This is a genomic window from Hahella sp. HN01 (assembly GCF_018986435.1).
Taxonomy (GTDB): domain Bacteria; phylum Pseudomonadota; class Gammaproteobacteria; order Pseudomonadales; family Oleiphilaceae; genus Hahella.
On the sequence record NZ_JAHMIN010000001.1, the window covers coordinates 115,343 to 230,685 of the forward strand.

Annotated in this window: 109 protein-coding genes and 3 tRNA genes (1 of these 112 cut by a window edge); 35 read left to right on the forward strand and 77 right to left on the reverse strand. The window is 54.0% G+C overall.

What is annotated here, in order from left to right; all coding sequences use genetic code 11:
• Positions 1-266: 266 nt before the first annotated feature.
• Both KP814_RS00525 and KP814_RS00530 read left to right on the forward strand, forming a co-directional pair.
• Positions 267-2,720, forward strand: a complete 2,454-nt coding sequence (locus KP814_RS00525; protein ID WP_216734918.1) for an AAA family ATPase — start codon at positions 267-269, stop codon at positions 2,718-2,720.
• A gap of 171 nt (positions 2,721-2,891) precedes the next feature.
• The gene (locus KP814_RS00530; RefSeq protein ID WP_216734919.1) at positions 2,892-3,308 is read left to right on the forward strand and encodes a hypothetical protein; all 417 of its coding nucleotides are present in this window, start codon (positions 2,892-2,894) and stop codon (positions 3,306-3,308) included.
• 10 nt (positions 3,309-3,318) lie between these two features.
• Here KP814_RS00530 and fabR read toward each other — a convergent pair whose 3' ends face one another.
• The gene (gene fabR / locus KP814_RS00535) at positions 3,319-4,035 is read right to left on the reverse strand and encodes an HTH-type transcriptional repressor FabR (protein ID WP_216734920.1); all 717 of its coding nucleotides are present in this window, start codon (positions 4,033-4,035) and stop codon (positions 3,319-3,321) included.
• A gap of 177 nt (positions 4,036-4,212) precedes the next feature.
• On the opposite strand from fabR, the gene KP814_RS00540 reads away from it, so the two are divergent.
• Complete coding sequence (locus KP814_RS00540; protein WP_216734921.1) at positions 4,213-5,577, forward strand: 3-oxoacyl-ACP reductase; 1,365 nt, start codon at positions 4,213-4,215, stop codon at positions 5,575-5,577.
• A gap of 6 nt (positions 5,578-5,583) precedes the next feature.
• Here KP814_RS00540 and KP814_RS00545 read toward each other — a convergent pair whose 3' ends face one another.
• The 3 genes from KP814_RS00545 to KP814_RS00555 all read right to left on the reverse strand — a co-directional run bounded on the left by KP814_RS00545 (position 5,584) and on the right by KP814_RS00555 (position 8,133).
• Positions 5,584-7,020, reverse strand: coding sequence for a DHA2 family efflux MFS transporter permease subunit (locus tag KP814_RS00545; RefSeq protein ID WP_216734922.1), 1,437 nt, complete (start codon positions 7,018-7,020; stop codon positions 5,584-5,586).
• Between the two features lie 76 nt (positions 7,021-7,096).
• On the reverse strand, positions 7,097-7,522 hold the full coding sequence (slyA, locus tag KP814_RS00550) for a transcriptional regulator SlyA (RefSeq protein WP_216734923.1): 426 nt from the start codon (positions 7,520-7,522) through the stop codon (positions 7,097-7,099).
• 125 nt (positions 7,523-7,647) lie between these two features.
• Positions 7,648-8,133 (reverse strand): Lrp/AsnC family transcriptional regulator, encoded by a 486-nt coding sequence (locus KP814_RS00555; protein WP_216734924.1) that lies wholly within the window; start codon positions 8,131-8,133, stop codon positions 7,648-7,650.
• A 303-nt stretch (positions 8,134-8,436) separates the two neighbouring features.
• Here KP814_RS00555 and leuA point away from each other — a divergent pair, with 303 nt between their 5' ends.
• Together leuA and codA are read left to right on the forward strand one after the other, a co-directional pair.
• On the forward strand, positions 8,437-10,119 hold the full coding sequence (gene leuA, locus KP814_RS00560; RefSeq protein WP_216734925.1) for a 2-isopropylmalate synthase: 1,683 nt from the start codon (positions 8,437-8,439) through the stop codon (positions 10,117-10,119).
• A gap of 185 nt (positions 10,120-10,304) precedes the next feature.
• Positions 10,305-11,555, forward strand: a complete 1,251-nt coding sequence (gene codA, locus KP814_RS00565) for a cytosine deaminase (protein WP_216734926.1) — start codon at positions 10,305-10,307, stop codon at positions 11,553-11,555.
• A 40-nt stretch (positions 11,556-11,595) separates the two neighbouring features.
• On the opposite strand, the gene KP814_RS00570 is transcribed toward codA, so the two are convergent.
• Entirely contained in the window at positions 11,596-11,934 is a 339-nt protein-coding gene (locus KP814_RS00570) for a YebG family protein (RefSeq protein WP_216734927.1), read from the reverse strand.
• A gap of 304 nt (positions 11,935-12,238) precedes the next feature.
• On the opposite strand from KP814_RS00570, the gene KP814_RS00575 reads away from it, so the two are divergent.
• The gene (locus tag KP814_RS00575) at positions 12,239-13,417 is read left to right on the forward strand and encodes a sensor histidine kinase (protein WP_216734928.1); all 1,179 of its coding nucleotides are present in this window, start codon (positions 12,239-12,241) and stop codon (positions 13,415-13,417) included.
• Between the two features lie 71 nt (positions 13,418-13,488).
• Entirely contained in the window at positions 13,489-14,103 is a 615-nt protein-coding gene (locus KP814_RS00580; RefSeq protein ID WP_216734929.1) for a response regulator transcription factor, read from the forward strand.
• A 35-nt stretch (positions 14,104-14,138) separates the two neighbouring features.
• Here KP814_RS00580 and KP814_RS00585 read toward each other — a convergent pair whose 3' ends face one another.
• A complete protein-coding gene (locus KP814_RS00585) occupies positions 14,139-14,855 on the reverse strand; it encodes a DUF6683 family protein (RefSeq protein WP_216734930.1) in 717 nt (238 codons plus the stop codon).
• Positions 14,856-15,283: 428 nt separating this feature from the next.
• On the opposite strand from KP814_RS00585, the gene KP814_RS00590 reads away from it, so the two are divergent.
• On the forward strand, positions 15,284-16,288 hold the full coding sequence (locus tag KP814_RS00590) for a hypothetical protein (protein WP_216734931.1): 1,005 nt from the start codon (positions 15,284-15,286) through the stop codon (positions 16,286-16,288).
• 236 nt (positions 16,289-16,524) lie between these two features.
• On the opposite strand, the gene KP814_RS00595 is transcribed toward KP814_RS00590, so the two are convergent.
• Positions 16,525-16,839 (reverse strand): hypothetical protein, encoded by a 315-nt coding sequence (locus tag KP814_RS00595; protein ID WP_127969123.1) that lies wholly within the window; start codon positions 16,837-16,839, stop codon positions 16,525-16,527.
• 109 nt (positions 16,840-16,948) lie between these two features.
• On the opposite strand from KP814_RS00595, the gene KP814_RS00600 reads away from it, so the two are divergent.
• The 4 genes from KP814_RS00600 to KP814_RS00615 all read left to right on the forward strand — a co-directional run bounded on the left by KP814_RS00600 (position 16,949) and on the right by KP814_RS00615 (position 22,544).
• The gene (locus KP814_RS00600) at positions 16,949-19,702 is read left to right on the forward strand and encodes a cation-translocating P-type ATPase (RefSeq protein ID WP_371824017.1); all 2,754 of its coding nucleotides are present in this window, start codon (positions 16,949-16,951) and stop codon (positions 19,700-19,702) included.
• Between the two features lie 181 nt (positions 19,703-19,883).
• Positions 19,884-20,564, forward strand: coding sequence for a hypothetical protein (locus KP814_RS00605; RefSeq protein ID WP_216734932.1), 681 nt, complete (start codon positions 19,884-19,886; stop codon positions 20,562-20,564).
• A 331-nt stretch (positions 20,565-20,895) separates the two neighbouring features.
• Entirely contained in the window at positions 20,896-21,819 is a 924-nt protein-coding gene (locus KP814_RS00610; protein ID WP_216734933.1) for a leukocidin family pore-forming toxin, read from the forward strand.
• Positions 21,820-21,893: 74 nt separating this feature from the next.
• Positions 21,894-22,544 carry a hypothetical protein gene (locus KP814_RS00615; RefSeq protein WP_216734934.1) on the forward strand — a complete coding sequence of 217 codons (651 nt, stop codon included), beginning with the start codon at positions 21,894-21,896 and terminating at the stop codon, positions 22,542-22,544.
• A gap of 97 nt (positions 22,545-22,641) precedes the next feature.
• Here KP814_RS00615 and KP814_RS00620 read toward each other — a convergent pair whose 3' ends face one another.
• The 46 genes from KP814_RS00620 to KP814_RS00845 form a co-directional block, all read right to left on the reverse strand.
• Positions 22,642-23,052 carry a DUF2802 domain-containing protein gene (locus KP814_RS00620; protein WP_216734935.1) on the reverse strand — a complete coding sequence of 137 codons (411 nt, stop codon included), beginning with the start codon at positions 23,050-23,052 and terminating at the stop codon, positions 22,642-22,644.
• A 38-nt stretch (positions 23,053-23,090) separates the two neighbouring features.
• Positions 23,091-23,576 (reverse strand): chemotaxis protein CheW, encoded by a 486-nt coding sequence (locus tag KP814_RS00625; RefSeq protein WP_011398905.1) that lies wholly within the window; start codon positions 23,574-23,576, stop codon positions 23,091-23,093.
• Between the two features lie 129 nt (positions 23,577-23,705).
• Entirely contained in the window at positions 23,706-24,986 is a 1,281-nt protein-coding gene (locus KP814_RS00630; RefSeq protein WP_216734936.1) for a chemotaxis protein CheW, read from the reverse strand.
• A gap of 50 nt (positions 24,987-25,036) precedes the next feature.
• A complete protein-coding gene (locus tag KP814_RS00635) occupies positions 25,037-25,852 on the reverse strand; it encodes a ParA family protein (protein WP_216734937.1) in 816 nt (271 codons plus the stop codon).
• Positions 25,853-26,147: 295 nt separating this feature from the next.
• Complete coding sequence (motD, locus tag KP814_RS00640) at positions 26,148-26,930, reverse strand: flagellar motor protein MotD (RefSeq protein ID WP_216734938.1); 783 nt, start codon at positions 26,928-26,930, stop codon at positions 26,148-26,150.
• A gap of 45 nt (positions 26,931-26,975) precedes the next feature.
• Positions 26,976-27,716 carry a flagellar motor protein gene (locus KP814_RS00645; protein WP_216734939.1) on the reverse strand — a complete coding sequence of 247 codons (741 nt, stop codon included), beginning with the start codon at positions 27,714-27,716 and terminating at the stop codon, positions 26,976-26,978.
• Positions 27,716-28,888 (reverse strand): chemotaxis response regulator protein-glutamate methylesterase, encoded by a 1,173-nt coding sequence (locus KP814_RS00650; RefSeq protein WP_216734940.1) that lies wholly within the window; start codon positions 28,886-28,888, stop codon positions 27,716-27,718. The genes KP814_RS00645 and KP814_RS00650 overlap by 1 nt, the downstream gene beginning before the upstream one ends.
• 55 nt (positions 28,889-28,943) lie before the next feature.
• The gene (locus tag KP814_RS00655) at positions 28,944-31,424 is read right to left on the reverse strand and encodes a chemotaxis protein CheA (protein ID WP_216734941.1); all 2,481 of its coding nucleotides are present in this window, start codon (positions 31,422-31,424) and stop codon (positions 28,944-28,946) included.
• Between the two features lie 11 nt (positions 31,425-31,435).
• Positions 31,436-32,227, reverse strand: a complete 792-nt coding sequence (locus KP814_RS00660; protein ID WP_216734942.1) for a protein phosphatase CheZ — start codon at positions 32,225-32,227, stop codon at positions 31,436-31,438.
• A gap of 19 nt (positions 32,228-32,246) precedes the next feature.
• Entirely contained in the window at positions 32,247-32,633 is a 387-nt protein-coding gene (gene cheY / locus KP814_RS00665; RefSeq protein ID WP_127969112.1) for a chemotaxis response regulator CheY, read from the reverse strand.
• Positions 32,634-32,804: 171 nt separating this feature from the next.
• Positions 32,805-33,542 carry an RNA polymerase sigma factor FliA gene (locus tag KP814_RS00670; protein ID WP_253938081.1) on the reverse strand — a complete coding sequence of 246 codons (738 nt, stop codon included), beginning with the start codon at positions 33,540-33,542 and terminating at the stop codon, positions 32,805-32,807.
• 154 nt (positions 33,543-33,696) lie between these two features.
• The gene (locus KP814_RS00675; RefSeq protein ID WP_127969110.1) at positions 33,697-34,509 is read right to left on the reverse strand and encodes a MinD/ParA family protein; all 813 of its coding nucleotides are present in this window, start codon (positions 34,507-34,509) and stop codon (positions 33,697-33,699) included.
• 56 nt (positions 34,510-34,565) lie between these two features.
• On the reverse strand, positions 34,566-35,864 hold the full coding sequence (gene flhF / locus KP814_RS00680) for a flagellar biosynthesis protein FlhF (RefSeq protein WP_216734944.1): 1,299 nt from the start codon (positions 35,862-35,864) through the stop codon (positions 34,566-34,568).
• A 36-nt stretch (positions 35,865-35,900) separates the two neighbouring features.
• On the reverse strand, positions 35,901-38,069 hold the full coding sequence (flhA, locus tag KP814_RS00685) for a flagellar biosynthesis protein FlhA (protein ID WP_216734945.1): 2,169 nt from the start codon (positions 38,067-38,069) through the stop codon (positions 35,901-35,903).
• 107 nt (positions 38,070-38,176) lie between these two features.
• Entirely contained in the window at positions 38,177-39,313 is a 1,137-nt protein-coding gene (gene flhB / locus KP814_RS00690; protein WP_216734946.1) for a flagellar biosynthesis protein FlhB, read from the reverse strand.
• 76 nt (positions 39,314-39,389) lie between these two features.
• Complete coding sequence (gene fliR / locus KP814_RS00695) at positions 39,390-40,175, reverse strand: flagellar biosynthetic protein FliR (protein ID WP_216734947.1); 786 nt, start codon at positions 40,173-40,175, stop codon at positions 39,390-39,392.
• An 11-nt stretch (positions 40,176-40,186) separates the two neighbouring features.
• The gene (gene fliQ, locus KP814_RS00700) at positions 40,187-40,456 is read right to left on the reverse strand and encodes a flagellar biosynthesis protein FliQ (protein WP_216734948.1); all 270 of its coding nucleotides are present in this window, start codon (positions 40,454-40,456) and stop codon (positions 40,187-40,189) included.
• 24 nt (positions 40,457-40,480) lie between these two features.
• The gene (gene fliP, locus KP814_RS00705; RefSeq protein WP_216734949.1) at positions 40,481-41,242 is read right to left on the reverse strand and encodes a flagellar type III secretion system pore protein FliP; all 762 of its coding nucleotides are present in this window, start codon (positions 41,240-41,242) and stop codon (positions 40,481-40,483) included.
• Positions 41,229-41,702, reverse strand: coding sequence for a flagellar biosynthetic protein FliO (fliO, locus tag KP814_RS00710; RefSeq protein ID WP_216734950.1), 474 nt, complete (start codon positions 41,700-41,702; stop codon positions 41,229-41,231). The genes fliP and fliO overlap by 14 nt, the downstream gene beginning before the upstream one ends.
• Positions 41,703-41,704: 2 nt before the next feature.
• Positions 41,705-42,223 (reverse strand): flagellar motor switch protein FliN, encoded by a 519-nt coding sequence (gene fliN / locus KP814_RS00715; protein ID WP_216734951.1) that lies wholly within the window; start codon positions 42,221-42,223, stop codon positions 41,705-41,707.
• Entirely contained in the window at positions 42,187-43,209 is a 1,023-nt protein-coding gene (fliM, locus tag KP814_RS00720) for a flagellar motor switch protein FliM (protein WP_216734952.1), read from the reverse strand. The genes fliN and fliM overlap by 37 nt, the downstream gene beginning before the upstream one ends.
• Positions 43,210-43,345: 136 nt before the next feature.
• A complete protein-coding gene (gene fliL / locus KP814_RS00725) occupies positions 43,346-43,873 on the reverse strand; it encodes a flagellar basal body-associated protein FliL (RefSeq protein WP_216734953.1) in 528 nt (175 codons plus the stop codon).
• Between the two features lie 102 nt (positions 43,874-43,975).
• The gene (locus KP814_RS00730) at positions 43,976-45,025 is read right to left on the reverse strand and encodes a flagellar hook-length control protein FliK (protein ID WP_216734954.1); all 1,050 of its coding nucleotides are present in this window, start codon (positions 45,023-45,025) and stop codon (positions 43,976-43,978) included.
• Positions 45,026-45,366: 341 nt separating this feature from the next.
• Complete coding sequence (locus KP814_RS00735) at positions 45,367-45,714, reverse strand: Hpt domain-containing protein (protein ID WP_216734955.1); 348 nt, start codon at positions 45,712-45,714, stop codon at positions 45,367-45,369.
• Between the two features lie 2 nt (positions 45,715-45,716).
• Entirely contained in the window at positions 45,717-47,453 is a 1,737-nt protein-coding gene (locus KP814_RS00740) for a SpoIIE family protein phosphatase (RefSeq protein ID WP_216734956.1), read from the reverse strand.
• A gap of 66 nt (positions 47,454-47,519) precedes the next feature.
• Positions 47,520-47,825, reverse strand: a complete 306-nt coding sequence (locus KP814_RS00745) for an STAS domain-containing protein (RefSeq protein ID WP_011398930.1) — start codon at positions 47,823-47,825, stop codon at positions 47,520-47,522.
• Between the two features lie 276 nt (positions 47,826-48,101).
• Positions 48,102-48,554: a flagellar export protein FliJ gene (gene fliJ, locus KP814_RS00750; protein ID WP_216734957.1), complete on the reverse strand. Its 453-nt coding sequence runs from the start codon at positions 48,552-48,554 to the stop codon at positions 48,102-48,104.
• Between the two features lie 31 nt (positions 48,555-48,585).
• Positions 48,586-49,950 (reverse strand): flagellar protein export ATPase FliI, encoded by a 1,365-nt coding sequence (fliI, locus tag KP814_RS00755; protein ID WP_127969096.1) that lies wholly within the window; start codon positions 49,948-49,950, stop codon positions 48,586-48,588.
• Positions 49,937-50,857 carry a flagellar assembly protein FliH gene (locus tag KP814_RS00760; protein WP_216734958.1) on the reverse strand — a complete coding sequence of 307 codons (921 nt, stop codon included), beginning with the start codon at positions 50,855-50,857 and terminating at the stop codon, positions 49,937-49,939. Before KP814_RS00760 ends, fliI begins: the two co-directional genes overlap by 14 nt.
• A 40-nt stretch (positions 50,858-50,897) precedes the next feature.
• On the reverse strand, positions 50,898-51,923 hold the full coding sequence (gene fliG / locus KP814_RS00765) for a flagellar motor switch protein FliG (protein ID WP_216734959.1): 1,026 nt from the start codon (positions 51,921-51,923) through the stop codon (positions 50,898-50,900).
• Positions 51,916-53,634, reverse strand: a complete 1,719-nt coding sequence (gene fliF / locus KP814_RS00770) for a flagellar basal-body MS-ring/collar protein FliF (protein ID WP_216734960.1) — start codon at positions 53,632-53,634, stop codon at positions 51,916-51,918. Before fliF ends, fliG begins: the two co-directional genes overlap by 8 nt.
• Positions 53,635-53,682: 48 nt before the next feature.
• Positions 53,683-54,039 carry a flagellar hook-basal body complex protein FliE gene (fliE, locus tag KP814_RS00775; protein WP_127969092.1) on the reverse strand — a complete coding sequence of 119 codons (357 nt, stop codon included), beginning with the start codon at positions 54,037-54,039 and terminating at the stop codon, positions 53,683-53,685.
• Positions 54,040-54,163: 124 nt separating this feature from the next.
• Positions 54,164-55,567, reverse strand: a complete 1,404-nt coding sequence (locus tag KP814_RS00780; protein ID WP_216734961.1) for a sigma-54 dependent transcriptional regulator — start codon at positions 55,565-55,567, stop codon at positions 54,164-54,166.
• A 27-nt stretch (positions 55,568-55,594) separates the two neighbouring features.
• Entirely contained in the window at positions 55,595-56,854 is a 1,260-nt protein-coding gene (locus tag KP814_RS00785; protein ID WP_216734962.1) for a PAS domain-containing sensor histidine kinase, read from the reverse strand.
• Between the two features lie 313 nt (positions 56,855-57,167).
• Positions 57,168-58,607, reverse strand: coding sequence for a sigma-54 dependent transcriptional regulator (locus KP814_RS00790; protein ID WP_216734963.1), 1,440 nt, complete (start codon positions 58,605-58,607; stop codon positions 57,168-57,170).
• Positions 58,608-58,828: 221 nt separating this feature from the next.
• Entirely contained in the window at positions 58,829-59,122 is a 294-nt protein-coding gene (locus KP814_RS00795; protein ID WP_216734964.1) for a flagellar protein FliT, read from the reverse strand.
• A 122-nt stretch (positions 59,123-59,244) separates the two neighbouring features.
• A complete protein-coding gene (locus KP814_RS00800) occupies positions 59,245-60,567 on the reverse strand; it encodes a sodium ion-translocating decarboxylase subunit beta (RefSeq protein ID WP_216734965.1) in 1,323 nt (440 codons plus the stop codon).
• Between the two features lie 13 nt (positions 60,568-60,580).
• Positions 60,581-62,386: a sodium-extruding oxaloacetate decarboxylase subunit alpha gene (gene oadA / locus KP814_RS00805; RefSeq protein ID WP_216734966.1), complete on the reverse strand. Its 1,806-nt coding sequence runs from the start codon at positions 62,384-62,386 to the stop codon at positions 60,581-60,583.
• 42 nt (positions 62,387-62,428) lie between these two features.
• Entirely contained in the window at positions 62,429-62,677 is a 249-nt protein-coding gene (locus KP814_RS00810) for an OadG family protein (protein ID WP_127969085.1), read from the reverse strand.
• 364 nt (positions 62,678-63,041) lie between these two features.
• A tRNA-Arg gene (locus tag KP814_RS00815) sits at positions 63,042-63,118 on the reverse strand.
• A gap of 30 nt (positions 63,119-63,148) precedes the next feature.
• Positions 63,149-63,225: transfer RNA gene (locus tag KP814_RS00820), tRNA-Arg, on the reverse strand.
• Positions 63,226-63,242: 17 nt separating this feature from the next.
• A tRNA-Ser gene (locus KP814_RS00825) sits at positions 63,243-63,332 on the reverse strand.
• A 77-nt stretch (positions 63,333-63,409) separates the two neighbouring features.
• The gene (csrA, locus tag KP814_RS00830) at positions 63,410-63,613 is read right to left on the reverse strand and encodes a carbon storage regulator CsrA (RefSeq protein ID WP_011398946.1); all 204 of its coding nucleotides are present in this window, start codon (positions 63,611-63,613) and stop codon (positions 63,410-63,412) included.
• A gap of 264 nt (positions 63,614-63,877) precedes the next feature.
• Positions 63,878-65,104: an aspartate kinase gene (locus KP814_RS00835; protein WP_216734967.1), complete on the reverse strand. Its 1,227-nt coding sequence runs from the start codon at positions 65,102-65,104 to the stop codon at positions 63,878-63,880.
• Between the two features lie 120 nt (positions 65,105-65,224).
• Positions 65,225-67,855: an alanine--tRNA ligase gene (gene alaS / locus KP814_RS00840; RefSeq protein WP_216734968.1), complete on the reverse strand. Its 2,631-nt coding sequence runs from the start codon at positions 67,853-67,855 to the stop codon at positions 65,225-65,227.
• 221 nt (positions 67,856-68,076) lie between these two features.
• On the reverse strand, positions 68,077-69,456 hold the full coding sequence (locus KP814_RS00845) for a DUF5610 domain-containing protein (protein WP_216734969.1): 1,380 nt from the start codon (positions 69,454-69,456) through the stop codon (positions 68,077-68,079).
• A 173-nt stretch (positions 69,457-69,629) separates the two neighbouring features.
• Here KP814_RS00845 and KP814_RS00850 point away from each other — a divergent pair, with 173 nt between their 5' ends.
• From KP814_RS00850 to astE, 7 genes are all read left to right on the forward strand, one after another.
• The gene (locus KP814_RS00850) at positions 69,630-70,496 is read left to right on the forward strand and encodes a prenyltransferase (RefSeq protein ID WP_216734970.1); all 867 of its coding nucleotides are present in this window, start codon (positions 69,630-69,632) and stop codon (positions 70,494-70,496) included.
• A 76-nt stretch (positions 70,497-70,572) separates the two neighbouring features.
• A complete protein-coding gene (locus KP814_RS00855; protein ID WP_216734971.1) occupies positions 70,573-71,082 on the forward strand; it encodes an RDD family protein in 510 nt (169 codons plus the stop codon).
• A 672-nt stretch (positions 71,083-71,754) separates the two neighbouring features.
• Positions 71,755-72,525, forward strand: a complete 771-nt coding sequence (locus KP814_RS00860; protein WP_216734972.1) for an ABC transporter ATP-binding protein — start codon at positions 71,755-71,757, stop codon at positions 72,523-72,525.
• A 125-nt stretch (positions 72,526-72,650) separates the two neighbouring features.
• Positions 72,651-73,427, forward strand: a complete 777-nt coding sequence (locus KP814_RS00865; protein WP_216734973.1) for an ABC transporter substrate-binding protein — start codon at positions 72,651-72,653, stop codon at positions 73,425-73,427.
• 54 nt (positions 73,428-73,481) lie between these two features.
• Positions 73,482-74,189 (forward strand): ABC transporter permease, encoded by a 708-nt coding sequence (locus KP814_RS00870; RefSeq protein WP_216734974.1) that lies wholly within the window; start codon positions 73,482-73,484, stop codon positions 74,187-74,189.
• A complete protein-coding gene (locus tag KP814_RS00875; protein WP_371824021.1) occupies positions 74,189-74,908 on the forward strand; it encodes an ABC transporter permease in 720 nt (239 codons plus the stop codon). The genes KP814_RS00870 and KP814_RS00875 overlap by 1 nt, the downstream gene beginning before the upstream one ends.
• Before the next feature lie 7 nt (positions 74,909-74,915).
• A complete protein-coding gene (astE, locus tag KP814_RS00880) occupies positions 74,916-75,941 on the forward strand; it encodes a succinylglutamate desuccinylase (RefSeq protein WP_216734976.1) in 1,026 nt (341 codons plus the stop codon).
• Here astE and KP814_RS00885 read toward each other — a convergent pair.
• The 3 genes from KP814_RS00885 to KP814_RS00895 all read right to left on the reverse strand — a co-directional run bounded on the left by KP814_RS00885 (position 75,930) and on the right by KP814_RS00895 (position 79,136).
• The gene (locus KP814_RS00885; RefSeq protein ID WP_216734977.1) at positions 75,930-77,552 is read right to left on the reverse strand and encodes a response regulator; all 1,623 of its coding nucleotides are present in this window, start codon (positions 77,550-77,552) and stop codon (positions 75,930-75,932) included. The two genes, astE and KP814_RS00885, sit on opposite strands and share 12 nt — an antisense overlap.
• Positions 77,553-77,680: 128 nt before the next feature.
• Positions 77,681-78,283: a response regulator transcription factor gene (locus KP814_RS00890; protein ID WP_241567000.1), complete on the reverse strand. Its 603-nt coding sequence runs from the start codon at positions 78,281-78,283 to the stop codon at positions 77,681-77,683.
• 22 nt (positions 78,284-78,305) lie between these two features.
• On the reverse strand, positions 78,306-79,136 hold the full coding sequence (locus KP814_RS00895) for a M23 family metallopeptidase (protein WP_253938082.1): 831 nt from the start codon (positions 79,134-79,136) through the stop codon (positions 78,306-78,308).
• Positions 79,137-79,327: 191 nt separating this feature from the next.
• Between KP814_RS00895 and amrS the strand changes: the two genes are divergently transcribed.
• From amrS to KP814_RS00910, 3 genes are all read left to right on the forward strand, one after another.
• The gene (gene amrS, locus KP814_RS00900) at positions 79,328-80,413 is read left to right on the forward strand and encodes an AmmeMemoRadiSam system radical SAM enzyme (RefSeq protein ID WP_371824018.1); all 1,086 of its coding nucleotides are present in this window, start codon (positions 79,328-79,330) and stop codon (positions 80,411-80,413) included.
• Between the two features lie 5 nt (positions 80,414-80,418).
• Positions 80,419-81,030 carry an alpha-ketoglutarate-dependent dioxygenase AlkB gene (locus KP814_RS00905; RefSeq protein ID WP_216734980.1) on the forward strand — a complete coding sequence of 204 codons (612 nt, stop codon included), beginning with the start codon at positions 80,419-80,421 and terminating at the stop codon, positions 81,028-81,030.
• Positions 81,031-81,143: 113 nt separating this feature from the next.
• The gene (locus KP814_RS00910; protein WP_216734981.1) at positions 81,144-81,992 is read left to right on the forward strand and encodes an ion transporter; all 849 of its coding nucleotides are present in this window, start codon (positions 81,144-81,146) and stop codon (positions 81,990-81,992) included.
• A 72-nt stretch (positions 81,993-82,064) separates the two neighbouring features.
• On the opposite strand, the gene KP814_RS00915 is transcribed toward KP814_RS00910, so the two are convergent.
• On the reverse strand, positions 82,065-84,443 hold the full coding sequence (locus KP814_RS00915; protein WP_216734982.1) for a Lon protease family protein: 2,379 nt from the start codon (positions 84,441-84,443) through the stop codon (positions 82,065-82,067).
• Positions 84,444-84,813: 370 nt separating this feature from the next.
• On the opposite strand from KP814_RS00915, the gene KP814_RS00920 reads away from it, so the two are divergent.
• The 3 genes from KP814_RS00920 (at position 84,814) to mobA (ending at position 86,259) form a co-directional block, all read left to right on the forward strand.
• Complete coding sequence (locus KP814_RS00920) at positions 84,814-85,098, forward strand: hypothetical protein (RefSeq protein ID WP_216734983.1); 285 nt, start codon at positions 84,814-84,816, stop codon at positions 85,096-85,098.
• A 154-nt stretch (positions 85,099-85,252) separates the two neighbouring features.
• On the forward strand, positions 85,253-85,663 hold the full coding sequence (locus KP814_RS00925; RefSeq protein ID WP_216734984.1) for a PilZ domain-containing protein: 411 nt from the start codon (positions 85,253-85,255) through the stop codon (positions 85,661-85,663).
• Complete coding sequence (gene mobA, locus KP814_RS00930) at positions 85,660-86,259, forward strand: molybdenum cofactor guanylyltransferase MobA (protein ID WP_216734985.1); 600 nt, start codon at positions 85,660-85,662, stop codon at positions 86,257-86,259. The genes KP814_RS00925 and mobA overlap by 4 nt, the downstream gene beginning before the upstream one ends.
• Positions 86,260-86,289: 30 nt before the next feature.
• On the opposite strand, the gene moaE is transcribed toward mobA, so the two are convergent.
• Positions 86,290-86,763: a molybdopterin synthase catalytic subunit MoaE gene (moaE, locus tag KP814_RS00935; protein WP_216734986.1), complete on the reverse strand. Its 474-nt coding sequence runs from the start codon at positions 86,761-86,763 to the stop codon at positions 86,290-86,292.
• A 152-nt stretch (positions 86,764-86,915) separates the two neighbouring features.
• On the opposite strand from moaE, the gene KP814_RS00940 reads away from it, so the two are divergent.
• Entirely contained in the window at positions 86,916-87,299 is a 384-nt protein-coding gene (locus tag KP814_RS00940) for a SirB2 family protein (RefSeq protein ID WP_216734987.1), read from the forward strand.
• A gap of 14 nt (positions 87,300-87,313) precedes the next feature.
• On the opposite strand, the gene KP814_RS00945 is transcribed toward KP814_RS00940, so the two are convergent.
• A complete protein-coding gene (locus KP814_RS00945) occupies positions 87,314-87,493 on the reverse strand; it encodes a hypothetical protein (protein WP_216734988.1) in 180 nt (59 codons plus the stop codon).
• Between the two features lie 311 nt (positions 87,494-87,804).
• Between KP814_RS00945 and KP814_RS00950 the strand changes: the two genes are divergently transcribed.
• Positions 87,805-88,287 carry a fibronectin type III domain-containing protein gene (locus tag KP814_RS00950; RefSeq protein WP_216734989.1) on the forward strand — a complete coding sequence of 161 codons (483 nt, stop codon included), beginning with the start codon at positions 87,805-87,807 and terminating at the stop codon, positions 88,285-88,287.
• Between the two features lie 147 nt (positions 88,288-88,434).
• Here the strand turns inward: KP814_RS00950 and recA are convergent, their stop codons facing one another.
• Positions 88,435-89,472, reverse strand: a complete 1,038-nt coding sequence (gene recA, locus KP814_RS00955) for a recombinase RecA (RefSeq protein ID WP_216734990.1) — start codon at positions 89,470-89,472, stop codon at positions 88,435-88,437.
• Between the two features lie 116 nt (positions 89,473-89,588).
• Positions 89,589-90,080: a CinA family protein gene (locus tag KP814_RS00960; protein ID WP_216734991.1), complete on the reverse strand. Its 492-nt coding sequence runs from the start codon at positions 90,078-90,080 to the stop codon at positions 89,589-89,591.
• 143 nt (positions 90,081-90,223) lie between these two features.
• Here KP814_RS00960 and mutS point away from each other — a divergent pair, with 143 nt between their 5' ends.
• Together mutS and fdxA are read left to right on the forward strand one after the other, a co-directional pair.
• On the forward strand, positions 90,224-92,806 hold the full coding sequence (mutS, locus tag KP814_RS00965; RefSeq protein WP_216734992.1) for a DNA mismatch repair protein MutS: 2,583 nt from the start codon (positions 90,224-90,226) through the stop codon (positions 92,804-92,806).
• Positions 92,807-92,938: 132 nt separating this feature from the next.
• A complete protein-coding gene (gene fdxA, locus KP814_RS00970) occupies positions 92,939-93,262 on the forward strand; it encodes a ferredoxin FdxA (RefSeq protein ID WP_011398974.1) in 324 nt (107 codons plus the stop codon).
• Between the two features lie 75 nt (positions 93,263-93,337).
• Here the strand turns inward: fdxA and KP814_RS00975 are convergent, their stop codons facing one another.
• The 16 genes from KP814_RS00975 to rpsB form a co-directional block, all read right to left on the reverse strand.
• Positions 93,338-93,781 carry a DUF4124 domain-containing protein gene (locus KP814_RS00975; RefSeq protein ID WP_216734993.1) on the reverse strand — a complete coding sequence of 148 codons (444 nt, stop codon included), beginning with the start codon at positions 93,779-93,781 and terminating at the stop codon, positions 93,338-93,340.
• A gap of 31 nt (positions 93,782-93,812) precedes the next feature.
• Complete coding sequence (rnhB, locus tag KP814_RS00980; RefSeq protein WP_216734994.1) at positions 93,813-94,421, reverse strand: ribonuclease HII; 609 nt, start codon at positions 94,419-94,421, stop codon at positions 93,813-93,815.
• Position 94,422: 1 nt separating this feature from the next.
• On the reverse strand, positions 94,423-95,613 hold the full coding sequence (lpxB, locus tag KP814_RS00985) for a lipid-A-disaccharide synthase (protein ID WP_216734995.1): 1,191 nt from the start codon (positions 95,611-95,613) through the stop codon (positions 94,423-94,425).
• 9 nt (positions 95,614-95,622) lie between these two features.
• Positions 95,623-96,396: an acyl-ACP--UDP-N-acetylglucosamine O-acyltransferase gene (gene lpxA / locus KP814_RS00990; protein WP_216734996.1), complete on the reverse strand. Its 774-nt coding sequence runs from the start codon at positions 96,394-96,396 to the stop codon at positions 95,623-95,625.
• Positions 96,396-96,830, reverse strand: a complete 435-nt coding sequence (fabZ, locus tag KP814_RS00995) for a 3-hydroxyacyl-ACP dehydratase FabZ (RefSeq protein ID WP_011398979.1) — start codon at positions 96,828-96,830, stop codon at positions 96,396-96,398. Before fabZ ends, lpxA begins: the two co-directional genes overlap by 1 nt.
• Before the next feature lie 104 nt (positions 96,831-96,934).
• Positions 96,935-97,981: a UDP-3-O-(3-hydroxymyristoyl)glucosamine N-acyltransferase gene (lpxD, locus tag KP814_RS01000; protein WP_216734997.1), complete on the reverse strand. Its 1,047-nt coding sequence runs from the start codon at positions 97,979-97,981 to the stop codon at positions 96,935-96,937.
• A gap of 19 nt (positions 97,982-98,000) precedes the next feature.
• Positions 98,001-98,513: an OmpH family outer membrane protein gene (locus KP814_RS01005; RefSeq protein WP_127969051.1), complete on the reverse strand. Its 513-nt coding sequence runs from the start codon at positions 98,511-98,513 to the stop codon at positions 98,001-98,003.
• Between the two features lie 193 nt (positions 98,514-98,706).
• Positions 98,707-101,025, reverse strand: coding sequence for an outer membrane protein assembly factor BamA (gene bamA, locus KP814_RS01010; protein WP_216734998.1), 2,319 nt, complete (start codon positions 101,023-101,025; stop codon positions 98,707-98,709).
• 44 nt (positions 101,026-101,069) lie between these two features.
• Complete coding sequence (gene rseP, locus KP814_RS01015) at positions 101,070-102,422, reverse strand: RIP metalloprotease RseP (RefSeq protein WP_216734999.1); 1,353 nt, start codon at positions 102,420-102,422, stop codon at positions 101,070-101,072.
• A gap of 42 nt (positions 102,423-102,464) precedes the next feature.
• Positions 102,465-103,676, reverse strand: coding sequence for a 1-deoxy-D-xylulose-5-phosphate reductoisomerase (gene ispC / locus KP814_RS01020; protein ID WP_216735000.1), 1,212 nt, complete (start codon positions 103,674-103,676; stop codon positions 102,465-102,467).
• Between the two features lie 4 nt (positions 103,677-103,680).
• Positions 103,681-104,511, reverse strand: coding sequence for a phosphatidate cytidylyltransferase (locus KP814_RS01025; protein WP_216735001.1), 831 nt, complete (start codon positions 104,509-104,511; stop codon positions 103,681-103,683).
• A 2-nt stretch (positions 104,512-104,513) separates the two neighbouring features.
• Positions 104,514-105,338, reverse strand: a complete 825-nt coding sequence (gene uppS / locus KP814_RS01030; protein ID WP_216735002.1) for a polyprenyl diphosphate synthase — start codon at positions 105,336-105,338, stop codon at positions 104,514-104,516.
• Between the two features lie 33 nt (positions 105,339-105,371).
• A complete protein-coding gene (frr, locus tag KP814_RS01035) occupies positions 105,372-105,929 on the reverse strand; it encodes a ribosome recycling factor (RefSeq protein WP_216735003.1) in 558 nt (185 codons plus the stop codon).
• A 4-nt stretch (positions 105,930-105,933) separates the two neighbouring features.
• The gene (gene pyrH / locus KP814_RS01040; RefSeq protein WP_011398989.1) at positions 105,934-106,668 is read right to left on the reverse strand and encodes a UMP kinase; all 735 of its coding nucleotides are present in this window, start codon (positions 106,666-106,668) and stop codon (positions 105,934-105,936) included.
• A gap of 135 nt (positions 106,669-106,803) precedes the next feature.
• The gene (tsf, locus tag KP814_RS01045; RefSeq protein WP_216735004.1) at positions 106,804-107,664 is read right to left on the reverse strand and encodes a translation elongation factor Ts; all 861 of its coding nucleotides are present in this window, start codon (positions 107,662-107,664) and stop codon (positions 106,804-106,806) included.
• An 84-nt stretch (positions 107,665-107,748) separates the two neighbouring features.
• Positions 107,749-108,510 carry a 30S ribosomal protein S2 gene (rpsB, locus tag KP814_RS01050; RefSeq protein WP_216735005.1) on the reverse strand — a complete coding sequence of 254 codons (762 nt, stop codon included), beginning with the start codon at positions 108,508-108,510 and terminating at the stop codon, positions 107,749-107,751.
• A 364-nt stretch (positions 108,511-108,874) separates the two neighbouring features.
• Between rpsB and map the strand changes: the two genes are divergently transcribed.
• The 6 genes from map to dapE form a co-directional block, all read left to right on the forward strand.
• A complete protein-coding gene (gene map, locus KP814_RS01055) occupies positions 108,875-109,645 on the forward strand; it encodes a type I methionyl aminopeptidase (RefSeq protein ID WP_216735006.1) in 771 nt (256 codons plus the stop codon).
• 16 nt (positions 109,646-109,661) lie between these two features.
• On the forward strand, positions 109,662-112,382 hold the full coding sequence (locus KP814_RS01060; RefSeq protein WP_216735007.1) for a [protein-PII] uridylyltransferase: 2,721 nt from the start codon (positions 109,662-109,664) through the stop codon (positions 112,380-112,382).
• A 44-nt stretch (positions 112,383-112,426) separates the two neighbouring features.
• The gene (gene dapC / locus KP814_RS01065) at positions 112,427-113,620 is read left to right on the forward strand and encodes a succinyldiaminopimelate transaminase (RefSeq protein WP_216735008.1); all 1,194 of its coding nucleotides are present in this window, start codon (positions 112,427-112,429) and stop codon (positions 113,618-113,620) included.
• A gap of 65 nt (positions 113,621-113,685) precedes the next feature.
• On the forward strand, positions 113,686-114,036 hold the full coding sequence (locus tag KP814_RS01070; RefSeq protein WP_253938083.1) for an ArsC family reductase: 351 nt from the start codon (positions 113,686-113,688) through the stop codon (positions 114,034-114,036).
• A 74-nt stretch (positions 114,037-114,110) separates the two neighbouring features.
• Positions 114,111-115,136 (forward strand): 2,3,4,5-tetrahydropyridine-2,6-dicarboxylate N-succinyltransferase, encoded by a 1,026-nt coding sequence (gene dapD, locus KP814_RS01075; protein WP_216735009.1) that lies wholly within the window; start codon positions 114,111-114,113, stop codon positions 115,134-115,136.
• A 116-nt stretch (positions 115,137-115,252) separates the two neighbouring features.
• Positions 115,253-115,343, forward strand: the beginning of a protein-coding gene (gene dapE, locus KP814_RS01080) for a succinyl-diaminopimelate desuccinylase (protein ID WP_216735010.1). The gene runs 1,061 nt beyond the window's last position; only the first 91 of its 1,152 coding nucleotides appear in the window; the start codon lies at positions 115,253-115,255; its stop codon lies beyond the right edge, outside the window.

The following is a 115,343-nucleotide window of genomic DNA, read 5'->3' on the forward strand; positions in this document are numbered from 1 at the left end:
CGGCAGGGTCCGTTTGCATTGAAACCGCTTGTTGGAGCTTAGACAAGGCCTGGGACTGTGTAATGACGTTTTTATTGTTCTCGTGTCGCTTACCCTGAAACCCAGAATGAAAACGTATTCATAAAAAGCTCGGGAAAAAGGTTTGAAAAACTTATAAAGCAATGAGTTATCAAAATTTCAAGCTCACAAAAAAGGAAGCGCTTGAGGCGAATCGGATAAAAACCGATCAGCATTCGTCAACGCTCAACGTAGTAAAGGATAACAATATGCGCCAGAGTTGCAGACCCGGCAGGGTCCGTTTGCATCGAAACCGCTTGTTGGAGCTTAGACAAGGCCTGGGACTGAGTCAGGAACAGGTCGCTGACGAATGCCAACAGCAGAGACTTTACGTATCCGTTTCTTCCCTGAAACGGGCGGAATTGCAGCGCTATGTATTGCTGCGCACGGCTCATAACCTGTCACGCTTCTACAACGTGCCAGTGGAAGAGCTGATCGTGATGGAAGACGCCTCTGAGCCAGAGACGCCCGCCTCCCCTACAGAAGCGCCAGCGGTGGTTCAGCGTGAGAGTAATGATCCCGTAGCCACTCCCATTCACAGGAAAGTGCTTGGGTTATGTCTGGCGGGCGAGTTGGACCTCAGAAGTCTCGCTCCCATGATGGATGAGCTGGACGTCGCCGTGCACTACTCTTCACCGTCATTCCATGTGCTACTGCTGGGCGCCGCAAACGCCCACCAGAAACCAACCGCTTATGCGATGCGGGTCATCCGCGCCATCGCCCGACGCCATCCCGATATCGTCGCGTTGGTGAAGCCCATCCAGGCCGAGTTCAGCCATCACGGCGCCCTGCACTGTCAGGCGCGCCTGCCGATGAGCGAACGCCTTGGCATTGAGCGCTTCGCCAAGCAGCAATTGTCCGGCGTGGTCCTGGTGCACAGCGAGTTGTTTCATTGCAGTCGCCTGGAATACAGCTTTGTCTATAAATCCAATCCGGCCTACGCGCCCGGACCATGGTATGCGCTGACCGAATCCGCGCCGCCAGTGTTGCATACCATCGGTCGCGATCAGGAACGAGCGTATTTCCAGTCCCTGCTGACCCAGCTAAAAGCAGAGGGCGAAGGCGCCTGGTGTAATATCAGCGGCGTGGCGGGCATCGGCAAAACCCACTTGGCGTTGGCCTTCGTGGAAGACGCCGCCAAACAGAATCTCAGCCGCGTCATTCTGCGCAACCCTTGTGATGACAAGTCCAAGCTGCATCCAGGCGCAGAGTTGATCCGCCGACTGGCGAACTTGCAGGAGGTGGACGAAAACAAGCTGCTGAACCTGTTGGTCAACTTCTGTATCGATAGCCATTGGTATCCGTTCATCTATCATCTGTTCGGAGTCAAACGTAACGACCCGCATCCCAACGACTGGATGGTGGCGAGCATGTCGCCCTACCTGTTCCAGAAGAGTTGCCAACAGGCCCTTGAGACCCTGTTGATTGCGCTGCTGGGGCAACGGGAGCTGGTCGTGGTGATAGAAGAGATACATCAGCTTGACGAGGACATGCGCCTCACTCTTGAGGCCTTGGCGAACCTGACGCCTTACTGTCCGCTCTTGCTGATCACCAGCAGTTACACAGATTTCATCGCCGGCTTCGACCAGCATGACGTCAAAACCATCCGGCTGTTCCCTCTCACGCAACCTCAGGCGAGAGAGCTGGCGCACGGCCATGGCGCAGCCAGCGAGGAGTGGCGGGAGCACTGTGTTTTAAAGGCGCAGGGGCATCCGTCATTCTTAATCGATTTACTCAATCACGAGCATTTGGGCGACGAATTGCCCTTTAGCATCACCAATATTATCGCCGCCAAAACCGAGCGCTTGTCCGCCCGACTCAAGTGCGCGCTGGAGCTGATTTCCGTCAGCCAGGATGGGTTTACGCAACCGCAACTGGAAGAGCTGATGAACGGTCCCCTGGAGCGCTTCGCGACGCTACTTAGCCTGGGTGTACTACATCTTCATGGCGAACGCTGGTTCTTCACTCACAATCTGTTGCGGGAGGCCGTCTACCAGTCCATGCCGGAACAGGTTCGCCGCGAACGTCACGCCATGGCGGCGGAGTGGATTCGTGATCGCGACCCAGTGCAATACGCTATCCACCTCGCCAAATCCGGCAGCGATCAGGCATTGCCGGAATTGTTAGCGGCGGCGGAGCGGCTGATTCAGGACCAGCACTTCAAACAGGCCAAACAGCTGCTTCTGCTCGCAGAGCCGTTTCTACAGGACGCCAAGTGCAAATGTAAAACCTATCGCATGCTGGCGTTGGCGCTGAAGTCACTGGGAGAGACGGATAAAGGCGTTAAGGCCATTCTGTCCGCCATCGATCACTGCTCGGATGAGCGCGACGCCAGCCATGATTGGCGCATACTGGCGGAGATGTATTATCAGCTCGGTCGCACTGAAGATGCTCTTCACGCCCTGAACTGTGCGGAGATTTTGACAGAGCGCTATCACCAGCATGAGCTGGGCGCCCGGCTGTACGAGCTGCACAGCGAAATACTGCTCAGCAAAGGCCATGTGGTGGCGAGCCAGGAATACCGMAAAATCGCGATGAAAACCGCCATGAAAAGCGACCATTGCCCACCCAAATGCGATATCAGACAGGAGGGATTCAGTCCCTACGGTGGATTAGGGCCCAATATGCCCAACTTCGCCCCACAGACGTGCATGAATAAGTAGATAGATAAGTAAGTAAATAAATTTAATAAGTTAATAAATATAAAAATCGCCCCTGACTGCGTCTCAGCACCACGTATCAGTGAGACGTCTAATTAATCGCCGCAACCTTCGTAGCGCAACGGTTACCCAACAACAATAACAGGGTTAACCTGAACCGCCGAAGGTGACGATATGTATCCGCTCTCGAATATACTGGCCCGCGAGGGCATCCCTACACGCCCATATTCCCTCTTGCCCGGAACCCGCCCCATTGGCGAAACCGCTTGTTTTCAACATGCCGAAATCACCTATCGCCAGGAAGAAGACGTGCTGACGATCATTCTGTATCGGCGCCTGCAACGACCCAAGGGTCTTGGCAACGCATTTGCGGAAATGAGATGGCTATTGGAGGTTATTCGCAGACAAGCGCCGGACATCAGAAAACTGGTCACCACCGCGATGCGCATAGAACATGAAGACGGCGGCCCCGTTCCCTCCCCGGACAAACTACTGACGTTCTACAAACGCTATTTCAACGCTATCGACGACGGACGCCGGGACGGGCAGGATTGGTTAAAGCTGGAACTGAGGACAGCGGAAGCGCATTAAGCGCCCCCACTCAGAGTTCAGGACGCTCCAGAGACGCCCTCACGCTGGCCAATTCCGTGGCGACGACGGCGGGATTTGGTTCGATTTCCGCCAGGACTTGCGAGCCAACGATAATCATACGGATCATACGCTCCAGTTGATCGCTGATCTCGGCATGCTTTTCGATTGGGAGATCCAGTGCGGTGGCGGCCACCGCGAACACCAGCCGGGTGACCGCCTTGGACACCAGCTCCGGTTGCATGATGCCCGTGCCTTTGGATTTAGCGAGGCGCACTAAATCTACGCAAAGCTCTTCTTCAAAGAAGCACAGTTGGCGTTCTACCGCGTATTTAAATGCGTCGGAACCGACGTTGCCTTCCCTAAGCAAGATATGCAGAAACTTTTCATCGGCGCTCAGCTGCTCGACAAAGGCTTCGACGGAAGAGCGCACCACACTGGTGTCCGAACGCGCACGATTGCGGGCTTCACCAATGATTTTCCTGAGAGAGGTTCCGGCGCGTTCTATCAGCGCCACCGCCAATTCATCAATATCTCTGAAATGCCGGTAAAAACTGTTGGGCGCAATGCCCGCTTCCCGGGCGACTTCACGCAGACTTAACGTGGACACGCTGCGATGCGGCCCGGCCAGCTTCAATGCAGCTGAAATTACATCTTCCCGCGAGATAACCGCCTTGCGTCCCTGTGGCGTTCTGGTCGCGACAGACTCAAGTTTCTGCTCCTGATTCAATGCACTGCCCTTACTGACATGAAAAGGAGTTATATCCTAGCCTTGTTGCGGCGAAGAATATAGGCTTTAGCCGCCGTACGCCGATTTTCTGTGAAGAAAAGAGCGTTTTCGCCGCCACTTTTAAATCTACGCAGAATAAGAGTCGCCCACTCCGTCATTACGAAAAAGGAAATCGTCATGTCCGATCTACTGCTCACGCTCGCCACTCATCCAGGCGCCTACAAACTGCTGAAAAAACTGGGACTCCCCGCACCAGTTGCTCTTCAGCGCTCGACGCAGGCGATCCCCGGCAGCCCCCTTCAGGGAGCTACTGCGCTGATCGGCGGCGTCACCGAAAGTGGAGCCCTGGATATCGTACGCGCCCGACTACAGGCACTTGGCGCGCAGGTACACGAGGACATGCAGTCAAGCGAAGCGACTCCGATCATCGCCCTATTCGACGCCACCGGCTGCCGCAGCAGTGAGGATCTGGATGCGCTATACCGTTTCTTCCATCCCCTGATGGCGCAATTTCCCCGCCACGGTCGCGCACTTTTGTTGGCGTCAACGCCCGAGCAAATGGACGACCCAGTGGCGGCGGCATGCGCCAAAGCGGTAGAAGGATTCACACGCTCTCTCGGCAAAGAGCTGGGTAAGCGCGGAGCCACCGCCAATTTGCTTTATCTGGAGCCTGGTCAGGAAGATCGCCTGACAGGGCCGCTCGCGTTTTTCTGCTCCCCAACTAGCGCTTACGTGGACGGTCAGGCGATCAGGCTTAGCGCCGCGGTGAAAGCGCCGTCTTCTCAGGCGCTGTCAACGCCCTACCGACCACTGCAGAACAAGGTCGCCCTGGTGACAGGCGCGTCCCGAGGCATCGGCGCGGCGACCGCACGCCGGCTCGCAGAGGAAGGCGCAACGGTGGTGTGTCTGGACCTCCCTTCCGCCAGCAGGGTCCTGACAAGCTTCGCCGCTGATATTAACGGCGTTCCACTGCCCATGGACATTACCGTCCCGGATGCTCCGCAAACCTTGGCGCAATACTTTCTGGAGCAATATGGCGGTATCGACATTATCGTGCACAACGCCGGAATCACTCGCGACAAAACCCTGGCGAAGATGTCGGAAGAGACTTGGTGTAGCGTGCTGGATGTTAATTTTCGGGCTGTCGTCGCCATCAACGACGCTCTGCTGAACGCAAAAGCGTTACGGGGTATGGGGCGCATTATCTGCCTGTCATCTATCAGCGGCGTCGCAGGCAATTTTGGGCAGACCAACTATGCGACCAGTAAAGCGGCGCTGATTGGCTACGTGGCGGCGCTGGCGCCTCGGCTGGCCTCCAAAGGGGTAACAGTAAACGCCGTCGCGCCCGCTTTTATTGAAACCGATATGACGGCGCAAATGCCCCTCATGATGCGGGAAGCCAGTCGCCGCCTGAACTCGTTGTCACAAGGAGGTCAACCCGAGGACGTCGCGGCGCTGATCGCATTTCTCGCTACGCCTGGGGCCTATGGAATCACTGGCGCGACCATAAGAGTGTGCGGGCAGGCCTTGATCGGCGCCTAGGCCTGTTCAGGCGCTTTCCGGCGCGGCTTGCACCGAGGCGTCTGTCTTTCCGATGCGCGCCGCCGGCCACAAAGCCGCGATGGCGATAACGCCCAGCAGAACAAAGGCTTCGGTGTAGCTCAGCATGGATGCGACGTGACCTCCATCGCCCGCTTCACTTCCCCACTCCAGCATGACCGCGAGAATATTGATGCCCATCGCGCCGCCAAATTGTCTGGCGAAGTTAATCATCCCCGACGCCTGCCCCAGCTGCGCATCGCTGACTTCCACCAAACCGCCGGTGCTGAGCGCCGGCATCATCAACGCCAGTCCAACGCGTCCCACCAACACCAGCGCAGCCAGATAGAAAAACGACGGCGTAAGGCCGATAAACACCCACAGCAGACTGGCCCCGGCAAACAAAGCCAGCCCCGCGATCACCAGGCGATGAGGCGCGCCTTTATCCGCCGCCCGTCCGCTGAAGGGAAACAGTATGCCCAGCGCAATGCCGGCCGGCGCCATCATCATGCCCGCCTCTGTCGCGCTATAGTTCAACGCAGTCTGAACAAAAAGAGGAATGATGTAGGTAGATCCGAACAGGGCCATGCCCAGCCCTAACGCCACCAGAAATGCACTGCGAAAGCTGGGGACGCGCAACAACGCAAGCTCCAGCAGAGGGCTTCGACTATGTCGCTGCCGTCGTACGAACAAGATGAGCGAAGACATCGCCAACAGGGCTCCCATAGACTGCCAGAGGGGTTGCACGAGGCCGTGTTGCAACCGGGTCAATCCATCCAGCGCGCACCCGATAAACAGGCAGAGATAAAAGAAGCTGGTCCAATCAAAGCCGTGCTGCTCAACCTCCGGCTCCCTGTGAGGCATATAGCGTAGCGCCATCAGGAAGCCAGCCATGGTAATAGGCAACGGCGCAAAGAAGATATAACGCCAGTCAAGCTGATCCACGATGACGCCGCCCAACACCGGCCCCAAGGCTGGAGCCAGAATCACGCCCATGCCATATATGCCAATAGCGCGTCCACGCTCATTGCGGGGAAATACCCTGAACAACACATGCATCGCAATCGGCTGCAACATACCCGCGGCGGCTCCCTGTAGAACCCGCGCCAGGATCACAGACTCCGCATTCGGCCCCAAGCCGCCCAGCACAGAAGCGCCCGCGAACAGCAACATGGCGAATCCCAACGCGTGACGCAGTCCAAAGCGTTGCGTCAGCCAGGCGGTAGTCAGCATGGTTGTAGTCATGGCGGCGAGAAAGCCGGTGGAAAGCCAGTGGGCGACGCCCTGGCCTATGGAAAAGTGGTTCATGATGTCCGGCAAGGCCACATTGACGATAGTCGACGTCAATACCGCGGAGACCGTCCCCATCATGACAGTGAGCATGGCCAGCCAGCGATAGGCGGGTCCATGACGATCAAAGAGAGCCTGCAACAACGTATCAGACATGTAAATGCTCCGTAATCAGTCTTCGGAATCCCCTTGCAAACGTGAGTGATGCGTAATTCAATCGGCGAGGCGTCAGTCAGTTTATTTCCGATGCATTCTTTTCTATCCGCGCAAAAACCTGCAGGCACAGTTCGAGATCCTGCGGCGAGACGCCGGCAAGCATCTCGCTCCGCAATGCGGCGGCGCGTTCATTCACCGTTTCAAGATAGCCTTCCGCCGCAGGAGTCAGGCGAATGCGCTTGGCCCGTCCATCCTGCCCACACCCGGTGCGGGTCACCAAACCGGACTCTTCCAGGCCGTGCAGCAGCCGCACCAGTGTCGGCGATTCAATGGACAGAGCGTTCGCCAACTCTTTCTGAGTCAGGTCGCCGCCCAGCCTTTGCAGATAAAGCAGCGTCACCCAGCGGGATTGAGTCAGCCCCAAATCACTGAGCCGATCATCCAGCAATTTGCGCCAGCGTCGGTTCAGACGCGCCAATGTGAAGGAAAATAACTCGCTCATGATATTCCGCTTGTTAGAGGATTCAAATTAATTAGCTAGCTAACTATTAGTGTAAAACAGAATGATTAATAAGCCATGCGTATTAGCCGAGAAACTTTTTCGTGAGCGAATCGTAAACTGAGGTTCTATAAATAGCCCAGCGGCAATTCCGTGTTGTCCACCACCCTGCGCAGCACAAAGCTGGAGTGCACTCCGCTTACCCCGGGAATACGGGTGATCTTGTTCAAAAGGAACACTTGGTATGCATCCATGTCCGGCACCACCACCTTCAGCATGTAGTCGGCCTCCTGCCCGGTTATCAAATAGCATTCCTGAACTTCCGGGGACTCTTTAACCTGATTTTCAAACTCTTCAAAGCGTTCCGGCGTATGGCGATCCATGCTGATCTGGATAATCACCGTCAAAGACAGCCCCAGCTTCTTGCGCTCCAATAAAGTCMCCCGACGCAGAATAATGCCCGCCTCTTCAAGAGCACGCACGCGACGCAGACAGGGCGACGGCGATAATCCCACTTTTTCCGCTAATTCCTGGTTGGATAACCCGCCATCCTTTTGCAGACATTCCAATATTTTGCGATCAATTCGATCGATTTTGACAAGCTTCTCTTTCATTTGGATATTAAATTTCACAAAGATGTTTATTTTTAAAATTATCTATCAATTTTTATTAAAATCAAATCAACTACGCAAACTCATTGCGCGTCATTCTCGGTATTATTGCTTTCCTGACTGCACATCTCTTTAAGGCGCACCCACCTTATTACGAGACGTCAGCCGGCCTGGCTCACAAGGCGAGGCGGCATAACGGGCCACAAGCTCAAGCGAACCAGAGCCATTGCGCTCAAAACCTAAATGGATGCGGGAAACACTAACGCCCGCTCAATTCGAACAGGAAGACTTACGAGGCTGATTTCCATGGCTTTCGACCACCGCAAATATCGTCCATTCACTCCTATCCGTAAGGCGGACCGCCGCTGGCCGGATCAGGTTATCGAACAAGCGCCCATCTGGTGCGCAGTTGACCTGCGCGACGGCAACCAGGCTTTGATCAAGCCAATGAACGTTAGTCAAAAGCAGCGACTGTTCGACCTCCTGGTGAAATGTGGGTTTAAGGAAATCGAAATCGGCTTCCCCGCAGCCAGCCAGCCTGACTTTGATTTCTGCCGCAAGCTGATTGAAGAAAATCGCATTCCGGACGACGTCACTATTCAGGTGCTGACGCAGGCGCGTCCCGAGCTGATCGCACGTACTTATGAAGCGCTGCAGGGCGTCAAACAAGCGATCGTTCATGTTTATAACTCCACCTCCACCGTACAGCGCGAACAGGTATTCGGGCTGGATCGCGAAGGCATTAAAGCCATTGCGGTAAGCGGAGCCCAGGAAGTGCTGGCGCACGCTGAAAAGCATCCGGAAACCCAGTGGAGTTTTGAGTACTCACCGGAGAGCTTTACTGGCACAGAGCTGGATTTCGCCGTCGAAGTCGTCAACGCCGTGAACGCTGTATGGCGCCCGGAAAACGGCCGCAAAGTCATCATCAACCTTCCTGCGACGGTTGAGATGGCGACGCCTAACGTATTCGCCGACCAGATCGAATGGATGTGCGACAACATCCATCAACGGGAACACGTTATTGTTAGCGTGCACACTCACAACGACCGTGGCTGCGGCGTAGCGGCGGCGGAACTGGCAGTAATGGCGGGCGCTGACAGAGTCGAGGGAACCCTGCTGGGCAACGGTGAGCGCACCGGCAACATGGATCTGGTCACCATGGCCATGAACCTGTATTCCCAGGGCATTGATCCCATGCTGGATCTGTCCGATATGTCCGAGATTATCGATACTGTCGAGGCTTGCACTGAGATCAGCACGCACCCGCGCCATCCTTACGCTGGCGACCTGGTCTTCACCGCGTTCTCAGGCAGCCACCAGGATGCGATTCGCAAGTGTCTGCATAAACGTAAAGAGGACGACGTATGGAACGTGGCGTACCTGCCTATCGATCCTTTCGACCTGGGCAGACGCTACGAAGAAGTGGTTCGCATCAACAGCCAGTCCGGCAAAGGCGGCGTCGCTCATGTGCTGGAGCGCGATTACAACATCAGTCTGCCGCGCTGGTTGCAGATCGAATTCGCCAAAGTCGTGCAGCATGAAGCGGAGTCCGAAGGCGGTGAAATTGACTCCCGCACCATTCACCGCTTGTTTGAGGAACGCTATCTGAGCACGCCCAAAGGATGGCGGTTGCGCACCTACGATATGCATAGAACTGACGAAGCCGTGCAGGTGCAAATTGAATTCGGCGACGACGCCATTATCTCCGGCATCCGCGGCCAAGGTCACGGCGGCGTGGAGGCGGTGGCCGCCGCGTTGGAGAGTCGCTACCGCATCAGCATCGCCGTAGAGGCTTACGATGAATTCGCGCTTGGCGAAGGCACCGACGCCAACGCCCTCGCCTGCATCAAAGTCATGATCAACGGCGCGCCATTCAGCGCCGCCGCTTTGGCGGAAGACACCACCACCGCCACCCTGCAGGCGCTGTTGTCGACGGTGGGCAGACACGCCCAAATCGCCGCCGACAGCAATCAAAAGGAAGCCGTCTAACTCTATACCCCATTGGGCCCTGCATCAGGGCCCTTTTTTTGTCCCTCTCAGACGTCCCATCATTACAACCTCTCACGCCTGTCATTTGATATTGCTAACACCTGATATTGCTGGAAGCTGTCGACAGTTGCAGGTCATTTACGGAAAATGTCCGCTTCAGAATAAATAATCAGGTGAGCCCTTCAATGAAATACGTCACCAACGTCCGTTTACGCGGCCAGGACGGTTTATACGCCATTCAGATTAACCAGGGCCAGATCAGCGCCATATTGCCCATGGCGGAGCTTCCGCAGTCGGACGTGGAAATTTTGCTGGACGCTGGCGAGCGTCTTGTCAGCGCCCCCTTTGTAGAGCCCCATATCCATCTAGACGCGACAGGCACCGCGGGCGAGCCTAGTTGGAACATGAGCGGCACATTATTTGAGGGCATAGAGCGCTGGTCTGAGCGCAAAGCCATGGTGACCCATGAAGACGTTAAGCAACGCACTCGTCGCACTCTGAAAATGCTGACTCAATACGGCGTGCAGGCGGTACGTTCTCATGTGGATGTCACCGATCCAACGTTGACGGCGCTGGAAGCCCTGCTTGAGATTAAACAGGAAGTAGCGCCCTGGATTGAGCTGCAACTGGTGGCGTTTCCACAGGAGGGTATTCTCTCCTACCCTAATGGCGTTCAATTGATGGAAAAAGCCGTCGAGATGGGCGTCGATGTGGTTGGCGGCATTCCTCATTTCGAGTTCACCCGCGACTATGGCGTGGAGTCAGTCAAAATCCTTATGGATCTGGCGGAAAAATACGACCGCCTTGTCGACGTGCACTGCGATGAAATAGACGATCCCGGCTCCAGGTTCCTGGAAGTACTGGCGGCGGAAGCATTGAAGCGCGATATGGGCCACCGGGTAACCGCCAGCCACACCACGGCGATGCACTCATACGATAACGCCTATTGCAGTCGTCTATTCCGCCTGCTGAAAATGTCACAGATAAACTTTGTATCTTGCCCAACAGAAAGCATTCATTTGCAAGGCAGGTTCGACAACTTCCCCAAACGTCGCGGCGTCACTCGGGTGAAAGAGCTGTTAGAAGCGGGCCTCAATGTCGGTCTCGGGCAAGACTCCATTCAGGACCCATGGTATTCCCTCGGCAATGGCAACCTGCTGCGCACCTTGGATTTCGCGCTGCACATATGCCACATGATGGGCTATGACGACTATCGTAATGCGCTGGACCTGATCAGTCATAACAGCGCCAAAGTGCTGAACATTCAGGACCGTTACGGGGTAGAAGTCGGCAAACCCGCCAACTTCATCCTGCTGGACGGACCTGACGACTATGAAGTCTTGCGCCGCCAAAGCGTGGTGACAGCCTCCATTCGCGCAGGCGACATCATCATGCAACAAACACCGGCGGTGGTGACGCAAAACATTCAGCTTTAGACTGTTTACATCCAAGGGACGCTGACAACGTCCCTTCTCATCAGCCCTTGCCGGCTATCGCCCGCACTTTGCCGCTGTCTTTAGCCTTGGCGCTCTCTTTAGTCTCTTCTTCTGCGCTGGGAGCAGACTCTGGCGACTCTTCAAACAAGACGTCAACCTTGCCTTTGAACGCGGTTGCGAACGCTTCCTTGTGATTAGCGACCAGCATGCCAATTTCTTCCGCCAAACCTTCATTCAAAGAAGTCAGGCGTTGCGCCAGGAAATGAGACACGCCTTCGGCGAGCTCAAGCTTTTTGTCATGATCGTCAGCTTCTTTCTTGGATTTAAACATCTGTTGTGATGGGTCTCTGTCACTCATATACAGGGTCACTACGGCCATTTTGTCGCCTCCTAAAATTAGCCTCTGTATATTCATACAGTTTTAAGATCAGGTCAATAGCGTCACACAAGATTCATCCAAACACAGTAACCATATGAAAATAAAGGCTCAATGAGTAGATTTTTATTGCAAACACAAGAGATAACCAAATGGTAATAGTCCGAATATATGATTGCGCCTCGTCGCGCAAGGCATTTAGGATAACCGCCAGTTTGACGTTCGGATTAAGCGGCATTCTCGCTCATCAGAATTAGGGAATGCGAGGTTTAATCCAGGTATCTGACAGTGCAGGGAGGACAGAAAGATGCTTATGTTAAAAAACAGGCTTGCAGCCAATGCGTATCAGCCTGACATCATTGCGTACAAGGAATCCAAAGCCGCCAACGCCTCCCATGGCGGTGCAAAATATCCACTCTTGAACGCTCTCCCCTATCCTGCCGCCGTGCATTCTCGCCAAGGTGAATTCATCGCCTGTAACACTTTATTTCTACGTGAGTTTAGTGGCGACCAAAAAACGCAATCTCGCCTGACGTCGCATCGCGACTCATTTCTGCAGCTATTTCAACCTGTTGAAAGCAAAGAGGCGCACTTAAAAGGCGACGCGTTTTCGCTGCAAGCGCATCACCCGGAAACCGGCGCTTTTTATACGCTAAATAGCGCGCCGTTTCATGATGCCGAAGGCGTGAAATTATTGTTATCGGCGCAGAAAGTGGAAGAGCCTTCGCTACTGCTGCTAAGACCTGAAGACATGCACGCCCAGTTGCAGCAAGCCTCCAAAAGTATGTCGATTGGCGAGATGGCGACAGCCTTGACTCATGAACTGAATCAGCCCATCGGCGCAATTCTCAATTACCTTAACGCCGCCAAGCTACTGCTTAAAAAGCATACTGGCGTCGATAAGCCGGAAGAAGCCGTGCAGCTTGCTATTCGGCAGGCTCATCAGGCGGCGGCCGTGGTTGCCCGCATCCGTAAATTCGTAACGTCGAGAGAGCCGCGCGCAGATGAAATTTCTTTGCGCCAGTTGGCCAGCGGCGTGCTGGAGCTTCTTCAACTCGAAACTCATCGACGCCAAGTCAAGACCCGCCTGCTGATAGCGACGGACCTACCTAATGTCTGCGTGGATAGAATCATGATCGAGCAAACCCTGGGAAATTTGATTCGCAACGCGCTGGACGCCATGCGCGACACGCCAATCCAAGAACGTGAACTCATTGTGGACGCCCAAGTCATTTCCCAGGACCGGGTTAAAGTCAGCGTGACAGATAAAGGCTGCGGCATTCCCCAACATTTCCGCAATCGCCTGTTCACTCCCTTCTTCACGACCAAACCTGATGGCATGGGTGCAGGCCTCGCTATCAGCAAGTCCTTTATCGAACTTCATCACGGAACGCTGGAGTTTAAGGATAACCTCGATGGCGGCTCTGTCTTCTCTTTCACTTTGCCTCTAGCCGCAACTGCGACGCCTGTACGCCCTCCTGACTAAGTGACGGCAAGCCGTTAGAAACGCGGCCCTGCAGATTATTTTTGTGGATACATCTTTTCGAAGAGACAAGCATGAACGCAGCACAAATTTTATTAGTAGACGATAACGAAGACTTTCGCCGCTCCACCGTCTGGATGCTGGAGGCGGCCGGCTTGCAGGTAGAAGACTTCAACCGGGCCACAGGCCTTTTGGCGAGACTTCAGCAACTGGAAGACGCAGGCATTCCATTGAGCGACAAATGTGTCGTGACCGATCTACGCATGCCTGACATGAATGGATTGGAGCTGATGGAGGAACTACGCGCACGTCGTATTTCCATTCCCGTCGTTCTCATAACCGGACACGCAGACGTCACTTTAGCCGTCAGCGCCATGCGCATGGGCGCAGCGAACTTTCTGGAAAAGCCTTTCGAAAACTCCATTCTGGTGGAAACCGTGAAAAGCGCTATTTCAGAACCCGGGTCCGCATTGCGCAACCCACAGGCGGCCAAGGAAAAGCTGGGACGCTTATCCCCCAGGGAACGCCAGGTGTTGACCCATGTGTGCGCCGGAAAACTGAATAAAACCATTGCAGATATCCTTGGCATTAGCGTGAAAACCGTGGAACTGCATCGCGCCAACATGGCGAGCAAATTGGGGGCTCGTAACGTACAGGATCTAGTCCGGTTATCTTTGGGCTATGAGTAAAAGAACAGAAGGCTGTGCGTCCCTGCACGGCGAAATTACTTACGAGCAACCAAACCGCCTTCAGCGGAAATCGTAACCAGCTCGGGGTGAATTTTGCGCGCCTTGAGATCACGTTTCACATAGTCTTTGACCTCGTCCAACTTCCACCCGGGTGTCCCCGCTTTGGCTTGCTGATAGTCGTTGGCGGCGAATGCGGAGTACCAGTACAGCGTCTCCGCCGTAACTTGCTTATCCCGATCGGATAGTCCGGCAAGAGAAGGGTTTGTCGCAATCACCTGTCGAAACTGCTTCCATACTGCTCGATCTTCAGCGTCGTTGGTTTCCTGATCGTTGAGAATGCTAAAGGATGTGGTGACCCAGGCCGCCATGGCCAGAGCCAGATCATTAGCCTGATAACCGTCTTTCTTCACCGCATCGCCCATCAACTGCATGATGTCGATCTCGGCGAATGCCGCACGCAGTTCAGCCTCTTTATCGGCGGGAACTTTTTTCAGCATTTCTGCGATCATTTTTTCTTTGATCTCAGCACTGACTTCTTTTGATGGGGTGAAGAAAGCGCCCTTTTCAGGCACAGCTCCATTATCGCCGCCAGCGGCTGAAGCCGTATTGTCAGTCTCACTCAGCGCCATTTCAAACGCGGAGTTCATTGAGCCGGCGATATCATCCAGTGCATCACCGGACGCCTTAGCGGTATGTCCCCAAAGACACAACAACGGTAAAAAAATGGAATATAGAATTCCAGGAACTCTCATTTAAAGTCTCCTCATTAGGCTGACGCAAACCCGGCGAAGAGTTGCAATCGAAACGCAGCGACAGCAAAAACTGCTCACCTCAATTACATTCGCCGACACGCCAGAGCTTTGATGCGAGGCATTACGGTAAACGATTTAATCAAAAGGAAAACACCTGGGAGAAACCCTAGTTTATCTATTGCCCTTCAATTAGTTAGCTTTACCAGCCCACTACTTGACGATGCTCCAGCCAGGTTCAATGACTTCGACAAGAATTAACATCAGGGGCCACGCCCAATCCGCTCCTTTTTCGATGCTGCTCGGCGTGCTTCTGTTTCTGAGCAGCCCGCCTGGGGCCTCTTCTGCTTTTGCGTCGACGTCTCCCAGCGTGGAAACCGTGATGACGCTTTATACCCCCGTGCTAACCATGGACATTCTGCGCCGCCTTTGTGGCGTCAAGGCCAACTCGTCGAATTACCAATCCTGGCTGTAAGCGAAATCAGGCGGACCTGATTGAAGCATCCGTAAACAGCCTGAAACAGCGCACTCCTGCCATTGACGGCAGTCTGTTACAGGTAGAGGAGAAATTGCGCGCAAAGCTGAATGAGGATCGAGACTTACTCTGTGATACATACTCAGACGTGCTTGAAGACGTTCGTTTCAATCCAATGCGAATGCACCCTGAACTGTACGCAGCTATTACAGACGCCTCTCATAAACAACCGGCAACCAATTCACCCGGATATAATCAAACGATACAGCCACATCCTGCGCATCCCGTCCTGCTTTCACAAAGCGCTTTGGCCTGCGCTTCTACTGACGCTAGCCCTGAAAGCAGCGACATAGAAAAAATCTTCACCGTCCGTGAGCACCAGTATAACGGCAGCATGATGTTGATCCATTTTCAGCCTTACACTTTATTCAAAAACAGCGAGCTGTATCGGGACATGGACGCGGCGATCGCAGATCTCGACATACCCGCCTGCAAACAGGCCCGGAAAAAAGACTGGGGGTATTGGCGAGCGCAAGGGACGGGATATCAGTTTCAGCTACCGAACGGGAAGCCCCGGGAAATCAAGCCGGAAGATATTTATCCCGTCTTCCCCGCCGACGCCGACGAAACCCTGGAAGGTACCTGGAAAATGTTAGGAACATTTGGCACGCAGAGCGTCAGCGGACTTAGTAGCCAGGTATTCGTCGCCAGGGACATCACCTTGCATCGAAATGGTCGCTTCGAACTGAATAAATCCGCTGGCGGCGTCAGTCAGACTATGGTCGGCAAAAGCGACTCACAGCATTCAGGTGTTTACCGCCTGACAGGATATCAGGCTGAATTCAGCTTCGACGATGGTCGTAAAGAACGCATGAGGTTCTTCTTTTTCCCGAACAACAGCCGTAAAGATACCGGCATGTTCAATCTAGGCGGGACCAGCTACACACAACAGGATGAATGATGCAAAAGGCGGTAGCGGTTTAAACCACTGAGCGGTTCAAGTGCAACTGGGGATTTCCCTAGTTGGCGCTTTCAGGGTTTATGTGTGAAATACCCTGCAACGGGGGTCAAACTGACAAACTGTTCTGACAACCGCTAAAGCCACATTACGTTAGGTCATGTAACCATAGCGTTTTGAGGGCGGTCTTCACCGCCCTAATTTTTCAACCTGAGATGATTTAATTCAGCCGACGTGGATCAAACGTGCTCGGCGCAAACCAACTCTGCAAGCTGCTCCCATAAAATCCGAACCTCTTCCTGCTTCGACTCCAGTTCGGCTTTATCTTTCTCCAACTCGGGAGAATACTTGCTCATATCCAAGGTCAATTGATATATCTCGTCGATCAGAGCGGACGTTTCCTGGCGCATGGTTTCCTCGCTGACGAAGTGATTTCGCCGCCAATTGTAGGGAAGGATGACAAAGGTAACAATCCCATACTTATGGGAAAATTTGATCCCTGACAGGTATTCGCCAGCCCGCTCTATGCATAGTGACTGACACAACGCCGTCATACATGGCTATCAGCCTGTATAAGCTACTCCAGCGATCGATGAAAAAAATTGTTCGCTCTGTCTCGGCGCAAATTTTGATCTCTACGCATTGACTGATTAAGGCGATACTGTGAACGGACTTCATATTCCTCAACGCCCCTCGCCTGCTCCAGGCGAGATCATTTCCGGCCTCCCGCATGTGACGCCACCGGACTGCTGGCATGCATCGCCCATCGAGAAAACGCTGGCCGCCATGAAGACCAGTGCAGATGGCCTTAGCTCCAGCGAGGCGGAAGAGCGATTGCGCCGTCATGGCGAAAACATCATCGCGGAACAGTCTGGGGACAGCGCCTGGCAAAGGCTGCTGCGCCAGTTCAACAACCCGCTCATTTACGTCCTGCTGCTGTCCGCCGCCATTACCCTGATCATGCGTCATTGGCTGGACGCCAGTGTGATCTTGATGGTGGTGATCATTAATGGGCTGATCGGCTACCTACAAGAAGGTCGCGCCGAAAAGGCCTTACAGGCTATCAGGCGCATGGTGACCTTTACCGTCAGTGTGCGCCGGGACGGGCGTCTGCAATCTCTCCCGGCCAGCGTCCTAGTTCCTGGCGACATCGTGCTCCTGCAAGCTGGCGATCGCGCTCCCGCCGACATGCGCCTCATTCAGACCAGCGATTTACATATCAGTGAAGCCGTGCTGACAGGCGAGTCGGAAGCGGTTAGCAAGCAAACGCAGCCTACCCCGCCGGATACGGAACTGGCCGGTCGCACCTGCATGGCGTATGCAGGCTCCCTGGTGACTCGCGGCCAGGGACATGGCGTGGTAGTCGCCACTGGGGAAAATACAGAGTTCGGCAAGATCAGCGCTCTGCTACGCCAGGTCAACGCCATTGAAACGCCATTGCTGAAACAGATGGCGGAATTCAGCGCAAAACTATCCTGGTGGATTCTTTTGCTTTCTGCCGTGTGCTTCATGACGGGGTACTGGTTACGCGACTACAGCGCAGCGGACATGTTCCTGGCGGCGGTGGGATTGGCCGTCGCGGCGATCCCGGAAGGTCTCCCCGCGATCCTCACGATCACACTGGCCCTCGGCGTCCAGATGATGGCGAAGCGCAACGCGATCGTACGACGGATGCCTGCGGTAGAGACACTGGGGGCCGTAACCGTTATCTGCACCGATAAGACCGGCACTCTGACGAAGAATGAAATGACAGTGGTCAGTCTCGATGCCGGCGAAAACAGCATGGATGTTTCCGGGGCCGGCTACGATCCACATGGAGAAATCACCTTCGATGAGCGTCTGGTCAGCGCGCAGAATCACCCCGAACTGGCGCGCCTGAGTCTGACGGCGTTGCTCTGTAACGACGCCGACATTCATAAACAGGATGATATCTGGACGCCTCAGGGAGATCCTACTGAGGCGGCGCTGGTGACCTTCGCCGCCAAGGCCGGCTGGGACAGCGCCCAAGCCCGCAAAGACCACCCCAGGCTGGATGTGCTGCCGTTTAGCGCCGATAACCTGTTCATGGCGACGCTCCACCACGATAGTAACGGCAGCCACTTCATCTGCATTAAAGGCGCCCCGGAAAGAGTTCTGCAACTCTGTTCGACAACGCTGTCCGAAGAAGAAACTCAGCGCTGGAACATGCGCTTCAATCAACGCGCAGCGCAAGGACAACGCCTGCTGGCCTTCGCTTACATAGCGACGCCGGACGCCATTGCCGCACTGCCTACCCAGTTACCATTGGCGAACATCCAGTTTCTCGGCGCCGTCGCAATGATCGATCCGCCACGGGAGGAGACCGCTCCTGCGCTGGCGAAAACCTTGCAGGCGGGCATCGTGGTCAAGATGATCACTGGCGATAACCCTAAAACCGCGCAGGCCATTGCTGAATCCATTCATCTTCCAGTCGGCGAGGGCGTCGTCACTGGCGCAGACATCGACAACCTGGATGACGAAGCGTTGAAAGCGGCGGCGCAGCGTTGCAACATCTTCGCCCGCACCACGCCATTACACAAATTGCGGCTGGTGGAAGCGTTGCAACAGTCGGGAGAAATCGTCGCCATGACCGGCGATGGAGTCAACGACGCGCCTGCGCTGAAGCGAGCGGGCATCGGCGTCGCCATGGGACGTCAGGGAACCGAGGTCGCCAAGGAGGCCGCTCAGATTATTCTGCTGGACGACAACTTCTCCACGATCACCGCCGCTGTGGAGGAAGGCCGCCGCATCTTCGACAACTTCAAAAAGGCGATTGTCTTTGTGCTGCCTACCAGTTGCGGCGAAGCCTTGATGATACTCGCCGCCGTCGTGCTTGGTGTCGCCATGCCAATTACGCCAGTGCAGATTCTCTGGATCAACATGATCACTGCGGTGACCCTGGCGCTGGCGCTGTCTTTCGAACCGGCGGAGCGCAATATCATGGCGCGCCCTCCCCGACGGCCCGGCGAGTCGCTGCTCGACCCGCTGCTGTTATGGCGGGTGCTCAGTGTGTCATTGATTATGGTGCTCGGATCTTTCGGTCTGTTTGGGTGGACGCAATCCACTGGCGCATCTCTGGAACACGCGCGTACGGTGGCGGTGAATACGCTGGTGATGTTTGAGATTTTTTATCTTTTCAATACACGTATGCTCATGGAAAACATCACGTCCTGGCGCCAGCTAACCAGCAACCGAATGGCGCTCTACTCCGTCGCCATCCTGCTTCTTTTCCAACTGCTTTTTACCTATGCGCCGCCGATGCAACGCCTGTTCAGTTCCACCGCCTTATCGCTGTCGGATTGGCTCGCCATCGCCCTCGTGGGCTCCAGCGTCTTTGTCATCACCGAGATAGAGAAATTTGTTATGAGCGTCGTTAAAGGTCAAAAAAACAGCGATTAGTCCTGGAATTAGGTTGAATATTCAAATATTTCCCATAATAGTTGCAGGACATTATCAGGTTATTTCTTGTGCTGAACGATAGAGAAATAACCTGTCGCGAAAGGGATTCCGGATGCATCGACTGCCTGCCGGTTTCAACGAAAAATATATAACGCTTGGCTTATCACACTGGAGTAACACAATGGCAAAAAAAGAGAAGGGCATCGTCAAAAAGAACATCGAAAAGTTAGGAGACGTGGTTTCCAAAGAACTGCATAAAGCCACTGAGCAGATACAGGCGATTCTTGCGGATTTCTATAAGCAAGCGGAAGAAATTCAAAAGCAGATTAAAGAGCCGGTGATGAAACTGATTAAAGAACTGGAAGAGCTGCGGGAAAAGGAGCTCAAGAAAATCCAGGCTGAATATCAGAAAGTGGTCAATGAGATCAATGCGCTGCAGGAACAGTTCATGGACCGTCTGGGCCTGGCCTCACTCAAAAAACCCGCGCCGGTTGCAGCGTTGACGGCAAAAGCGCCAGCGAAAACGTCCACCGCGAAAAAAGCCTCTACAACCAAAACCGCCACCCGCAAGCCAGCGGCGAAAAAAACGCCCGCCAGCAAACCCGCTGCGGCAAAAACCACCGCAAAGAAAACGGGTTCAACAGCAGCGACCACCACAGCCAAAAAGCCAGCCGCCAAGAAAACGCCCGCTAAAAGTCCTGCGCGTAAAACTCCAGCGACCAAAGCCGGCGCGGCCAAGACCTCTGCGAGCAAACCTGCTAAAGCCGCTGCGCCCAAAAAACCAAGTAGCGCCAAAACGCCTCGTGCGAAAAAAGCGGATACCGCCGCCACACCCAACACGGCGCCAGAAGAGACCAAATAACGTTCAGCTTTCTTCAGGGGCGGCGCACTCGCGCCGCCCTTTCTCTTCACGCAATAGTTAAGCGGCCAAATACCACGCCACACATGGCGTACAGCCTTATTTCCTTCTCTCAGAAACGTCGTTTCCGCGCTTATTTCGCCTTTGACGGTTAGTTTAAGGGTTATCTTTTCGCGCCATCATCAGGGCTCAACATGACAACCTATCATGAGCCAATTGCAGGTCAAAAAACCTACTTATACGATACAGAAGCCTGTTCTTTTTGATTTTTCTTAATTCAATCTGCATAGGCCAACAACAAAAATAGTAAAAGCTGACGCGAGGTAAAATAAGTATGAGAACCGCAAAGCTGTATGCAAAAGTGTTAACCGGGCTGTGTCTCACAGCCGGCCTCGCCCACGCGGGAGACACTATTAAATCTTACACCAGCACTTTGTACGAATTGGATGACAGCGACGCCAGGAGCAAACGTATCCGGCTCGTTTACACCGTGCAAAACGCCTGGAACCAGTCGCACTATCCTGAAGGGATCAAGGAAGTAAAACTGGTGCTCAACGGAGGCTCGGGGTTCGATATGACCAACGTGCCTTCCCGTCAGACTCTGTATGAGTCAGGAACCAGCGCGGACTACCGTTATACGGTGCCGACCGCGTTCCAGCTAAAAGTGGGATATCAGGACGGCTCCAGACTGCGCCACCTGAGTCACGCTCCCTCCAACACTATCTCCAGCGCTCAGGTGAGCGAATCAACGGACTTCAACCTGGGCTTTACGCTCAACGAGGAATCGCCAAGCATTAATGGCGGCGTCTCCTGGAGCACACGGATTACCTACAATCAGGACGAGTTCAAGACGGTGACCGATTTTGACCAGGGCAACGAAGGCGTGACCTGGAATATCGTCAGCCAGACCATCAAACACCGCACGCCGCCGAAAGATAACCTGCTTTACGCATGGACTTATCTGTTCTGGGGCTGTGGCATCAACAACCTCATCCCGACCAGCGAATTGCCGACAGTGATGACGTCAGACTTCAAACCGGAAGCGGTGGTGCTGTACCGCAAATACGATTTGAACGACGGCGTCGACTACACGCGCTTGAAGCTGGAAGCGAACTGGCAGAAGACTCATTACCACTTCGCTCGCGACTGGTGCTCTTTCCACTCCAATTTCAGCTGGAAGGGCTACCACGACTACAGCGAGTGGACCAAAGCCAATCGCGTCGTGTCTATCTCATGGAAGGACGGCCTGTACCACTAACGGACCCCATCAGGCTGACGGCTCCCCCAAGGGGAGCCACTTCCAGCGGACATGACAAGTAGAAGGTGATCATTATGTCAGTAAAAAAACTGGTTTTATGGGGCGCGCCCTTATGTCTGGCGGCGGGCGTTTTTCTCTACCACACAAGCGGCGACGACTCTGACGTGAACTCCGCATCGCAAACCACGGCGACGAAAATCCAGGCGGTCAACCAGGACGCAACGCTGACAAGCGTTTCTCCCGAATTTATAGAGGAAGCCACGCCACAGGCGGAGGCCGAAGCGGCTCCCGAGGTGGAAGAGCCGGTTCAGGACACGGGCCCCTGGGTATCGCAGGCGTCCACATCGCTTAGCGCAGAGCTGTACGACTTTATCGAAGCGGAAGGGTTACGCTATGTCGACACCAGTAATTTCCCGTTCGATCCGCAAACAGAAAGGCTGCTGCAGAAGCTTTCCCAGTCCGGAGAGATTCTTCTTTTCGACAACACAGAAGCCGAGCGGCTTGGCGGCCTGACGGAGAAGCCGTCGGATATTATCGCCGATTACTACGGCGCAGCGACTGAGGGCGACGCCATCATCGCCACCAGTGTGACCAACGCGGACGGCAGCGTACATTTCATGGTGTTGCCGGTGCACAAGAAAGGCGAGGACAGCTCACTGTCCGAGGACGTCAAACTGGCGGTGGCGTTATTGAAACAAGAAAAAGAAACCAAAGAGACTCTATAACGACAAACCCGGCTGCGGCGACAGCGCCACAGCCGGGTTTGCGTTTTAATAGATAAACCTGTTCGCCCGCCCTCTGGTCAGGCGGAATCGGTTCGGGTCAATGCCGAGCCGGTCTCTGCGCTCCAGTCTGGCTGGAATGCAGCGCTTTAATCAGATCCGCCTCCGCCCTGGTCAGGCCGCAGACTTTCACCAAATCCTCCACTTCCGCGCCCAACGACAACAGGCGGGCCGCTTCATTGTAAGACACCTTTTGCACGTCCATGGTTTGCAGTTCTTTTTGCTTGAGTTCAGCGGCTTTCAGACGCTGATCAATGGAAACCACCTTTCGACCCACGCCAATGCCACTGTCGGAGAGCATATTGAGCTTATCCCGCATCTGCCCGACCTCGATTTCCAGACGTACAATGCGCTTGGCCTGCATCCGACAGAGAGTGAAACAGGCAATGGCGACGACCAGCCCGAAACACAGGGACACAAGCAGCTCCCAACTCATGAATTGCGGATTCATAACTTATCCTCCCGCGCCAGCTTATTGGGTGAGACTGATCACAAGGACGCCACCTCGGACCACTCTTCTTCTGACATCATTTTTTCGAATTCAACCAGAATAATCAGTTCTCCATTCTTGTTGCAGACGCCTTGAATGAACTTGGCGCTTTCCTCGTTGCCGACATTTGGAGCGGTTTCCATTTCCGACTGCCGCAGATAAACCACTTCCGCCACAGAGTCCACCAGAATGCCCACGACTTGATTATCCACCTCTATCACCACAATCCGGGTGTGATCGCTCACCTCCGCTTCCGACAAGCCAAACCGCTTGCGGGTGTCGATGACCGTGACGACATTGCCGCGCAGATTGATGATGCCGAGAACGTAGTCCGGCGCGCCAGGCACCGGGGCGATTTCCGTATAGCGCAACACCTCCTGGATCTGCATAACATTGATGCCGTAAGTTTCATGATCCAACTTGAAGGTCACGTATTGCAGAATCGGATCTTCTGAACTTTGGCCCTGCCCTGAATAGGATGCCATAGCGTTTAACCTCTTTCTCCCGACGCTGAGCGTCAAATTTCTAGCGTTTGTACTTAATTAATATAGAACAACGCAGGATCTATGCCAGCCGATTTTGCCAACCGCCCCAGGTCCGTCGTCGGCTCCGCGTCAGCTTTTTTTGCCGGCTTTGGCGGATGACTGATTCAATTGTTGCTCCAGACCATCCACATCCAACAGCGCACACATATGCGTCACCACTGTGCCGGCCAGCCATGGACGCTTAGAACGTTCGCTACGCCAGCGCACCTGATCCGGGTCCAGAGTAAATGCTTCCGCGATGAAATCGCAGCCAAGCCCCCACTCAGAATCATGCAAGCGAATGATGTAGCGGATATTTTCGCGGTATTGCGACTTATAGCGGTCAGGCATGACCCATTGCGCCGTGTCCACGACTCTCACATTCATTCCCGCTACAGGTATCAGCCCGACGAACCAGGAGGGCATGCCGAACAGCGGCGTGGTTTCATGATCCATCGCATGCACGCCGCCAAGAGAAATCAACGGCACCGCCAATTTCAGACCCGCCACGTTAAACAGAAGGCACTCAAATCGCTCCTGCGCCCACACCGGCCTGCCGTTAGCGGCCCATCCATCCGGCGCGCCGCCGGAGCCAGCCTCAACGTCAACCTCCTCCTGCTGCGCTGCTTCCGGCTCCACCACCGTCGGCGCGTCACGTTCTTGACGCCTCGCTTCAACTTTTTGACGCGCCAGCGACTGCGGTTCCGGCTCTTCTTCTGTCGATTCCGAGACACGCCATTGCTTTAACTTCTCCCGTAACGCCGCGCTTCGCTCCGCCACCGACGGTTTTTTTTCCGTCTCCACTGGCGCTGGCGACGGCGGAGCCACCTTGGGCATCGGCATCACCAGCCTGGGCGGTTCCTGCAAAGCCAGACGCGCCTGCTCCGCCTGTCGGGCGAGCATACGTTGGCGCGCCAGAGTCATACGCCCTTGTTCCAGTAACGCCTCCGCTGCGGAATGCGTCGAGGCGCTTTCTTTCTCCGCCGTGTTCATGTCCACCTCCTTCCCTGGCGAAACCGCTTTATGACGCGGTGCGGCTATAGCGCGTTCGGTCTCAGGCGTCTCCGGCGGCGATTTCGTTGGTTGCGGTTTTGTGGGTTGTGACTGAGTCTGCTGCAGGTCATTCGCTGTGGTCGAGGGTTGCTCACGCCCGCGGGTCTGGCTTGAGGCCTCTTTGAGGTCAGGCTCCACCGCAGACGCAGCCGTAGCGACGGACTTGTCCTCCTGCGCCGACAAATCAACGTCAGAAGGCTCGTTATCCTTGTCTGGCGCCGGCTTCTGCTCAGGCGCAGGGGGGCGCAGCAGGTCGTCAATGTAATCGAGGACTGCCTTATCGTAGTTATCAGGATCGGCGAACTGCTTATCTGCCATTACTCAACAAATATCCTTTAATGCCTGCGGCGACCTCCGCCGCCCTTTAGTTACGCCGCGCCGCCCGCGTGGGCTTGAGTCGGCGGATTGAACCCCACGTTGGCTTCCAACAGGTCGTGCAACAGTTTTTCATAGCCGCGCACGCCATGGGTGGCGGCGTCATACATGGAAGGAATCACGCCCGCCCGGCTGGCGTCGCGGAATTTGGTGTCCACGGGAATCGCATAGCGCCAGACCACATCGCCATACTGATGCCGCAGCGTGCGGAAGGTCTGCACCGACGCCTGCGTGCGACGGTCGAACATCGTGGGAATGACAGTATAGGAAAGCGGATTCTTCTGACTCTTCATCACCATGCCAAGGGTGTGCAGCATGCGCTCCAGCCCCTTCAGCGCCAGAAATTCCGTCTGCACCGGAATCAGAATATGCTGGCAGGCCGCCAGCGCATTGATGAGCAATACGCCAAGCACCGGCGTGTTATCCAGAAAGGCGTAATCGAAGTCGTCCCACAAGTGCGCCAGCGCCTTGGAGATGATCAACCCCATGCCTTCCACACCCACCATTTTCCGCTCCAGCGTGGCTTGCGCCGTAGACGCCGGCAACAGTTTAAGATTGGGGTGGCTGGTGTCGCGGATCAGAGTGCGCGGCAAATCCGCCGGCACTTTGCCCTCATGCATGAATAAGTCGTATACGCTGCCGCGGATACTGTCCGGGTCATATTTAAAATAAGACGTCAGCGAGCCGTGCGGATCAAGGTCCAGCAACAGCACCCGCTTGCCTTGTTGCGCCAGAATCCCGCCGAGGGCGACGGCGGTGGTGGTTTTACCCACGCCTCCTTTTTGATTCGCGACGGTCCAGATTCGCACGGTTGATACTCCCCGCGTTGATGTTCAGATAGGTGACGACAGCGCGTCACAGCGTCTCTGCGGCGCATATTCGTCATGTCGCAACAGAGTTCCTAATGACAGTATAGAAGCTCACAGTGACGGACATTAATGACAATCCTTATGCGCAGCGTCGGCAAGTCAGCGCCGCAATCCGTCTCTCCCTGTTTCGCCATGAGGGGATTGCACGATATATGCCAACGCCGGGATCTCGCGGCCTGTTTCAGCAGGATAAACCGTCAATTGGCGGGAAAACTGCGCGCCTGCCCTGACCTGGTCAGCGCCGCATGGTGAGACGCACTTTGGCGTCCTTGGCCACCAACAAAACCACTCGACGGTTTCTTTGCCGCCCCTCGGTGGTATCGTTACGGGCGACCGGCTGATATTCGCCGTATCCCACCGCCGCCAGACGTCTTGGGTCAACGCCGCCGATAATCAGCAAGCGCGCCACCGCCGCAGAACGCGCCGAGGAAAGCTCCCAGTTGGAAGGATAAATCGAACTGCGAATAGGCACGTTGTCAGTGAAGCCCTCCACCAGAATGGCGTTGGGGTAGTCTTTGAGGATGCCGGCGATGCCGTCGATCAGATTGAACGCAGCGTCCACCGGCACGGCGTCGCCACTGTTGAACAGCAGATTATTGCGCAGGGACAGCTCGATCCAGTTGTCATTCTCGTTGATGGACACCATGCCTTGTCCAATCAACCCTTTTAGCCGGTAGTTAAACCGATTGGCGATTTCCCGCAAGCGCTCCCCTTCCTGCTCTTCCGTGGTTTCGCCGGGCTGGCTTTCCGGACTGTCGAAAGGCTGTATCGCAGGCGATTCACTTTGCGGAGGCGCTGCGGTCTGTTGTCCAACCTGAATAGGATTAAGGCTGCGCTGAGTGGCGTTGAACACCCCTTCCAGGGTTTCAGACAGGACTTTGTATTTGCCCTCGTTGACGGAGGAAACCGAATACATCACCACGAAAAACGCGAACAGTAGGGTAATGAAGTCCGCATAGGACACCAGCCAGCGTTCGTGGTTATGGGATTCTTCCCGGTTGCGGCGGCGCTTTCTCATGACTGGCGACTCCCGCTTATCGACATGAAGGGTTAACAACTGGCGTCATGACAGAAACCCTTTCAACTTCAATTCTATTGCTTTGGGATTCTCTCCCTCGGAGATGGCGACGATGCCTTCGATCATCATTTCCCGCAGCAGCGATTGCTCGTGCACAATGCCTTTCAATTTATTGGCGATGGGAAAGTAGAACAGGTTAGCCAACGCAACCCCGTAGATAGTGGCGACAAACGCCGTGGCGATGCCAGGCCCCAACATGGAGGGGTCCTCCAAATGGCTCATGACCTGAATCAACCCAAGCACGGCGCCGAGAATCCCCAATGTAGGCGCGTAGCCGCCCATGGCTTCATAGACTTTGCTGGCGTCCAGATCACGCTGCTCGCGGCTGTTAAGCTCCAGTTCCATGATGCTGCGGATGGATTCCGGCTCGGCGCCGTCCACCAGTAGTTGCAGCCCCTTGCGGGAAAACGGATCGCGCTCTTTTTCCGCTACGGACTCCAATCCCAACAGCCCTTCCTTGCGCGCCACCATGCTCCAGGAGATGACCTTCTGGATGTCGTCTTCAAAGCTAAGATAGGGAGGGAGAAAGACCCAGAGAAACTGTTTAAAGGAACGCTTCAATACCTTGCCGGAGTGTTGCAGCACAATGGCGCCGAATGTGCCGCCAATGACGATCAGCGCCGCCGGCAGATTCAGTAAGGAGGAAACATCGCCGCCTTCGATCAGGTTGCCGCCGATAATCGCCACCAGGGCGATCAGGACGCCCACGATGCTGAGTAAGTCCATTATCCGACACCGTCAATCAACCGCGGCGCAAATTCATCCAGAGCTAAGACTTCATCCGACAGACCGGCGGTGGCCACCGCCATCGGCATACCGTAAATCACACTGGTCGCTTCATCCTGAGACCAGACCACGGAACCGCTTTCTTTCAGCATGCGGCAGCCTTCACGGCCGTCCGCACCCATGCCGGTCAAGATGACGCCCAGTACTTTGCCGGGAAACATCTTGGCGCAGGAGCCAAAAGTGACGTCCACGCAGGGCTTGTAGTGCAAGCGCTCGTCGCCGTCGAGAATTTTGACCCGCGCCTGGGCGCCGACGCGCTCGATCAAAGTCTGTTTGCCGCCAGGGGCGATGTAGGCCCATCCGGGCTTGAGGATCTCGCCGTTCTCCGCCTGTTTGACGGACAGTTGTGACAGACGATTCAGACGTTCAGCAAACGCCGGCGTAAAAGAGGCCGGCATATGCTGCACCAGCACCAGCGGCGCTGGAAACGCGCCCGGTAAGCGGGTGAGAATTTTTTGCAGCGCCACCGGACCGCCGGTGGAAGTGCCGATCAGCACCACTTTATAGTCCTGACGCGGCGTGCGTCGGGTTTTCGCCACCTTCACTTCCGGTTTTGGCTCTACCTTCGGTTCCGGTTTGGCTGGCGGAGCCTTGGCGCGTGGTTCAGCGGCGCGCGGCGTCGGCGCGGCGGGCTTGGGCGGCTCGCGTACGGGCGTCGGCGGCGCGGGTTTGGCCGGTTCCGGCGCTGAAGCGGAGGCCCCGGACATACGATATTTGGCTCGCGAAACTTCTTTAATACGGTCGTGCAGCAGGCGTTTGATCTTGGCGGCGTCGCCGGACATCGCCTCGAAGCTCTTCGGTAGAAAATCCACCGCACCAGCTTCCAGGGCGTCAAAGGTCACTCGGGCGCCTTCGTAAGTAAGAGAGGAAAACATCAAGACAGGCGTGGGCTGAGTCCGCATGATTTCCTTGACCGCGGTAATGCCGTCCATGACCGGCATCTCGTAGTCCATGGTGATGACGTCGGGTTTCAGTTTAAGCGCCATCTCCACGCCTTCGCGGCCGTTACTGGCCGTGCCGACGACATCGACATCGCTTATGGAGTTCAGGATCTCGCAAAGGCGACGTCTGAAAAATCCCGAATCATCTACTACCAGGACCTTTAAGGCCATTCATCGGTCTCCCGTTTTTGGAAATCACTCCGCCGCTGCGCCTTATGACAGGCGCTCAGCCTGCGGAAGCCGCGGGCTCCGTTTCATCAGAGTCCGTCACCAACTGACTCTTCCTGAACGTCGGCCGACCGTATACTTTGCTGGACTTGGCGTAGCGTCCAAGCATGCTGGGAATGTCCAGTATCAGCGCAATGCGCCCGTCTCCAGTGATAGTGGCGCCGGCCATTCCCGGCGTGCCGTGCAGCATTTTGCCCAAGGGTTTGATGACCACTTCTTCCTGGCCGACCAGTTGATCGACCACAAAGCCCACCCGCTTGGTGCCGACAGAGACAATCACCACATGACCGTTCTCTTCAGTAGGTTCGAATTGCGCGCCCTTCACCAGCCAGCGTTTGATGTGGAAGAGCGGGAACACATTCTCGCGCACCACAATACATTCCTGTCCATCAACGATATTGGTCTGGGTCAGGTCAAGGTGGAATATTTCCACCACGCTCACCAATGGGAATGCGAACGCCTGATCTCCCAGCATCACCATCAAGGTCGGCATGATGGCGAGGGTCAACGGCACTTTGATTACAATGCGCGAGCCGCGCCCCAACTCTGATTCAATATGGATGGTGCCATTCAACTGGGTGATCTTGGTTTTGACCACGTCCATCCCGACGCCACGTCCGGACACATCGGATATTTCCGTCTTGGTGGAGAAGCCCGGCGCGAATATCAGGTTATACGCCTCGTTGTCGGTGAGACGCTCCGCGGCGTCCACGTCGTAGATGCCTTTTTCCACTGCTTTCTGACGCAACACCACCGGGTCCATACCCGCGCCGTCGTCTTCGATGGACAGCAGAATATGATCGCCTTCCTGCTCCGCCGCCAGCACCACGCGCCCTACCCGCGGTTTGCCTTTTTGCTCGCGCGCTTCGGGAGATTCGATACCGTGGTCCACTGCGTTACGCACCAAGTGGACCAGTGGGTCGGACAGAGCTTCGACCAGGTTCTTATCCAGGTCGGTGTCTTCCCCACGCAACACCAGATTGACTTCTTTGCGCAGGTTGCGCGCCAGATCCCTCACCACGCGGGGGAAACGGCCAAATACTTTCTTGATGGGCTGCATCCGCGTCTGCATGACGGCGGACTGCAAATCGCTGGTGACCACGTCCAGATTGGACACGGCTTTGCTCATGTTCTCGTCGGCGAACTCTTCGCCTAAACGCTTAAGACGGTTACGCACCAGCACCAGTTCGCCGACCATGTTCATGATGTCGTCGAGGCGCTTGGTGTCCACCCGCACCGTGGTTTCCGTCGCGATGCTGGCCTGGGCGTCTTTTCCAGCGGCGGCGCTCGCCGCAGGCTGACGCCGTTCTTCGTCCGGCTCGGCGCGGGCTGGAGCTGGCGCGGGCTTGACGACTTTCGGCGGTTCTTTCTTGACCGGCTCCTTCTTGGCGGGCTCTTTTTTCACAGCCGCCTTTTCCGCCGGTTTCGCCGCGGCGGGCTTGGCGCCGCCGGTAGGACTCGGTCCCTTGCCGGAGCCGTGTAACTCGTCCAGCAGTTTTTCGAATTCGTCGTCGGTAATCAGTTCGGAGTCGCCAGCGGCGGCTTCTTCTTTTTTCTCTACTTTCTTTGCAGGCTTTTCAGGCTCGGCTTTCGCCGCAGGTTTGCCTTTCTTCTCTGCGGCGGGGGCTTTCTTCTGCTCAGTCCCGTCAGAGACGGCGCCGTCAAACTTGCCTTTGCCGTGCAGTTCATCCAGCAAGGCTTCAAATTCATCGTCGGTGATTTCATCGCCGTCGCCGGCGGACACGGCTTCAGCCGCTTCTTCCTGGGGAACCGGAGCGGGTTCGGGAGCAGCCTTGGCGGGTTTGCCCTCCTGGGGTCCTCCAAACTTGCCGGGACCATGCAGTTGATCCAGCAGTTTCTCGAACTCGTCCTCGGTGATTTCATCGCCTTCGCCTTTCGACTCCGACGCCTCCGCTTTCTCGCCGCCGTCTTCATCGTCCAGGGCGTTGAGCAGATTCTCGAATTCGTCGTCGGTGATATCGCCTTCCGCCGACGCCACAGGCTCTTCAACGTCTTCAGCCGCGTCTTCTTCGTGCTCTTCCACGGCTTCTTCGGCGGGCTCGTCAGCCTCTTCCGCCACAGCAGCGGACTCGCCGCTGGCCAGTCGCTCCAGGGCGGCCATGAGTTCGGGCGCGGCAGGGGTCAGTTCTTCCCGCATTTTCACCTGGGAAAACATTTCGTTGACGGCGTCCAGCGTCTGCAGCACGACATCCATCAATTCGGAGTCGACGCCAAGCTGGCCGTTTCGCAACAGGTCAAAGACGTTTTCCGCCACGTGGCAGCATTCCACCAGGGCGTCCAACTGAAGGAAACCGGCGCCGCCTTTGACGGTGTGGAACCCACGGAAAATGGCGTTCAGCAGATCGCGGTCGTCCGGGTTCTGCTCCAGTTCCACCAACTGCTCTGAGAGCTGTTCAAGAATTTCTCCCGCTTCGACTAGAAAGTCCTGCAGGATTTCTTCGTCCGCTTCAAACCCCATTCATGTGCTCCTCAGAAACCAAGGCTGGAAAGAAGGTCGTCCACGTCGTCCTGGCTGGCGACGACATCTGAGCGTCCTTCGGTCTGGATCTGCGGGCCGTGCCCTTTTGTAATAGATTCTTCTTCGGCTTTCATCTCATGCTGAATGCCTGTTATGCGGTCAACCTTGCCCGCCATGGCGACCAGTTTGACCAGATTCACTTCTACTTCCTTGACCAGACCGGTAACCTTGTTGATGACCTGTCCCGTGAGATCCTGAAAGTCCTGAGCCAATAATATTTCCGACAGATTGGTGTACACCTTGTCGCTGTTAGCGGCCAGATCCACCAAAAACTTATCAATGCGCTTATACAGCTCACGGAACTCAGAGGGGTCCATTTCCCGACGGCGCAGTCGTCCCCAGGCTTCCTTCAGCTCATGGGCCTCCTGCTTCATCTCTATCGCCACAGGCATGCTCGCTTCCACCATATCCATGGTCTTGTTGGCGGCTTTGTTGGTCATATCGACCACATAGGAAAGGCGATCAGAGGCGTCAGCGATTTTCGACAGCTCCTCCTCCTGATTCATCCTCACATTGCCCATGTCGATATTGAAATTGCGTATGGCTTCGTGCAACGAACGGGTCAACTTGCCCACTTCGTGGTACAGCGTACGGTCCCGAGTGTCATTAAGGTCGGAAATTACCCGCAACGCTTCGCCAAAGTCCCCCTTACTAACGTGCTCCATCAAGCTCGCCGCCTGCTCGCTCAAGCGCGTCTCAATTTCCTCTTGGGAGGAGGATGGTGGCTGCTGTTCATTGGTCATAGTAATTCCTGCGGTTTTATTATGAGTCGATCCGCTCGAAGATTTTCTCTATCTTTTCCTTCAGCACGGCCGCAGTAAACGGCTTCACCACATACCCGTTAACACCCGCCTGCGCCGCTGCGACAATCTGATCCCGTTTGGCTTCCGCCGTCACCATGAGCACCGGCAGGTTTTTCAGACTATCATCAGCGCGAACAGCCTGGAGTAATTCGATTCCCGTCATTCCGGGCATATTCCAGTCAGTGACCAGAAAATCAAACTTCCCGGTTTTTAACATCGGCAGCGCGGTGGACCCGTCATCCGCTTCATCGGTATTGGTGAAGCCCAAATCCCGAAGCAGGTTTTTAATAATCCGCCTCATTGTTGAAAAGTCATCTACAACGAGGATTTTCATGTTCTTGTCCAATGTAACCTCCACAATGGCGACGCTGGAAACCCTTTGATTTCATTACTCTACTGAGTAAGTCTAGCTGGTCGCGCCGTACTATCCAGTTTTTTGATACAAGTTGTTTTAGAAAACATGACCGCAGGATACTGATTTCGAAAAAACATTAACCTGCGCAGGCAATGGCTTGATTTAGCTGTTTTTCCAGTCTGAGAGACGGGATCGCAGTCGCAAGGTCGCCTGGGAATGAATCTGACTGACCCGGGACTCGCTGACTGAGAGCACCTGGCCGATTTCCTTGAGGTTGAGTTCTTCGTCATAGTAGAGAGACAGCACCAGCTTCTCCCGTTCCGGCAAACCGTCTATCGCGGCGCTCAATTTTTCCAGAAAGGCGTTTTGTTCGATGTCGCTGAGGGGATTGTCGGTGGTTAACGTTTCGTCGTCAGAGCCGCCCTCCCCGTGAACGCCCAGCTCTTCCAGGCTGAATAGCTTCCCCGAACTGGCGTCGCGCAGGCTGGCGTGGTATTGCTCCAGGGGTATGCCCAGCTCTGCCGCCACTTCCGCATCCGACGCGTCTCGGCCGGTGCGGGCTTCAATAGTGTGTATCGCGTCCGCGATATTGCGGGCGTTGCGGTGCACGGAGCGCGGCACCCAATCGCCTTTACGAATTTCATCCACCATGGCGCCGCGAATGCGGATGCCTGCATAGGTTTCGAATTTGGCGCCTTTGCTGGCGTCATATTTCTGCGCGGCTTCCAGCAGTCCGATCATGCCCGCCTGAATCAAATCATCCACCTGCACGCTGGCGGGCAGACGGGCGATCAGGTGATGAGCGATGCGCTTGACCAGAGGCGCGTATTGCCTGACCAAAGTGTCGGCGCGCTCCGCCCGCGTCTCGCTATACATCATATAAGTGTTCGCCAATGACATGAATTTGCGCGCAAGGCCTGCAATAAACCGGATGATTTCAACAAAAACGTTCTCATGGGTGTTTGAGGATATGTCCGGCGCAGCCATCACGCCTTATCGCAAGCGCCCGGGATATAGCCGCCGGGCGAGCCCTCGCATTCCGTCCGGCGCGTGTCTAACTGTGCACCAGACGCTCCACAAAGAATTCCAAATTGCCTCTCGGCGCCGTCGGCAACGGCCAGTTGTCCACTTTTTGCGCCAGCTGGCGGTACGCCAACGACGCTTTGGCGCGCGGATAGGCTTCGTACACAGGACGTTGCCGTTGCACCGATTTGCGTACGGCTTCGTCGAATGGAATGCTTCCTACATATTGTAGCGCAACTTCCAAAAAGCGTTCGGTGACCTTGGATAATTTACCGAACAAATGCCGCCCTTCCTGCTCGGAACGAACCATGTTGGCGAGCACCCGAAAACGGTACATATCGTGGTTCTTGTTGAGCAGTTTGATGACGGCATAGGCGTCAGTAATGGAGGTGGGCTCGTCACACACCACCACCAGGGCTTCCTGGGCCGCGCGCACGAAGGAAAGCACTTGTTCGGAGATACCCGCCGCCGTGTCGATCACCAGCACGTCCAGGTCGTCGCTGATATCGCTGAAGGCGTTGATCAGTCCCGCATGTTCAAGAGGAGACAGATGAGTAAGATGCTGGGTGCCGGATGACGCCGGGACGATCTTTATCCCCCCCGGCCCTTCGATCATGACTTCCCGCAGGGTGCAATCCCCCGCCAGCACATCCCCGATATTGCGCGAGGCGGTGACGCCGAGCAACACATCAATATTCGCCAGTCCGAGGTCCGCATCCAGCAGCACGACGCGACGTCCCAGATCCGCTAACGCGAGGGACAGATTTATGGAAACATTGCTCTTGCCGACACCCCCCTTTCCTCCGGTGACTGCAATAACTTGAACCGGATGTACTTTACTCATACCGGTAGATATCTCCTGTTATTAGACGGCGCGGCGTTGACCCCGCACTCAATAGTTTAGACCACCAGTTCCGCAGCGAAGCGACTGGTGTTATTAGTTTGTTCGGTCTCCCGCCGGGTCCGCCGCCACAAAGCGTCCGCGCGCGCCACCAGGGCATGCGCTTTCGCCGGATGAATGTCATCGGGTATTTTCTGTCCGTCGGTGACATAGGCGACCGGAAGCCGGTTCAGGATGGCCATGCTCAACACTTCACCCAGACTGAACGCTTCATCCAGTTTGGTCATGATACAGCCGGAAAGCCCCAACATCTTATAGTAATGATAGGTGGATTTCATGACCTGCGGTTGGTTAACTGCCGACAATACAAGATAATTTCTGATGCGGTGACGAGTCACTTTCAGGTCTTTCTGCTGGCGCTCCCAATTCGGGTCCTGGGGCGTCAATCCGGCTGTGTCCACCAGCACCAGACGTTTGTTGGCGAGACGGTCAAGCAGATCGTCCAGGCTGTTCTCTTCATCCACCACGTACACCGGCACATTCAGCAAGCGTCCAAAGGACTGCAATTGCTGCTGACTGGCCACCCGGAAACGATCGGTGGTGACCAGCGCCAGTTTTTCGGCGCCGTAGTGAACCACGAAACGCGCCGCCAGTTTGGCGAGGGTGGTGGTTTTGCCGGAGCCGGTCGGCCCCAGCAGCGCGCAGACTCCGCGCTGATGAATTAGTTCTTCATTTTCCGCCTTCAAACCATGCGCCAGACGCGCCATCAGGTTGCGCCATTGTTCTTGCGCGCCTTTACGCGGGTCCGCCTTGGCGGTGAGCGCGTTTTGCAGCTCACGGAAGATACCCATTTCCTGCATGCGTTCGATCAGCTCGCGATGGCCGGGATTTTCTTCCGGACGCGCGGCGGCGACAGGCTGACGCATGATGCTTTTAAGCTGCATGATCTCTTCGCGCATTTCCGCCAGCATACGTGAGGTTTCCGGTTCTCCGGCGCCGATTTGCCGGGAAGCCGTCGCCGCCGGTTCTGCAGCGGCAAAAGCCGGTGTGGTCTCCGCTTTGGGCCTGGCGTTGCTTTTCAGCGTTTCCAGCCGGTCGCGCACCCGCGACATTTCATCTTCCAGGCGACGATGGCGATCCGCCGTCTCCCGGGCCACCGCAGAGGGCGTCGGGCGTGGGCCTTCCTGCTCAGGCATGCTGCTGCGCTGATCGTCCTCGTTATAATCCAGCGCACAAATCACCTCCACGCCATCCCCCGTTTTACTGGTGGACAGAATGACGGCGTCCGCGCCGAGATCTTCACGGATATCCTTTAAAGCCTGTTGCATTGACGCTGCAAAAAAACGTTTCACTTTCATAATGTTAGTCTCCCGGCTCCACGAGCCCGCACGGGATTACCCACTGATTGTCGCCACGATGGTGATTTGTTTGTTGTCCGGCACTTCCTGATAAGCCAGGACATGCATGCGCTCCACGCTGAGTCTGATGAACCGCGCCAGAACCGGGCGCAGGCTGTTGGACACCAGCAAGACCGCCGCTTTACCGAGCATTTCCTGACGCTGCGCTGCTTCCGCCAGCGAGCGTTGCAGTTTTTCCATCATGCTCGGCTCCAAAATCAGACCGATGTCATCCATGCCGCCGGCCTGTTGCGCTTGTTGCATAGATTTAAGCAGTAATTGTTCCAACCCTGGGTCCAGAGTGATAACAGGCAGCTCAGGCTCCGCCCCTACTATGTTCTGGACGATCAGACGACGCAGCGACGCCCTCACCGCCGCCGTCAAAATACCGGCGTCCTGGGTCTTCGGCGTAAAGTTGACGATGGCCTCCGCAATGCTGCGCATATCCCGCACCGGCACATCTTCCTGCAACAGATTCTGCAGCACCTTCAACAGGGTGCTGAGCGAAACGGTGTTGGGAACCAGCTCTTCCGCCAGTTTCGCCGCTTTCTTGCCCAGCTGCTCCAGCCACTGTTGCACTTCCTCATGGCCGATCAGTTCATAGGCGTGACGGCTGAGCACCTGATTCAGGTGCGTCGCCACGACGGTGCTGGAATCCACCACGGTGTAGCCCAGCGTCTGCGCCTGTTCTTTCTGGGACGGATCAATCCACACCGCCTCCAGACCGAAGGCCGGGTCTTTGGTCTGAATGCCGTCCAGCTTGCCGAAGACCTGACCGGGATTGATGGCCATTTCCCGATCCGGATGAATTTCCGCTTCCGCGATCGTGACCCCCATCAGGGTGATGCGGTAATAGTTCGGCATTAAATCCAGGTTGTCGCGGATGTGCACGGAGGGCATGAGAAAGCCCAGTTCCTGCGACAGTTTTTTACGCACGCCCTTGATACGGGCCAGCAACTGCCCGCCTTGCGACTTGTCCACCAGTGGAATCAGGCGGTAACCCACTTCCAGACCAACGATATCCACGCTGGCCACGTCGTCCCAGCCCAGCTCTTTGGTCTCGGGTCCACGCACCGCCGGCGCGCTCTCGCCGGGCGCCAGTGCGGGTCCGCCGCCGGGTTGCGGCGGCGCGCCTGGGCGTCTGGGCGCAGGCGTGACGCCTTCGTCCACCACTTCCGACTGTTGCTGGCGTTTCCACATGAAATACGCCGCCGCGCCAAACACTGACGCCAACCCCAGAAACGCCATGTGCGGCATGCCTGGAATTACGCCCATGATGAACATAACGACGGCGACAATGGCCAGCGCCCGGGGGGAGCCAAACAACTGGTTGATGACCTGGCTGGACATATCCTGCTGAGTGCTGACGCGGGTGACCATGATGGCCGCCGCGGTGCTGAGCAGCAGTGAAGGAATCTGCGCCACCAGACCGTCACCGATCGTCAGCAGCGCATATTTCTGGACGGCGTCGTTGAACTCCAGATCGTGCTGCATGATGCCGATGGCGAGACCGCCGATCAGGTTGATGGCCAGAATCAGCAGACCTGCGACGGCGTCGCCGCGAACGAATTTACTGGCGCCGTCCATGGACCCGTAGAAATCAGCCTCTTGCGACACTTCCGCCCGACGCGCTTTGGCTTCGTCCTGGTTGATAATGCCTGCATTCAGATCCGCATCGATCGCCATCTGCTTGCCGGGCATGGCGTCCAAGGTAAAGCGTGCGCTCACTTCAGAGACGCGTCCCGCGCCTTTGGTGACCACCACGAAGTTGATAATCATCAGAATGGCGAACACCACCAGACCAACGGCGTAGTTGCCGCCGATCAGCACTTCACCGAAAGACTGGATAACTTTACCCGCCGCATCGCCGCCTTCATGACCTTCCAGCAGCACCACACGTGTGGAAGCGACGTTCAGAGCCAGACGCAATAAGGTCGCCACCAGCAGCACAGTCGGGAATATGGCGAACTCCATGGGACGCATGGCGTACACGCACACCAGCAGAATGACTAGCGATAAGGCGATATTGAAGGTAAAGAAGACGTCGAGCAGGAACGGCGGCACCGGCAACGTCATCATGCCCAACAACACCATCAGAAGCACCGGGATACCCAGGTTGCCGTGGGTCAGGGCCTTCAGGTTGTTGATCGCGGCAGCTCGTTCCATAACACTCCAAACGACAAAAGGTTGACGGAAAAAACCGTTTCCCTAGTGTGTCTGCAGGAACTGTGCCGCTCTATGGAAAAGCGACGCCGGACAGCGGTTAACGCAACTCACTGATCCCGGCGCAGATGGGAAGGTATCTTGAAGTCAGGCATGCCCTGGGGCTTCTTACCGTAGCCGCCGCGATAACGACGCAGTTGAAAGACATACGCCAGCACCTGCGCTACGGCGAGATACAGACCGGAAGGAATTTCGTCCCCCACTTCCGAGTGGTGGTAGATGGAGCGGGTCAAAGGCGGCGCCGAGACCAGCTCAACCTTGTGCGCCCTGGCGATTTCACGGATTTTCATGGCCATGTGATCTGCGCCTTTGGCCAGCACGATGGGGGCCGCCATTTTCTTGGCGTCATACTTCAGCGCCACGGAGTAGTGAGTCGGGTTGGTGATGACCACATCCGCCTTGGGCACATCCTGCAGCATGCGACGGCGGCTCATCTCGTATTGCACTTCCCGCACCCGTCGCTTCACTTCCGGCTTGCCTTCCGTGTCCTTGTATTCGTCCTTGATCTCTTGCATGGTCATACGCAGATTCTTCTGGTGGTCGTATATCTGAAAGGGCACGTCCACCATGGCGATCAGTATCATGGAGCTGGCCAGAAACAGGAAACTCCACGCCAGCAACTTGCAGGCATGGGCCATGCTCACTGTCGTATCCTCCGCTCCCATCGCCAACAGATCCGGTATGGAGTGATTCAGAATTATGAGCGCCACACCGCCCACCACCAGCGTCTTGGCGATGCCTTTGATCAACTCCATCAGGGACTTCAGCGAAAACATCCGCTTCAGGCCTTCCAGCGGGTTGATGCGACTGAATTTCGGCGCCGCCGCTTTGCCGCTCATCATCCAGCCGCCTAACGCAATAGGCCCCAGCAGAGACGCCACCAGCAGCACCAGCATGAAGGGCACGAGAGCGATCGCCATATCCAACGCCGCCATGCCGAGATGAATCAACGGTTGATGAGCGTCAAACACTTCCTCCCGGGTTAACGTAAAGCTGGCGCGAAAGACGCCTTCCAGCGCCTTGGCGATAGTCGTTCCAAACACCAGAAGACCGACCGCTCCCGCCAGTAACACCGCCGTGGTATTCAGCTCGCGGGAACGGGGAATCTGCCCCTCCTCCCGGGCTTTCTCAATCTTTCGGGGGGTGGGTTCTTCGGTTTTTTCCTGACTGGTGTCGTTATCGGCCATCGTCCGTCACACTCGTTTTACTTCGGGTTCAGGCGTCCTGCGCAATCGTCTTCTGTCCTGGGCCAGCGCCGTCTTATCAAGGCGGCGTCGGCTGCAGCATGACCTGCATGAAATCAAAGGTGTTCTCGCTCAACACAGTGAACTGGGGCATGATGCCGCCAATGCTGATCCAGAACACCACCAGACCAAACAGCACCGTCATCGGAAAGCCGATGGAAAAAATATTCATTTGCGGCGCCGCCCGGGTCATTACGCCAAAGGAAATATTCACGATCAGCAGCGCGGTCACCGCCGGCAAGGCGATCATCAGCGCGCTGGCGAACATCCAACTGATGCGTGAGGCCAGATACCACCAAGACCATGCGTCCACCTCCTGCGCCGAGATCGGTAAAAAGCGGAAGCTTTCCACCACCGCCTCGAACATCACCAGATGGCCGCCCATGGCGAGAAATAACAGGGTCACCAGCATCAGATAAAACTGGCTCAGCGCGGTCACTGTGATGCCGTTGGTCGGGTCCACCATGGACGCGAAGCCCAATCCCATGTTCATCGCCACCATTTGACCGGTCACTACGAACAACTGGAACAGCAGCAGCACGGCGAAGCCCATGGCCAGCCCGATCAGCACTTGCTGAATAATAATCGCCACCGAGCTGACGGATAGCGGGTCCACTTCCGGGACTGGCGGCAACGAGGGCACGATCAGAATCGTCATCAGCAGCGCCAGCGTCAGCCGTACGCGGGCAGGCACGATTTGCGTGCCCAGAATCGGCGTCGTCATCATGAAGCTGGAGATGCGAAACAATGGCCACAGATGCATGCCCATCCAGGCGCCGATCTGTTCGTCCGTCCACTCAAACACCGTACGGCTCCCTAACCGATGACGTCAGGGATGCTGGTGATGAGCATGTCGGTGTACTCCATCAACTGCGTCAGCATCCAGGGGCCGGCGATAATGATCACGATCAGCGTCACCAGCAGACGAGGCAGGAAGCTCAGGGTCTGTTCGTTAATCTGCGTCGCCGCCTGAAAAACGCTGACGATCAGACCGACCACCAGACTCGGCGCCACGATCAGCGTCACCAGCGTGACGATCAACCATAAGGCCTCGCGAAAAATATCCAGCACCACTTCAGGCGTCATAAGCGTTCTCCTCGGTTGACCGTGCTAAACCCCAAAACTGGCGGCCAGAGTGCCCATGATCAGGGCCCATCCATCCACCAGTACGAACAGCATGATTTTGAACGGCAGCGAGATGATGATCGGCGATAGCATCATCATCCCCATGGCCATCAAAACGCTGGCCACCACCATGTCGATAATCAGAAAGGGAATAAAAATCAGAAAGCCGATCTGAAATGCGGTTTTCAGCTCACTGGTGACGAACGCCGGCATCAGAATCGTGAACGGCACTTCTTCCGGGTTAGCGTATTTGTTCTCATCCCCCGCCAGTCGAATAAACAAGTCCAAATCGCTTTCACGGGTCTGACGCAGCATGAACTCGCGGAAGGGTTCACTGGCTTTGGCCACGGCTTCCTGCGCTGTCAGTTTCTCGGCGAGATAAGGCTGCAGCGCCATTTCATTGGCCTGCTTAAACGTCGGCCCCATAATGAAAAAAGTCAGGAACAGTGCGATGCCCACCAGAATCTGGTTGGAAGGAGCTTGTTGCAACCCCAGCGCCTGACGCAGGATGGAGAAAACAATGATGATGCGGGTGAAAGACGTCATCATCATCAGGAAAGCGGGGATAAAGGTCAGCGCCGTCATCAGCGCGAGAATTTGCAGGGTGACGGAATATTCCTGCGTGCCGTCCGGGTTGGTCACCAGCTTGACCGCCGGCAGGATGGCGTCCTGGGCCGACCAGGCGACTCCAGGAAGCATCAAAAACAAGATCAGGTAAGTTAACCGCAGGACCCTATTGCGCGCCATTCGCTTCGCCTTTTGCTTCGTTTTCAGTACGACGCAAAAGGCTCTGCAACTTCCGTGCAAACTCGCCGCTATGTGGCGACAGTTCTAGCGGCTCGTCCAATGTGAGCAGGTTGGTGATTTGATGTTGAGTAATGCCGACGATTATTTGACGATCGCCGATCTGCAATAACGCGATGCGCTCACGGGTCCCCACGGGCAACACCGCCAGCATTTTCAGATGTTGATGTTGTTGCGGGGCCAGACCGGTGAAGCGGCGCATCATCCAGGCGGCTCCGCCGATCAGCGCCAGCACCAGCACCAGCGCGCCGCCGACTTGCAGCAGCTGTCCCGCCTCCACGCCCGCCACCGGTTTCTTGGCGGCGGCTTCCTCCGCCGCCCGCGCCAGTCCCGGCGCCCAGAACCACAGGGTCGTGGTCATGGCGACGCAAAGCACAGTTAAGTTAAATCCAGTACGTTTCAACCCTAACCCCGCAGTTTCTTGATGCGTTCGGAAGGACTGATGACGTCCGTCAGACGAATGCCGAACTTTTCGTTGACCATCACCACCTCGCCATGGGCGATCAATGTGCCGTTAACCAACACGTCCAAAGGCTCCCCGGCCAGACGGTCCAGCTCGATCACCGACCCCTGGTTGAGCTGCAGCAGGTTGCGAATAGCGATCTGGGTATTGCCGACTTCCATGGAAATGGTGACCGGAATATCCAGGATCACATCCAGATCCGGCGCCCCCGGCGCGCTGGTTGGGAGCGTCTCGTCGAAGGTTTCGAACGACGCGGCGCGGATGTCGTCATCAGCGGCTTTTCCTTTCGCCTCCGCACTCTCAGCCTCCGCCATCGCGGCGGCCCATTCATCCTCTCTGTCGCCCTCAGCTTCAGTCGCTTCCTGTTCACCCAGCGCAGCAGCCCACTCGTCCGCCAGCGCTTCTTCTTCAGACTTCGTATCGTCTAAATCGTTTTCTTTATTGTCGTCGTCTTCAGCCATTGCGCCTCCTTCGTCGGCGTCGCCGCCGACCGCTTAATCTTATCTACAATCTTGAGCGCCAGATTGCCGTTGCACTGCCCTACCTTGGCGATGAATATCGGCACGCCGTTCGCTGTCACCGTAATGGTTTCCGGCATCTCCACCGGAATCACGTCTCCGGGCTTCAGCCTCGACAGAGAGCGCAAAGAAATCTTTTGTCTGACCACGGCGGCATTAAGCGGCACCCTGGCTTCCAGGATGTCCTGCTGTAAAGCGCTGATCCAGCGTTCGTCGACATCGTCGACGTCGCTCTGTACGCCCGCGTCGAGCACTTCGCGTATGGGCTCGATCATGGAATACGGCATGGCCACGTGCATGTCTCCGCCGCCGCCGTCCAGTTCAATGTGGAAAGTGCTCACCACCACCACTTCGCTGGGGCTGACGATGTTCGCCATGGCCGGGTTAACTTCCGAGTTGACGTATTCGAAGTCCACCTTCATCACCGCATTCCAGGCTTCCTTCATGTCATGGAACACCTGCTCCAGCACCATCTGTACGATGCGGATTTCCGTCGGTGTGAATTCCCGTCCTTCGATCTTGGCGTGACGGCCGTCGCCGCCGAAGAAGTTGTCCACCAGTTTGAACACCAGCTTGGCGTCCAGGATAAACAGGCCGGTGCCGCGCAAGGGGCGAATCTTCACCAGATTAAGACTGGTGGGCACATAAAGCGTATGAATATATTCCCCGAACTTCAGGATCTGAACGCCGCCGGAGGCCACGTCCGCATTGCGGCGCAACAGGTTGAAAAGACTGATGCGGGTATAGCGGGCGAAGCGTTCGTTGATCATCTCCAGGGTCGGCATGCGGCCGCGGACAATGCGGTCCTGGCTGGTCAGGTCGTAACTGCGCACCCCCGCCGCATCGACATCCTCCTCGGTGTCGACGTCGCCATCGTCCACGCCATGTAAGAGCGCATCAATTTCGTCTTGAGATAATAAATCTTGCACAGCCCTACACCTTGACCCAGGGTCTAACAGGAAATGTTACGCATCTAGTTCTATCACCTGAGACGGGCCTATAACAAGCCCCGCCTGCAGGTCTGACAGCGTTTCAGCTCAGCGATTCGATACATCGCGCCCGCGGTTACTGCAACACGAAATTGGTGAACAGCACCTGCTCAATTTCTCCATTCACGCCCTGTTCCTTCAAGGCGGTATTGATGACTTCCTTAGACTCCGACAGCAGATCCTGCCGGCCCTGGTCCGTCTGTACGCCCTCGAAATCCTTGCCGCTGTAGAGGTTTATCAAACGGTTGCGAATCACTGGCATGTGCAGCTCTACCCCGTCCAGCACCCCTTGGTTACGCGTCAGCAGACTGATGCTCGCCTGCAGAAATCGTTGTTTGCCTTTGTAGTCGAAAGTGACCACCAGCGGCGGACGCATGTCGTAATAGATAGCCTCCGCCTTCACCGGCGCGGCAGGTTCGCCACCCTCAGCAGTAGTATCTCCACCGCCCTCATCGGGAGAAGACTTGAGCAGCATCATGGTCACTCCCACACTGGCCCCAATGGCGATCACCAGAATCAGTACGATGATAATGAGCAGCTTCTTGCTCATGCCGCCTGATTTGCCGGACTCCTCGCCGCCTTCTCCACTATTGTCTTTCGCCATAACTTAGTTTCCACCATCGACAGATAAACAGGTCACTGGGGAAGCCGCCGCCTCCTTGTCGATAAGTGTAGTTCATTCCTTTGATTTTTCAGTGAAAAACCATCAGACGTAATAATCCACCATGCGATCCGTGGCCAGCGCCTGCTCGATTCCCGCCACGGTTGCGCCGTCTTCATCCCCCTCGCCGGCAAACAGACCGCCATCGGCGCCGCCGGATTCCTGACCGCTGCCGGTTCCCGTCTGTTGCTGCTGACTGGAGACGTCAAACTGGGATAACTGCAAGCCTTGCTCCGCCAGCAATTCCCGAAGCCGGTGCGCCGTGCCTTCCGCCATGTCGCGTACGATGGCGTGAGGGCTTTGAATCTGTACATGGGCCTGGTCTTTCTGCACATGAATTTTCATTTCGATGGGACCGAGCTCCGGCGGATTCAAGTGCACGCTGGCGGATTGAATCTTCTGTCCCACGAACCAGACCACTTTCTGCGCCATGCCCTCGCCCCAATCGTCTCCCTGCACCGGTTGCTGCAGTGTGGTGACATAAGGCGGCGCGGCCGCATCGACTTTGAATTCCGCTCGGATGTTGGCGGCCACTCCGTGCAAGGCATTGGGCTTGGCCGCGCTCTGCGACTCCGCCAGCTTCAGCAGCGCGGCGTCCAGCGTCTCGCCATCGGCGCCGGCTTCCTGTTCGCCGCCATTGCCGTTTGCGGCAAGCGCCTGCGTCAGTTTGATCAGTTCGCCGCCCTTTTTGTCCCCCACCTTCTCTTCATCGCCCTCTCCTCCATCAACACCTTCAATGGCGTCGTGCACCGCCCGCGCCAGAGGCGTCAGCGCATTTTGTCCGGTAGGATCTGCGCCCTCCTCTTTATCCCCCGTCACTTCAATCAGGGTCATCGGATCGCTGGATTCTTCATAGTCTTCCACTAAAATTTTCTCACCTGACGGCAATTTCAGTCCGCTCAGCGGCGCAGTCTGATCTACATCCGCAGGTGCTGCTTGGGCGGCGGCAGCTACATTGTCCGACGTTTGATCGTCATCAGGCGCTTTTTTCTCATCGCCTTTTTCCGCTTTAACGTCTTTCTTATCCACTTTGTCCGTCTTGTCCGCGACTTCCCGATCCAGCACCTCAGAGAAGCGATCATCCTTATCATTCATAGCGTTAGCCTCATCCCTCTGATTGCCTGACGGCTTCGGAGTCGATTTCGGCGCGACTTTGGGTATATCAATAAATGCCACTGAGCTGTCCATTTACTGTCCTCAAATCCAAGTTACAACTTACCTGCGGATGCAACGGGTCTCACCAGCGCCACGCGGCAATCGCTGTCGCGAAAGCGGCAAAACCATTGTTTTGAGGGATAAATGCACAGATCAGGCCAAGTTACGCCTGAACGGGGTCAAAGCCTTTTAGAGAAGATAGAGAGGAGGAAAAAATAAACGCGGGATATTTCAACGCAAACAACCGACTCACACCGCCGACGGGGACGATGCAGCGCCTGCTACACCTGTTCCCGTAATAAAGACTGCACGACCTCAAATTCCCGCTCGATGGAGTCAAACACTTCCCGCGCTTTCTCCATTTGCTTGAACTTGCCGATCAACTCGCCTTGCCGACACAGTTCGGACAGCGCCGGCAAGCCCAGATTGGTGGCGCTGCCTTTGATGCTGTGACAGCCGCGACTGAATGCGTCCGGGTCATTGCCGTCCAGCGTCGCGCGAATGGCGCGCATACGTTCGATTGTATCTCCGATAAAGGTCTCCACCAATATCTGAAAGTCGTCTTCCATTACTTCCCGCAGTTCCGCCAGGGCGCCCATATCAAGGTGAGACAGATCGTTCGAACTCATATTCAAGCTTGCCACTCATAATCCACTTCAACGATGTTGCCCTGACCGAAGTACTCCACGCGGCTGCACATGGAGAGCAGCAGGGCTGTGCCACGACCACTATAACAGGTCGGACCCGGTAATTTACCGTCGAGCTTCTGATAATCAAAGCCTTTTCCACTGTCTTCCACGCGAATCGTCAATACGCCACCGGCGACCGCGCCTTTATGACGCACGTCCACCTTCACGAAATGGCCATCCAGCTGACGAATACGCTCCTCGCGCAGACGGTAATATTCCGCAAATCCATCCGGGCTGGCCTTGAGCTTGGAGTGCAGGCCCAGCACGCCATGCTCCAGAGCATTGGTGTAGAGTTCGCTGAGAATGGTGAACATCTCGCCGTTGCGTGTGCGTAGGCCAGGCACTTCCATGACGATCTGCAACAGCAGCGGCACCGGGTCGAACACCGCCAGGGAGTCGCTACACAGTTCATAGGCCATACGCCAGTGCTGCGGACCTTTGAGGCCGGTATTGGTGAGATAGTTGTTTTCTATCCCCAGCTCCTTCTCCGGCATCATCGTCAGCTCCACCAGCGTCAGATCGTCGCTGGGACCACCTTCCCCCATGAAATCGACCACGGAGCGGCGGATTTTTTCAAACAGGTTCGGCTCCTGCAGATTATCCTCAAAGACTTGCTGCAGACGTTTTTCGCCAAACATCTCCCCCTTCGCGTTGGTCGCTTCGACAATGCCGTCCGACCACAAATACACCCGATCGCCATGCTTCATTTCAAAACGATAGGTGCGCGCGTCGAAGGCTTCGCCTTTGAGAATGCCAAGGGGTAAACGGTTGGAGGCGACCTTGAGCAACTGATCGCCCTGCACCAGGTAACAATCCGGCAAACCGCCGATCCAGATCTCGATTTCTTCCTGCTCGAAGTTCAGCTCCGCCATACAGGCGCAGCAGAAAAAGCCCACCGGCAGGATTTTACGCAGCTTCTGATTCACTTCCCGGAGGATATCTCCCAGCGCGTAGCCTTTGCTGGTCATGCCATAGAAGATCTCCGCCAGCGGCATGGCGCCAATCGCCGCGGGCAAGCCATGGCCGGTGAAATCTCCCAACAGCACGTGCATGCCGCCGGACGGTTTCTGACAGGCTAACAACACATCGCCGTTAAAAACCGCCAGAGGCGAAAGCAAATGTTTGATGTTGTTGGCGCCGAGGCAACCCACATGGGCCACGTTGTCGAACACGGTTTTGGCGACCTGCTGCTCACGCATCATATGGTCGTTGTGTTCCGCGATCTGGTCCCGTTGCCGCAACAGGGTTTTATGCATGATCCGCATGCGGTTGAAAGCGTTGATCTTGGCTTGCAGGATAATGCGGTTATAGGGTTTTGACAGAAAGTCGTCGCCGCCCGCCTCAAGGCATTTGGCGAGCGATTCCGCGTCGCTGAGAGAGGTGAGAAAAATAATGGGAATCAAGTCTTCGCCAGCCAGCAACTTGATTTTCCGCGCCGCCTCAAAGCCGTCCATGCGGGGCATCAAGGCGTCCAGCAGGACAATGTCCGGCCGGAACTCGGAGAATTTCTCAATGGCGTCGACGCCATCCACCGCCGTCGCCGTATCATGTCCCTGCTTTTTGACGATATTCTGCAGGATCATGCGATCCGACTGATTGTCGTCGGCGATGAGAATTTTTAGCGTTTTCTGGGACCCGAGAACGGACGAGGCCATTTCTGAGTCCAGGGATTGTTTCATAGCAATACCCGAAAGGCGCATAAATGGCGGAAAGTCCGTTTCAGGCGCCCAAAAACTGCGGGCGCTTTATTGAATAACAAACAATTGTTCAAAATTGGAAATCGTCAATATCTTCCTGACATCATTGTTGCAGTTCGTGATGCAGATTTTAGCGTTGTCGCCGCCTGCATAGTCCCGCAATAACAACAGCATCCCCAAGGCGGAGCTATCCAGATACGTCGTCTCCGTCATATCGATCTTGTACTGCTCGAACGGTCCCTCAGGGTTTTCGTACGCATCCCTGAATTCCTGGTGGGAACTGAAATCAAATCGCCCTTTAATGCGAATAGTCAGTTCGGCATTATCGTCAGAGCGGCTTGTCGTTATAGACATATTGCCTCCTTCTGTTGGCGCTCCCCTAATCAAACCATCAGGATCGGTTAGATCCATTCTGTGTTCTTTTTATTTGAAATTCAGGATATTACGAATAGTACGCAGTGAATTTCAATACTCATATTCTTACTAATTCATCAATAGCTGATTTTTACTAAATTTCCAGTTTTCATTCACTTGGCCGCTCTTTGTCCGCAGCCAAAAACTGACTTTCAGGCACATTTTCCGCCTGTTTCAGCTAACTCGCTAAAACCAAAAAACTTTTTCTACCGTATCTTAATGTCTGTTGTGATAGGCGCGTCGACCGACAGCATCGTCCAGGTTGCGCTGTTGCTTCTTGTCCTCGTAATAGGCTTCCTCTTTTTTGCAGCGATCAATAAAGTCCTGCATGTTATTTTTTTTCTGATACGCCGCCCGCCACACATCCGTTTGTTGCGACAACTGCTGTTTCAACAGCAATAACTGCTGTTGCTGCTGCTCGATAGCCGAGCCCAGCCTGCTGATGAAGACATGATAGGTTTGGATATGACGCACTGAACGTACGCCGTTTTGAGTACCCCTTAATTCATCCTGATAATCACGCTGATAGGCGACCAGTTGCTCCAGCTTGCCTTCCGCCTGCTCCACTCTGCGTCGGATCTCGCCCATTTTCTTGCGCTCGTTTTCCTCGTCCCGCTCCGCCAGATCAAGCACCAGCGACAACCTTTGCGACTTCTTTTTCTCCGCCACGTTAAAGCACCTGAACTAAAGTGGAGTAACCCTATGGTTTCGCCGGGGCTCTGGGCGCGGCGCCTTGCGCCGGAGCCGGGGTGAACAATTGATTCAACCCTTGTGCGCTATCATTCAGCGTAGCGCGTTCCCGCAGACTTTGCTGTAAAAATTTGCGCATGTGGGGAAATCTTTCGATCGCATAATCGGTTTCTTTATCGGAGCCGGGCACGTAGGCGCCGACGCTGATCAGGTCCCGCGTCTGCTGGTAGCGGGCGTATAACTGTTTGAAGCGCTGCGCCCTTTGCAAGTAGTCCGGCGTCGTCACCTGAGGCATGACCCGGCTGATGGAAGCCTCGATATCAATGGCGGGATAATGCCCCTCCTCCGCCAGACGTCGGTTCAGTACGATATGGCCGTCCAGAATCGCACGCGCGGCGTCGGCGATGGGGTCCTGTTGGTCATCGCCTTCCGTCAGCACCGTGTAGAACGCGGTGATGGAACCGCCGCCAGGTTTGCCGTTGCCCGCCCGCTCCACCAGTTGCGGCAGTTTGGCGAACACGGAAGGGGGATAGCCTTTGGTGGCGGGAGGCTCGCCCACCGCCAGGGCGATTTCCCGCTGCGCCTGGGCGTAACGCGTCAGGCTGTCCATCAGCAACAGCACGTTCTTGCCCAAGTCGCGGAAATACTCGGCGATGCGCGTAGTCAGGACCGCTGCGCGCAAACGCATCAACGGCGAATCGTCGGCGGGAGACGCCACGACCACCGCGCGACGCAAGCCTTCTTCGCCAAGAATATCTTCAATGAATTCTTTCACCTCACGGCCACGCTCTCCCACCAGCCCCACCACAATGATGTCCGCCGTTGTGAAGCGGGTCATCATGCCGAGCAGCATACTCTTGCCCACGCCGCTGCCTGCGAACAATCCCAGGCGCTGACCAATGCCGACGGTTAGCAGTGAGTTGATGGCGCGAATGCCGACATCGAGTTTTTCCCGGATCGGCGCACGGTGCAAAGGGTTGATCGGCGCACCGAACAATTCAACGTGATGCTCCGCCTGCAAAGGACCGCGACCATCCAGTGGCTCGCCGGCGCCATCCAGCACGCGTCCCAACAGGCAGGCGCCCACGCCAATACGCCCCACTCCGGACATCGGCTTCACTTTGGCGCCGGGTTGTAGGCCTTCCACCGCCGCCAGCGGCATCAGGTAGACCCGTTCATCGGAGAAGCCAACGACTTCCGCCTCGACCATGCGACCGCCGCGCACTTCGATCAGGCAGCGTTCTCCCAAAGTCATCGGACAGCCGACCGCCTCCAGGGTGAGCCCCACCACGCGGGTCAGGCGACCATTCAGCTCAGGACGCGCCTGAGCCGGCACGAAACGCTCGTAGTTGCGTAGCCGCTCAACCAGACTCATCGTCGCCCTCCGGCGTTTCCTGGGCCTCTGACGGCGCTTGATGCAGCTTGTCGGCCTCTATCTCCTCGGTCTTAGACGGTTCAGTATGCGCTTCGGGGACTGGCGGCGGCGCTTCCGCGTTTTTCTCCAGCAAGTCCCGGTGCAAGTCGCTCATCTCTCCCATCTGATCGGTGAAGTCTTTGGTTTCCTGCAAAGAAGCATCGTCGCTATGACGGGACAGCATTTGCTGCACTGTGGTCTGGAATCGTTTTTCAACGGTGAAGTCCAGCAACGTATGACGGGTCTCCACACGGCACCCGCCTTCCATCAAAGCGGGGTCCGCCTGATAACGGGTTCCTCTTTCCGGCGGCAAGTGTTCTTTGGCGAACGCCAGGTCCTGCGGATGCAGGTAGATGGTGACCAGCTCTTCTGTGTTGGGCAGCGCCGCCAGGGCCTCCTGCAGCACGCGCAGAATTTGCGAGCGGTCCACTTTCAATTCACGGAACACCACCGCCCGGGAGATCGCCAGCACCAGATTGAGCAGCGCCTCTTCCACCTCGTCCTGATGTTTGCGAATCGGCGCTTCCAGTTCCGTCGCCAGCTCTTCGAAGTGGCTCAAGGCTTGGTCGATGGCGGCGCTCTTGGACTTCACCGCCTCGCTTTCGCCAGTCTTGCGACCCTGCTCCAGGCCTTGTTGCTCGCCTTTGCGTTTACCTTCGGCATGGCCTTGTTCAAAGCCTTTCTGAAAGCCTTCTTCTTTGCCTTGTTCAAGTCCTTCCTGATAAGCGCTCTGACGAATGTTCTCCAGTTCCGCCGCCGTAGGCGGTTTGATCTTGGGCGTTTCCTGCTGTTCCCCCATAACCGGTAATTCCCAACGCTCGTAGGCCGTCAGTTTTTCCTTGGGGATGGTTTCGGGTTGGTCTTTCATCGGCTGGCTCTGTTAGTGTGGCGTTGCACAGGCGACGGGCTTACAACATTTCTTCGCCGCCGCCGCCCAGCATGATTTCGCCGGCTTCGGCCATGCGCCGCGCGATAGTGAGAATTTCTTTCTGCGCCGCTTCCACCTCGCTGATGCGAACGGGGCCACGCGCCTCCAGATCGTCGCGCAGCAGCTCCGCCGCCCGTTTCGACATATTGCGGAAGATCTTTTCCTGCAAATCCTCTTCCGCGCCTTTCAACGCCAGAATCAGGTTATCGGACGACACTTCCCGCAACAGGGATTGAATGCCGCGATCGTCCACATCCTTGAGGTTGTCGAACACGAACATGAGGTCTTCGATCTGACTGCCCAGGTCAGCGTCCACATCCTTGATGGATTCCATCAACGGAGCCTCCAGGCTGGAGTCCATAAAGTTCATGATATCCGCAGCGCGTTTGACGCCGCCGATCTTACTGGTCTGCGCGGACGAGCCTCCGGAGAACTGTTTCTCCAGAATATTGTTAAGCTCCTGCAGCGCCTGGGGTTGAATCGTTTCCAGAGCCGCCACCCGCATGATGATGTCCAGACGCACTTTTTCATCGAAGTTGGACAGCACTTCCGCAGACTGGTCTGGATCAAGATAGGAAATCACAATGGCCTGAATCTGAGGGTGCTCGTAACGGATAATGTCAGCCACCGCGCGGGCCTCCATCCACTTCAACGTATCCAGACCAGTGGTGTTGCCGCCTAGAAGGATCCGGTCGATCAGGCTGGCGGCTTTGTCCTCACCCAAGGCCTGGGTGAGCATAGTGCGAATGTAGTCGTCGGCGCCAATGCCCAGACCGGTCTGACCGCCGACGGCTTCAAGAAATTCAGTAGTGACGTGCTCAACCACGTCCTGAGTTACGTTCTGCAATTGCGCCATTTGCGCGCCCACACGCTGCACTTCCTTGGGCCCCATGTGTTTTAGAATCTGAGCGGCGTCCGCTTCGCCGAGAGACATGAGCAAAATCGCCGCCGATTCCACGCGGGAGACTTTGCGTACCGGTTTTTTCTCACCTTTCTCGTCACTCATCAGCCATTACCCATTGGCGAACAACCTGGGCCACTCGACCCGGATCTTCAGCAATCAGTCCTTTGAGCGCGTTAATCTTTTTCTCATATCCCTCAGAGGAGCCGGGCAGTAAAAAATCGCCCGCTGCGTTTAAGCCTACACTTTCTCCCTCACCTACGCCAGAGCCCAGACTTTCCAGCTCAGCCAACCCATCTTCATCGCCGGCCAGCGCCAGATTCTTGGCGTCAGAGCCGCCACTGGAGAGGTTCTTGAAGGTTGGGCGAATGACTCCGAACACCAGGATCAAGACGATCAGGAAGGCCACGCCCCATTTGATCAGTTCACGTATCCAGGGCTGCTCCCACAGCGGCGTTTCATAGTCGCCAATCTCGACTTCCTCCGCCATGAAAGGCGTATTGATGACATTGACGCTATCGCCACGAGCAGCGGAGTAACCCACCGCATCCCGCACCAGGACAGTCAGCCGCTGCAGCTCCGCTTCAGGCCAGGCCTCAGTAGTAACCTTTCCGTCTGTACCTACCCGACGCAGGTCATCCACAACCACCGCCACGGTAAGACGCTGGACTTTACCCTGATGTTGTTTAGTGTAGCTGACGGTGCGATCCACTTCGTAGTTACGCACAGTCTGTTTGCGGATATCCGTGGCCTGACTATTGGCGGTTGCATTCGCGGCGGCGCCAGCGACGCCCGCCTGCTCCGGCACGCTGGCCACGCCTGGAGGCTGATTGGACAGAGCGCCGGGAACTCCCTGATTGCTGCCGGCGATACGCTGCTCGCCAATCTCCTGCTCGCTGCGCACAGCCTGAGGGTCAGGATTGAAGGTTTCCTGCGCCTGCTCCACGGCAGTAAAGTCCACGTCTGCGGACACTTCCGCGCGGAACCGCCCTGGCCCCAATATCGGCTCCAGAATGCTGTTCACCCGACCGGTCAGCACTTCTTCCATACGGCGCGCATACTGGAATTCACGGGAGGTTCTCAAGTCGTCTTCGGTCAAATTGTTTTGCGACAACAGGTTGCCCCGCTGGTCCACCACAGTAACGTCGCGTTGGTCCATCTCCGGCACGCTGCCGGCAACCAGATTAACGATGGCCTCCACCTGATCCTGATGCAGGCTGCGTGACCCGGTCAGCTCCACCAGAACGGAGGCGGACGGTTTGCGCTTGTCGCGCACAAACACGCTTTGCTTGGGAATCGCCAAGTGGACCCGCGCGCTTTTCACATTGCGCAGACTGGAGATAGTGCGTGATAACTCGCCTTCCAGACCGCGACGATAGCGGGTGGACTCCATGAACTGACTGGTGCCGAGTCCCTGATCTTTGTCGAGCAGCTCGTAACCCATGGTTCTGTCCTGGGTCACGCCTGCGGCGGCCAGACGCATTCTGGCGACGCTCACATCTTCCGCCGCCACCAACAGGGCGCCGGACTTGGGTTCTACTTTGAAGTGAATATTGCTCTGATTGAGAATGTCCGAGACTTCCGAGCTGTCGTACACGCTCATGTCCGGATACAGCGGCTGATAGGCGGGTTCATTCGCCCACAGGATGATGGCCGCTCCCATCGCGATACTGGCGGCGACCCCCACCATCAACACCAATTGACGCAGCAGGGATAAACGATTGAACCCCAGCATCATATCGCTGCGGTTTTCCACCAGATCCACGTCGTTATTCTGTCCGCCCTGGGCGTCGACCTGTGCGGGAACGCTAGCCATTGTCCACCTCGATGCTTGTTTACTGCTTTATTAGAATGACTGAGCCGATCAGATAGGCATTTTCATGATGTCTTCGTAGGCCTGGACCACCTTGTTGCGCACCTGGGTCAGCGCCTGAAAGGCCACCGACGATTTCTGCGAGGCGATCATCACCTTGGTCAGATCCGCTTGCGGGTCGCCCTGCTCATAGGCGGTTCTGAGGTCTGACGAGGTTTTCTGCAGGTCGTTGACGTTGTCCACCGCCTGCTTGAGCATCTGGCTGAACTCGGGAACTTCTTCAGGCTTGCGGGTGGGCTTCAACTGCTCAGCGGACAGTTCCTGCTCGACGCGCGCTGACTGCCGCATCTGCGCGCGCAGGTTACGGATATCCGCCAGCACATTGTTGATATCGACCCGATTTGTCATAACCGCCTCCACATTCCCAAGCTATCGAAACGCCTTGTCAAAATGTCGTCGAAAGCCGTTTCGTTTAAACTAGTTCTGCAGAAAACATACCAGTTTCAGCGCTTTCGCCATGCTGACCACGACGTTAGCAAGCCCGCGCCATTTGTTCGTCGATGTCGATGCCGGACTCACGCATACGGGCGATTTTGTAGCGCAACGTGCGCGGTGAAATGCCCAGCTTCTCCGCCACTTTATTGCGGCGTCCGCCCTCGCTTTTCAGCGTGTCGAGAATGATCTGAAATTCGCGCATGCGCATCTCCTGCCCCAACCCGCTGACGTCATCCACATCCTCCATTTCGTCCATTGGCTCTGACATCGCCATCCCCGGCGCAAAGGGCGCGGCCAGGCTGTCCATACTGACGCCTTCCAGGCACACATCCGCGGCGGTGATTTGACCGTTTTGCTGCAGAATCAGGGCACGTTGAATGGCGTTATCCAGTTCGCGCACGTTGCCCGGCCAGTCATGGTTGTACAGCGCCTGACGCGCGCCATCGTCGAAACGCACAAAAGAGAGTTTCATTTTCTGCGCATGGTTCGCCAGCAGGTGCTCCGCCAAAGGCACGATGTCCGCGCGACGCTCGCGCAGCGGCCGCCAGTGAATTGGAAATACGGACAAGCGGTAATAGAGGTCTTCCCGGAAACGGCCTTCCTGCACGTAGGTTTTCAGGTCCCGGTTGGTGGTCGCCAGCACGCGCACATCAAGACGAATGCTCTTGCGTCCGCCAATACGCTCCACTTCCCGCTCCTGCAAGACACGCAACAGTTTGGCTTGCAGGCCCAGGTCCATCTCGGAAATTTCATCCAGCAGAATGGTGCCGCCGTCCGCCTGTTCAAATTTGCCCGGCATGCTCGCGTAGGCGCCGGTAAAAGCGCCCTTCTCATGCCCAAATAAAATCGCTTCCAGCATGTTTTCTGGAATGGCCGCGCAGTTGATCGCCACGAAAGGCGCATTCTTACGGGCTGATTTACGATGGATATAACGCGCCAGCACTTCTTTCCCGGTGCCGCTTTCGCCGGAAATCAGCACGGTGGAGTCTGTCATCGCCACACGCTGCGCCAACTGGAATATGCGCTTGCTGGCGCCGTCCACCGCCACCGGTTCGTCGGCGTTGGAATCGCCGCCGGCGCCGCCCATGTATTTTTCAATGGTGTCCAACAGCGTTTGCGGCTCAAACGGTTTGACCAGATAGTCCGCAGCGCCGCTTTGCATGGCCGCCACCGCCTGACTGATCTGTCCGTATGCCGTCATCAGTACGACCGGGACGCCGGGATATTGACGCCGTACTTCCAGCATCAACTCAAAGCCGTTCATGCCCGGCATGTTGACGTCGCTGATGATCATATCTACGGCGCGCTGCTCCAGAACGCTCAAGGCTTCTCTGGCGGAATCAACGCCGATATAGTCATACCCGTTCATTTCCAGCGTAGTGGTGAGCGCGTCCAGTAACTCCAGATCGTCTTCCACTATCAGCAGGGTCGGTTTATTCATGGCATGTCTCCTTCAAAGATTCGTGAGTCAGGCGGAGTGGCGCGCTGGCAAAGTCAGAATGGCCCGGGCGCCCAGTCCCGGACCGCCGGAGGTGATGAAAAAGCGCCCGTGATGCGCTTGCGCCACGCCTTGCGCCACCGCCAGGCCAAGACCGGTGCCGTGGGATTTGGTGGTATAGAACGCCTCCAGCAGACGGTGACCGTCTTCAGGGTCAAAGCCGACGCCGTTATCACGCACTTCCAGGCAGATGAATCCCTGCCCCGGAGCGCTCAGATTCACTTCCACCTGAGGCTGATCCACGCCTTTTACCGCTTCCAGCGCGTTATTGAAAAGGTTCAATACTGCGCCGACCAAAGCGTCTTTATTGCACAGGATTTCCCGTTCGCCACAGTCGATGCTCCATTGCACGGGAACCTGCTTGCGTTGCGCTTCAGGCTCCGCCGCCGCCTGAATTTCAGAGAACAATTCCGCGCAGGTAATGCGTTGCGCCAGGGGCGCGTCGCCTTTGGCGAAAATCAACATGTCGCGTACTTGCTGTTCCAGATGAGTGAGCCGGGACATCAGTTTCTGCGCGCATTTCACCCGCAGGGAACCGTCCAGCTCAGGCTGAGAGAGATGCCCCGCATACAGCATGGCGGCAGACAGTGGCGTGCGAATCTGATGCGCAAGAGACGCCACCATTCTGCCCATGGAAGACAGACGCTCACTGCGGGACAAACGAGATTGCAACTCACGGGTTTCAGTGAGATCAGACAACACAATCAACTGGCCCGGAGCGTTCTCCAGCGAGCAGGTTTGAATGCTCAGGCGACGACCGTCTTTCAATGACACCTCGTGTCCGTCATCCGCCTTGGGCGCAAAGCAACGCTGGATAATTTCCACCCAACGCTCTCCATGTAAAGGCTCGCCCAACAGGTCCACCGCAGCGGGATTGCACTCCTGCACGGAGCCTCTCGCATCCAGCACGACGATGCCCACCGGCAACGCCTGCAATAAAGTCTTCAGGCGATTGGCGATGCGCGCTTTGTCTTCGTGCTCTCTCTGTCGATTCAGGCTGACGGAGTCCAGCTCATTGGCCAGACGATTTACCCGTCCGCTGAGATCCTGATAGGTTTGGGAAATCTGATCTGCGATGGCGCCGAACATGCTCATCGCCCGGTCCAAACCTGGGTCTGCGGACGCTGCATAAGCGCCGTCGTCAAACCCAGTATGTTTGGGGGCCAAATGGTGGATCACCGCTACCGGCTGCTCTTGATCCGCCGGCGACAAAATTTTCGGTACACTCATATTGCCTCTCCGATCACTTGTCCGTATCGCTGGAACATTGACGAAAAACCTGTCTTAACCGTAATCAATCATTTTCTGTGCCAGCCCTGATTAACGCCGCAGTTTCATGCAGTTAGGACAAAAGGACTAAGCGCCACGCCGAAAAATTGACGAGCCAACGGCTTTCGCGCCAGGGTTTGCGTGAGGCATCCATGCTCCTAACCAGGATGATTTATTGATAAGCATGAAGCGCCAGAAGTTAAAACGACAAAGCCCGGACAACGCCGGGCTCAACAGGAAATAAAATCCGAATTAACAGGGAAAGAAGTTCGCTCTACTCGTCAGCGTTGAGATTGTACTTACGTACTTTTTCCACCAAGGTGGTACGGCGAATATGCAAACGTTCCGCCGCGCGGGCGACGACGCCGCCGGAGTCATCCAAGGCCTGTTTGATCAGGCTCTTTTCCAGGTTGGCGAGATACTCTTTCAAGTCCAGTCCATTCACCGGCAGCACCGCCGGGGAATTAAGACCCACCAGACCAGGCTCCCCTGAGTAGCCCTCATCCAGGTCTTCCATGCCCTGCTCGATATCCTCGACATGGCGGAATTTCAGCGGCAGCTCCTGCACGCCAATCACGCCGTAGGGGTGCATGATCGCCAACCGCTCCACCAGATTCGCCAGCTCTCTGACATTGCCAGGCCATTCATGGCGGCACAGGCTCAAGATCGCCGCAGAGTTAAAACGGATGGAGCCGCGTTTTTCTTTCTCCATGCGGGATATCAATTCGTTAATCAGCAGCGGCACGTCTTCCGCTCTCTCCCGCAAAGGCGGCATTTCGATGGGAAAAACATTGAGGCGATAGTAGAGGTCTTCCCGGAAGTCGCCCCGTTCGATCATATCTTCAAGATGTTTGTGGGTAGCGGCGATGATACGCACATCGGCCTCCAGCGTTTTGCTGCTGCCAACCCGTTCATAGGTGCGCTCTTGCAGTACTCTTAAAATCTTGACCTGCATGTGCAACGGCATATCGCCGATTTCATCCAGAAACAGGGTACCGCCCTGCGCCAGTTCAAAGCGTCCGACGCGAGAGGTGATCGCGCCGGTAAACGCACCCTTTTCATGACCGAAAAGTTCACTTTCCAGAAGCTCCGCAGGGATCGCGCCACAGTTAACGGGAACAAAAGGTTGATTGCGACGATGGGAGTTGTAATGCAGGTTGCGCGCGACCACTTCTTTACCAGTACCGGATTCGCCAGTGATCAGCACGCTGACTTCTTTGTCCGCGACCTGGGACATCAATTCACGTACTTTCTGCACGCTACGACTGGTGCCGACCAGACTGCGAAACAACAGGATTTCCCGTTGTTTGCCGCGACCGCTCTTGGCCGCGTACTGTTCGCGATAAACTTGCGCGCGATACAGACTATCCATGAACTTGTTGTAGTGAGGCAGCTCTTCGAGCTGAACAATGATCTTGCGACGCAGGTCTTCGTCGATTTCAGACAGGTCACGCTCCCCCAGCATTAGCACAGGCAGGCCCGGGTCCCATTCTTCCAGCTTGGCGAGAAAATCTTCCACCTGCGTCACGCTGGCGTCCATCAACGCCACAGCCATGTCCATAGCGCTCAATGAGGCGTCTTTACACGCTTTTACCCAGTTATCCGCATCCGTGGCCAGAGCAGGCTCGCCCAGAAACGCCAGTATCACTTCTATGGCCTGTCTACGCGCATCGTCATCGCAGACCAAGAGGACAGTGCTGTCTTTGCTTGTCATGTAACCTCAGTACTACATTTGTTGAAATGTCCTGAGCCTCCATCTCGGTCACCCGGTTCCATATTGCGAGGAGTAACCTTTTCTTTCCCAAGAATTAAAGTACGCTTTCCGGGAGTGGTCAAATAAATGACGCAAATAGTCGAATTTCGACATCTGAATAAAAAACGTTCAAAAAATTGTCGCCAGCGCGATTGAAAATGGACAGCCGCTGAGTAGGAAGGTTAAAACTTGGAGGTGTTGAGATAGGACTGCGCCGCTTTCAAACTACGACGAACGCTGGTTAGTTCCTGGGCGGACTCTGAACGATTGGAGCCGGCGTGTTGAACCGCGTTGGCGTATATGCTGCGTAATCGAGTCAGTGTGGCGATAAGTTGAGGTTTATCGTCTTCGCTGGTCTGCGCGACGCTCTCTTGCACCACGTCACGTAAAGCAGGCTCCAAAGCAATTAATTCGTCCCACTTAGACTGTGAGGCCAGTTGTTCGATCTGTTCCGCTAGCTTTTCCAACTGCGACATTTAGGCTTCGCCCTATGCTGGATTGAGATACGCCATCTCGGGCTAGTGTAGCATTCCGACATGAGATTTTCCGGCGCGGGTATTATTTTTATTGGCCGCGCCGGAAACTCAGTGAGGCTAAATCAGCTCAAGAACTTGATCATGACGCCCGCCGCTACCGCTGATCCGATAACGCCAGCCACGTTCGGCCCCATCGCGTGCATCAGCAGGAAGTTTTGCGGGTTCGCCTCCAGACCAACCTTATTGGACACTCGCGCAGCCATCGGAACGGCGGACACGCCAGCGGAGCCAATCAACGGGTTGACCTGGGTTCCGGGGAGCTTATTCATCAGCTTCGCCATTAAAACCCCTGACGCAGTGCCCACGCAGAACGCCAGCATGCCCAGCACCAGGATGCCCAGCGTCTGCACGTCCAGGAACTTGTCAGCGGACAACTTACTGCCCACGGAAAGACCCAGAATGATGGTGACGATGTTGATGAGCGCGTTTTGCGAAGTATCGCTCAAGCGATCCACCACCCCACACTCACGCATCAGGTTGCCGAAGCAGAACATACCCAACAGCGGCGCTGCGTCTGGCAGGAACATGGCGACCAGAATCAGCAGGATAATCGGGAAAACGATTTTCTCCGCCTTGGTTACATGGCGCAGCTGCTCCATCTTGATCTTACGCTCTGCGTCGTTGGTCAGCGCTTTCATGATCGGCGGCTGAATCAACGGCACCAAAGCCATGTAAGAGTATGCCGCGACCGCAATAGCGCCCAATAAATGAGGGGCCAACAGCGTCGCTACATAAATGGAGGTCGGACCGTCAGCGCCGCCAATGATGCCAATCGCCGCCGCTTCTTTGATGGAGAAAGGAATCATACCGGAAGCGTCCAGCGCCGCAGCGCCAAGCACCGTACCGAAAATACCGAACTGCGCCGCAGCGCCAAGCATCAGCGTCTTCGGATTCGCCAGCAACGGACCAAAGTCAGTCATCGCGCCAACGCCCATGAAGATAAGCAGAGGCGCCACGCCGCTCATAATGGCGACATTGAAGAACTGATACAGCATGCCGCTGGTGAAGCCCATGTCCTGCGCAGCAAAAGAGACCGCCTGATGCATCGCTGCATGGGCGCCCTTGTACGCCACGATGAACTCGTGCCGGATCTCCGGCGTCACCGCCTGCGTGACGTCAAAAGGAATATTCAACGCCGCCGCCAGGCTGGCCAGTTGTTCGGGAGAGCCCAGGTGAATCGCGTTCTCAACCGCCGACATCGCCAGACCGGCTTCAGGAATATTCGCCAACAAACCGCCGAAACCAATCGGCAGCAGAAGCAAAGGCTCAAAGCCTTTGCGTATCGCTAGGAACAGCAAACCCAGGCAGATGGCCATCATGACCGCCTGCCCCCATTCCAGGTTATACAGGCCGCTGCCGTATACCAGCTGGGACAATCCGTTCATACAACGCTACCTCTTAAGCCAGTTTCAAGAGAGACTGGCCGACCGAGACCGCATCGCCCACTTTGACATCGATGCTGGCGACATGTCCGGCTTTCGGCGCGCGGATTTCCGTCTCCATCTTCATCGCTTCCAGGTATAGCAGCACGTCGCCTTCCTGAACGGTTTGTCCCGCCTGTACGACCAGACGCAGGATAGTTCCGCCCAATGGCGCAGGGATAGGCTCGCCTCCGCCAGTTGGCGCAGGAGCCGGCGCTGCGGAAACAGGAGCGGGAGCCGCTCCGACAGCCGCGACCTGAGTAATATCGCCGCCTTCTGACACTTGCGCCACATAGGTCTGACCGTTAACAACGATGGTGTACACCTCTGGGCCGCCTGCAGGCGCCGTAGTTTTGGCTGCGGGGGCGGCAGGCTTGAGGTCGTCAGCGCTGGGAATCGGCTCAAACGCCGCAGGGTTGCCGCGATTCTCCAGGAATTTCAGGCCCACTTGCGGGAACAGCGCATAGGTCAGCACATCGTCGACTGCTTGCGCCGCCAACTTCACGCCTTTCTCGGACGCCAGCTTCTTCAGCTCATCCGTTAATTTATCCAATTCTGGTTCTATCAGGTCCGCGGGGCGACAGGTGATAGGCTGAGCGCCTTCTAAGACCCTGGCCTGCAGTTCAGCATTGAACGGCGCCGGTGCTGAACCGTACTCCCCTTTCAACACGCCAGCCGTTTCTTTGGCGATGGATTTATAGCGCTCGCCCGTCAGTACATTCAGTACCGCCTGAGTGCCGACGATTTGCGACGTGGGCGTCACCAGGGGAATAAAACCGAGGTCTTTGCGCACGCGTGGAATCTCTTCCAGCACTGCGTCCAGCTTGTCGATAGCGCCCTGTTCACGCAGCTGGTTTTCCATGTTGGTAAGCATGCCGCCAGGAACCTGCGCCACCAGGATGCGGGAATCCACGCCTCTCAGGCTGCCTTCAAACTTGACGTATTTCTTACGCACTTCTCTGAAGTATCCTGCGATTTCTTCCAGAAGGTTGATATTCAGACCTGTATCGCGGTCTGTCTCCTCAAGAATTGCGACCAGCGCCTCCGTAGGGGAATGGCCGTAGGTCATGCTCATGGAAGAGATGGCGGTGTCTACATTGTCGATGCCCGCTTCCGCCGCTTTAAGCGCCGTAGCCGTGGACATGCCAGTAGTGGCGTGACAATGCATATGAATAGGCACGGAGCATTCTTTCTTCAGACGGCTGACCAACTCAAACGCCACGTAGGGCTTCAACAGGCCCGCCATGTCTTTAATGGCGATAGAGTTCGCGCCCATGCTCTCAATTTTCTTGGCTAGCTCCACCCACATATCAATGGTATGCACGGGACTGACGGTGTAGGACAAGGTGCCCTGCGCGTGTTTGCCGACTTTCAGCACTGCTTTGATCGCGGTCTCGAGGTTTCGAGGATCGTTCATCGCGTCGAAGACACGGAATACGTCAACGCCGTTAGCCGCAGCGCGGTCTACAAAGCGTTCGACAACATCGTCAGCGTAATGTCTATAACCCAGCAGGTTTTGCCCACGCAACAACATTTGCTGAGGCGTGTTTGGCATCACTTTTTTCAATTCGCGAATGCGTTCCCATGGATCCTCCCCCAGATAACGGATACAGGAGTCGAAAGTCGCCCCGCCCCAGGACTCAATGGACCAATAGCCGACTTGATCAAGCTTCTCGGCAATGGGGAGCATGTCGTCTAAACGCATTCGTGTGGCCAGCAGCGACTGATGCGCATCACGCAATATTACGTCCGTAATACCTAGTGGTTTTTTCGTTGTTGTCATGGGTTATTAGCCTTTCGTTTACTCTCGCGAATTTCCTTGCGTTCACTTCTTGTGGCGTGAACGGTGTTTAGCGATTGCGGCTGCGATAACAGCCATCGTGTCGTTATTGTTATTCGGAGGCGGCGTGGGATTGCCTGCGGTGGGAGGGGGGACTACCTGAATTTCCGGCGCCAGGCGATTGACGACTTTCGACATCAAATTGGTTGCGCCGACCAGTATAGCCAGGAATACGAATACGAATCCCATTCCCGCTACCATCAGGGTGACCGCCTGCTGAAAAAGCTCATTCATATGATCGATACCTGTCTTTGATATACCAGCATGAAGACGCCAACGAAGAGGCATTCCATGTGCTTAAAGAACAAACGCAGGGCCGCTTCTCGGCGGCAAATCTTGCGTAAGATACCGATAAAACCAGGGGTGCGCAACCGTAAAACTTCGGTTTTCCCCTATTGACGAAAAATCCTAAAAAAACTGAGAACTCAACACCATAGCTTGAAAAACAATGACGCGCCGGTGAAGAAAAACGGCATTGACGAGAAGGAGTTGAACTGGATTGAAAACTAAGAAACTTGGTTTGTAGACATCTTATTTTGAAGCCGCGATTGGCTTCCTAACATCTACTGTTTTGGATACTGCAAAAACAGTTAAGAGATGGCGCGCTCGGGAGGATTCGAACCTCCGACCGCCTGGTTCGTAGCCAGGTACTCTATCCAGCTGAGCTACGAGCGCGCAACAAATTGACAACTTAAGGTTTTTAAATGGCGCGCTCGGGAGGATTCGAACCTCCGACCGCCTGGTTCGTAGCCAGGTACTCTATCCAGCTGAGCTACGAGCGCGCATCAAAAACTTAAAGTGGCGGAGAGAGAGGGATTCGAACCCTCGATGAGGTTTCCCCCATACGCCCTTAGCAGGGGCGCGCCTTCAGCCTCTCGGCCATCTCTCCGCAAAAGCGGGGCGTATAGTACCACAAAATTTTAAGAATGATAGTCCTTATTCAAAAAAAGTTTGTGGTACCGTCAATTAATCGTCCTGATGGTCCGACTCGCCAGCCTGAGCAGACTTCTCACGCTGGATACGCTGATAAATTTCTTCGCGGTGTACAGCTACTTCTTTCGGCGCATTAACACCGATACGCACCTGATTACCCTTCACCCCCAGAACGGTAACGGTTACATCATCACCAACCATCAGAGTTTCGCCTACACGGCGGGTTAAGATTAGCATCTTATTCTCCTTAAAGAACGACCTATTCCAAAAAATGACCTAATTGTCGATTACTTGTAGATTTACTGCGCTCTACAAGCCCTTCGTCAACCTACTGCACTTTTTTATTATTATCGAGAATCCGATTTTTAAAAGGACGGTTAATAACCGTCGTTAAGAAATTGCGGATTCCGGTTGATCTTTTTCTATATTTACGTGCGACCTGCATCACACAGGTCGCCTATTTTAGTTATTTCCAGGCAAAAGCCAATGTTTTATCCAAAATTACGCCGGTTTTTCGCTCAATTCGAAAGCGCCGTGCAGGCTTCTAACCGCCAATTCCAGATATTTTTCATCGATCACGACAGAAACTTTGATCTCAGAAGTGGAGATCATTTGGATGTTGATGCCTTCTTTGGAAAGCGCTTCAAACATCGTGGTGGCGACGCCTGCATGAGAGCGCATGCCAACGCCGACAATGGAGACTTTGGCGATCTTGCTATCCCCCTTCACCTCTCTGGCCTCAAGCTCCTTACAGAGCTTCTCAAGGATCGCTTTGGCCTTGTTGAAGTCATTGCGGTGCACAGTGAAAGTGAAGTCGGTGTGATTATCCTCACCCACGTTCTGCACGATCATATCCACCTCAATGTTAGCGTCGCTGATCGGCTTAAGGATCTTTGACGCCACGCCAGGGATATCCGGCACGCCGGATACGGTCAGTTTGGCTTCATCGCGGTTGAAAGCTATGCCCGATACTATGGGTTGCTCCATATTCTCATCATCCTCTGTTGTTATCAGCGTGCCCGGACCGTCTTCAAACGATGAAAGGACACGTAAGGGAACGTTATATTTGCCGGCGAACTCCACCGAGCGTATTTGCAAAACTTTGGAGCCCAGGCTCGCCATTTCCAGCATTTCCTCAAAGGTAATGCTGTCGAGTCTGCGCGCGCTGTCCACGACGCGCGGATCAGTGGTGTAAACGCCATCCACGTCGGTATAAATCTGGCACTCATCCGCCTTTAACGCCGCCGCCAGAGCAACGCCAGTGGTATCCGAGCCGCCGCGACCAAGCGTGGTGATATTGCCGCTCTCGTCTTCGCCCTGGAAGCCCGCGACGACAACCACACGACCTGCATCCAGATCAGCGCGAATATTGTTTTCGTCAATTTCAAGGATGCGGGCCTTAGTGTGGGCGTTATCCGTAAGAATGCGGACCTGTCCGCCAGTATACGAACGCGCTTCGCAGCCGCGCTTGTGCAGCGCCATACAAAGCAGCGCTATGGTCACTTGCTCGCCGGTGGAGACCAGAACGTCCAACTCTCTTGGAGTCGGCTCATCCATTATGTCCTTGGCCAGCCCGATCAGCCGGTTGGTTTCGCCGGACATCGCCGACACCACCACCACCAAGTCATGACCTTCTTCTCTAAACTTTTTTACTTTGTCCGCGACCTTCTCGATACGCTCCACGCTACCGACAGAAGTGCCTCCGAACTTTTGAACCAGTAGGGCCATAATGTTTCTATCTTTCCGTCTTAGTAATTACATTTTTTCGTCACACACTTCCCTTTGCTCGGGGCGTCGCCTAGGCGCGCCCGCATTTTCTCCCTGCCTTCGTCTTTCGAATGCGCGGAATTAACCCAGTTGCTCTTCCACCCACGCATTGACAGAGGCTAAAGCCGCACCAAGCTTATCCAGCTCCACGCCGCCGCCCTGGGCCATGTCCGGACGTCCGCCGCCTTTGCCGCCCAGTTGCTCAGCTACCATTTTCACCAGATCTCCGGCTTTTACTTTCGCAGATTCCGCTTTGGTGACGCCCGCCACCAAGGAAGCCTTACCGTCTTCAACAGACGCCAGCAGCACAACCGCTTGCCCCAACTTGTTTTTCAATTGATCGACGGTATCCATCAACGCCTTGCGATCAACACCATCTAACTTGGCGGCAAGCACTTTGAGGCCTTTTACCTCTACCGCAGAAGCAGCCAGATCGCTGCCCGCGGAACTGGCCAGTTTGGCTTTAACCTGATCCACTTCTTTCTCTAATTGACGGGACCGTTCAATCAGAACGCGCACTTTATCCGCCGCTGTTTCGCGATTGCCTTTAACCAGCGCGGCGATATCACGCAACAGTGCGTCACCAGACTGCACCCAGTTCTCCGCCGGTTGCCCCGTCAACGCCTCAATACGACGCACGCCAGCGGCTGTTCCCGCTTCGCTGGTAACGACAAACATACCGATATCGCCAGTGCGCTCGACGTGAGTGCCGCCACACAGTTCGATGGAGAAGTCGCTTTCGCCCATCGCCAGAACACGCACGGTATCGCCATACTTTTCACCGAACAGCGCCATAGCGCCACGCTCACGCGCAGCATCCATTCCCATAACTTCCGTTGAAACCGGCGTATTGGCGCGAATCTGTGCATTAACGATGGATTCCACCTGACGAATCTGCTCCTGCGTCATCGGCTCAAAGTGCGCAAAGTCAAAACGCAAACGCTCAGGGTCCACCAAGGAGCCTTTCTGTGCGACATGATCTCCCAATACTTTACGTAAAGCGGCGTGTAATAAGTGCGTAGCAGAGTGATTGAGAGCCGTGGCTTTACGCTTGTGACGATCCACTTCCGCCGTTGCGGTTTGATCCGCTTTGATCTCACCTTCAGAGACCGCGCCAATATGCACAATCGCCGAACCTTCTTTTTTGGTGTCTTTAACGATAAATACACCGGTATCGGTTTTCAGCACGCCGGTATCGCCCACCTGACCGCCCGACTCTGCGTAAAACGGCGTCTTATCCAACACGACTACGCCTTGCTGACCAGCAGTCAGGGCGTCAGACTTATCTGAACCGGCGAACAAGGCCAGCACCTTATAGCTGCCAGCAAGCTCGGTATAGCCCGTGAATTCAGAGGACGCCTCTATGTTCAGACCAGCGTTGTAATCCATCCCAAAAGATCCTGCGTCACGCGCGCGCTTACGTTGAGCTTCCATCTCTACTTCGTAGCCGTCCATATCCATCGCCAAGCTTCTTTCTCTGGCGATATCGTTGGTCAGCTCCACCGGAAATCCATAGGTATCATAAAGAGTAAAGATCGTTTTACCTGGGATGATGGAGCCCTTGAGTTGCTCTAGCTCCTGCTCGAGCAAGCGCAAGCCCTTGTCCAAAGTTTTGGCGAACTGCTCTTCTTCCAATAGCAGTGTCTTTTCAATTTTGCTTTGAGAGGATTTCAGCTCTGGATAAGCATCTCCCATTAACGCCACGAGCTTAGCGACCAATTTATGCAAGAATGGCTCAGTCGCACCCACTTTGTTGCCGTAGCGTGCAGCGCGACGAATAATACGGCGCAATACGGAACCACGCCCGATATTCTCAGGCAACACGCCATCAGCAATCAGGAACGAGCTGGAACGAATATGGTCAGCGATAACCCGCAGCGCTGGCTCCTCAGTAGACGCGCCGCCGAGCACCTTGGAAGCTTCGGCCAACAACTCCTGGAAAAGATCAATCTCGTAGTTGGAGTGCACGCCTTGCATCAAGGCAGAGATGCGCTCAAGGCCCATCCCTGTGTCCACAGACGGCTTGGGAAGCGGATGCATCTCGCCATCAGCGGTGCGATTGAACTGCATGAAAACCACGTTCCAGATTTCAATGAAGCGGTCGCCATCTTCATCCGGACTGCCAGGAGGCCCGCCCGCGATGTGCGGTCCGTGGTCGTAGAAAATTTCGGTACATGGGCCGCAGGGGCCGGTGTCGCCCATCTGCCAGAAGTTGTCCGACGCATAGGGCGCGCCCTTGTTATCGCCAATGCGGATGATGCGCTCTTTCGGCACGCCAATTTCATTGGCCCAGATATCGTAGGATTCGTCATCGGAGGCGTAAACCGTTACGGTCAACTTGCTCTTGTCGATGTTGAGCCAGTCCGATGACGTCAAGAATTCCCATGCGTAATTGATCGCTTCGCGCTTGAAGTAGTCGCCAAAGCTGAAGTTACCCAGCATCTCGAAGAATGTGTGGTGACGAGCGGTATACCCGACATTCTCCAGGTCGTTGTGCTTGCCGCCTGCGCGCACGCACTTTTGCGAAGTGGTCGCCCGGTCATAATTACGCTTATCCTTGCCCAGAAACACGTCTTTGAACTGATTCATACCGGCGTTAGTGAACAGCAATGTAGGATCATCCGCCGGAACCAGCGAACTACTGGCGACAACTTCGTGCCCGTTACGCTGAAAATACTTTAAAAAGGCGCTGCGTATTTCTGAACTCTTCATACCTGTTCCGTTCTGGGTGATTTCGATAGTGAGACCCGCGCGATGACTGAATTGCGCGCAAAAGGCTGAGCTGCGTACTCTACCATAGAACCTGCGGGGTAAAAAACGGCCCTGTAGATTATGGAATGCGCAATTTTACATATAGAGATGAACGGTGGGGGGCTTAAAACGCAAACGGCGCAGCTTGGTTAAACTGCGCCGTAGTAAAAGACGAATTTCGCTTAGGCGGACATGCGCTCCAGCAACTCTTTCGCGAAGTCCACGTACTGTGTCTGATAGGCGGGCGCTTCGTCCTGACGGGTTTGCAACATCTGACTCAGGAACTCATGCACCAGACGCGCCGGGTCAGCGAACATAGACGCTTTATTCAAGGAATCCGCCAACATGTCGCGGTGTTTCGCCAGAGACTGGAAGGCGTCGCCAGCGCCTTCAGTACGGCGGTAAGCGGTATCCACACGCTCATACTGCAGGCTGCGCATGTTGATGGCGTAATTGGCGATTTCACTGCCATCTACGTTCATATCCATTGCCGCGGAAAAGGCTGCGTCCATATCGCCGCCGAAGAAAGAGGCTGCAATCCCTTCAACTTGCTGCAGCATATCCGCCAGCGCATTCAATTCGTCCTCGTCCAGCTCGCCGTCAACGGAGAATTCAAAAGAGCCGACTCTGAAGCTGTTACTGGAGAACTGCATGGCTTCGCCATTTTCGCCGCGACGATAATTCAGTGAGGTTTGTGAGCCGGATGCTTCCACCATGCGAATGCGCACATTATCGCCATCCTGAGTCTGCACGTTTATACCCACATTCGCGGCATAAAGAGATGACCGTCTGGCGGACAACGCTTCAGCAATACCGCCAAGACGCGAGGGCGCATCACCGCCAGTCTGAGAAGCGCCTGCGTCAGAATCTGAATTTGAGCCCTGAGAGCCGTTATACCCGTCCGGAACGTAAATGACATCTGGCTCGCCATACCCATCAGGCACATAAATAACATCCGGCTCGCCGTATCCCGGCGGCACATAGACTACATCAGGTTCTTGCGTTTGAGGCTGAGGGTCAGTGGGGCTGTCTGAAGGCAGATAACGCTCACGCAGTCCCGCCAAGCCATCCTGAATCAGCTGATAACCTGAATCGATATCTTCTTGCAGCTCATCCGTGATCAAGCCGCGAGCGTCCAATTCCTCCATCGCTTCTGCGTATCCGCGATCAACGCCTTCAGCGGCTTGAGCAAACAGGCTTTCCAGATCTTCCGGCGAGGCGCCGTTACGGGCGGCGTTTTCAATTCTCTTTTCTACAAAGCCCAGGACTTTGTTGGCGACATCTTGGGGAGTAGGGACTTGTGGCTGATAAGAATCATTAGCGGGCTTTACCCCAAAGCTGGCGAGACGCCCAGACATCCTGGCTTCAAAAACTCGAACGGAAAAATCCCGACCGCCGCCACTTTGGCTATAGGAAACTTCTGTGCTGGAGTAACTGAAATCATATGCAGCGACATTGCCGCCCACGCCCTTGCCATGACGCATCTTCTCAGACGCTTCAGAGCCAGAACCATGATGAGAACCAGAAAGCAGATTATTTATCGCCGGCATTGCAAAGTGCATTTAAACGCCCTCCCCCAAACCTGTTTACGCCCTCCCCGTAAAGCCATTTTCAACGAGGGCAATATAGTTAGCGTCAGTTCCCGCGCTTTCTTTAGCGACTTTGCATTATTAAAAGTTAATTTCTAGGAATTTTTGGTTATGCTTGCAGGTAACCATTTGATTATCCAACAGCTATGACAGCCGCAACTTCCCCGACGACCAACAAATACAGATTTGCCTCAGCATTACGGCCATTCTCCCTGATCATCGCCGTCGCCTGCTGTAGTATCGCTTTCGCCCGCACATACTCTGACGCCAACTTCTCAACACTACTCTCTACACTGACTTTCACCGCTACATTGCTGGCGCAGTGCGGAGTAAACCTCATCAATGACTGGAGCGATCAACGCCAGCCCGAGCTGCGCCTGAGTTCCGATCAAATTCACGCCATTCGTCATAATTTCACTCTGGGAATGGCGTGTTTCGCCTCCGCTGCGATTTTAGGAAGTGTCATTATGTTTATGAGAGGGCCGGTAATCGCCTTATTGGCCATAGCCGGCTTTGCGGGGTGCCTGGCGTATACCATTGAGCCCTTTAACCTGAAACGCCGGGGCTTGGGGTTAATATTGGTATTCGTATTGATGGGCCCGCTCCTGATTACTGGCGCGGGATTCAGCGCTACAGGAGTTTGGTCGCAAGCGCTGCTTTTGGACTCAATAGCCTTCGGCCCCCTAATTTCCCTGGTGTTAATGGCGAATGAAATTCGGGATATAGAAAAAGATCTGCGCCATGGCGATCGCACGCTTTCATCTATATTAGGGTTACCCCGCGCCAAATTGGCGTTTCTGGCCCTCTTGGGATTAACCGCCGCCGGGTATATCGCTTTGATTTCATTGGGCCACTTGAACTCGCCACTGTGGATGACAGGCTCGCTCGTTTTCGCCCTGCTCCTCGTGTATCGACTGCTGCAAATGCAAAGCGCCATGTCTCGCCGCAATCTGCCGCAACTGGCGGGAAGACTGACGGGCGTCACCGCACTGTGCCACATACTTTCCATTTGATCGCGCCGGGACAGAAAAAGTCACCTGTGGTATAGTCCCGCCGCAGTTTTCAGTCGCCTTGAGAGTCCTCATTTTTATGCTATCGAATCGCTTTCCGGAAGACCCCGCGCAACTCCAACCCGCCCCTTTGTGGCGCCGCCTCGCAGCCATGTTTTATGACGCCATTTTGCTGATTGCAGTATGGATGGTGACCACCATGATTTATATGCTTCTACGCGGAATGGTTATCGGTTCTGAGGCGATGCAAATGGAGGCTGACGCAGGTAAAAATATCGGCGACCCACTGCTTTCCAGCAGCCTGTTTCTGGCTACCTTCTTCTTTTTCGCCTACTTCTGGCGACGCATAGGGCAGACTCTCGGCATGCAGGTCTGGCGCATTCGCATTCAGAATCCAGACGGATTCAAGGTGAACTGGAGTCAGTGCCTGCTGCGCTTCTTTGGCGCCGCCGCCTCCGCCGTTTGTCTTGGATTGGGATATCTCTGGGTTCTTTGGGACAAAGAGAAACTGAGCTGGCATGATCGTTTCTCTTTGAGCAGAGTCGTTTATGTCCCCGCCAAGCCCTCCGAAAAGAAAAAAAAGAAGTAGATTTTCCTGTTTCGCCACTTTTTCCAGTCATCCTGACTTTTCAACAATCCCCCATTTGTCCGATTACACCGTCGAAACGCCAATTTAACGAAAATATTCGGGCGCTCGACGGCGCTCTGAAATATGCCATGAAAACAAAAACATACAGAAATCAACAAACTCCAAAACAAGAGCGATTTAAAAATTTAACGACGAATCTATAGGTAATTTCCGCAATCAGAGCTTGGTTGACATTAAAATTCTTTTCGGATGGAATACGGAGGAACCGCTAGTTCAAAAAGCGTGATTTGTGATAATAACAACAGACAGAACAACAAGACTCAGTTCTAAAAACAAGAAAGTATCCTGTGCACGAGCAAGCACTATGGATCAAATAGAAGTTAAAGCGGTCTGGCTCATATGATGGTTACAGAACATTCCCAACACATTTGCGTACGCTTCTGCAGCTCGCTACTTATTGGGATCTGTATGTCCTACCTCGATGATTTCCTCGCCACTCGCCTATCCCTTAGCGAAGTCCTAGATGAGTAGCTTCTAAGAGACTACCCTGGCATGAAAGGCTCAAATGCCACATTCTATTCTCACAACATGCAAAGAATAGGTGGTAGCCGGAGCTAACTACTATTATTAAGTCGATTTGTCGGCATCGCCCACTCTCAACCGGAGGTTTACATGGCTGAAAAAGCCCCCCTGGTAGTCACAGACGTACATAAGAAGTTTAATGACCTGGAAGTCTTGAAAGGGGTTTCGCTTAGAGCCGTAAAAGGTGACGTAATCTCAATGATTGGTTCGTCAGGTTCAGGCAAAAGTACTTTTTTAAGATGCATCAACCTGCTTGAAATCCCTACCTCAGGTGAAATAGAAGTTCACGGCGAACAAATCACCTTCACCACCAGTCGAAACGGAGAACGCAAGCCTGCGGACATCAAGCAGGTGGAACGCATGCGATCCCGACTGTCCATGGTATTTCAAAGTTTCAACCTCTGGTCACACATGACCGTGCTGGAAAACATCGTTGAAGCGCCCATTCATGTGCTCGGCGTCCCCAAAAAAGAAGCCCTGGAAAGCGCAGAACGCTATCTTCAGAAGGTCGGTATCTGGGAGCGCCGCAACTACTATCCCGCACAAATGTCCGGCGGACAGCAACAGCGCGCCGCTATCGCCAGAGCGCTGGCGATGGAGCCGGACGTCATGCTGTTTGACGAACCCACCTCCGCGCTTGATCCAGAGTTGGTCGGCGAGGTGCTGAAAGTCATGCGTTCATTGGCGGAAGAAGGCCGCACCATGATTGTGGTGACCCACGAGATGGCTTTCGCCCGCGACGTTTCCAGCCAAGTGGTGTTTCTGCACCAAGGCAAAATCGAGGAGCAAGGCTCTCCTGATAAAGTATTCAACAACCCGGATTCCGAGCGGGTTCGACAGTTTTTGGCTCCGAAGTATTAATCCTATACAGGGCCAATTAAACCGTGCGCGACGTCCTTCGGTTCATCGCTGCACTTTCGCAGAAAATGGGGTTTAGAAAACGGTGGCCAAGCCATCAGTCTGATAATAAATGTTGAGGAAATTTCATGAAAAAGTTACTCATTACCTTGGTGTCCGTACTGGCTTTTTCGTCAGCCCAAGCTAAAGACTGGAAAGAAATCCGTATCGGCGTTGACGCAACCTATCCTCCCTTCGCCTCCAAAAACGCCGCTGGCGAACTGGAAGGCTTCGATATCGAAATCGGCAATGCGCTGTGCGCGGAAATGAAAGCGAAATGCGAATGGGTAGTGCAAGATTGGGACGGCATCATCCCTGCACTGCTGGCTCGTAAGTACGACGCTATCCTGTCATCCATGTCCATCACCGAAGAGCGTCGTGAAAAAGTTCTGTTCACCGACAAATACTACAACACGCCTTCCGGCTGGGTAGCCAAGAAAGGCGCGGGCATTGATCCTTCCGACATGAATCAGCTGAAAGGCAAATCCGTTGGCGTTCAGCGCGGCACTATCCAGGACACCTATGTCAGCGAAGAACTGAAAGACGTCGTCAACATCAAGCGTTACGCTGGCCAGGACGAAGCTTACCTGGATATGAAAGCCGGCCGTCTGGACCTGCTGTTCGTTGACGCACTGGCTGCCGATGGCGGCTTCCTGAAGAAAGAAGCGGGCAAAGAATTCGAATTCGCCGGCCCCATGATCACTGAACCCGTCCGCATCTTCGGCGAAGGCGCTGGCGTCGCTGTGCGTAAGCGCGATACCGACCTGGCTAGCAAATTCAACGCCGCCATCAAGAAAATCCGTGGCAACGGCGTGTACAAGAAAATCAACGACAAGTACTTCGAAATCGACGTTTACGGCAAGTAAGCATCTTAAGGGAGGCTCCGGCCTCCCCTTACCATCAATCGATCAGGCGATTTTATGTTAGATCTGAAAGGTTACGGCCCCACTATCCTCAAAGGATCATTGGTTACCATAGAAGTAGCCATACTTTCTCTATTGCTCGCCTTGCTGTTGGGATTGTTGGGCGCAACCGCAAAACTATCCAGAAACCCGATTTCCAAAGCAGTAGGCACCGCTTACACCACCGTGATCAGGGGCGTGCCCGATCTGGTTCTGATGCTGCTGATCTTTTATGGCGGCCAGATAATGATGAACAGCCTTTCAGACTGGCTTTACGACCAGTTTGAAATTGACACTTACATCAACATCAACGCCTTCGTCGCCGGCGTGTTGACCATAGGCTTTATTTTTGGCGCCTATATGTCAGAAACATTTCGCGGCGCTTTTCTCGCCGTCGAGCGCGGCCAAGTTGAAGCTGGCCTGGCTTACGGAATGAATCGCTGGCAGATTTTCAAACGCATTATGTTTCCGCAGATGATGCGTCACGCCCTTCCCGGCTTGGGCAACAACTGGCTGGTTATGCTGAAAACCACTGCGCTGGTTTCCGTCATTGGCATGGAGGATATGGTGCGAGCCGCCCATCAGGCTTCCGCCGCACTGCAAGCGCCATTCATGTTCTTTATTCCCGTGCTTTTAATATTCCTGGCGCTGACTTCCATTTCCGAGTTTTTCTTCAAAAAGCTGGAAACTCACTACCATGTTGATTCCAGGAGAGCTTCCCAGTGATCGAGACCCTTACCACCTGGCTCAACCAGAATAAAATTTTCAACGTCGGCACTCTGGAGTACTACGGGGATGGCTTGACGGTCACCGTGCAACTGGTCTTCCTGTCACTGCTGATTGGCCTGGTTATCGCCATTCCACTAGGCATATTGCGCACCAGCAAGAACCCCTGGATAAACAAACCTATCTGGCTCTATACCTATATATTCAGAGGCACGCCACTGCTGATTCAGCTTTACCTGATCTATTACGGCTTGCCTGCGCTTCCCGGCGTGAAAGACTCTTTCATCTGGCCCTTGCTGGCCAACGCGTTTTATCCAGCCTTGCTCGCCTTCATTCTGAACACCGCTGCGTACACAACAGAAATCATTCGCGGCGCCATTCAGCAAACCCCTCAAGGGGAAATCGAAGCCGCCAAAGCTTACGGTATGTCCTGGTGGTTAAGCATGCGTCGCATCATTCTGCCTAACGCCTTCCGCCGGGCCCTGCCAGCGTATAGCAACGAAGTCATCTTCATGCTGCACGCCAGCGCCATCGCCAGCGTAGTGACGATTATCGACCTCACTGGCGCCGCCCGTTACATCTATTCCAAGTACTATGCGCCTTTCGAGGCTTTCACCTTTGTCGCCATGATTTACCTGTGCCTGACCTTCACCATCATTTATATCTTCAAGCGTCTGGAACACAAGCTCATGGCTCACTTGAGACCTGTAGGAAGCTGATTTGTCTATGAGCGCTTTATTCGCCCCTCACAAGGACTTCTTATCCGCCACGCTGGCTGACATCCCTGAGGGGCGGGAAGCGGCGCAAGAAAGGGAAGTCGTAGAAAATAACGGTGTGGTGTTCCGCCTCACCGGCCACGGCGCGCTAACCTGCGCCCCCTCCTCTCCCGTCGGACCCAAGCTGGTCTTTTCCGCAGGCGTGCACGGCAACGAGACTGCGCCAATAGAAATCGTGAACGAAATCGTTTCCGAGCTATTGAAAGGACTTCATCCTGTGCGCAGAGAGTGTCTTTTTCTCCTCGGAAATCCTCCCGCCATGAGGGCGCAGGAGCGCTTTATTGACATCAATCTCAATCGCCTTTTCAAGGAAAGCGCCACCTCAGGTCCCGGGTATGAGCCCAATCGGGCGGCGGAACTCATCGCACAGGTACAAGACTTTGTCCCTGCTGGAGAGAGCTGTTGGCACTATGACCTGCACACAGCAATTCGGGGTTCGCAAATCGAAAAGTTCGCCGTTTATCCATTCCTGCCAGCCCGACAGTGCCCCACTCTACAACTGAAGCTGCTAGCCGCCAGCGGAGTGGAAGCCGTCCTGCTGCAAAACAAMCCCGCCGCGACATTTTCAGGTTGGAGCGCAGCAGAGTACGCCGCAGAGAGTTTCACAGTGGAGCTGGGCAAAGTGCATCCATTTGGTGAAAACGACCTGGCGGGACTCGCCAATCTTAAAGACCAGCTTCTGGCGTTGATCGCCGGTGACGACGCCGCGATCAAATCCCACAGCGGAAAGCTGCCTGAGCAGTATCAGGTCGTTGACGAAATCATTAATACAGGCAAGAACTTCCAGCTAAACATCGCGGAAGACACCCCCAACTTCACTGAGCTGGAGGTGGGTTATTCAGTTTGGAAGGATGAGGAGACGGAGTACATTGTTTCCGGCAGCCCTGTGCGCATTGTCTTCCCTAACTCCAAGGTAGGACCCGGTCAACGCGCGGGACTGTTAGTCAGGCCGTTGCCTGCAATGTTACTGAGCTGATTCAGCGGGTTGATCCCGCTTCCCTACCGGCTTATTACGCACCGGCAGCGTAAAATAAAAAGTGCTGCCGCCGCTTTCCCCCGGCCTGAAGCCAATTTCGCCGCCATGAGAATGAATGATGGACTGACATAACGTCAGGCCTATCCCCATCCCTGACTTTTTCGTGGTGAAGAAAGGGCTGAACAAGTTGTTCTGATGCTCTTCCGCGACGCCAGGTCCTTCGTCCGTCACTTCAAACAAAATCCCCTTACCATTGGCCTGAGCGACTTTGAACTTAACAGCGCCGCGCATATTCGCGTGCCCCATCGCCTCCATGCCGTTACGTAACAGATTCAAGGCCACCTGTTGCACCTGCACCGGCTCAATGTAGAGTTCCGGTAATGAGGGCTCTATATTCGCGCGCAACTCAATGCCGTGCTCTTTGGCTTCTATTTCCGCCAACTCGAGGATGTCTCTCGCAAGCGTGTTGGCGGACAACATCTCTTTACCCTGCAAAGGCTTCTTAACGAAATCGCGAATATGCTGAATAACCTGACTGGCGCGTAGGCACTGACTTTCTATCTTCTTCAGCGTTTCGTCCATCAGCGCCTTGTCCAACTGCTCCGCCTTAGCAATGCGGTTGGCGACACGGATGTAATTGACGATGGCGGTAAGAGGCTGATTCACCTCATGAGCGATGCCCGCCGCCATCTCTCCCATCATACTCAAGCGAGAGATATGCGCGAGCTGGGAACGTTGCGCTTCGGCGCTTTGCCGCGCGGCCTCCAGCTCTTCAGCCTGCTTAATCTCATCCGTCGTGTCATGAAATACCACAACGGCATGAGTAGCATGATCGTCCCGCGCCGTCGGCGTAACCGTAAAGGCGACGGGATAGACAGAGCCATCCGGACGCGTAAACAAAGCGTTTCCGATGCGTAACGCCTCATTTTTACTTAATACGCGCTGTAGACGCTCAGTCATCCGATCCAAATCGAATGCGTTCTCACCCTCGGGGTTTTCCGCCTGACTGAAATGCAATTGCACGAACGAACGCCCGAGAAGGCTGTCTTCGTCGCACGCATTCATGCGTCCTGCCGCCGAGTTGGCGAAAATGATTTCACCGCGACGACTCAGCCCGTATATGCCCTCGCTCATGGCGGACAGGATACTCGCCTTGTCGATCTGCAACTCGCGATTACGGGCTTCCAGTTGCTGTTCCAGGCGATGGATCTTCAGGTGGGTCTCCACCCTTGCGATCACTTCTTTAACTTGGAACGGCTTGGAAATGTAGTCCACGCCGCCAGCATCGAAGCCCATCACTTTGGAGTCCGTGTCATCCAAGGCGGAAAGAAAAATAATCGAAGAGGATGCTGTGGCAGGGTCCTGCTTCAAGGTGCGACACACCTCAAAGCCATCCATGCCTGGCATCATGACATCAAGAAGAATCAAGTCAGGGTGGGATTTACGAACGATGCTAAGCGCTTTTTCGCCGCTATCCGCCACTAACAGCTTATAGCCGCGGCCATCCAACGTTTCGTAAAGGATTTTCAGGTTAGCCGGATTATCATCCACCAGCAGAATCTGGTCCTGTCTGGATAGCTTGGATACTGCTTTGTTATCTACCGTCGCCATGCTCCACCGAGAAAAATGCCGGAACTTGCGACTATAGACAGCCGTATCATCCCGTTTAATACGCGATAACCCTTACAGACTCGAGGCGACTTTCACCCCAGGGAAAGCTGCGGCGGATGCCGCAGAAATCAGCTTCTTGCGGCCAGCACCATCTGCACCAACTGCGCCAGAGAATGCGTTCCCATCTTCTGCATGACACGGGAGCGGTGGATTTCCACGGTTCTCTGGCTGATGTTCAGTTCAATGGCGATTACTTTATTAGCGTTGCCTTCAATCATCATTTCCATGATTTCCAGCTCGCGCGGAGTCAAAGACTCTATCTTCTGACGCAATTTCTCTTTGTGGCGCAACGCTTCTTTCTGTTCAGCGTCCATCGCCAAAGCGCCTTTCACCTTCTCCAACAAATCTTCTTCTCGGTACGGCTTCTGCACAAAGTCCACAGCTCCCAGCTTCATCGCCTCCACAGCCATAGCCACATCGCCATGCCCGGTTACGAATATCACTGGCAGGGCGCACCCCAGCTCAAGCAGCTTCTTGTGCAGCTCCATGCCTGTCATGCCAGGCATACGGATGTCCAGAACCAGACAGCCATTCAGATCGGCGACTTCCTCTTCCAGGAAGCTTTGGGCGCTGGAATACCCTTTGGTACTGTAACCTTCCGCCCGCAACAGGAGCAGCAGAGAGTCGCGAACAGCTTCGTCGTCCTCGACCACATAGACTATCTGGTTCATTACATTCATCTTGGCTAATTACCTATTTTTCTTGCAGGTTCTTGTTGCTCATCATTTTAGGTTCCGACGCCAGCAACAACGCCGGATCGAGCCTGGTCTGAAACCAGTTTATCCGCCAGTCCAGATGCGGCCCTGTGGCCCGCCCGGTAGAACCGACTTTGGCGATTTCCTGTCCCTGTTCCACTTTGTCGCCCACTTTCACCAGAATCTTATCCAGATGAATAAAGGTGGAAGACACACCATAACCGTGATCGATCACCAGGGTTCCCCCTGAAAAAAACATATCCGGGTGCGTGAGCGTTACTTCTCCCGAGGCTGGCGCAATCACGGAAGCGCCTCGCGGCGCAGCGATATCCAAACCATAGTGCGGGCGACGCGGCTCGCCGTTGAAATAACGCTGACTGCCATACACTCCCGTAATCGGCCCTTTCGCAGGAGAAATAAATCCCTGTAAAAAATAGTTTAGTCGGGAATCGCGTCCCCGCGCACGGGCTACTTGAGCGTTTTCCTCCCGAATGCGCTTCAAATCGTTCGGGTCGGGCTCCATCATCTTCTTGGGAATGCCCTCGATATACTGTATGTCGTAATCTCTGGCGGAGATAGTGACGGGTTGCGTCCATTCCTGTCCATCCGCCAAACGGACCTTCAGGCTATGGCTTAATTCGTCATCGCGCTCAAAACCAAACACAAAATGACCATCTTTCGTCAGTTCAAGCTTATGGTCGTCATACCAGACCTGAGCATCAGCAGCGATTTGGCCGACGACTAGGCCGCCCTGAGTTAAGTCACCCTTGAGTTCAATAGGAGACGCCGCCCAAACACGGGCGCAGAGAGTAAGAGAAAGAAGAAGCATCCAATGCGGAAGGCTTCGCAGTAGTCTGATTAACATCATTTTTAACGATAAGACCGCGCGCAAAACAAATGGCGAACCACTTTGTGGTATTCTCATTATCATAGCCGTTAGTGGAAGCGGGTAAAACCGTTTATCCGCCCGATAGCTGACAAATGTAAGCGGAGGCAGGCGTTTCTAACCTGATTTTAATGATGGCCCATCTCCAACCGCCCCCAAATCACCCTACTCGCTATTGGCATCAACTGGATGATGGCCGCATTCAGTGCGATATCTGCCCTCGCGCCTGCAAACTACATGAAGGACAGCAAGGCTTATGCTTTGTGAGAGCGCGAGAAAATGACGCCATTGTGCTCACCAGCTACGGTCGCTCCAGCGGGTTTTGCATCGACCCTATAGAAAAAAAGCCGTTGAATCACTTTCTGCCGGGCACGCCCGTGCTGTCTTTTGGCACCGCCGGTTGCAATCTCGCCTGTAAATTCTGTCAAAACTGGGACATGAGCAAATCCAGAGAAATGGATACCCTCGCCGCCACCGCCATGCCGCAACAACTGGCCGAGGCAGCCCTGCGTTACGGCTGCCGCAGCATCGCCTTCACGTATAACGACCCCGTGATTTTTCACGAATACGCAATTGATGTGGCCCAAGCCTGTCATGAGGTCGGCGTAAAGTCTGTCGCCGTGACGGCCGGCTTTATGTGCCCGGAGCCCCGCAAGGAATTTTATCGCTACATGGACGCCGCCAATGTTGACCTGAAAGCCTTCACCGAACGCTTCTACCATAAAATTTGCGGTGCGCACCTAGCGGAGGTTTTAGACACACTGATCTACCTGAAACAGGAGACATCAGTTTGGTTCGAAATCACCACGCTGCTGATTCCAGATGAAAATGACTCCTCTCAAGAGTTGGAGGACATGACCCAATGGGTCGTGGAACACCTCGGTCCAGACGTTCCCATGCATTTCTCCGCCTTCCATCCAGATTGGAAAATGTGGGACAAACCCCACACGCCCCCGGAAACGCTCACTCGCGCCCGGGATATCGCCATGAAAAACGGCGTACGCTATGCATATACCGGCAATGTTCATGATAGCCAAGGCGGCAGCACGTGGTGCGCCAGCTGTGGAGAGTTACTGATAGAACGCGACTGGTACCGCCTCGGTAAATGGGGTTTAAATGAGCACGGGGAATGCGCCCATTGTGGAGCCGTCTTACCGGGTGTATTTGAATCACATCCCGGCAACTGGGGCCCCCGACGCCAACCCGTAAGGATTAACTAGAACGCATGCAGTTACGCCAGCATCCAGACCTCCAAATTGAGCCTATTGCGATAGCTAATGGCGCGCTCACCCTCATTCATCCAGTACTGACGGACGCACACGCAGCCTCTGTTATGGAGGACTTGACCCAGCACTTGGCCTGGCGCCAGGACAGCCTGCGCATCCAAGGCCGCACTATTCCCATCCCGCGCCTGCAGGCCTGGTATGGAGAAGCGCACTGCCATTATGCTTATTCTGGTCTGCGCCTGAGTCCCACTCAATTCTCTCCACTGCTGCAACAGTTGCGTCATATCGCGTCTGAACACGCCTCCACGGAGTTCAACTGTGCGCTGTGTAACCTATATCGGAACGGCCAGGACAGCGTTTCCTGGCATGCAGATGATGAGCCTGAGCTGGGGTCCACTCCCATCATTGCTTCTTTTTCTTTTGGCGCAACACGTAAATTTCAGATCAAGCCCAAACGAGGCGGCCAAACCCTGGCGATAGAGCTGATGCACAACTCGCTGCTGATCATGTCAGGAGACATGCAGCGCCACTGGCGCCATCAACTTCCCAAAACCAAAACGCCAGTGGGTCCGCGATTGAATCTGACTTATCGAAATATTCTCGCCGTCTGATGGATCCCCCAACCCTGATGACCGTCGCAGCTCACCAGTAAACGGTTGCGCATCCTCAATGATGAATTAGAATCTGCGGCGTGGTTATCCGTTAAACCAGTTTCGAGAAAAACATGTCTATTAACGACAAGCTGCGCAGGCAGCTTTATATCATTATTTTTCACGCTGACACCCCGGCCGGCAAAGCCTTTGACATAGCGTTGATCGGCGGCATTCTTATCAGCGTGCTGACCGTGATGCTGGACAGCGTCAGTGAGCTGCGCATGAAATACGGCGACTGGTTCGTGGCCGTTGAGTGGCTTTTCACAATCCTGTTCACAGCTGAGTACCTGCTGCGAATCTACTGTGTAGACAAACCCATTAGGTATATTTTCAGCTTTTACGGCATCGTCGACCTGCTCTCCATCCTCCCCACCTATTTGAGCTTGTTCGTGGGCGGCGCGCACTACCTGCTGGTCATCAGGGTGCTTAGAGTTCTGAGGGTGTTTCGTATCCTGCGGCTGGCGAAGTACGTTTCTCAGGCCAACCTGCTGTTGCACGCGATTCGCCAAAGCCGGCAAAAAGTTACGGTGTTTCTGTTTTCCATCCTGGTGCTGGTCACATTGTTCGGCTGCATGATGTATCTGATAGAGGGCCCCGCTAATGGTTACACCAGCATTCCGCGCAGCATCTATTGGGCTATCGTTACTCTCACCACCGTGGGATATGGAGATATCGCTCCAAGGACAGACCTTGGCCAAGGCATGGCGGCGATGGTCATGGTGATGGGTTACGCTATCATCGCCGTGCCAACAGGTATTTTTACCGCAGAACTTTCCAACGTATTGCGCAACAACTACCTGAGTCTGGCCTGTCGTTCCTGTGAAAAAGATTTACATGAAGCGGAAGCTCGTTTTTGCAGCCATTGCGGCGCGCGACTTCCTTTGGGGACAGTTGTGAAGCCAGTTAAAGCTCAGAGTTGAGGCATGCGGCCAAAGACGCCGCACGCCTTTTAGTGCGTAGTACGGATACTATAGATAGTACGGAGGGACGCCCTAGTGACGTCTCTCCGCAATTTTCAGTTGCTTGAGCTTCTGCTGAACCATGCCAAATAACGTATTGCGGCTATAGACGCCTTTTTCGTTTGGCTGTCCAACGCGCAGGCCAGTCAAAATCTCCAGCGCCTCTCCTACATTCCTGACGGAATAAATGAAGAATTTCTTCTCCTTGCAGGCGTCCAGCACACGCTTGTTCAGCATCAGGTTGTGCTCGTTGGAAGCGGGAATAATCACGCCCTGCTCCCCACTCAGCCCTTTGATGCAGCAGGTTTCGAAGAAGCCTTCAATCTTCTCGTTGACCCCGCCAACCGGTTGAGAATCGCCGAACTGGTTCATCGAACCGGTAATTGCAATGTTCTGCCTGATTGGCGCATCGGCAATCGAAGAAATGATCGCGCAAAACTCCGCCATGGATGCACTGTCGCCATCGACTTCGCTGTAAGACTGCTCAAAGGCGATACTGGCGGAAATTCTGATCGGACCATTCTTTCCGAAAATAGAAGCCAGATAGGCAGACAGGATCATCATGCCCTTGGAGTGAATAGCGCCAGCCAGCTTAACGTCGCGCTCGATATCGATCACTTCGCCATCGCCATAATGCGTGGTCGCAGTCACCCGGCTCGGCACGCCAAACTCATGATCGCCCGTACTCAACACCGACAACGCATTGATTTGGCCCACTTTCTCTCCAACTGTGGAAATCAGCGTAGTGCCATCGCGGATGCTGTCGAACACTTGATCACGAATTCGACTGGAGCGATATTCCGCGCTGCGCAGCGCTTTGTCGACATGTTCTGAATGGATCATTTTCGCTTTCGCGTCGTTGGCCCAGTAGTTACTCTCACGCAACAGATTAGCGATATCCGCCGCGTGCAAAGACAACCGGTTCTGATCTTCCGCGACGCGAGCGCTATGCTCCAGGATTCTCATCACCGCGTAGCGATCACAAGGCATCAGCCCCTTTTCGCGCACCAGGCTGGTAATAAAGCGAGCATAGTGCATTTGAGTCTCGGGCGTGCGCGAAATCTCACTTTCAAAGTCCGCCGTCACCTTGAACAGCTCGCCGAAGTCTGGATCATACTGCTGCAGCAACAGGTATGTATCTCTGTCGCCGAACAGCACGATTTTCACTTCCAGCGGCATTGGCTCCGGTTCCAGAGAAATCGTACCGGACAGCGTGATCTCTTTCTCCAGCGCATTCATGACCACATTGCCTGAGCGTAGCGTGCGCTTGATTGCATCCCAGACAAAAGGCTGCTCAAGTACTTTGACCGCGTCCATGAGGAGATAGCCGCCATTAGCGCGATGAAGAGCACCGGGACGGATCAGGGTAAAGTCGGTAAATACCGTGCCTTTATAAGTGACGTTCTCCACCGCCCCAAACAGGTTGAAGTAGTTTGGGTTGTCTTCCACGACGATCGGCGCATTGCCATTGGCGTCGTGATGCACCATCACGTTCACCTGGTAGCGTCTGGGCAGTTTGTTATCCATGGTGGCCGCAGCCAGAGCCGCCTGTTCTTCGCCGTCGTCCAGAAAAATCTCAACGTTTTTCAGCAAATCCGCCTGAATTTGTTCCAGATGCTCAACGACTTCTGTGTGCTCGCGATACTTTTTCTTCAGGTTATCGATCAAGTGCTGAGAAACCGCCAGCGCAATCTCTTCATTCAGCGCCTGCTGTTTATCCGCATATTCCTGTTCCCACTGGCTGAGTCGACGCAGCACCGTGCGGAGCTTTTTCTCCAGCTTGTTGATCGCGTCTTCAAACTCCTGTTGGCGAGCTTCCGGGAGTTCCGCAAACGTGTCCGCGCTGTATGGCTTCTCGCCGTCCGTCGCCACCAGACGATAACCGCCAGGCGTTGTCACAGTCAGGCTGATTTGCTGTTTTTTGGCCGCGTTGGCGATGCGACTAAGCGATTTTTCCTGCTTCTGACTCAGCTCGTTTTTAATCTGCTCTGCGCGCTCATAGTAAGACTCATTGTCAAACGCCTGCGGAATGCCCTTTTGCAGGCGCACCAACAGTTGTTCCAAATCTTTCTTTAACGGCATTCCCAGCCCGGCGGGAAGACGCAGCACTTTGGGCGAGCGCACATCGTCAAAGTTGTTGACGTAGCACCAGTCGCTGGCGACCGCATCGGAACGTTTTTTCTCCAGGAAGCGCATGATCATCGTCCGCTTACCCAGACCGTTGCGGCCAATGGCGTATATGTTGTAGCCGGCATCCGCCATGGATATGGCGAACTGCACCGCCTCCTGGGCGCGATTCTGCCCAAGAATGCCTTCCAGCGGCTCCAGCGCGCGGGTGCTGCTGAATTTAAAATCTTTTGTCAGACAGGGTTTGTAGAGCGATTGGATTGGTAGGGGCTTTTTCTTAGTCATAGACTCCGCCCGAGCTAAATCGGGGCGTCAAAATGCGTGTATAGATCGCTGCTCGCCACGCCGGCTCACCTGCGACTTCCCAAAAAAGGGTCAAGTTTAACCAAATCGGCTTTAGCACAAAACCGCTTTTACACAATTATCCAAGATGCTCTCCGCCACGCCCGCCAACGCTAGAAGACCTACAAAAGCGCTGACTATTGATCAGGCGAGCTAAAGTTTTTCCTACACCCGCCGTTATAAGTTTAGCGTAACTCCGGTTACGGCGACGCCGGCCGGAAACAGGGCCAAACGCAACAATTCAAGGCGAGTTAATACAACAATAGGGAATGATTGAAAAAATGAAAGACAACCTGTTAGAGGAAATCCAGACATGTACATTAATGACGCCAGAAACAGGCCTTCCCCCCCCAGCTCCGCTTCCCTGAAACAGGCTGCACAGGTCGAGTCCACGCCGGCGCAGGCGCCCCTGACAGAAGGCGAGCTGCATGATCGCCGCATGCGCCCTGATCGTCGGCGCAGCGATGAAAACGACTACGACGGCCAGGAACGCCGCAAAAGGCGAGAGCGACGCACCCCCAAACTGCTCGGGGCGCGAGACGGGCAACCGGAAGAGCTGGAGAATAGAACAGGAAGGCTGGTGAATACTGCCGTTTAGCCCCTCGCCATCAACCACACGGGTTGCGCCAGCTCACAAAACACGAAGCTGAGCATTTATTACCCAAATCCAATTAATAAAATAAGCAGCCCGATAAAGGGAATCCATCGGGCTTAACGCTATTACCCAAAAGATACAGACTCAGCATAAGATCATGCAGGAAGTGACTTTTTCCTCCCAATCAGAACGCCGCATCAAAGTACGGCACACCACAACAGCCATGACAGCAATGGTTTGTTTATCAGGCCTGTTCAGCCGCTCCAAAACTCGTATCGTCGTTAACTGCATAGACTTTAACCGCTATGGTATGGCGTTTCACAGTAGTCAGAAATTTCGTCTGGGCGAGAAGATTGAACTTTGTTTCCGGGGCCGCTACATTGCTGAAAATGGCATTCAGGCGCAGATTGTTAACTGCCGCGAACATGAGCATGGCTTCAGATACGGCATCCAATTCGCTTACTGCGCCTCCAGCAGAGATTATTCCAGAGAAGTTGATAATGCTTTGTCCCGTATTGAAGGCTTATTCAGCAAAGCGCAGGAAGCCTGTCGCTCAAGGGCTTCATGACTGAGCCGTTGACCATGCTGGACTGCGACGGACTGATTCTCGCGGGCGGCAAAGGACAACGCGCGGGCGGCAATGACAAAGGGCTGCTATCCTGGCGCGGCCAGCCTCTCGCCCAACATATACATTCCACATTCGCCAAAACCTGCGAACGAGTTCTAATCAGTTGTAATCGCAACAGGGCGCAGTATCAGCGCATGACGCCTTTTGTCTTTTCCGATGACTGGGGAGAGTTTGCCGGCCCTCTGGCGGGCATCTACTCCGCCCAACCCTATATGAGTAAAGAGTGGCTATTGATCAGCCCCTGCGATACGCCACTTCTCAGACCTGAATACGCGCTTCGCATGTTTGCCGGCAGACGTGACAACCAGATAAACATCGCCTGGGATGGAGAGCGATTGCAGTATCTGCACTGCCTGCTTCCCGCAAGCAGTTTTGAAGATATTCTTCGCTTTCTACAGAGCGAGGGACGTAGCGTCAAACGCTGGCTGGATTCACGCCCCTTGCAACAAATCGACTTCAGCGACTGCCCGGAGATGTTCTATAACATCAATACACTGGAAGAACTGGCGAATCTGGACAAGTCCCAAGAACAGTAACAGAAGTACGCTCGTCTCAAGCTACCGAAGTTATTCAGACTCAGAACTCCATTCTCCCGCCCTGGCCTGATCGCTTTCCTTGGCCTCCACCCAGTGCTCCCCTTCCGCCGTCAGTTCCTTCTTCCAGAATGGCGCCTGCACCTTTAAATAATCCATGATGAACTCACAGGCGGCGAAAGCATCACCACGATGAGCGCTGGCGGCCACCACCAGGACAATCTGATCTCCCGCCCAAAGCTCGCCCACTCGATGGATGACTCTCACCCCATTCAAATCCCAGCGCTGAGAAGCTTCTTCTGCAATTTTAAGCAGTGACTTTTCCGTCATGGCCGGATAGTGCTCCAGATAAAGTCCTTTCACATCAGGCTTATCACTGAAGTCACGCACCAGGCCGACAAAACTGCAAACCGCGCCGACACTGGTGTCGCCATCCGTCAATCGACGCGTTTCTTCTCCGAGATCAAAGTCGTCCGTTGTCACATCGATGTTTATGTTGTCACTCATCGTTCAGAAACCACCTAATGAAGGCTGCGCGTAACGCGCAATAGATAAAGAAATGCTGACTAACACTTTAAGTTTTTAAGGAAAGAATTTCTAATAGGCGGCCGTCGTTCAAACAAACCGAAATAAAAAAGAAGCTGTGAAAGGAGCCCGTCATGAGCTACATGCTGCTCAAACACATTCATATGACCTGCGTTGCGCTAACCTTTGCGTCCTTTACCCTGCGCTTTATATGGATGATTCTGGAAAGTTCGCTCTTGCAGCGTAAGTTAAGCAAAATTCTTCCACACATTATCGACACAGTGCTACTCCTGAGCGCCATAGGACTCGCACTCAAGCTCCAGCAATACCCTTTCTATAATGGATGGCTCACCGCAAAAGTGGTGGGGTTAATCATTTATATTGCGTTAGGCGTGTTCGCGCTCAAGAGAGGCAAGACAAAAGGGGCTCGCATCCTGTTCGGACTTGGCGCTTATATGGCGTTCGCCTATGTCGTCATGGTCGCCCTGACTAAAAATAGCTGGCCATTACCGTTTTAAAACCTTCCGCCAAATTAGTATTGCGTGCCGCTTTTATCCTCGGGTTCTAGGTCACCCGGCTTAGGTGGCGTCACGTAATAACGCTTCTGGTCAAGCTCTTTGACTTCAGGATCGCTCACAGGGTTTCGTTTCCGACTATTAACCACCCAAATCACGACCGCGACCACGATAGCTAGCAATACGACCCACTTCATATTCGTTCTCCCTCTCCACAACAGCTCAAGTTACATTTTCGATTCTACAATCACTGTCGCCAATTGCAGACAATCTAACCATTTGAAATTTATAACAATAATTTCAAACACCGGCGTTCTGGTAAGAAAAAGGCAACCCTTTTCACAATAGTCCAAATCCAGAAAGAGATAAACAAAAAGCATAACTCTTTGTTTTTTAAACAAATTACCAACATCCCGTCATTATTGGCACGAATCCTGACTAAGAGCGCGGGGCGTTATCTGTTTATAACGTCAACTTATAACTCTAACTCTACTAATAGGGGAATGATTTGAATCAAGTTAACTTTGAGGTCAAAGCCCTTTCATACTTAAAAAGTATTTTTCACCGCGCCAAATCAAATTGTAGATCCATCACCGCTATTTTTAGCTTCACTCTGGCAAGCGCTGTCTTAACCGGGTGTGGCGGTGGTGGAGGATCTGGAAGCGACTCTTCCAGTATCGACGGGAATACTCCCCAAATCGCCGCAGCGAAGCAATCAACGAACTACGCCCGTAGTGCGTTTATCATCTGGGAACCACCTTATACTCGTGAAGACGGCAGCGAAATCGAGCTATATGAATTAGAAGGCTACCGCGTGTACCACCAGCATGAATCAGACAATGACTGGAAATACGTCGAAGTTGGGGACCAGCAATTTGAGTATGCGTTTTCCAACCTGGAAAAAGGCGTTCACTATTTCGCTGTCACGGTTCTGGATATAAACGGGATGGAAAGCGAACCTTCCAAGATTATGACCAAGAAGATCCTTTAACGCCGATCAACAACTCATCCGACCAAGGACAATACTCGATACGGAAAAATAGAGAGAAGGAATATGGACAAGGAAACGCAATAAGGGCGGCTAAAAGGCCGCCCTTATATTTTGTATTGAGCAAATACGCTCTAGGAAGATCTGGCCTTATTCAGCCTCAACTGGAGCGACGGGCGCTTCTTTCTCTTTGGCTGGCATCTTCGGCATCAATTTATCTCTGATCGCAGTTTCGATTTCTATCGCAATCTCAGGGTGCTCTTCCAGATATCTTGAGGAGTTCGCTTTACCTTGACCGATCTTGTCGCCTTTGTAGCTATACCAAGCGCCGGACTTATCAACAAAGCCTTCCTTCACGCCCAGATCGATAATCTCTCCGGTGCGGTAAATTCCGCGCCCGTACATGATCTGGAAATCCGCCTGTCTAAAAGGAGGAGACACTTTGTTTTTCACCACTTTCACGCGAGTCTCGTTACCAACGACTTCTTCTCCTTCTTTCACAGAGCCGACGCGGCGAATATCAAGACGAACGGAAGCATAGAACTTAAGCGCGTTACCACCAGTAGTGGTCTCTGGCGATCCGAACATTACACCGATTTTCATACGAATCTGGTTAATGAAGATCATCAAGCAATTCGCTTGCTTAACGCTGCCGGTCAGCTTTCTCAGCGCCTGAGACATCAAACGGGCTTGCAGACCAACATGGGAATCTCCCATTTCGCCTTCGATCTCCGCTTTCGGCGTTAGTGCAGCAACGGAGTCGATAATGATGACGTCAACCGCGCCGGAGCGTACCAGCATATCGGCAATTTCCAGAGCCTGCTCGCCCGTATCGGGCTGAGAAACCAGCAATTGATCGATATTAACGCCAAGCTTCTCTGCGTAAATGGGGTCCAGCGCATGCTCCGCATCAACGAACGCACAGGTCTTGCCCTGACGCTGTGCTTCTGCGATCACCTGCAAAGTCAAAGTGGTTTTACCGGAACTCTCAGGTCCATAGATCTCGACAATACGTCCGTATGGCAAGCCGCCTATGCCAAGTGCGATATCCAGTCCAAGCGAGCCAGTAGAAACGGAAGGAATAATTTCTCTCGGCTGCTCGCCCATCCGCATAACTGCGCCTTTACCAAACTGACGCTCAATTTGTGATAAAGCGGCCGTCAACGCCTTCTTACGATTGTCATCCATTCTTAAACACCCTTTATTTCATTTAACCGGTACGAGTTGTTATTCCAACCCAGAATTACTGTATAAATTGACAGCATTATTCCACAAGCCGACGGACAAAGTCACGCTTAAATTTTCTACAAATTGCTTTCCAGCATCGCTATCGCTCCCCGCAATCCCTCAGCAACGGACTGCAGGCGCACCTGCTCCCTGTCTCCAGAAAAATGAAAGCTCCGCGCCACAACCAAGTCCCGAAATCTCCATGCAACCCAGACCAGCCCAACGGGCTTCTCTGCGGTTCCGCCTCCAGGGCCAGCTATTCCGCTTACAGCGATAGCAAGCTGCGCTTGCGCGAGCTGCAAGGCGCCAAGCGTCATCTCTTTCACAACCTCTTCGCTGACAGCGCCATATCGCATCAGGGCCTCCGACGACACTTGTAAGCGCGACTGCTTGGCGTCATTGGAGTATGTGACCACGCCTTCCTCAAACCAATTCGAACTACCCGCAACGGAGGTAATCGCATAGGCGATTCCACCGCCGGTACAAGATTCCGCTGTCGTCACCTTCAGGCCTCTCTCACTCAGGATTACGCCTAAACGCGCCGCCAGACTCTTGATCTCATCGTTCATTCCGTCACCATCAACCCCAATTTAAATACAGGAAGGGCGCGCATTACGCTCCGGGACAATGATCGGCCTCCTTTATTAAGGCCATGGCTTTCCCTTACAATCCCGCCTTCATTCATAAAATTACACAATCCTTTTGTTCTGTCATGTCCGCTATTGAATCCGCAATCAAACCCCAACACACGCCAATGATGCAACAGTATCTTGGCATCAAGGCGAAACATCCTCATCAGCTCGTATTCTATAGAATGGGCGACTTCTATGAGCTGTTCTACGAAGACGCCCGCCGCGCCGCGGAGCTGCTGGATATCACCTTGACTCAGAGAGGCCAGTCCGGCGGACAGCCCATTCCCATGGCGGGCGTACCCTTCCATGCCGCAGAGGGATATATCGCCCGCTTGGTTCGTCTTGGCGAATCCGTCGTCATCTGCGAGCAGGTTGGCGACCCGGCCACCAGCAAAGGGCCTGTAGAACGCAAGGTCGTCAGAGTCGTCACGCCGGGCACGCTCAGCGATGAAGCCTTTCTAGAAGAGAAGTCGGACAACTTACTGTTAGCGATAAGCGCTTATAAGGATTTATTCGGCCTGGCCACGCTGGATATCGCCGGCGGTCGCTTTTTGATCCAGGAAGTGCGCGGAGCCGAAGCGTTAGCCAGTGAACTGCAACGCCTGCGACCCGCTGAGATTCTGGTCAGCGAACAGTTCCCTTTTCTGACGCTATTGGAAAACTACACAGGCGTGCAAAAGCAGCCCCCCTGGTACTTTGAACAGGAAACGGCCCAGCGCCTGCTATGCCAGCAATTTCGCACTAAAGACCTGGCTGGATTCGATTGCGAAGGCATGAGCGTCGCCATAGAAGCCGCCGGCTGCCTGTTTCAGTATGCCCAAGAGACGCAGCGCTCTCAGCTTCCCCATATTCGCACAATGATTCGGGAGCGCCGCGAAGACTCCATCATTCTTGACGCCGCCAGCCGCAGAAACCTTGAAATTGACGTTAATTTGGCGGGAGATTCCCGGCACACGCTGGCATGGGTCATGGACAAATCCGCCACCGCCATGGGCAGCCGCATGTTGCGCCGTTGGCTGAATCGTCCATTGCGCAGCCAGGAAGAGGTGCGTCAGCGTCAAAACGCAATTAAAGAGCTGCTGGAAGGCTATCAGTTCGAAGCATTACACGAAACGCTCAAACAGATTGGCGATAGCGAACGCATTCTGTCTCGAGTAGCGTTGCGCTCAGCGCGCCCTCGTGATCTCGCCCGCTTGCGGGATACGCTGACGCTCCTGCCTGATTTGCAAAAGCAGATGGAGGAGCTAAGTGACGTTCATCTGCGCCGCCTGGCCAAACAAGTCAGTGAGTTTCCAGACATCGCAGACCTTCTCACCCGCGCCATAGAAGAAAACCCTCCTGTCGTTATTCGCGATGGCGGCGTGCTTTGCCAGGGTTTCGATGAAGAGCTGGACGAATTGCGCGGAATCAGTGAAAACGCAGGCGACTATCTGCTGGAAATTGAGAAACGAGAAAAAGAACGCACGCAGTTATCCTCTTTAAAAGTGGGCTATAACCGCGTTCACGGTTACTTCATCGAGCTGAGTCGCACACAATCCGACCAGGCGCCCGCAGATTACATTCGACGCCAGACACTAAAAAACGCTGAACGCTTTATTACTCCCGAGCTGAAAACTTTTGAAGATAAAGCGCTTAGCGCCAAGAGCCGCGCATTGAGCCGGGAAAAGATGCTTTATGACCAGATTCTGGAAACCATCGCAGAACAGCTCGCTCCCCTTCAGGACAGCGCTCGCGCCCTATCAGAACTGGATGTGCTGTCCAACTTTGCGGAAAGAGCGCTGACACTGAATCTGGTCTGCCCAGAGCTGACAGATGAGCACATGCTGCATATCGAAGGCGGTCGTCATCCAGTTGTTGAGCAAGTCAGTCAGGAGCCGTTCGTCCCCAACGATCTGGATCTGCAGGACAAACATCGCATGCTGATCATTACCGGCCCTAACATGGGCGGTAAGTCCACCTACATGCGCCAGACTGCCTGTATTGTCATCCTGGCTTACTGCGGCAGCTTTGTGCCCGCAGCTCAAGTTGTCATCGGCCCGATAGATCGCGTATTCACCCGTATGGGGTCCTCCGACGACATCGCTGGCGGGCGCTCCACGTTTATGGTGGAGATGACTGAAACCGCCAACATCCTGCATTACGCGACCCGCCAGAGTCTGGTCTTGATGGATGAAGTCGGCCGCGGCACCAGCACCTTTGACGGACTCTCGCTGGCCTGGGCCTGCGCTGAGCACTTAGCTCAGGAAATTCAGGCCTTTACCCTGTTCGCCACACACTACTTCGAACTGACTGCGCTACCCAAGACACACACAAATGTCGCCAACGTGCACCTGACCGCTACGGAGCACAATGACAGCATTGTCTTCCTGCATACCGTACACGAAGGCCCAGCGAGCAAGAGCTACGGAATACAGGTGGCGCAACTGGCGGGGGTGCCGCCGCAGGTTATCAACCAAGCGCAAAAGCAATTGAAACAGCTGGAAAGCGGCGGGTCCAAGCCCGCGTTGACGGCTCCTGCGCCATCTCTTCAGGACGATTTGTTCGCTCGAATCGAGCCTAGCGAGGTGGAGACCCGCCTGCAAAAACTCGACGTGGATTCTCTTTCTCCGCGAGATGCATTAAATATGCTGTATGAGCTGAAATCGATGAGTAAGAACACCTGAAAACTCAGGTATCCCGGGCGTTGCAAGAGCGCCTCGGGTTGCTTGCGCCGAAAGGGTTTTCTACAATACTAAATCGCGCGGCCCAACGGTCACTGAGCAATCGCGCAGAGTTTCATAATAAGGGATCAGACCATGACTTTTGTTGTTACCGAAAATTGCATCAAGTGCAAATACACCGATTGCGTCGAAGTGTGCCCAGTGGACTGCTTCTACGAGGGTCCTAACTTCCTCGTCATCGATCCAGACGAATGCATCGACTGCGCATTGTGTGAGCCAGAGTGCCCGGCCGAAGCCATTTTTTCCGAGGATGAATTGCCGGAAGATCAAAAGGAATTTATCGCGCTGAATGAAGAGCTGTGCCGCGTCTGGCCGAATATCACGGAGAAAAAAGACGCGCCTGCTGATGCGGATGACTGGAAAGGCGTCAAGGGCAAACTTAAAGATCTGGCGCGCTGATCCAAATTAGCGTCCAGCTTCAGACATAATAAAAGAGGGTTTCGAGCCCTCTTTTATTTTTAACGAATGCTACGGCTAAGGCGCGCACTTTTCCTGATAGAGCGCCTGCAACTTACTGCGCCGCTGAGCAATTTCTTCGTCAGAGACATACTCAGGCGTGCCGTCATCTTTAATGCGCGCAAAAGCGTATCCCTGGTCAATCTGATTGATATCCTTTCTAAGCTCCGCACAGTAATTATCTAATTTGGCTTTTTGAGCCGCACGCTCTTTTTCATGAGCGACCCGCGCGGCTTCCTCAACTTTATACTGCTCATAGATACGCTGGTAACGCTGTCCGACCTGCTCCGCATCGCGCTTTTGCGCATCCGAGACATTGGGTTGAATTTTGATGACTTTGGCGTCCTTATGTTGGCGCGTATCGCTGAAATGTACTTCGCCATGCTCATCGACCCATTTGTAGATTTCCGCCTGCGCAGACGCGCCAAAGCAGAATAGCAGCGCAACGGCTATGCCGCTCATGGGAAGATTTCTAACGATATGCCTAGCCACTTTAGTCACCTTGCAATAACTGCTGCACCGGCTTATAGCTGCGCCGATGTATTTCCGTCACCCCCAGCTCCTTCAACGCGGATAAATGCTGAGCCGTTGGGTAACCTTTATGCCCCGCCAGCCCGTACCCAGGGAAAATTGCGTCTAATCTATCCAGTTCTTCGTCACGCTCTACTTTAGCTAGTATAGAAGCCGCCGCAATGGCCGCCACTTTGCTATCGCCTTTAACAATCGCTTCCGCTGGCATCTCCAACTTGGGGATTTTGTTACCATCTATCAGAGCCAAATCCGGCGTAACCTGCAAACCTGCTACGGCGCGCTGCATCGCCAGCAACGAAGCCTGCAAGATATTAATTTGATCAATCTCTTCGACAGTAGCCCACCCCGTCGCCCACGCCAGCGCTTTTTCTCTAATTTCCTGTGACAACGCAACCCGCTGACGATGACTTAGTTTTTTAGAGTCATTCAGGCCTTCAATAGGCTTTTCTGGATTTAATATAACCGCCGCCGCCACGACAGGGCCAGCCAAAGGCCCCCTGCCAACCTCGTCGACGCCGGCTACAAGCTCGCCAGTTTGCTGATCGAACAAACCAATCTGCGAATTACTCATGTTATTGTCCTTCTTTGGCGTCTTGAGCCTCGACACGCCCTTTTTCAATTAACTCTGCAATGGCCTGCGCCGCGACCACACTAGCGTTTTGCCGTATGAGCTTGTGCAACCCTTCAAACTCGCCTTCAAGACTTCTCCGCCGCTCCACGTCCAGCTCTTTCAGTAACGCCCCTCCCAGCTTGGAAGGCGTAGCGTCGTGTTGAATCAGCTCAGGGACTAAAGCTCTATCCGCCAGCAGGTTCGGTAAAGAAATATACTTTGCTTTCAGTAAGCGCCGCATAATCCAGTAGCTGAGCGTCGCAAGCTTATAAGCCACTACCATAGGGCGCTTCACCAACATCGCTTCAAGCGTCGCTGTGCCTGAGGCCAGCAGTATAGCGTCCGCAGCCATCATGCATTCACGTGAATGCTGGTCAATCAGAGTAACAGGTAGACGGCCGCCATGAGATTGTAGCTGTTGCTCTATTTGCGCTCTTCGCGCTTGATTGGCGGCGGGAATCAGAAATCGAATATCAGGGCGTCGTTGATGCAGCCAAGCAATGGTTTCAATAAAAGTGGGCCCCAAGCGGGAGACCTCACCGCCTCTGGAGCCGGGCAATACGGCGACAACTTCACCCGACGCATCAGTACCAAGTTCGTGACGCATTGCCACTTTATCGGGATGAAGCGGAATAATTTCCGCCAAAGGATGCCCAACAAATTTTACCGGCACATTGTGCTCGCGGTAAAAGCGTGCCTCGAAAGGCAACAGCGTCAGCATCAGATCAACTGCTTTGGCGATTTTGAAGACACGATTCTGTCGCCAGGCCCACACAGAAGGGCTAACGTAGTGAGCGGTCTTAATTCCCGCCTGACGCAGCTTTAATTCGATGCCGATAGTGAAATCTGGGGAGTCAATACCAAGAAAAAGATCGGGAGGGTTCGCGGTAAAGTGCTCAACTATGCGGCGGCGCATAGCCAATAATTCCGGCAGCCTGCCAAGCACCTCCACCAATCCCATAATTGAAAGGCGCTCCATTTGAAAGAAGGTGTTAAATCCTTCTTTCAGCATCCGCTCACCGCCGATACCTTCAAAAGTCGCCTGAGGATATAGGGCCTTTAATTCTTGCATCAGGCCCGCCCCCAACAAGTCGCCGGAAGCCTCTCCGGCGACAATGCCGATGCGAATCGGTCGTTGTGATATGGGCGTCATTTTAGGCGACTATCTAACGATGCCTCGGGCAGAGGATTGTACGCTGCGTAGGAAGACGCCTACTTCGGCAAACTCCTCGGCTGGCGCTTTAAGCTTCTCTATTGCTTGCTCAAGCGTTAATCCTTGTCGGTACAGCGTCTTATAAGCACGGCGCAACTCCAGGATTATCTCACTGGAGAAGCCCCGACGCTTCAATCCCTCGACATTCAGACCATGAGCCTTAGCGGATTGTCCTCCCGCCATGATATAAGCAGGGATATCCTTCAAAACGATACTGCCGCCAGCACACATGCTGTGCTCACCAATCTTGCAAAACTGGTGCACCATGGTTCCGCCGCCGAGAATCGCCCAATCGCCAATATACACATGCCCTGCGAGGGTCGTCATATTCGCCAGAATACAGTTATTTCCAACCACACAGTCATGAGCGACATGAACATACGCCATGAAAAGGTTATTACTGCCAATCTTAGTAGCGCCGAGATCTTGAACCGTCCCTCGATGAATCGTGCAGCTCTCGCGGATGACGTTATTGTCCCCGATCTCTAAAACGGTAGGCTCTCCATTGTACTTTTTGTCCTGGCATTCCTCTCCCACGCTGGCGAATTGGAAAATACGGTTGTTCTTTCCTATCTTTGTGGGGCCTTTGATCACTACGTGAGAATTGACCACTGTCCCAGAGCCAATTTCAACATCGGCTCCGATATAACTCCATGGCCCAATCTCCGCATCAGCGGCGATTTTGGCTCCCTGTTCAACAATCGCCTGAGGGTGAATGGACATTAAAGCCTTCTCTCAGCAGTTAAAATTTCCGCGCTGCAAACGACATTTCCATCAACCAGCGCCCGGCAGGCGAATTTCCATATGCCGCGCTTGTCAGTCACAATTTCCGCTTCTAGACGCAATTGATCTCCTGGAACGACAGGCTTTTTAAAGCGCACTTTATCCGTCCCGGCCAAATAGTAGGTATAACCGTCCGCAGGTTTTTTTCCTGTGGTGACAAACCCAAGAATTCCGGCCACCTGAGCCATTGCCTCAATAATAAGCACGCCAGGCATAATAGGGTGATCAGGGAAGTGACCGGTAAATTGCGGTTCGTTGTAAGTGATGTTCTTCACACCAGCAATAAACTCGCCCGGCTTAATCTCCAGCACCCGGTCCACTAACAGGAATGGGTATCTGTGAGGTAAGTATTCTTTAATTTCATTAATTTCCATATTTGGAAAGCCTCAACAACATGATTGCACAATGCCGGATAAGTTTATGAATATCGATTATACAGAGCCGTTGGCCCGGATTCTCGATCCTTTACAGTTCGCTTTCAATCCGCATCGGACTTTCGGCGGCCGCCCTGTTCCAGCACCCTGACCCTACGCGCCAACTGATCCAACTGTCGGAAACGGGCCACATTTTTTCGCCACGAAGCATTGGGCTCAACCGCAGTGCCAGAAGAATAAACTCCTGGCTCTTTAATATTATGAGTCACCAATGTCATTCCCGTAATTTGCACCTGATCCGCTATTTCCAGATGGCCGGCAATACCTACGCCGCCACCGATCATGCAATGCTTGCCTATCGACGAGCTTCCCGAAACGCCTACACAGGCCGCAATAACAGTATATGCGCCAACTCTGACGTTGTGGGCGATTTGTATCTGGTTGTCCAACTTCGCCCCGGTTTCGATAACCGTGTCATCCAATGCGCCGCGGTCGATCGTTGTATTGGCGCCTATTTCAACATCGTCGCCAATCACGACGCCACCAAGCTGGGCGATTTTGGCCCAGTCTCCCCTATTAGGAGCAAAACCAAAACCGTCTGAACCAATAACAGCACCGCTATGGATAAGCACTCTCGCACCAATACTCACGCCGTGGTAAACAGTAACATTGGGACGTAGCTGAGTATTCGCTCCAACGACAGAACCCACGCCGATATAACAACCGGGGCCAACAACCACCCCATCGCCTATCTCCGCGTCGTCCTCAACGACTGCATTCGATCCAATGGTCACGCCGTCGCCAAGTTTGGCGCTTTCTGATACAACGGCGGAGGTAGATACGCCACTCATACTCGACCATTGAGGGGCAAACAACTGACTACAAAGAGCATACCCGAAGTATGAGTTTTCCATCATCAGTACATTGGTCGAACACTGATCAGCGAGGCTGGATGGAAGGATGACGGCGGATGCGCAAGTATCTTTCAAATGCTTCAGATAGTTTTTGTTAGCCAAAAAACTAATCTGTCCAGCCTGAGCCTTTTGCAACGTCGCCAGCCCTTTCACTTCTACTGAGCCATCGCCCCGTAACTCAGCGCCAATCCGAGAAGCGATATCCGCCAGCGTGTATGAAAGGTCTGTCTTATCCATGAACTCCAGCCTCTGACACTTATTTGGCGCTGTTAAGCGCTTCGATCAACTTTGCAGTCAAATCCAGAGAAGGATTAGCATACACCGCCAATTTGCTGGGTAAGATGACATCCACTTTCTCTTTTTCCGCAATTTTCTTCAGTGCGTCGTCAACCTTTGGCTTGGACTCCTGCAAAAACAGTTCTTCCCGCTTAGAGATCGCAGATTGATATTTGTTTTTCAGAAAATTGAATTCCTGCGCTTTTTCTTCCAGCTCTGCATTAAGCTTAGTGCGCTCAGTTTCACTCATGATGGCGGAGTCTTTTTTCAATCGCTCTTGCATTTTCTGCGCCTGCTCGCCAACTTCTCTTAATCTGGCTTCTTCGTCAGCAAAATCTTTCTTAAGATTCTCGCCAAACTTTTTGGCCGCTTGAGAAGAAAGCAACGCCGTACGCAAGTCAACTACCGCCACTTTCTGAGCCGCACTCACCATTCCAGCGTATCCTGTGCTTACTAACGCCAGCGCCAAAGCGGCAATTCGAATCAATTTCATATTGGGCTCCTTAAACTTAAACATTTATCTCTATCGGCTGACTGGAAACCACCAGCGAGGACGCAGAGTTTATAGAGTTCTGCGTAACTTGGCTAACACCGCCAAGCCTTCACTGCCTCGGTTATATGCCGCAAAGACCAGAAAAATCCTGCGCGCGTACTAGGCGACGCGCCAGGAAAAATCATTTCGTTCTTTAGAACGTTTGCCCCAGCAAGAACTGGAAGAATTGGGTTTTATCGCCTTCCTTGTCGTTCAGGGCTCTTCCGAGACTGAAGGACAAAGGACCGATAGGCGTTACCCACGTCATCGCGACGCCAGCAGAAAAACGAAGCTCATCGAAGGAGGGATCGTATCCCCTAGCTGTGTCGAACACATTTCCGCCATCCAAAAACACTACACTACGGATCTGAGAGCGGTCTTTTACAAAGATAAAAGGCACTATCAACTCAAGGCTGGACTCAACCTGTACATTACCGCCAAAGGGATCCTGATCTCTATCCGGATTACTAGGATGCGGCGTACTCCTTGGTCCTAGCGTATTGGCCTTGAACCCGCGTATAGATCCAAATCCGCCAGCATAGTAATGCTCAAAAAACGGCAAGCGATCATTGTCGCCATACCCATCGCCATACCCCAAGTCAGCCCTTAACTTAAGCGCCCACTCCTGGTCTTCTGACAACGGGAAGTATTGGGTGTTGTTGTAGTTCAACTTGTAGAAATTGTAGTCACTCAACTCTGGTAACGTGACCTTCACAGAGAAAGACTGCGAGTTACCTGACGTTGGGAATAAGCCTTTGTTTAGAGTGGAGCGGCTCCACCCGGCAGACAAATCAAAGAAGCTGTAGCTAGAGCCAAATTCATTAGTGAAATCAGAGATTTCCTGAACAGGGTACTTGGGCAGCTTAATGCGGGTGTGAGTATAGCCTGAGCTAAAGGTCAGCCTTGAGAATCTATCTATTGGATAACCGAAGTTAACGGAGCCGCCCATGCTGTCTTTCAGATATGCCGCGACATCATTGTCATCATCGTCATAGTCCGTTTCCTTGTAAAACAGACTGAAGCCTCTGCTTACCCCATCAACGGTATAATATGGATTGGTGTAAGAGAAGTTGGCGCTCTGAACGCTCTTACTTTTGTTAACCCCGAATGACACCCGACGGCCCGTTCCCAGGAAGTTCTTCTCCGCCACACTGGCGCCCACAGTCGCGCCGCCATCCTGCGAGTAGCCCAAACTTGCGGAAAGGCTGCCGGTAGGCTGCTCTTCCACAGAATAGTTCACGTCTATCTGATCGTTGGTTCCAGGAACCAGAGGCGTTTCCACAGTAACGGTTTTGAAGAACCCTAAACGCTCCAGTCTGGATTTGGACGCTTCGATCAAGTCTGTCGAAGCTGCAGCAGACTCCATCTGCACCATTTCCTGACGCAGCACCTCATCGCTGGTTGAAGTGTTGCCGCTGAAGTTGACTCGGCGCACATATGTACGACGGCCCGGTTCAACATAAAAGGTAACCGAAGCGGTATTATCGTCGTGCGGTTCAGGAATAGCATTCACACTCGCAAATGTATAACCATCGTTCCCCAGACGTTTGGAAATGATGTCCGATGTTACCGTAAGGAGCTGACGGGAGAATGTATCGCCAGGCTTCACTACAATCAGCTTGCGTAACTCTTCTTCTTCGACTTTCAAGTCGCCCTTTAAAGCAATGTCGCGAATTTTGTACTGAGGCCCTTCATTCACGTTAACCGTGATGAACACTTGCTCTTTATCTGGAGAAACGGAGACCTGCGTAGATTCGATACTGAACTTGATGTATCCATTATCCAGGTAATGTGAGCGAATACGCTCCAAGTCGCCATTCAGTTTCTGCTTGGAGTACTTATCACTGCTGAAAATCGACGCCCAAAACCCGGTTAACTTGAGCTGCATAAGATCGCGCAACTCGTCATCCGAAAAGGCGTTATTACCGACGAAATTAATATGCTGGATGGCTGAAACCGGACCTTCCTTGATTTTGATATTCAACTGCACGCGGTTACGGGGCAACTCCTCCACTTCCGCTTTCACAGAAGCATTGTAGCGCCCCTGCGCGACATAGCTGCGTAAAATTTCCAGCTCAATACGCTCCAGCGTCGAGCGTTGAAACACCTCCCCTTCCGAAAGCTTGGCGGACTTAAGGCCTTCCATTAAATCTTCGGTGGGTAGGTTTTTATTTCCCTCAACTTCAATCTTGCTGATGGATGGACGCTCAGTCACATTGATGATCAGCACATCGCCTTCCCGGCTCAGCTTGATATCGGTAAACAGTCCCGTCTTAAAAAGCGAGCGGGTAGCGTCCGCAAGCTTCTTTGAGTCAACGCTCTCTCCCACATTGACAGGGAACGCGGTAAAGACGCTTCCAGCGGACACTCGTTGCAAACCATCCACTCGAATATCGGAAATGTCGAATTGATCATCTGCAGCGTAAGAAAAAGCGGCCGTGAGCCAAACAAAGATAAAAAGCAATACTCTCATGTAATCAACACACGTGATGGGAGCCGAAGATTCAGCATTATTTACTACAATTTGGAGAGGTCGTTATAGAACGCTAACAACATTACGAAAGCAATGAGGGCCATCCCGACTTTTATCCCAAGCTGTTGTTTTTCTTCAGATAAGGGTTTGCCCCGAATAAGTTCGACAAAATAATACAATAAATGCCCGCCATCCAATACCGGTATTGGCAACAAATTCAGGATACCCAGACTAATACTTAAATATGCAAGAAAGCCAAGAAACGCCTCCAAACCGGATTTAGCAGAGATTCCGGCAGCCGAAGCAATGGTGAGAGGCCCGCCAAGATTTTCGACCGAAATCCGTCCGGTTACGATTTTTTTCAACGCGGTCAACGTCAGTAGAGACATATCCCAGGTCTCTTCCAGCGCCTTGCCTACCGCTACAAATGGGGAATACTTCACGTCGCGCAGCATTCCAGGCGGCCATTCAGTCGCTTTCGCCTCCGCCCCAATTACGCCGTAGGCCTCACCATTGTGCTCCCTTGCCTCGGGGCGAACGCTAATATCCAGCGACCGACCAGCTCTTTCCAGGGACAACGTTAATTGTTTTTCAGGAGACGCTTTTATTTCACGAACAAAGTCAGACCAGTTGCCGACAGGGCGGCCTTCAACCGCCACAATTCTATCGCCAGGCTCCATCCCTCCTTGCTGAGCGCGTCCGCCCTGAGTCACGCCGTGAACCACCGCAGGCGCATCAGGAACGAAGCTTCTCATTCCCAGTTCCAATACAGGGTTAGGCTCAACTTTTCCGATAAGCCAATCATTAATCGGCACAGTTGCGTCGTGAGGGAGACTTTCGTCAGGGAGGCGATAACCGAATTCAATAGCGCCAGTATCACCAAGACGCCCGACCAACTGCATGTTGACGTCGCCCCAGCTATATACTGGAGATCCATCAACGCTGGTCAGCTCCGCGCCCGCGACAATCCCCGCCTGCTGCGCAGGTGAGTTGTTAGAGACGCTTCCTACGACTGGCGCCAGCGTTTGGATACCGAGTACAAACATACACCAATAGGCGAAGACAGCGAATATAAAGTTCGCCACGGGCCCTGCAGCCGCGATGGCTATACGCTTGCCCACCGCCTGCTGATTGAAAGTCAGATGCCTTTCTTCAGCGGAGACATCGCCTTCCCTCTCATCCAGCATTTTGACATAGCCGCCCAAAGGTAAGGCTGCAATCACAAATTCAGTGCCTTGCTTATCCCGCCATGTCAGCAGAGGAGATCCAAAGCCAACGGAGAACCGCAAAATTTTGACGCCACAGCGCCGCGCCACCCAAAAGTGACCGAATTCATGGATGGTGACCAGCACCCCCAATGTAACTATAAACGCTAAGGCTTTTTGAAAAAATTCCATGCTCTCTATTGTAAATATATCTGAGCGACCTTCTAGTGAGGCTTACGGAACAATAACTCCGCCAGCCAACTCATTAATGGCTTCCGAGGCATATTGACGGGCTACTCTGTCAGCTTCAATTACAGTTTCGACAGAATCCGCTCGCACAATAGAACCTTTCAGCAAACTCTTTTCAATAACAACGGGAATATCGACGAACCGGATGCCGCCTTGAAGAAACGCATCTACCGCCACCTCGTTGGCAGCGTTAACTACCGCCGGCGCAGTTCCACCAAGTGCAAAGGCTTCTTCAGCCAGCCTCAAACAGGGAAAACGCGCCTTATCCGGCTTTTCGAAGTGCAGCTTCCCAATAGAAAACAGATCTAACGGCTCAACACCTGCATCGACCCGTTCCGGCCACGCCAACCCATAGGCGATAGGCGTACGCATATCCGGGTTGCCCATCTGAGCCAAAATAGAACCATCCACATACTCAACCATGGAGTGGATTATCGACTCAGGATGCAAATGCACTTGAACAGAGCCTGGAGCCAGATCGAACAACCAGCATGCTTCGATCAACTCCAACCCCTTGTTCATCAAGCTCGCGGAATCAACTGAAATTTTACGCCCCATAGACCAGTTCGGGTGCTTACACGCCTGCTCCGGCGTTACCTGCTGTAATTGCTCACGAGAAAAGTGGCGAAACGGGCCCCCGGACGCAGTCAACAGGACACGAGTAACCCCATGTGCAGCAAGTGATGCAGAATCGTTTAAGCGTTGCGCCGCCTCTGGCAGGCATTGGTATATCGCATTATGCTCACTATCAATAGGAAGGAGTTCAGCGCCATGCTTTCTCACAGCGTCCATGAACAGCCCGCCAGTCATTACCAGCGCCTCTTTGTTGGCGAGCAGTATACGCTTTCCGGAGTTCACCGCCGCTAATGTGGGAGTCAATCCAGCCGCTCCGACTATAGCGGCAACGACAACATCAACATCCTTAGCGGACGACGCCTCGCACATAGCCTCAACGCCCACTCTAACCTCAGTAGAGAGGCCTGAGTCACGAAGGCGCTGCTTAAAATCCGCTGCGCCCGCATCAGTCGCCAATATAGCGAATTTTGGCCGATGTTTAATGCAGATAGAAAGGAGCTCGTCCAGGTTACTGTGAGCCGTGGCGGCGTAAAGCTCATACCGATCGGAATGACGGGCCATCACATCCAGGGTGCTGCGCCCAATAGAGCCCGTAGCTCCTAAAACAGTAACTCGCTTCATAAACCTACCCCTGCATCCAGCCTGAAAACATGGCTAGCACTAGGAATACAGGAGCCGCAGCCGTAACACTGTCAATGCGATCAAAAATACCGCCATGTCCTGGAAGAATTTGACTGCTGTCTTTCAGGCCAACAAAGCGCTTACCAAGACTTTCTATCAAGTCGCCCACAACGGAAAAAATTGCAGCTGACAGGGTCATCATCCAAAGCACAACAAGCTGAGGTAAGGTAAGAGTCAAAAACGAGTTCATTGCGAAAGGCAAAACCGAAACAGCCAGCATCCCACCCACTGCGCCTTCCCATGATTTTCCAGGACTGACATGAGGGGCAAGCTTGTTCTTACCGAAAGTCTTACCAGCAAAGTAAGCGCCAACATCGGCAAACCAAACGATGAGAAAGATATAGAGGATTATCCACTTTGTGTCGAAGCCAGGCTCAAGCACAAACACCCCGCCGCGAATCGCCACCAGCGCCTTCCAAGCCGGGGCCAGGATTAATAACCCGGCGACAGCCCGGGTCATAGATGGCGTCCAGAAAGCTTTAGATGCAGGGTATGTTAGAACTATCGCCAATGCGCCTATCCACCAAATCAACGCAATGGAGAGAATCAACATGGCGGGCAAATGAGAACAGGCCAGCAATACAACCGCCGTCATGGCTGCGTAACTCACTCGGGAAGTTTGAGACGTGAGACCGCAAATCTGCGCCCACTCCCACGCCGCCAAGGTAACAATCGCCCCAATAAAAAGAGAAAAACCAAACACATCGGTCAGCGCCACTCCCGCCAGAAATAAAGGCAGGAGAATCAACGCAGTGATTATTCTTTGTTTTAGCACAATTAACGCTTTGCAGCTGGATTAGTAGCGAATTCGAAAGAGGATGGATGCTCAGCCTGAGACCCGCCATCTTCCGCCAAGCGACGATCAACTTGGTCGTCAGTTTGCCCAAACCGTCTTTTCCGGTGGCTATATGCAGCTAACGCCAACTCCATCTGCTCCGTACGGAAATCTGGCCAGAACACATCCGCGAAATACAGTTCCGTGTAGGCAAGCTGCCATAAAAGGAAATTACTGATTCTCTGCTCACCCGCGGTGCGGATACACAGATCAGGAGGAGGAAGATCACCCAATTCGACATACTGCTGGATCAGGTGATCATCAATATCAGCAGCGCGAAGCTCGCCTCGCTCAACTTTTTCAGCAACACGACGGGTCGCTTGAGTAATATCCCAGTGCCCGCCGTAGTTGGCCGCTATCGCCAGCGTCATGCCTGTGTTGCCGGCGGTTAACCCTTCTGCGTCCTGCATATGTTGCTGCAGAGTAGAATTAAATTTGGAACGGTCGCCAATGATTCGCAGCCGGATATTGTTGCGATTAAGTTTACGAACCTCACGTTGCAGCGCGACAAGAAATAAGCGCATCAGCGCACCCACTTCTTCTTCGGGACGACGCCAGTTTTCGCTACTGAAAGCGAACAAGGTCAGCACTTCCACACCGTGACGAGCGCAGGTTTCAACGACGGCCCGCACAGAATCAACGCCAGCCTTGTGACCCGCAACTCCAGGGAGTCGACGCTGCTTCGCCCAACGATTATTACCATCCATGATGATCGCCACATGGCGAGGTTTGCTGGTTCCAACCAAAGGAATATCAGCCGTCGACATTTAACCCTCCAACATCCAGCCGCCATTCATGACTTATACAGCCATCAGGTCTTTTTCTTTTTCAGCAAGAACGCGATCGACCTCAGCAATATACTTGTCGGTCAGCTTCTGGATATCGTCCAGCCCGCGCTTCTCTTCGTCTTCGGAAATTTCTTTGTCTTTCAGCAGTGTTTTGATATCTGCGTTAGCATCGCGGCGCAGATTACGAATCGCCACCCTGGTGTTTTCCGCCTCTCCGCGAGCCGTCTTCACCAACTCCTTACGAGTCTCTTCCGTCAACGCAGGCATTGGCACCCGAATGACTGTACCAGCGGTAGATGGGTTAAGACCCAAGTCAGACTTCAGAATGGCTTTTTCAATTTGTGGCACCATGTTCTTTTCCCATGGCGTTACGCTCAGAGTTCTGGCGTCTTCAACCACCACATTAGCGACCTGGGTCAAAGGCGTGTCAGAGCCGTAGTATGAAACCATGACCGATTCAAGAATCGCAGGGTTAGCCCGACCAGTCCGAATCTTAGCGAAGGCATGACCAAGCGCCTCCATGGACTTTTTCATTTTTTGTTCAGATTGTTTCTTAATATCATTAATCATGGCTTTACCCTCGCTCTATCAATGTACCTTCTTCCATACCCACCACGATATTGATCAGCGCGCTAGCTTTATTCATATCAAATACCCGCACAGGCATACCGTGGTCGCGACACAAACAAATCGCTGTTAGATCCATGACTCCAAGCTTACGCTCGAGCACTTCATCATAGGTGAGTCGATCATATTTTACTGCATCCGCCACTTTCATAGGATCGTCGGAGTATACGCCATCCACTTTAGTGGCCTTCAAGACGACGTCCGCGTCAATCTCAATACCGCGCAGACAGGCAGCGGAATCAGTTGTAAAAAACGGGTTGCCGGTACCAGCACAGAAGATCACCACGTCGCCTTCTTTTAAATCACGAATAGCGCGGCGACGATCATAATGCTCAACAACACCGCTCATAGGTATGGCGGACATAACACGGGTCGCGATATTGGAACGTTCCAGCGCATCCCTCATAGCCAGCGCATTCATTACAGTCGCCAGCATACCCATATGGTCGCCGGTCACTCTGTCCATACCCGCATCTTGCAGTGCTTTACCGCGGAAAAGGTTCCCCCCCCCAATAACCAGGCCGACCTGAACCCCTATACCAATTAGCTGACCAATTTCCAACGCCATGCGATTGAGCACTTTCGGATCTATTCCGAAGTTCTCTTCTCCCATGAGCGCTTCACCTGAGAGTTTTAGCAGTACACGCTTATATTTGGGTTGAGTTTGAGCAGACGGGGGCATATGTAGTTTCACCTGTGTTGCACGCTAGCTTGGCAAGTTGAAGAAACGCTGAGAGGCTGTTTACAACCTCCGGATACTAATGTGGCGAGAGCAGAGTATACCGCCCTCGCCACAAATTCATACAAAAAGAAGAAATTAGCCTTTCAGCTGAGCAGCAACTTCTGCAGCGAAATCCACTTCTTCTTTTTCAATACCTTCACCAACTTCGTAGCGCACCATAGCAACTACCTGAGCGCCAGCTTTCTTAACCAGATCGCCAACTTTAACGTCAGGATCTTTAACGAAAGCCTGCTCCAGCAAGCTAATTTCCGCTAGGAATTTATTGATGCGGCCATCAACCATTTTGTCGACGATCTCTGCAGGCTTACCGCTCTGGTCAGCTTGCGCCTTGTAAATTTCACGTTCTTTAGCGATCACTTCATCGCTAACGTCATCACGAGAAACGAACTGCGGGTTCACTGCCGCGATGTGCATAGCAATATCTTTGGCCAGTTCAGCGCTGCCGCCATTAAGAGCAACCAGAACAGCAATACGGTTGTTGCCGTGAACATATGCGCCAACCACATCGGAAGACAGCATAGAAGCACGACGAACATTGATGTTTTCACCAATTTTCTGAACCAGAGCCTGACGCTTCTCTTCCAGACCAGACTCCATCAGAGCCGCCACGTCAGCGGACTTTTTGTCAAAGGCTGCGCCAACAACGCCGCCAACAAAGCCCAGGAAGTTTTCGTCACGAGCAACGAAGTCAGTTTCACTGTTTACTTCAACAACAACTGCATAGCTGTTGTCATCGCTGACTTTAACTGCAACCACGCCATCCGCGGATACACGGCCAGCTTTCTTAGCTGCCTTCATGCCGCTGCTTTTACGAAGGTCTTCAATCGCTTTCTCGATATCGCCTTCCGCCTCAACAAGCGCCTTCTTGCACTCCATCATGCCCAGACCGGTGCGCTCGCGCAGTTCTTTTACCATGGATGCTGAAATAGCCGCCATCTTTTAATCCTCACTTGTCAGGTTCAGAAAAATTGAAAAAAAAGGGGAGATCGTCCCCTTTTTGATCATTCTATATGCCTAAGATTACTCTGACTTTTCGGCAGCTTCTTCGGCGGAAGCAGCTGCTTCATTAACTTCTACGAACTCATCGCCATTGCCCGCCGCAGAGGACAGACCTTCCAGGCAAGAGTCAGCAACGGCCTTGGCGTAGACTTGAATTGCGCGAATGGCGTCGTCGTTACCAGGAATAACATAATCAACGCCGTCTGGATCGCTGTTAGTATCAACTACGCCGATAACAGGAATACCCAGCTTGTTGGCTTCTTTGATAGCGATACGCTCATGATCCACGTCGATCACGAAAAGCGCGTCAGGCAGACCGCCCATATCTTTGATACCGCCAATGCTTCTTTCCAGCTTGTCCATCTCACGATTCAGCATCAACACTTCTTTCTTGGTCAGCTTGTCGAAAGTACCGTCTTGACTCTGAGTTTCCAGGTCACGGTAGCGACGGATGGATTGACGGATGGTTTTATAGTTAGTCAGCATGCCACCCAACCAGCGGTGGTTGACATAAGGCATGCTGGCGCGATCCGCTTCTTCTTTAATGATCTTACCGGCTGCACGCTTAGTGCCAACGAAAAGAATTTTATTTTTCTTTTCAGCCAGATTGGAAACGAAACGCAGAGCATCATTCAGAGCAGGTACAGTGTGCTCCAAGTTAATGATATGAATCTTGTTACGCGCACCGAAGATATATTTGCGCATTTTGGGGTTCCAGAAACGAGTCTGGTGACCGAAGTGAACGCCTGCCTTCAGCAGGTCTCTCATTGAAACTTCTGACATATCTTTTACTCTTTAAAATGTTTGGGTTTAACCTCCATGCATCCCATGCTCCAACCGCATCTAGGCGGCACCCGAAACATGTGTCGACGCATGTGTGTTTTTTATGGTTTCAACGCCCCTGATTTCAGGATGCATTTCAATCCGGCGCGCTTTATACCACAAACACCCGTTTTTTTAAAGACCAAAATCACCCTCCGCCTCTCCAGCGCAGAGCCCTCAACGACCAAAGCACGCAGGAAAACGATAGCCTAGCAAAGAACTCGGATTTTTATTCACTCTGCGAACCGGTTACAATACGGCAGCGTTTACAATCAACAGAATCACACTTTGCCCTTGCAGGCAGTTGGAACCCTCAGAAGCGAGCATGAAAGTTACCATCAAAACCCCTGAAGAAATCGAAAAAATGCGCATCGCCGGCCGTCTTGCGGCTGAAGTGCTTGAAATGATTGAAGAGCATGTGAAACCTGGAGTCACTACCGGCGAACTGGACGAGATTTGTCATAACTATATTACCGAAGTCCAACAGGCTATACCTGCTCCGCTGAACTACAAAGGGTTCCCCAAATCTATCTGCACCTCAGTCAACCATGTTATTTGTCACGGTATACCCAGCGACAAAAAAGTACTGAAAAACGGCGACACCGTTAATATAGACATCACCGTAATAAAAGACGGCTATCATGGCGACACCAGCAAAATGTTTTTTGTCGGCAAGCCCACCATCGCCGCAGAGAGACTGGTGCGCGTTACCCAGGAATGTCTTTACAAGGGCATTGAACTGGTCAAGCCCGGGGTTCGCCTTGGCGACATTGGCCATGTCATCCAGCAATATGCGGAAAGCCAGCATTATTCGGTCGTAAGAGAGTATTGCGGCCATGGTATCGGCGCGGTATTTCACGAAGAGCCGCAGGTAATGCACTACGGCACGCCTGGAACTGGCATGGTGGTCAAAGAAGGCATGACTTTTACCATTGAACCGATGATCAACCAGGGCAAGCGCCACTGCAAACTGCTTCCTGACGGCTGGACAGTCGTCACCAAGGACCATAAGCTTTCAGCTCAGTGGGAGCACACCATCCTGGTGACCGCAGACGGATACGAAGTTCTTACCAAGCGTAGCGAAGAGTCTTTCTAGTCAATAAATCCGGTTTATGACTGAACAAAGCGACCAGGCATTAACGGAAGCGCCGCCAATCAGGCTTGATCCGCGTCTCATATTTGACGCCGACGCCTACGCCACGCTTCTAAGAGAAGGAAAGCCCACCCTGGGCTTTCTGAAGCAATCTCTACAGAGCGCCACAGAGCGACTGCACGAACAATTCAAATCCGGCGCCCCTATCAGAGAGCTGGTTTCCGGCCGGGCCGCCTATATTGATCAGGTGCTCAAAGCCTTGTGGCTGGGCGCAGACTGGTCTGATCCAGATAAAATATGCCTTCTTGCGGTCGGTGGGTATGGGCGCAATGAGCTCCTCCCCCACTCTGACATTGATTTATTAATCCTGCTTGATGATGGCGCTGATATCAGCGAATTCGGTCCCGCGATTGAAGGATTCATTACCCTGCTGTGGGACCTCAACCTCGACATTGGCCATAGCGTCCGCACGGTATCGGAGTCGATAGCCAAAGCGGCGACAGATATCACCATCGCCACGAACTTACTGGAAACCCGCACTCTAGCGGGAGCGCCACAGCTTCGGGGCCAGCTCAGTCGTCGCGCTTATTCAGATGAATCCTGGACGGACCAACGCTTTTTCAGCGCCAAGAGAGACGAGCAGCTGGAAAGGCATCAGAAATACGGTGATACCGAATACAATCTTGAACCCAATATCAAGACATCCCCAGGCACACTGCGCGATATTCAAACCATCGGCTGGATCACCAAGCGCCACTTCTGCAATGAAAGCAGCGACAGCGAAACGGCTTACGACTTCCTGACGGCTGATGAGTACAGCACTTTGCGCGAGGGCGAAGCCTATCTTTGGCGCCTAAGGTACGGCCTGCAGATGCTGGCGGGACGTAACGAAAACAGACTGCTGTTCGACCATCAACGCTCACTGGCCAATCTATTGGGATATATTGACCGCGAAGATGAACTCGGCGTCGAACAGATGATGCAGGAGTACTACCGCTACGCCATGGCGCTAGGCGAACTTAACGACGTGGTGCTGCAATACTTCGATGAAATTATCCTGCATGCCGATGACGAGGAAGTCATCGTACCGCTCAACAGACGCTTTCATATCCGCAATGACTATATAGAGGCCATCAACAACCAGACCTTCGCCTACCAGCCTTTCGCCTTAGTGGAGGTTTTTCTGCTGATGGCGCAAAGCCCTCAGGTCAGAGGCATTCGCGCCAACACCATTCGGGCGATCAGAGCGCACCGACACCTGATAGACGACAAGTTCCGCAGCGACTTGGCCAACACGTCTCTATTTATGGAGATTTTAAAAACGCCTCACGCCCTGCATCGCACACTTTCGTCTATGAAGCGCTATGGCGTGCTAGGCAAATATCTCCCGGAATTTGGTCGCATTGTCGGCAAGATGCAGCACGACCTATTCCATATTTACACCGTGGATGCGCACACCATTCACGTGATTCGCAACATGATCCGCCTGCGCAACCCCGAAAGCGTCAAAGATTACCCACTGGCGACCCGACTGGTGTATCGACTGCCCAAGCTTGAGCTTCTATACATTGCCGGCATATACCACGACATAGCAAAAGGACGCGGCGGCGATCATTCAGAACTGGGCGCAGAAGATGTTGAGGCGTTCTGTAAAAGGCATCATCTCAGCCAGCGCGACACCAGCCTGGTGGCGTGGCTGGTGCGCAACCATTTGTTGATGTCGATGACGGCGCAACGCAAAGATCCATCAGACCCTGAAGTGATTCATGAGTTCGCCAGCAAGATCGACTCGCAAATACATCTGGACTACCTCTATACACTGACTGTTTGCGACATCAGCGCCACCAACCCCAAATTATGGAACACTTGGCGCGCAGCTCTTTTGCGACAGCTCTACAGCGAAACCAAACGGGCAATCCGCCGCGGCCTGGATACGCCGCCCGACCGCAGTCAGTGGGTGGCGGACACCCAGACCGAGGCCCGCGAGATATTACACTCGCAGGATTTTGGCGACGACAATATCGACGCCATCTGGGACGCTCTGGAAGAAGAGTATTTTTTGCAGGACTCCACCGGAGAGATAGCATGGCAGACCGCCGCTATCATTCGGCATAGCGACTCCACAGAGCCGCTCGTATTAATTCGCGACGCCAAGGGCGGTGAAGCGGAAGGCTTCATGCAAATCATGGTGTATCAGCGGGCTCGCGACGACTTATTCGCCGCCACCACCGCCACGCTGGAGCAACTACGCCTGAACATTGCCGAAGCCCGAATTAACTGCGCCACTGACAGATTCAGTCTTGGCTCATTTGTGGTCAGCAGCGCCGACGCAGACACAAGCGGCTCAGTCAGCAAGAAGCAGATCTCCCAGCGTTTGGAAAGGGAGTTAAGCAACCCCGAACACTACCCTAATGTCATCAAGCGGCGGACGCCCCGACAGCTGAAACATTTTTACTTTCCGACTGAAGTCACTTTCAGCAATGACACCGTTAACCAACGCACGGTCATGGAGATTATCACTCCAGACCGCCCGGGGCTGCTCGCCCGTATCGGCAGCATTCTGCTGGAGCATGAGGTCGAACTCGTCACAGCCCGCATCGCAACGCTTGGCGAGCGAGTGGAAGACGTTTTCGTTCTGACAGATATTGATGGGGCTCCCTTGAGCGACCCTGAGCTATGCCGAACATTGCGCGACGATATCTGCGGGCAATTGGACCAACAGAACAGTAAAGAACTATAGTCATCTCCCTGATTGACGACAGGCTCTGGAGTAACGACAAAGATATGAACCCAAACCTTTCTCGTCTGCAGCCGTACCCGTTTGAAAAACTGGCGCAGCTGAAGCAATCCGCCCAACCGCCAGAGCACCTGCCCCATATAGCGCTTTCTATCGGCGAGCCCAAACACGCACCGCCAGAGTTTGCCTTGGACGTGCTGCGGAATAATATGAGCGCTCTTTCACGCTATCCCACGACCAAGGGAGAGCCCGAACTCCGCCAAGCCATCGCCAGCTGGCTGGAGAAGCGCTTCAATCTGACGGGAGGAATAGATCCGGAGTCTCAAGTACTGCCAGTCAATGGCACTCGAGAGGCCCTGTTCGCCTTTGCGCAGGCCGTTATCGATCCTACTCAGGACACCCTTGTCGTCAGCCCAAACCCGTTTTACCAGATATATGAAGGCGCTGCTTATCTGGCAGGGGCGGAACCCTATTTTTTGCCTTGCGACGCAAGCAATAGTTTCATCCCCGACTTTGACTCCGTCCCAAACTCCATTTGGCGACGCTGCCAGCTCCTGTTTCTTTGCTCTCCTGGCAACCCGACCGGTCGCGTTATCCCTGCTGAGACACTACAGAAACTGATTTCTCTGGCTGATGAGCACAATTTCATTATTGCTTCAGACGAGTGCTACTCGGAGATATATTTCGATGAGTCCGCCGCGCCCATTGGCTTGCTGGAAGCCTGCGCCAAATTGGGCAGACAGGATTATCGTCGTTGCGTCGTATTTCACAGCCTGTCAAAACGTTCAAACGTTCCGGGGCTCAGGTCAGGTTTCGTTGCAGGGGATGCGAACATACTTCGAGAGTTTCTTTGTTACCGCACTTACCATGGCTGCTCAATGCCCATCCCGACGCAGCTTGCCTCCATCGCACTTTGGAGCGACGAAGAACATGTACGACAAAATCGCACCCAGTATGTGAGTAAATTTCATAGCTTTAAGGAAATACTTGCTCCGTGCTGGCCACTTGAGATGCCTGACGCCGCCTTTTACTTCTGGGCGCACACGCCAATTCCTGACGATGTCTTTGCGCAACGCCTTTATGCGGAGAAAAACCTCACCGTTTTACCCGGACGTTTTCTAGGGCGCGAGCAGCAAGGCGTCAACCCAGGAACTGGACGCGCCCGCATGGCGCTAGTCGCCTCAGTGGATGAATGCATTGAGGCCGCCCAGCGCATCAAGTCATTTATAGAGTCACTGTGAACAGCTCGTTACGAGCGCGCAACTCAAAACGGGAACAACCGTAAAACAACAGGTGAAATGGTCCAATGAGTTTGAAAGTGTACGGAATCAGCAACTGCGACACCGTAAAGAAAGCTAGAAAGTGGCTGGAAGCCAATAATATTGAATATACTTTTCACGACTTTAAAAAGTCTGGCGTTCCTCAAGACAACCTGGAAGCCTGGCTTAACGCAGTCGGCGTGGAAACGTTAGTCAACAAAAGGGGAACCACTTGGCGCAAACTCTCGGACTCAGATAAGTCCGATATAGAATCAGGGACCAAGACGAAAGAATTACTGTCGGAGCACAGCTCCGTTATCAAACGTCCGGTGATAGAGACACCATCAGGAGACATCATTACAGGCTTTACACCATCCCAACTGGAAAAATACGCCTGAATGAATTGCAGTCTCCCGACACCGGAGCAACAGACATTCAAAGACATTAAACACTAAGCAAAGAAGGTACTATCATGTTGGCATTTGGCATTGGCGTAGGCGCCAAGAACAGCAAAGGAGACTGGCTTGAAACCTATTACGCCGCTCCCTTGTGGAATCCCGCAGCAGAAGTAAAAGAGCTGTTGAAGGATTCACTGGGCTACGCCGGCGGCAACCAGACTCTGGAGCTTGACGCTCAAAAGCTGGAAGCTCTGGCCACAGCGTTCGACAAAGCGAACCAGCCCGTGCAAGCGCAAACCGCCAAGGCGTTACGTGACTCAAAACGCCCGACAGTAGCCGTAGTAATTGAAGAAGACGGCAAAGCTTCTTCCACACCCGAAGTGTATTTAAAGCTGCAATTGATATCCCATCGCTTTGTGAAACCCCACGGGATTAATCTGGAAGGCATTTTCGCCCTACTTCCCAATGTAGCCTGGACATCACAGGGCGCTATCGACATTGATGAACTTTCGTCACGTCAACTGAGCGCTCGCGCCAATGGTGAAACCCTGCGCGTATTTTCCGTAGACAAATTCCCGCAGATGACTGACTACGTAGTACCCAAAGGCGTACGCATCGCTGATACCGCCCGAGTCAGGCTCGGCGCCTATGTCGGCGAAGGCACCACCATCATGCACGAAGGCTTCGTCAACTTTAACGCTGGCACCGAAGGCGCATCCATGATCGAAGGCCGCATCTCTGCAGGCGTAATGATCGGCGAAGGCTCCGATCTTGGCGGCGGCTGCTCCACAATGGGCACACTGTCCGGCGGCGGAGCGATTATTATCTCAGTCGGCAAGAACTCATTAATCGGCGCCAACGCCGGGATTGGCATTCCTCTGGGCGACCGCTGCAAAGTTGAGGCTGGCCTGTACATCACCGCTGGTTCTAAAGTGGCGGTAATGGATGACAAAGGCGAAGTTGCAAAAATCGTCAAAGCCCGTGAACTAGCTGGCCAAAATGACTTATTGTTCCGCCGCAACTCTGAAACGGGCAGAATCGAAGTCGTCACCAATAAAACCGCGATTCAGTTGAACGAAGCGTTGCACGCGAATAACTGATATCAATGCGGCAGGGGACTCCCCTCCCCTCGAATGATATAAAATGCAGCAAGGCGGACAGACTCCCAGTCGTCCGCCTTATTTTCAGTCGCAACCCATTACTCGTTGAGCGCATCATGACCGACTCCCTTTCCCCTACTCTGGAACTGGCTGTGGACCTTATCAGGCGCCCTTCCGTCACTCCTCATGACGCAGGCTGCCAAGATC

What these genes read in the sequence shown, in the direction of transcription:
- KP814_RS00530 (WP_216734919.1), top strand. Translation starts at nt 2,892, where the DNA reads ATGTATCCGCTCTCGAATATACTGGCCCGCGAGGGCATCCCTACACGC.
- KP814_RS00540 (WP_216734921.1), top strand. Translation starts at nt 4,213, where the DNA reads ATGTCCGATCTACTGCTCACGCTCGCCACTCATCCAGGCGCCTACAAA.
- KP814_RS00545 (WP_216734922.1), bottom strand. Translation starts at nt 7,020, where the DNA reads ATGTCTGATACGTTGTTGCAGGCTCTCTTTGATCGTCATGGACCCGCC.
- slyA (WP_216734923.1), bottom strand. Translation starts at nt 7,522, where the DNA reads ATGAGCGAGTTATTTTCCTTCACATTGGCGCGTCTGAACCGACGCTGG.
- leuA (WP_216734925.1), top strand. Translation starts at nt 8,437, where the DNA reads ATGGCTTTCGACCACCGCAAATATCGTCCATTCACTCCTATCCGTAAG.
- codA (WP_216734926.1), top strand. Translation starts at nt 10,305, where the DNA reads ATGAAATACGTCACCAACGTCCGTTTACGCGGCCAGGACGGTTTATAC.
- KP814_RS00570 (WP_216734927.1), bottom strand. Translation starts at nt 11,934, where the DNA reads ATGGCCGTAGTGACCCTGTATATGAGTGACAGAGACCCATCACAACAG.
- KP814_RS00575 (WP_216734928.1), top strand. Translation starts at nt 12,239, where the DNA reads ATGCTTATGTTAAAAAACAGGCTTGCAGCCAATGCGTATCAGCCTGAC.
- KP814_RS00580 (WP_216734929.1), top strand. Translation starts at nt 13,489, where the DNA reads ATGAACGCAGCACAAATTTTATTAGTAGACGATAACGAAGACTTTCGC.
- KP814_RS00585 (WP_216734930.1), bottom strand. Translation starts at nt 14,855, where the DNA reads ATGAGAGTTCCTGGAATTCTATATTCCATTTTTTTACCGTTGTTGTGT.
- KP814_RS00595 (WP_127969123.1), bottom strand. Translation starts at nt 16,839, where the DNA reads ATGACGGCGTTGTGTCAGTCACTATGCATAGAGCGGGCTGGCGAATAC.
- KP814_RS00605 (WP_216734932.1), top strand. Translation starts at nt 19,884, where the DNA reads ATGGCAAAAAAAGAGAAGGGCATCGTCAAAAAGAACATCGAAAAGTTA.
- KP814_RS00610 (WP_216734933.1), top strand. Translation starts at nt 20,896, where the DNA reads ATGAGAACCGCAAAGCTGTATGCAAAAGTGTTAACCGGGCTGTGTCTC.
- KP814_RS00615 (WP_216734934.1), top strand. Translation starts at nt 21,894, where the DNA reads ATGTCAGTAAAAAAACTGGTTTTATGGGGCGCGCCCTTATGTCTGGCG.
- KP814_RS00620 (WP_216734935.1), bottom strand. Translation starts at nt 23,052, where the DNA reads ATGAATCCGCAATTCATGAGTTGGGAGCTGCTTGTGTCCCTGTGTTTC.
- KP814_RS00625 (WP_011398905.1), bottom strand. Translation starts at nt 23,576, where the DNA reads ATGGCATCCTATTCAGGGCAGGGCCAAAGTTCAGAAGATCCGATTCTG.
- KP814_RS00630 (WP_216734936.1), bottom strand. Translation starts at nt 24,986, where the DNA reads ATGGCAGATAAGCAGTTCGCCGATCCTGATAACTACGATAAGGCAGTC.
- motD (WP_216734938.1), bottom strand. Translation starts at nt 26,930, where the DNA reads ATGAGAAAGCGCCGCCGCAACCGGGAAGAATCCCATAACCACGAACGC.
- KP814_RS00645 (WP_216734939.1), bottom strand. Translation starts at nt 27,716, where the DNA reads ATGGACTTACTCAGCATCGTGGGCGTCCTGATCGCCCTGGTGGCGATT.
- KP814_RS00650 (WP_216734940.1), bottom strand. Translation starts at nt 28,888, where the DNA reads ATGGCCTTAAAGGTCCTGGTAGTAGATGATTCGGGATTTTTCAGACGT.
- KP814_RS00655 (WP_216734941.1), bottom strand. Translation starts at nt 31,424, where the DNA reads ATGGGGTTTGAAGCGGACGAAGAAATCCTGCAGGACTTTCTAGTCGAA.
- KP814_RS00660 (WP_216734942.1), bottom strand. Translation starts at nt 32,227, where the DNA reads ATGACCAATGAACAGCAGCCACCATCCTCCTCCCAAGAGGAAATTGAG.
- KP814_RS00670 (WP_253938081.1), bottom strand. Translation starts at nt 33,542, where the DNA reads ATGTCATTGGCGAACACTTATATGATGTATAGCGAGACGCGGGCGGAG.
- KP814_RS00675 (WP_127969110.1), bottom strand. Translation starts at nt 34,509, where the DNA reads ATGAGTAAAGTACATCCGGTTCAAGTTATTGCAGTCACCGGAGGAAAG.
- flhF (WP_216734944.1), bottom strand. Translation starts at nt 35,864, where the DNA reads ATGAAAGTGAAACGTTTTTTTGCAGCGTCAATGCAACAGGCTTTAAAG.
- flhA (WP_216734945.1), bottom strand. Translation starts at nt 38,069, where the DNA reads ATGGAACGAGCTGCCGCGATCAACAACCTGAAGGCCCTGACCCACGGC.
- flhB (WP_216734946.1), bottom strand. Translation starts at nt 39,313, where the DNA reads ATGGCCGATAACGACACCAGTCAGGAAAAAACCGAAGAACCCACCCCC.
- fliQ (WP_216734948.1), bottom strand. Translation starts at nt 40,456, where the DNA reads ATGACGCCTGAAGTGGTGCTGGATATTTTTCGCGAGGCCTTATGGTTG.
- fliP (WP_216734949.1), bottom strand. Translation starts at nt 41,242, where the DNA reads ATGGCGCGCAATAGGGTCCTGCGGTTAACTTACCTGATCTTGTTTTTG.
- fliN (WP_216734951.1), bottom strand. Translation starts at nt 42,223, where the DNA reads ATGGCTGAAGACGACGACAATAAAGAAAACGATTTAGACGATACGAAG.
- fliL (WP_216734953.1), bottom strand. Translation starts at nt 43,873, where the DNA reads ATGGCGAAAGACAATAGTGGAGAAGGCGGCGAGGAGTCCGGCAAATCA.
- KP814_RS00730 (WP_216734954.1), bottom strand. Translation starts at nt 45,025, where the DNA reads ATGAATGATAAGGATGATCGCTTCTCTGAGGTGCTGGATCGGGAAGTC.
- KP814_RS00735 (WP_216734955.1), bottom strand. Translation starts at nt 45,714, where the DNA reads ATGAGTTCGAACGATCTGTCTCACCTTGATATGGGCGCCCTGGCGGAA.
- KP814_RS00740 (WP_216734956.1), bottom strand. Translation starts at nt 47,453, where the DNA reads ATGAAACAATCCCTGGACTCAGAAATGGCCTCGTCCGTTCTCGGGTCC.
- KP814_RS00745 (WP_011398930.1), bottom strand. Translation starts at nt 47,825, where the DNA reads ATGTCTATAACGACAAGCCGCTCTGACGATAATGCCGAACTGACTATT.
- fliI (WP_127969096.1), bottom strand. Translation starts at nt 49,950, where the DNA reads ATGAGTCTGGTTGAGCGGCTACGCAACTACGAGCGTTTCGTGCCGGCT.
- KP814_RS00760 (WP_216734958.1), bottom strand. Translation starts at nt 50,857, where the DNA reads ATGAAAGACCAACCCGAAACCATCCCCAAGGAAAAACTGACGGCCTAC.
- fliG (WP_216734959.1), bottom strand. Translation starts at nt 51,923, where the DNA reads ATGAGTGACGAGAAAGGTGAGAAAAAACCGGTACGCAAAGTCTCCCGC.
- fliF (WP_216734960.1), bottom strand. Translation starts at nt 53,634, where the DNA reads ATGGCTAGCGTTCCCGCACAGGTCGACGCCCAGGGCGGACAGAATAAC.
- fliE (WP_127969092.1), bottom strand. Translation starts at nt 54,039, where the DNA reads ATGACAAATCGGGTCGATATCAACAATGTGCTGGCGGATATCCGTAAC.
- KP814_RS00780 (WP_216734961.1), bottom strand. Translation starts at nt 55,567, where the DNA reads ATGAATAAACCGACCCTGCTGATAGTGGAAGACGATCTGGAGTTACTG.
- KP814_RS00785 (WP_216734962.1), bottom strand. Translation starts at nt 56,854, where the DNA reads ATGAGTGTACCGAAAATTTTGTCGCCGGCGGATCAAGAGCAGCCGGTA.
- KP814_RS00790 (WP_216734963.1), bottom strand. Translation starts at nt 58,607, where the DNA reads ATGACAAGCAAAGACAGCACTGTCCTCTTGGTCTGCGATGACGATGCG.
- KP814_RS00795 (WP_216734964.1), bottom strand. Translation starts at nt 59,122, where the DNA reads ATGTCGCAGTTGGAAAAGCTAGCGGAACAGATCGAACAACTGGCCTCA.
- KP814_RS00800 (WP_216734965.1), bottom strand. Translation starts at nt 60,567, where the DNA reads ATGAACGGATTGTCCCAGCTGGTATACGGCAGCGGCCTGTATAACCTG.
- oadA (WP_216734966.1), bottom strand. Translation starts at nt 62,386, where the DNA reads ATGACAACAACGAAAAAACCACTAGGTATTACGGACGTAATATTGCGT.
- KP814_RS00810 (WP_127969085.1), bottom strand. Translation starts at nt 62,677, where the DNA reads ATGAATGAGCTTTTTCAGCAGGCGGTCACCCTGATGGTAGCGGGAATG.
- csrA (WP_011398946.1), bottom strand. Translation starts at nt 63,613, where the DNA reads ATGCTAATCTTAACCCGCCGTGTAGGCGAAACTCTGATGGTTGGTGAT.
- KP814_RS00835 (WP_216734967.1), bottom strand. Translation starts at nt 65,104, where the DNA reads ATGGCCCTACTGGTTCAAAAGTTCGGAGGCACTTCTGTCGGTAGCGTG.
- alaS (WP_216734968.1), bottom strand. Translation starts at nt 67,855, where the DNA reads ATGAAGAGTTCAGAAATACGCAGCGCCTTTTTAAAGTATTTTCAGCGT.
- KP814_RS00845 (WP_216734969.1), bottom strand. Translation starts at nt 69,456, where the DNA reads ATGCACTTTGCAATGCCGGCGATAAATAATCTGCTTTCTGGTTCTCAT.
- KP814_RS00850 (WP_216734970.1), top strand. Translation starts at nt 69,630, where the DNA reads ATGACAGCCGCAACTTCCCCGACGACCAACAAATACAGATTTGCCTCA.
- KP814_RS00855 (WP_216734971.1), top strand. Translation starts at nt 70,573, where the DNA reads ATGCTATCGAATCGCTTTCCGGAAGACCCCGCGCAACTCCAACCCGCC.
- KP814_RS00860 (WP_216734972.1), top strand. Translation starts at nt 71,755, where the DNA reads ATGGCTGAAAAAGCCCCCCTGGTAGTCACAGACGTACATAAGAAGTTT.
- KP814_RS00865 (WP_216734973.1), top strand. Translation starts at nt 72,651, where the DNA reads ATGAAAAAGTTACTCATTACCTTGGTGTCCGTACTGGCTTTTTCGTCA.
- KP814_RS00870 (WP_216734974.1), top strand. Translation starts at nt 73,482, where the DNA reads ATGTTAGATCTGAAAGGTTACGGCCCCACTATCCTCAAAGGATCATTG.
- KP814_RS00885 (WP_216734977.1), bottom strand. Translation starts at nt 77,552, where the DNA reads ATGGCGACGGTAGATAACAAAGCAGTATCCAAGCTATCCAGACAGGAC.
- KP814_RS00890 (WP_241567000.1), bottom strand. Translation starts at nt 78,283, where the DNA reads ATGAACCAGATAGTCTATGTGGTCGAGGACGACGAAGCTGTTCGCGAC.
- KP814_RS00895 (WP_253938082.1), bottom strand. Translation starts at nt 79,136, where the DNA reads ATGCTTCTTCTTTCTCTTACTCTCTGCGCCCGTGTTTGGGCGGCGTCT.
- amrS (WP_371824018.1), top strand. Translation starts at nt 79,328, where the DNA reads ATGGCCCATCTCCAACCGCCCCCAAATCACCCTACTCGCTATTGGCAT.
- KP814_RS00905 (WP_216734980.1), top strand. Translation starts at nt 80,419, where the DNA reads ATGCAGTTACGCCAGCATCCAGACCTCCAAATTGAGCCTATTGCGATA.
- KP814_RS00910 (WP_216734981.1), top strand. Translation starts at nt 81,144, where the DNA reads ATGTCTATTAACGACAAGCTGCGCAGGCAGCTTTATATCATTATTTTT.
- KP814_RS00915 (WP_216734982.1), bottom strand. Translation starts at nt 84,443, where the DNA reads ATGACTAAGAAAAAGCCCCTACCAATCCAATCGCTCTACAAACCCTGT.
- KP814_RS00920 (WP_216734983.1), top strand. Translation starts at nt 84,814, where the DNA reads ATGTACATTAATGACGCCAGAAACAGGCCTTCCCCCCCCAGCTCCGCT.
- KP814_RS00925 (WP_216734984.1), top strand. Translation starts at nt 85,253, where the DNA reads ATGCAGGAAGTGACTTTTTCCTCCCAATCAGAACGCCGCATCAAAGTA.
- mobA (WP_216734985.1), top strand. Translation starts at nt 85,660, where the DNA reads ATGACTGAGCCGTTGACCATGCTGGACTGCGACGGACTGATTCTCGCG.
- moaE (WP_216734986.1), bottom strand. Translation starts at nt 86,763, where the DNA reads ATGAGTGACAACATAAACATCGATGTGACAACGGACGACTTTGATCTC.
- KP814_RS00940 (WP_216734987.1), top strand. Translation starts at nt 86,916, where the DNA reads ATGAGCTACATGCTGCTCAAACACATTCATATGACCTGCGTTGCGCTA.
- KP814_RS00945 (WP_216734988.1), bottom strand. Translation starts at nt 87,493, where the DNA reads ATGAAGTGGGTCGTATTGCTAGCTATCGTGGTCGCGGTCGTGATTTGG.
- recA (WP_216734990.1), bottom strand. Translation starts at nt 89,472, where the DNA reads ATGGATGACAATCGTAAGAAGGCGTTGACGGCCGCTTTATCACAAATT.
- KP814_RS00960 (WP_216734991.1), bottom strand. Translation starts at nt 90,080, where the DNA reads ATGAACGATGAGATCAAGAGTCTGGCGGCGCGTTTAGGCGTAATCCTG.
- mutS (WP_216734992.1), top strand. Translation starts at nt 90,224, where the DNA reads ATGTCCGCTATTGAATCCGCAATCAAACCCCAACACACGCCAATGATG.
- fdxA (WP_011398974.1), top strand. Translation starts at nt 92,939, where the DNA reads ATGACTTTTGTTGTTACCGAAAATTGCATCAAGTGCAAATACACCGAT.
- KP814_RS00975 (WP_216734993.1), bottom strand. Translation starts at nt 93,781, where the DNA reads ATGAGCGGCATAGCCGTTGCGCTGCTATTCTGCTTTGGCGCGTCTGCG.
- rnhB (WP_216734994.1), bottom strand. Translation starts at nt 94,421, where the DNA reads ATGAGTAATTCGCAGATTGGTTTGTTCGATCAGCAAACTGGCGAGCTT.
- lpxB (WP_216734995.1), bottom strand. Translation starts at nt 95,613, where the DNA reads ATGACGCCCATATCACAACGACCGATTCGCATCGGCATTGTCGCCGGA.
- lpxA (WP_216734996.1), bottom strand. Translation starts at nt 96,396, where the DNA reads ATGTCCATTCACCCTCAGGCGATTGTTGAACAGGGAGCCAAAATCGCC.
- fabZ (WP_011398979.1), bottom strand. Translation starts at nt 96,830, where the DNA reads ATGGAAATTAATGAAATTAAAGAATACTTACCTCACAGATACCCATTC.
- lpxD (WP_216734997.1), bottom strand. Translation starts at nt 97,981, where the DNA reads ATGGATAAGACAGACCTTTCATACACGCTGGCGGATATCGCTTCTCGG.
- KP814_RS01005 (WP_127969051.1), bottom strand. Translation starts at nt 98,513, where the DNA reads ATGAAATTGATTCGAATTGCCGCTTTGGCGCTGGCGTTAGTAAGCACA.
- bamA (WP_216734998.1), bottom strand. Translation starts at nt 101,025, where the DNA reads ATGAGAGTATTGCTTTTTATCTTTGTTTGGCTCACGGCCGCTTTTTCT.
- rseP (WP_216734999.1), bottom strand. Translation starts at nt 102,422, where the DNA reads ATGGAATTTTTTCAAAAAGCCTTAGCGTTTATAGTTACATTGGGGGTG.
- ispC (WP_216735000.1), bottom strand. Translation starts at nt 103,676, where the DNA reads ATGAAGCGAGTTACTGTTTTAGGAGCTACGGGCTCTATTGGGCGCAGC.
- uppS (WP_216735002.1), bottom strand. Translation starts at nt 105,338, where the DNA reads ATGTCGACGGCTGATATTCCTTTGGTTGGAACCAGCAAACCTCGCCAT.
- frr (WP_216735003.1), bottom strand. Translation starts at nt 105,929, where the DNA reads ATGATTAATGATATTAAGAAACAATCTGAACAAAAAATGAAAAAGTCC.
- pyrH (WP_011398989.1), bottom strand. Translation starts at nt 106,668, where the DNA reads ATGCCCCCGTCTGCTCAAACTCAACCCAAATATAAGCGTGTACTGCTA.
- tsf (WP_216735004.1), bottom strand. Translation starts at nt 107,664, where the DNA reads ATGGCGGCTATTTCAGCATCCATGGTAAAAGAACTGCGCGAGCGCACC.
- rpsB (WP_216735005.1), bottom strand. Translation starts at nt 108,510, where the DNA reads ATGTCAGAAGTTTCAATGAGAGACCTGCTGAAGGCAGGCGTTCACTTC.
- map (WP_216735006.1), top strand. Translation starts at nt 108,875, where the DNA reads ATGAAAGTTACCATCAAAACCCCTGAAGAAATCGAAAAAATGCGCATC.
- KP814_RS01060 (WP_216735007.1), top strand. Translation starts at nt 109,662, where the DNA reads ATGACTGAACAAAGCGACCAGGCATTAACGGAAGCGCCGCCAATCAGG.
- dapC (WP_216735008.1), top strand. Translation starts at nt 112,427, where the DNA reads ATGAACCCAAACCTTTCTCGTCTGCAGCCGTACCCGTTTGAAAAACTG.
- KP814_RS01070 (WP_253938083.1), top strand. Translation starts at nt 113,686, where the DNA reads ATGAGTTTGAAAGTGTACGGAATCAGCAACTGCGACACCGTAAAGAAA.
- dapD (WP_216735009.1), top strand. Translation starts at nt 114,111, where the DNA reads ATGTTGGCATTTGGCATTGGCGTAGGCGCCAAGAACAGCAAAGGAGAC.